The 113,224-nt window shown below is 71.3% G+C and carries 104 protein-coding genes, 5 tRNA genes and 1 riboswitch (2 of these 110 cut by a window edge); of the genes, 77 read left to right on the top strand and 32 right to left on the bottom strand.

Features of this window, described 5'->3' with window-relative positions:
* Window positions 1–446: the 5' portion of a flavin reductase family protein gene (locus ACIGA3_RS25505; protein ID WP_399719887.1), read on the bottom strand. It extends 178 nt beyond the left edge of the window; 446 of the gene's 624 nt are visible here — the first part of the coding sequence; it begins with the start codon at window positions 444–446; its stop codon lies off the left edge, out of view.
* A gap of 466 nt (window positions 447–912) precedes the next feature.
* Here ACIGA3_RS25505 and ACIGA3_RS25500 point away from each other — a divergent pair, with 466 nt between their 5' ends.
* Together ACIGA3_RS25500 and ACIGA3_RS25495 are read left to right on the top strand one after the other, a co-directional pair.
* Window positions 913–1,845: a Gfo/Idh/MocA family protein gene (locus ACIGA3_RS25500; protein WP_399719883.1), complete on the top strand. Its 933-nt coding sequence runs from the start codon at window positions 913–915 to the stop codon at window positions 1,843–1,845.
* A 145-nt stretch (window positions 1,846–1,990) separates the two neighbouring features.
* Window positions 1,991–2,509 (top strand): response regulator transcription factor, encoded by a 519-nt coding sequence (locus ACIGA3_RS25495; RefSeq protein ID WP_399719881.1) that lies wholly within the window; start codon window positions 1,991–1,993, stop codon window positions 2,507–2,509.
* Between the two features lie 39 nt (window positions 2,510–2,548).
* Here ACIGA3_RS25495 and metK read toward each other — a convergent pair whose 3' ends face one another.
* From metK to ACIGA3_RS25480, 3 genes are all read right to left on the bottom strand, one after another.
* A complete protein-coding gene (gene metK / locus ACIGA3_RS25490) occupies window positions 2,549–3,769 on the bottom strand; it encodes a methionine adenosyltransferase (RefSeq protein ID WP_399719879.1) in 1,221 nt (406 codons plus the stop codon).
* Between the two features lie 54 nt (window positions 3,770–3,823).
* Entirely contained in the window at window positions 3,824–4,219 is a 396-nt protein-coding gene (locus ACIGA3_RS25485; RefSeq protein ID WP_399719878.1) for a hypothetical protein, read from the bottom strand.
* An 82-nt stretch (window positions 4,220–4,301) separates the two neighbouring features.
* The gene (locus ACIGA3_RS25480; protein ID WP_399719876.1) at window positions 4,302–5,825 is read right to left on the bottom strand and encodes an amino acid adenylation domain-containing protein; all 1,524 of its coding nucleotides are present in this window, start codon (window positions 5,823–5,825) and stop codon (window positions 4,302–4,304) included.
* Window positions 5,826–6,043: 218 nt separating this feature from the next.
* Here ACIGA3_RS25480 and ACIGA3_RS25475 point away from each other — a divergent pair, with 218 nt between their 5' ends.
* From ACIGA3_RS25475 to ACIGA3_RS25425, 11 genes are all read left to right on the top strand, one after another.
* The gene (locus ACIGA3_RS25475) at window positions 6,044–6,793 is read left to right on the top strand and encodes an alpha/beta fold hydrolase (RefSeq protein WP_399719873.1); all 750 of its coding nucleotides are present in this window, start codon (window positions 6,044–6,046) and stop codon (window positions 6,791–6,793) included.
* Complete coding sequence (locus ACIGA3_RS25470) at window positions 6,790–8,028, top strand: MFS transporter (protein WP_399719870.1); 1,239 nt, start codon at window positions 6,790–6,792, stop codon at window positions 8,026–8,028. Before ACIGA3_RS25475 ends, ACIGA3_RS25470 begins: the two co-directional genes overlap by 4 nt.
* A gap of 65 nt (window positions 8,029–8,093) precedes the next feature.
* Entirely contained in the window at window positions 8,094–9,188 is a 1,095-nt protein-coding gene (locus ACIGA3_RS25465) for a thioesterase domain-containing protein (protein WP_399719868.1), read from the top strand.
* A 26-nt stretch (window positions 9,189–9,214) separates the two neighbouring features.
* Window positions 9,215–9,715, top strand: a complete 501-nt coding sequence (locus ACIGA3_RS25460; protein ID WP_399719865.1) for an SAM-dependent methyltransferase — start codon at window positions 9,215–9,217, stop codon at window positions 9,713–9,715.
* 58 nt (window positions 9,716–9,773) lie between these two features.
* Complete coding sequence (locus ACIGA3_RS25455) at window positions 9,774–11,246, top strand: radical SAM protein (protein ID WP_399719862.1); 1,473 nt, start codon at window positions 9,774–9,776, stop codon at window positions 11,244–11,246.
* Window positions 11,243–12,298, top strand: a complete 1,056-nt coding sequence (locus ACIGA3_RS25450) for a PLP-dependent transferase (RefSeq protein WP_399719859.1) — start codon at window positions 11,243–11,245, stop codon at window positions 12,296–12,298. Before ACIGA3_RS25455 ends, ACIGA3_RS25450 begins: the two co-directional genes overlap by 4 nt.
* Before the next feature lie 8 nt (window positions 12,299–12,306).
* The gene (locus tag ACIGA3_RS25445) at window positions 12,307–13,425 is read left to right on the top strand and encodes a hypothetical protein (protein ID WP_399719857.1); all 1,119 of its coding nucleotides are present in this window, start codon (window positions 12,307–12,309) and stop codon (window positions 13,423–13,425) included.
* Window positions 13,415–14,164 carry a class I SAM-dependent methyltransferase gene (locus ACIGA3_RS25440; RefSeq protein WP_399719854.1) on the top strand — a complete coding sequence of 250 codons (750 nt, stop codon included), beginning with the start codon at window positions 13,415–13,417 and terminating at the stop codon, window positions 14,162–14,164. The genes ACIGA3_RS25445 and ACIGA3_RS25440 overlap by 11 nt, the downstream gene beginning before the upstream one ends.
* Window positions 14,165–14,267: 103 nt before the next feature.
* On the top strand, window positions 14,268–15,578 hold the full coding sequence (locus ACIGA3_RS25435) for an acetyl-CoA carboxylase biotin carboxylase subunit family protein (RefSeq protein WP_399719851.1): 1,311 nt from the start codon (window positions 14,268–14,270) through the stop codon (window positions 15,576–15,578).
* Between the two features lie 74 nt (window positions 15,579–15,652).
* Complete coding sequence (locus tag ACIGA3_RS25430; protein WP_399719848.1) at window positions 15,653–16,135, top strand: SAM-dependent methyltransferase; 483 nt, start codon at window positions 15,653–15,655, stop codon at window positions 16,133–16,135.
* A gap of 178 nt (window positions 16,136–16,313) precedes the next feature.
* A complete protein-coding gene (locus tag ACIGA3_RS25425) occupies window positions 16,314–17,309 on the top strand; it encodes a helix-turn-helix domain-containing protein (protein WP_399719845.1) in 996 nt (331 codons plus the stop codon).
* Window positions 17,310–17,378: 69 nt separating this feature from the next.
* On the opposite strand, the gene ACIGA3_RS25420 is transcribed toward ACIGA3_RS25425, so the two are convergent.
* The 4 genes from ACIGA3_RS25420 to gcvT all read right to left on the bottom strand — a co-directional run bounded on the left by ACIGA3_RS25420 (window position 17,379) and on the right by gcvT (window position 21,772).
* Complete coding sequence (locus ACIGA3_RS25420; RefSeq protein ID WP_399719842.1) at window positions 17,379–18,746, bottom strand: L-serine ammonia-lyase; 1,368 nt, start codon at window positions 18,744–18,746, stop codon at window positions 17,379–17,381.
* Window positions 18,747–18,851: 105 nt separating this feature from the next.
* Entirely contained in the window at window positions 18,852–20,132 is a 1,281-nt protein-coding gene (glyA, locus tag ACIGA3_RS25415; protein ID WP_399719840.1) for a serine hydroxymethyltransferase, read from the bottom strand.
* A 15-nt stretch (window positions 20,133–20,147) separates the two neighbouring features.
* The gene (gene gcvH / locus ACIGA3_RS25410) at window positions 20,148–20,525 is read right to left on the bottom strand and encodes a glycine cleavage system protein GcvH (RefSeq protein WP_399719838.1); all 378 of its coding nucleotides are present in this window, start codon (window positions 20,523–20,525) and stop codon (window positions 20,148–20,150) included.
* A 119-nt stretch (window positions 20,526–20,644) separates the two neighbouring features.
* A complete protein-coding gene (gene gcvT, locus ACIGA3_RS25405) occupies window positions 20,645–21,772 on the bottom strand; it encodes a glycine cleavage system aminomethyltransferase GcvT (protein WP_399719836.1) in 1,128 nt (375 codons plus the stop codon).
* Between the two features lie 182 nt (window positions 21,773–21,954).
* Window positions 21,955–22,066, bottom strand: a riboswitch (glycine riboswitch).
* A 180-nt stretch (window positions 22,067–22,246) separates the two neighbouring features.
* Here gcvT and ACIGA3_RS25400 point away from each other — a divergent pair.
* From ACIGA3_RS25400 to ACIGA3_RS25355, 10 genes are all read left to right on the top strand, one after another.
* On the top strand, window positions 22,247–22,915 hold the full coding sequence (locus tag ACIGA3_RS25400) for an AAA family ATPase (protein ID WP_399719834.1): 669 nt from the start codon (window positions 22,247–22,249) through the stop codon (window positions 22,913–22,915).
* 64 nt (window positions 22,916–22,979) lie between these two features.
* Entirely contained in the window at window positions 22,980–23,771 is a 792-nt protein-coding gene (locus ACIGA3_RS25395; protein WP_399719832.1) for an enhanced serine sensitivity protein SseB, read from the top strand.
* A 192-nt stretch (window positions 23,772–23,963) separates the two neighbouring features.
* Complete coding sequence (locus tag ACIGA3_RS25390; RefSeq protein ID WP_399719922.1) at window positions 23,964–24,686, top strand: enhanced serine sensitivity protein SseB C-terminal domain-containing protein; 723 nt, start codon at window positions 23,964–23,966, stop codon at window positions 24,684–24,686.
* A gap of 394 nt (window positions 24,687–25,080) precedes the next feature.
* On the top strand, window positions 25,081–26,079 hold the full coding sequence (locus ACIGA3_RS25385) for an ABC transporter permease (RefSeq protein ID WP_399719829.1): 999 nt from the start codon (window positions 25,081–25,083) through the stop codon (window positions 26,077–26,079).
* A gap of 56 nt (window positions 26,080–26,135) precedes the next feature.
* Entirely contained in the window at window positions 26,136–27,881 is a 1,746-nt protein-coding gene (locus tag ACIGA3_RS25380) for an ABC transporter substrate-binding protein (protein ID WP_399719827.1), read from the top strand.
* Window positions 27,882–27,953: 72 nt separating this feature from the next.
* Window positions 27,954–28,961, top strand: a complete 1,008-nt coding sequence (locus ACIGA3_RS25375; protein ID WP_399719824.1) for an ABC transporter permease — start codon at window positions 27,954–27,956, stop codon at window positions 28,959–28,961.
* The gene (locus tag ACIGA3_RS25370; protein WP_399719822.1) at window positions 28,958–30,064 is read left to right on the top strand and encodes an ABC transporter ATP-binding protein; all 1,107 of its coding nucleotides are present in this window, start codon (window positions 28,958–28,960) and stop codon (window positions 30,062–30,064) included. Before ACIGA3_RS25375 ends, ACIGA3_RS25370 begins: the two co-directional genes overlap by 4 nt.
* The gene (locus ACIGA3_RS25365; protein WP_399719820.1) at window positions 30,061–31,395 is read left to right on the top strand and encodes an ABC transporter ATP-binding protein; all 1,335 of its coding nucleotides are present in this window, start codon (window positions 30,061–30,063) and stop codon (window positions 31,393–31,395) included. The genes ACIGA3_RS25370 and ACIGA3_RS25365 overlap by 4 nt, the downstream gene beginning before the upstream one ends.
* 84 nt (window positions 31,396–31,479) lie before the next feature.
* The gene (locus ACIGA3_RS25360; RefSeq protein ID WP_399719817.1) at window positions 31,480–32,139 is read left to right on the top strand and encodes a trimeric intracellular cation channel family protein; all 660 of its coding nucleotides are present in this window, start codon (window positions 31,480–31,482) and stop codon (window positions 32,137–32,139) included.
* Between the two features lie 76 nt (window positions 32,140–32,215).
* The gene (locus tag ACIGA3_RS25355) at window positions 32,216–33,076 is read left to right on the top strand and encodes a thioesterase family protein (protein ID WP_399719814.1); all 861 of its coding nucleotides are present in this window, start codon (window positions 32,216–32,218) and stop codon (window positions 33,074–33,076) included.
* Between the two features lie 10 nt (window positions 33,077–33,086).
* Here ACIGA3_RS25355 and ACIGA3_RS25350 read toward each other — a convergent pair whose 3' ends face one another.
* On the bottom strand, window positions 33,087–33,734 hold the full coding sequence (locus tag ACIGA3_RS25350) for a TetR family transcriptional regulator (RefSeq protein WP_399719811.1): 648 nt from the start codon (window positions 33,732–33,734) through the stop codon (window positions 33,087–33,089).
* A 121-nt stretch (window positions 33,735–33,855) separates the two neighbouring features.
* Between ACIGA3_RS25350 and ACIGA3_RS25345 the strand changes: the two genes are divergently transcribed.
* Genes ACIGA3_RS25345 through ACIGA3_RS25335 form a run of 3 tightly spaced genes read left to right on the top strand, consistent with a single transcriptional unit; the run spans window position 33,856 to window position 35,555 of the window.
* Window positions 33,856–34,020, top strand: a complete 165-nt coding sequence (locus ACIGA3_RS25345; RefSeq protein ID WP_399719809.1) for a hypothetical protein — start codon at window positions 33,856–33,858, stop codon at window positions 34,018–34,020.
* A gap of 37 nt (window positions 34,021–34,057) precedes the next feature.
* Window positions 34,058–34,330: a DUF4190 domain-containing protein gene (locus ACIGA3_RS25340; protein ID WP_399719806.1), complete on the top strand. Its 273-nt coding sequence runs from the start codon at window positions 34,058–34,060 to the stop codon at window positions 34,328–34,330.
* 55 nt (window positions 34,331–34,385) lie between these two features.
* Window positions 34,386–35,555, top strand: coding sequence for a cysteine desulfurase family protein (locus ACIGA3_RS25335; protein WP_399719803.1), 1,170 nt, complete (start codon window positions 34,386–34,388; stop codon window positions 35,553–35,555).
* Here the strand turns inward: ACIGA3_RS25335 and ACIGA3_RS25330 are convergent.
* On the bottom strand, window positions 35,552–36,220 hold the full coding sequence (locus tag ACIGA3_RS25330) for an N-acetylmuramoyl-L-alanine amidase (protein ID WP_399719800.1): 669 nt from the start codon (window positions 36,218–36,220) through the stop codon (window positions 35,552–35,554). The two genes, ACIGA3_RS25335 and ACIGA3_RS25330, sit on opposite strands and share 4 nt — an antisense overlap.
* 96 nt (window positions 36,221–36,316) lie before the next feature.
* Between ACIGA3_RS25330 and mnmA the strand changes: the two genes are divergently transcribed.
* Window positions 36,317–37,441, top strand: a complete 1,125-nt coding sequence (gene mnmA / locus ACIGA3_RS25325; protein ID WP_399719797.1) for a tRNA 2-thiouridine(34) synthase MnmA — start codon at window positions 36,317–36,319, stop codon at window positions 37,439–37,441.
* Window positions 37,442–37,475: 34 nt separating this feature from the next.
* Here mnmA and ACIGA3_RS25320 read toward each other — a convergent pair whose 3' ends face one another.
* Together ACIGA3_RS25320 and ACIGA3_RS25315 are read right to left on the bottom strand one after the other, a co-directional pair.
* A complete protein-coding gene (locus ACIGA3_RS25320; protein WP_399719795.1) occupies window positions 37,476–38,258 on the bottom strand; it encodes an alpha/beta fold hydrolase in 783 nt (260 codons plus the stop codon).
* 64 nt (window positions 38,259–38,322) lie between these two features.
* Window positions 38,323–38,646: a DUF427 domain-containing protein gene (locus ACIGA3_RS25315; protein WP_399719792.1), complete on the bottom strand. Its 324-nt coding sequence runs from the start codon at window positions 38,644–38,646 to the stop codon at window positions 38,323–38,325.
* Between the two features lie 51 nt (window positions 38,647–38,697).
* Between ACIGA3_RS25315 and ACIGA3_RS25310 the strand changes: the two genes are divergently transcribed.
* The 5 genes from ACIGA3_RS25310 to ACIGA3_RS25290 all read left to right on the top strand — a co-directional run bounded on the left by ACIGA3_RS25310 (window position 38,698) and on the right by ACIGA3_RS25290 (window position 45,677).
* Complete coding sequence (locus ACIGA3_RS25310) at window positions 38,698–39,237, top strand: TIGR00730 family Rossman fold protein (RefSeq protein WP_399719920.1); 540 nt, start codon at window positions 38,698–38,700, stop codon at window positions 39,235–39,237.
* A 7-nt stretch (window positions 39,238–39,244) separates the two neighbouring features.
* A complete protein-coding gene (locus ACIGA3_RS25305) occupies window positions 39,245–39,943 on the top strand; it encodes an SDR family oxidoreductase (protein WP_399719789.1) in 699 nt (232 codons plus the stop codon).
* A 34-nt stretch (window positions 39,944–39,977) separates the two neighbouring features.
* Window positions 39,978–40,985, top strand: coding sequence for a methionine synthase (locus ACIGA3_RS25300; RefSeq protein ID WP_399719787.1), 1,008 nt, complete (start codon window positions 39,978–39,980; stop codon window positions 40,983–40,985).
* Window positions 40,986–41,001: 16 nt separating this feature from the next.
* Window positions 41,002–43,197 (top strand): NAD-dependent DNA ligase LigA, encoded by a 2,196-nt coding sequence (gene ligA / locus ACIGA3_RS25295; protein WP_399719784.1) that lies wholly within the window; start codon window positions 41,002–41,004, stop codon window positions 43,195–43,197.
* A gap of 260 nt (window positions 43,198–43,457) precedes the next feature.
* A complete protein-coding gene (locus ACIGA3_RS25290; protein ID WP_399719781.1) occupies window positions 43,458–45,677 on the top strand; it encodes a putative bifunctional diguanylate cyclase/phosphodiesterase in 2,220 nt (739 codons plus the stop codon).
* A gap of 77 nt (window positions 45,678–45,754) precedes the next feature.
* On the opposite strand, the gene ACIGA3_RS25285 is transcribed toward ACIGA3_RS25290, so the two are convergent.
* On the bottom strand, window positions 45,755–46,693 hold the full coding sequence (locus ACIGA3_RS25285) for a GlxA family transcriptional regulator (protein ID WP_399719778.1): 939 nt from the start codon (window positions 46,691–46,693) through the stop codon (window positions 45,755–45,757).
* Window positions 46,694–46,889: 196 nt separating this feature from the next.
* Between ACIGA3_RS25285 and ACIGA3_RS25280 the strand changes: the two genes are divergently transcribed.
* The 9 genes from ACIGA3_RS25280 (at window position 46,890) to ACIGA3_RS25240 (ending at window position 53,414) form a co-directional block, all read left to right on the top strand.
* A complete protein-coding gene (locus tag ACIGA3_RS25280) occupies window positions 46,890–47,579 on the top strand; it encodes a DJ-1/PfpI family protein (protein WP_399719775.1) in 690 nt (229 codons plus the stop codon).
* Window position 47,580: 1 nt separating this feature from the next.
* Window positions 47,581–48,033, top strand: a complete 453-nt coding sequence (locus ACIGA3_RS25275) for a DUF2269 family protein (protein WP_399719773.1) — start codon at window positions 47,581–47,583, stop codon at window positions 48,031–48,033.
* A gap of 114 nt (window positions 48,034–48,147) precedes the next feature.
* A complete protein-coding gene (gatC, locus tag ACIGA3_RS25270; protein ID WP_018544665.1) occupies window positions 48,148–48,444 on the top strand; it encodes an Asp-tRNA(Asn)/Glu-tRNA(Gln) amidotransferase subunit GatC in 297 nt (98 codons plus the stop codon).
* Between the two features lie 6 nt (window positions 48,445–48,450).
* On the top strand, window positions 48,451–49,944 hold the full coding sequence (gatA, locus tag ACIGA3_RS25265; protein ID WP_399719769.1) for an Asp-tRNA(Asn)/Glu-tRNA(Gln) amidotransferase subunit GatA: 1,494 nt from the start codon (window positions 48,451–48,453) through the stop codon (window positions 49,942–49,944).
* Complete coding sequence (locus ACIGA3_RS25260; RefSeq protein WP_217461720.1) at window positions 49,941–50,180, top strand: hypothetical protein; 240 nt, start codon at window positions 49,941–49,943, stop codon at window positions 50,178–50,180. The genes gatA and ACIGA3_RS25260 overlap by 4 nt, the downstream gene beginning before the upstream one ends.
* Window positions 50,181–50,196: 16 nt before the next feature.
* Window positions 50,197–51,711 carry an Asp-tRNA(Asn)/Glu-tRNA(Gln) amidotransferase subunit GatB gene (gatB, locus tag ACIGA3_RS25255; RefSeq protein ID WP_399719766.1) on the top strand — a complete coding sequence of 505 codons (1,515 nt, stop codon included), beginning with the start codon at window positions 50,197–50,199 and terminating at the stop codon, window positions 51,709–51,711.
* A 114-nt stretch (window positions 51,712–51,825) separates the two neighbouring features.
* Window positions 51,826–52,188 (top strand): hypothetical protein, encoded by a 363-nt coding sequence (locus ACIGA3_RS25250; RefSeq protein WP_399719763.1) that lies wholly within the window; start codon window positions 51,826–51,828, stop codon window positions 52,186–52,188.
* A 57-nt stretch (window positions 52,189–52,245) separates the two neighbouring features.
* Entirely contained in the window at window positions 52,246–52,821 is a 576-nt protein-coding gene (locus ACIGA3_RS25245) for a GNAT family N-acetyltransferase (RefSeq protein ID WP_399719760.1), read from the top strand.
* Window positions 52,822–52,856: 35 nt separating this feature from the next.
* Complete coding sequence (locus ACIGA3_RS25240; protein ID WP_399719757.1) at window positions 52,857–53,414, top strand: hypothetical protein; 558 nt, start codon at window positions 52,857–52,859, stop codon at window positions 53,412–53,414.
* Between the two features lie 34 nt (window positions 53,415–53,448).
* Here the strand turns inward: ACIGA3_RS25240 and ACIGA3_RS25235 are convergent, their stop codons facing one another.
* Window positions 53,449–54,609: a PQQ-dependent sugar dehydrogenase gene (locus ACIGA3_RS25235; protein WP_399719755.1), complete on the bottom strand. Its 1,161-nt coding sequence runs from the start codon at window positions 54,607–54,609 to the stop codon at window positions 53,449–53,451.
* Between the two features lie 75 nt (window positions 54,610–54,684).
* Between ACIGA3_RS25235 and ACIGA3_RS25230 the strand changes: the two genes are divergently transcribed.
* The 6 genes from ACIGA3_RS25230 to serA all read left to right on the top strand — a co-directional run bounded on the left by ACIGA3_RS25230 (window position 54,685) and on the right by serA (window position 64,602).
* On the top strand, window positions 54,685–55,629 hold the full coding sequence (locus ACIGA3_RS25230; RefSeq protein ID WP_399719752.1) for a 2-hydroxyacid dehydrogenase: 945 nt from the start codon (window positions 54,685–54,687) through the stop codon (window positions 55,627–55,629).
* A gap of 373 nt (window positions 55,630–56,002) precedes the next feature.
* Window positions 56,003–59,041: a putative bifunctional diguanylate cyclase/phosphodiesterase gene (locus ACIGA3_RS25225; protein WP_399719917.1), complete on the top strand. Its 3,039-nt coding sequence runs from the start codon at window positions 56,003–56,005 to the stop codon at window positions 59,039–59,041.
* A 252-nt stretch (window positions 59,042–59,293) separates the two neighbouring features.
* The gene (locus ACIGA3_RS25220; RefSeq protein ID WP_399719749.1) at window positions 59,294–61,144 is read left to right on the top strand and encodes an acetolactate synthase large subunit; all 1,851 of its coding nucleotides are present in this window, start codon (window positions 59,294–59,296) and stop codon (window positions 61,142–61,144) included.
* 39 nt (window positions 61,145–61,183) lie between these two features.
* On the top strand, window positions 61,184–61,708 hold the full coding sequence (gene ilvN, locus ACIGA3_RS25215; protein ID WP_161189469.1) for an acetolactate synthase small subunit: 525 nt from the start codon (window positions 61,184–61,186) through the stop codon (window positions 61,706–61,708).
* A 110-nt stretch (window positions 61,709–61,818) separates the two neighbouring features.
* Window positions 61,819–62,817, top strand: a complete 999-nt coding sequence (gene ilvC, locus ACIGA3_RS25210; RefSeq protein ID WP_399719746.1) for a ketol-acid reductoisomerase — start codon at window positions 61,819–61,821, stop codon at window positions 62,815–62,817.
* Between the two features lie 183 nt (window positions 62,818–63,000).
* On the top strand, window positions 63,001–64,602 hold the full coding sequence (gene serA / locus ACIGA3_RS25205; protein ID WP_399719743.1) for a phosphoglycerate dehydrogenase: 1,602 nt from the start codon (window positions 63,001–63,003) through the stop codon (window positions 64,600–64,602).
* A gap of 71 nt (window positions 64,603–64,673) precedes the next feature.
* On the opposite strand, the gene ACIGA3_RS25200 is transcribed toward serA, so the two are convergent.
* Window positions 64,674–66,197: an MFS transporter gene (locus ACIGA3_RS25200; protein ID WP_399719740.1), complete on the bottom strand. Its 1,524-nt coding sequence runs from the start codon at window positions 66,195–66,197 to the stop codon at window positions 64,674–64,676.
* 96 nt (window positions 66,198–66,293) lie between these two features.
* Here ACIGA3_RS25200 and ACIGA3_RS25195 point away from each other — a divergent pair, with 96 nt between their 5' ends.
* Window positions 66,294–66,878 (top strand): TetR/AcrR family transcriptional regulator, encoded by a 585-nt coding sequence (locus tag ACIGA3_RS25195; RefSeq protein ID WP_399719738.1) that lies wholly within the window; start codon window positions 66,294–66,296, stop codon window positions 66,876–66,878.
* Window positions 66,879–66,882: 4 nt separating this feature from the next.
* Here the strand turns inward: ACIGA3_RS25195 and ACIGA3_RS25190 are convergent, their stop codons facing one another.
* Complete coding sequence (locus tag ACIGA3_RS25190; RefSeq protein WP_399719735.1) at window positions 66,883–68,076, bottom strand: PucR family transcriptional regulator; 1,194 nt, start codon at window positions 68,074–68,076, stop codon at window positions 66,883–66,885.
* Between the two features lie 166 nt (window positions 68,077–68,242).
* Here ACIGA3_RS25190 and ACIGA3_RS25185 point away from each other — a divergent pair, with 166 nt between their 5' ends.
* The 7 genes from ACIGA3_RS25185 to cimA all read left to right on the top strand — a co-directional run bounded on the left by ACIGA3_RS25185 (window position 68,243) and on the right by cimA (window position 76,464).
* On the top strand, window positions 68,243–69,169 hold the full coding sequence (locus ACIGA3_RS25185) for a proline dehydrogenase family protein (RefSeq protein WP_399719732.1): 927 nt from the start codon (window positions 68,243–68,245) through the stop codon (window positions 69,167–69,169).
* 38 nt (window positions 69,170–69,207) lie between these two features.
* Window positions 69,208–70,839 (top strand): L-glutamate gamma-semialdehyde dehydrogenase, encoded by a 1,632-nt coding sequence (gene pruA / locus ACIGA3_RS25180; RefSeq protein WP_399719729.1) that lies wholly within the window; start codon window positions 69,208–69,210, stop codon window positions 70,837–70,839.
* A gap of 111 nt (window positions 70,840–70,950) precedes the next feature.
* Window positions 70,951–71,607 (top strand): maleylpyruvate isomerase N-terminal domain-containing protein, encoded by a 657-nt coding sequence (locus tag ACIGA3_RS25175; protein ID WP_399719915.1) that lies wholly within the window; start codon window positions 70,951–70,953, stop codon window positions 71,605–71,607.
* Between the two features lie 262 nt (window positions 71,608–71,869).
* Complete coding sequence (locus ACIGA3_RS25170; RefSeq protein ID WP_279614272.1) at window positions 71,870–72,001, top strand: hypothetical protein; 132 nt, start codon at window positions 71,870–71,872, stop codon at window positions 71,999–72,001.
* Between the two features lie 85 nt (window positions 72,002–72,086).
* Window positions 72,087–73,130: a 3-isopropylmalate dehydrogenase gene (locus ACIGA3_RS25165; RefSeq protein ID WP_399719725.1), complete on the top strand. Its 1,044-nt coding sequence runs from the start codon at window positions 72,087–72,089 to the stop codon at window positions 73,128–73,130.
* A gap of 287 nt (window positions 73,131–73,417) precedes the next feature.
* Window positions 73,418–74,506, top strand: coding sequence for a branched-chain amino acid aminotransferase (locus tag ACIGA3_RS25160; RefSeq protein ID WP_399719722.1), 1,089 nt, complete (start codon window positions 73,418–73,420; stop codon window positions 74,504–74,506).
* 353 nt (window positions 74,507–74,859) lie between these two features.
* Window positions 74,860–76,464 carry a citramalate synthase gene (gene cimA / locus ACIGA3_RS25155; protein WP_399719719.1) on the top strand — a complete coding sequence of 535 codons (1,605 nt, stop codon included), beginning with the start codon at window positions 74,860–74,862 and terminating at the stop codon, window positions 76,462–76,464.
* A gap of 18 nt (window positions 76,465–76,482) precedes the next feature.
* Here the strand turns inward: cimA and ACIGA3_RS25150 are convergent, their stop codons facing one another.
* Together ACIGA3_RS25150 and ACIGA3_RS25145 are read right to left on the bottom strand one after the other, a co-directional pair.
* On the bottom strand, window positions 76,483–77,091 hold the full coding sequence (locus ACIGA3_RS25150; RefSeq protein ID WP_399719716.1) for a GPP34 family phosphoprotein: 609 nt from the start codon (window positions 77,089–77,091) through the stop codon (window positions 76,483–76,485).
* Window positions 77,092–77,161: 70 nt separating this feature from the next.
* Complete coding sequence (locus tag ACIGA3_RS25145) at window positions 77,162–79,030, bottom strand: ricin-type beta-trefoil lectin domain protein (RefSeq protein WP_399719714.1); 1,869 nt, start codon at window positions 79,028–79,030, stop codon at window positions 77,162–77,164.
* Window positions 79,031–79,293: 263 nt separating this feature from the next.
* Between ACIGA3_RS25145 and ACIGA3_RS25140 the strand changes: the two genes are divergently transcribed.
* Together ACIGA3_RS25140 and ACIGA3_RS25135 are read left to right on the top strand one after the other, a co-directional pair.
* Window positions 79,294–82,317 carry a glycoside hydrolase family 3 protein gene (locus ACIGA3_RS25140; RefSeq protein ID WP_399719711.1) on the top strand — a complete coding sequence of 1,008 codons (3,024 nt, stop codon included), beginning with the start codon at window positions 79,294–79,296 and terminating at the stop codon, window positions 82,315–82,317.
* 59 nt (window positions 82,318–82,376) lie between these two features.
* Window positions 82,377–83,753 carry a hypothetical protein gene (locus ACIGA3_RS25135; protein WP_399719708.1) on the top strand — a complete coding sequence of 459 codons (1,377 nt, stop codon included), beginning with the start codon at window positions 82,377–82,379 and terminating at the stop codon, window positions 83,751–83,753.
* 92 nt (window positions 83,754–83,845) lie between these two features.
* On the opposite strand, the gene ACIGA3_RS25130 is transcribed toward ACIGA3_RS25135, so the two are convergent.
* Complete coding sequence (locus ACIGA3_RS25130; protein ID WP_399719705.1) at window positions 83,846–84,445, bottom strand: YceI family protein; 600 nt, start codon at window positions 84,443–84,445, stop codon at window positions 83,846–83,848.
* A 238-nt stretch (window positions 84,446–84,683) separates the two neighbouring features.
* Here ACIGA3_RS25130 and ACIGA3_RS25125 point away from each other — a divergent pair, with 238 nt between their 5' ends.
* The 3 genes from ACIGA3_RS25125 (at window position 84,684) to ACIGA3_RS25115 (ending at window position 87,255) form a co-directional block, all read left to right on the top strand.
* Complete coding sequence (locus ACIGA3_RS25125; RefSeq protein WP_399719703.1) at window positions 84,684–85,181, top strand: hypothetical protein; 498 nt, start codon at window positions 84,684–84,686, stop codon at window positions 85,179–85,181.
* A 278-nt stretch (window positions 85,182–85,459) separates the two neighbouring features.
* Window positions 85,460–87,043 (top strand): acyl-CoA carboxylase subunit beta, encoded by a 1,584-nt coding sequence (locus ACIGA3_RS25120; RefSeq protein ID WP_399719700.1) that lies wholly within the window; start codon window positions 85,460–85,462, stop codon window positions 87,041–87,043.
* A 23-nt stretch (window positions 87,044–87,066) separates the two neighbouring features.
* A complete protein-coding gene (locus ACIGA3_RS25115; protein WP_399719914.1) occupies window positions 87,067–87,255 on the top strand; it encodes an acyl-CoA carboxylase subunit epsilon in 189 nt (62 codons plus the stop codon).
* A gap of 132 nt (window positions 87,256–87,387) precedes the next feature.
* On the opposite strand, the gene ACIGA3_RS25110 is transcribed toward ACIGA3_RS25115, so the two are convergent.
* The 8 genes from ACIGA3_RS25110 to ACIGA3_RS25075 form a co-directional block, all read right to left on the bottom strand.
* Window positions 87,388–87,969 (bottom strand): ATP/GTP-binding protein, encoded by a 582-nt coding sequence (locus tag ACIGA3_RS25110; RefSeq protein WP_388994994.1) that lies wholly within the window; start codon window positions 87,967–87,969, stop codon window positions 87,388–87,390.
* Window positions 87,950–88,519: a DUF742 domain-containing protein gene (locus tag ACIGA3_RS25105; RefSeq protein WP_399719697.1), complete on the bottom strand. Its 570-nt coding sequence runs from the start codon at window positions 88,517–88,519 to the stop codon at window positions 87,950–87,952. Before ACIGA3_RS25105 ends, ACIGA3_RS25110 begins: the two co-directional genes overlap by 20 nt.
* Before the next feature lie 94 nt (window positions 88,520–88,613).
* Window positions 88,614–89,027: a roadblock/LC7 domain-containing protein gene (locus ACIGA3_RS25100; RefSeq protein ID WP_005479603.1), complete on the bottom strand. Its 414-nt coding sequence runs from the start codon at window positions 89,025–89,027 to the stop codon at window positions 88,614–88,616.
* A gap of 10 nt (window positions 89,028–89,037) precedes the next feature.
* Window positions 89,038–92,466, bottom strand: coding sequence for a nitrate- and nitrite sensing domain-containing protein (locus ACIGA3_RS25095; protein WP_399719695.1), 3,429 nt, complete (start codon window positions 92,464–92,466; stop codon window positions 89,038–89,040).
* A gap of 377 nt (window positions 92,467–92,843) precedes the next feature.
* Entirely contained in the window at window positions 92,844–93,419 is a 576-nt protein-coding gene (locus ACIGA3_RS25090) for an ATP/GTP-binding protein (RefSeq protein WP_030808427.1), read from the bottom strand.
* Window positions 93,400–93,798, bottom strand: a complete 399-nt coding sequence (locus ACIGA3_RS25085) for a DUF742 domain-containing protein (RefSeq protein WP_030808431.1) — start codon at window positions 93,796–93,798, stop codon at window positions 93,400–93,402. Before ACIGA3_RS25085 ends, ACIGA3_RS25090 begins: the two co-directional genes overlap by 20 nt.
* Window positions 93,799–93,910: 112 nt before the next feature.
* The gene (locus tag ACIGA3_RS25080) at window positions 93,911–94,324 is read right to left on the bottom strand and encodes a roadblock/LC7 domain-containing protein (protein ID WP_020128762.1); all 414 of its coding nucleotides are present in this window, start codon (window positions 94,322–94,324) and stop codon (window positions 93,911–93,913) included.
* 9 nt (window positions 94,325–94,333) lie between these two features.
* Window positions 94,334–98,137, bottom strand: a complete 3,804-nt coding sequence (locus ACIGA3_RS25075) for a nitrate- and nitrite sensing domain-containing protein (protein ID WP_399719691.1) — start codon at window positions 98,135–98,137, stop codon at window positions 94,334–94,336.
* Window positions 98,138–98,720: 583 nt separating this feature from the next.
* Between ACIGA3_RS25075 and ACIGA3_RS25070 the strand changes: the two genes are divergently transcribed.
* The 9 genes from ACIGA3_RS25070 to ACIGA3_RS25030 all read left to right on the top strand — a co-directional run bounded on the left by ACIGA3_RS25070 (window position 98,721) and on the right by ACIGA3_RS25030 (window position 102,969).
* Complete coding sequence (locus ACIGA3_RS25070) at window positions 98,721–98,915, top strand: hypothetical protein (RefSeq protein WP_399719688.1); 195 nt, start codon at window positions 98,721–98,723, stop codon at window positions 98,913–98,915.
* A gap of 402 nt (window positions 98,916–99,317) precedes the next feature.
* On the top strand, window positions 99,318–100,103 hold the full coding sequence (locus ACIGA3_RS25065; RefSeq protein WP_399719685.1) for a fumarylacetoacetate hydrolase family protein: 786 nt from the start codon (window positions 99,318–99,320) through the stop codon (window positions 100,101–100,103).
* Window positions 100,087–101,571 carry a glutamate--tRNA ligase gene (gene gltX / locus ACIGA3_RS25060; protein WP_399719683.1) on the top strand — a complete coding sequence of 495 codons (1,485 nt, stop codon included), beginning with the start codon at window positions 100,087–100,089 and terminating at the stop codon, window positions 101,569–101,571. Before ACIGA3_RS25065 ends, gltX begins: the two co-directional genes overlap by 17 nt.
* A 99-nt stretch (window positions 101,572–101,670) precedes the next feature.
* Window positions 101,671–102,399: an HAD family hydrolase gene (locus ACIGA3_RS25055; protein WP_399719681.1), complete on the top strand. Its 729-nt coding sequence runs from the start codon at window positions 101,671–101,673 to the stop codon at window positions 102,397–102,399.
* Between the two features lie 91 nt (window positions 102,400–102,490).
* A tRNA-Gln gene (locus tag ACIGA3_RS25050) sits at window positions 102,491–102,562 on the top strand.
* Window positions 102,563–102,601: 39 nt separating this feature from the next.
* Window positions 102,602–102,674: transfer RNA gene (locus tag ACIGA3_RS25045), tRNA-Glu, on the top strand.
* A 28-nt stretch (window positions 102,675–102,702) separates the two neighbouring features.
* Window positions 102,703–102,775: transfer RNA gene (locus ACIGA3_RS25040), tRNA-Glu, on the top strand.
* 21 nt (window positions 102,776–102,796) lie between these two features.
* A tRNA-Gln gene (locus ACIGA3_RS25035) sits at window positions 102,797–102,868 on the top strand.
* Window positions 102,869–102,896: 28 nt separating this feature from the next.
* Window positions 102,897–102,969, top strand: a tRNA-Glu gene (locus ACIGA3_RS25030).
* Between the two features lie 195 nt (window positions 102,970–103,164).
* Here ACIGA3_RS25030 and ndgR read toward each other — a convergent pair.
* Window positions 103,165–103,881 (bottom strand): IclR family transcriptional regulator NdgR, encoded by a 717-nt coding sequence (ndgR, locus tag ACIGA3_RS25025; protein WP_135784271.1) that lies wholly within the window; start codon window positions 103,879–103,881, stop codon window positions 103,165–103,167.
* Between the two features lie 196 nt (window positions 103,882–104,077).
* Here ndgR and leuC point away from each other — a divergent pair, with 196 nt between their 5' ends.
* The 4 genes from leuC to ACIGA3_RS25005 all read left to right on the top strand — a co-directional run bounded on the left by leuC (window position 104,078) and on the right by ACIGA3_RS25005 (window position 107,371).
* Complete coding sequence (leuC, locus tag ACIGA3_RS25020; RefSeq protein ID WP_399719678.1) at window positions 104,078–105,505, top strand: 3-isopropylmalate dehydratase large subunit; 1,428 nt, start codon at window positions 104,078–104,080, stop codon at window positions 105,503–105,505.
* Between the two features lie 2 nt (window positions 105,506–105,507).
* Entirely contained in the window at window positions 105,508–106,101 is a 594-nt protein-coding gene (gene leuD, locus ACIGA3_RS25015) for a 3-isopropylmalate dehydratase small subunit (protein WP_399719676.1), read from the top strand.
* Window positions 106,102–106,367: 266 nt separating this feature from the next.
* Window positions 106,368–106,598: a hypothetical protein gene (locus ACIGA3_RS25010; RefSeq protein WP_399719673.1), complete on the top strand. Its 231-nt coding sequence runs from the start codon at window positions 106,368–106,370 to the stop codon at window positions 106,596–106,598.
* A gap of 137 nt (window positions 106,599–106,735) precedes the next feature.
* Window positions 106,736–107,371, top strand: a complete 636-nt coding sequence (locus ACIGA3_RS25005) for an HU family DNA-binding protein (RefSeq protein ID WP_399719671.1) — start codon at window positions 106,736–106,738, stop codon at window positions 107,369–107,371.
* A gap of 151 nt (window positions 107,372–107,522) precedes the next feature.
* Here ACIGA3_RS25005 and ACIGA3_RS25000 read toward each other — a convergent pair whose 3' ends face one another.
* Together ACIGA3_RS25000 and cofC are read right to left on the bottom strand one after the other, a co-directional pair.
* Entirely contained in the window at window positions 107,523–107,726 is a 204-nt protein-coding gene (locus ACIGA3_RS25000) for a hypothetical protein (RefSeq protein ID WP_388994957.1), read from the bottom strand.
* A gap of 9 nt (window positions 107,727–107,735) precedes the next feature.
* Window positions 107,736–108,386: a 2-phospho-L-lactate guanylyltransferase gene (gene cofC, locus ACIGA3_RS24995; RefSeq protein WP_399719667.1), complete on the bottom strand. Its 651-nt coding sequence runs from the start codon at window positions 108,384–108,386 to the stop codon at window positions 107,736–107,738.
* A gap of 222 nt (window positions 108,387–108,608) precedes the next feature.
* On the opposite strand from cofC, the gene ACIGA3_RS24990 reads away from it, so the two are divergent.
* From ACIGA3_RS24990 to ACIGA3_RS24980, 3 genes are read left to right on the top strand one after another with little or no spacing between them, the layout of a single operon-like run.
* A complete protein-coding gene (locus tag ACIGA3_RS24990) occupies window positions 108,609–109,442 on the top strand; it encodes a lysophospholipid acyltransferase family protein (protein ID WP_399719664.1) in 834 nt (277 codons plus the stop codon).
* On the top strand, window positions 109,439–110,449 hold the full coding sequence (locus tag ACIGA3_RS24985) for an NAD(P)H-dependent glycerol-3-phosphate dehydrogenase (protein WP_399719662.1): 1,011 nt from the start codon (window positions 109,439–109,441) through the stop codon (window positions 110,447–110,449). The genes ACIGA3_RS24990 and ACIGA3_RS24985 overlap by 4 nt, the downstream gene beginning before the upstream one ends.
* Window positions 110,450–110,508: 59 nt before the next feature.
* A complete protein-coding gene (locus ACIGA3_RS24980) occupies window positions 110,509–111,666 on the top strand; it encodes a D-alanine--D-alanine ligase family protein (protein WP_399719659.1) in 1,158 nt (385 codons plus the stop codon).
* Window positions 111,667–111,678: 12 nt separating this feature from the next.
* Here the strand turns inward: ACIGA3_RS24980 and ACIGA3_RS24975 are convergent, their stop codons facing one another.
* Window positions 111,679–112,197 carry a DUF3515 domain-containing protein gene (locus tag ACIGA3_RS24975; RefSeq protein WP_399719657.1) on the bottom strand — a complete coding sequence of 173 codons (519 nt, stop codon included), beginning with the start codon at window positions 112,195–112,197 and terminating at the stop codon, window positions 111,679–111,681.
* Window positions 112,198–112,217: 20 nt separating this feature from the next.
* Complete coding sequence (locus ACIGA3_RS24970) at window positions 112,218–112,451, bottom strand: Lrp/AsnC family transcriptional regulator (RefSeq protein ID WP_037625030.1); 234 nt, start codon at window positions 112,449–112,451, stop codon at window positions 112,218–112,220.
* 205 nt (window positions 112,452–112,656) lie between these two features.
* On the opposite strand from ACIGA3_RS24970, the gene ACIGA3_RS24965 reads away from it, so the two are divergent.
* A protein-coding gene (locus tag ACIGA3_RS24965; protein WP_399719654.1) for a thiamine-phosphate kinase crosses the window boundary here: on the top strand, window positions 112,657–113,224 show its 5' portion. Its footprint extends 395 nt past the window's final position; 568 of the gene's 963 nt are visible here — the first part of the coding sequence; its start codon is at window positions 112,657–112,659; its stop codon lies beyond the right edge, outside the window.

Here is a 113,224-nt window from a genome sequence, read left to right as displayed (position 1 = left end):
AACACCACCGTGGAGTCGCCCAGCGTCAGCAGGCTGTGCAGCTCGCACTCCAGCGCCGCCGGCGAGGCCGCGACCCGCGGCGGCCGCACCCGCAGCGAGGGCTCCCGCTCCAGCCCCACCGCGTCGAACTCGCTCACCTCGGACGGGAAGTCGGTGGCGGTGTCGTTGATCTCCCGGAACAGCGACTCCGGCGCGAGGTTGACCACGAACTCCCCGGTCTCCTCCACGTTCCGCAGCGAGTCCTTCCGCGTCACCGAGGTGAACTGCACGATCGGCGGCTCCACGCAGGAGACCGAGAAGAAGGAGTGCGGCGCGAGGTTCGGCCGGTCCGGGTGCTCCTTCGAGACCGTGGACACCCACGCGATCGGCCGCGGCACCACCACCGAGGTCAAGAGCCGGTAGAAGGCATGGCGGCCCATGGCCGAGGGATCGAAGTCGATGCGCATGATCCCCAGTATCCCCGCGCCCACGCCCGCGCCCGGGGGCGGCGTCGATGGCGGAGTCCCGGCCGCCGTACGTCGATGGGTGAGCAAAGATGCACGGAAGGTGAATTTTCCCGGCGGAACGCCTGGTAAATCTCAGCATGTGAGACGCTGGACGGGTCTGGCGGCGATCCGTCATGGCCACTGACTGCCATGCCGAGCCGTTGATCACGTCGTTTTCGGCCGCCACGATGGACCCGTGCCGCGCAGTACCACACGGCTCCACACTTACGGGGGAACACATGAGAGACACCCTGCGCCTATGCGCAGTCGTCGCTGCCGCCTGTCTCGTCCAAACCGCGGAGACCACCGTGACGGTGCACGCCGTCACCTCGTCGCCGCCGTGGACGGCTGCCGCGTCGGCCGGCCCGCACTCGGTGTCCGACGGGTCGCCCGCCATGGTCGTCCACTCGGCCGGGGATGACAACGGGTGGTGGTAGCCGCCCCGGACGTGAACGTCGGCCTCGTCGGATTCGGAGTGGCGGGGCGCCAGCACGCCGAGGCCCTGGCCGGCGCGACCGGGCTCCGGGTGGCCGCCGTGGTCGAGACGAACACGCGACTGACGACGGGGTCCCTGCCGCGCCTGCCGTCCTGGGAGGTGCTGCTCGCCGATCCGGACATCAACCTGGTGGGGCTGTGCCTGCCGCCCGGAGGCCGGGCGGCCCTCGCCCTGGAGGCACTGAAGGCGGGCAAGGCGGTGCTGCTGGAGGCGCCTCCCGCCCTCTGCGAGCGGGAGGTGGACCTGATGGTGGCCACGGCCGAACGCGTCGGCCGGCCCATCGGCGTCATGCTCCAGCAGCGCCACCGTCTGCCGGAAGCCGTCTGCTCGGCCGACTGGTCCGACCCCTCGGTGACGGCGACGCTCGAAGTGGCCAGGTTCCGGCCGCCGGCCCACTTCCGCCGGGCCCGATGGCGGTCGGACCCCGCGGCGGCCCTGGGCGGCACCGCCGCCCACCACGCGGTCCACTACTTGGATCTCGCCTGCCAACTCCTCGGCGATCCCGCAAGGATGTGGATCGCCCCCCTGCGGGAACTGTCCCGGGGGATCGACACCCGCGTCACCGGCGTCGTCGAGTTCCGCGGCGGAGCCACCCTCTCCTTCGCGACGACCTCCGAGGCCGCGGCCACCACCGAACGTCTCCACGTCCTCGGCCCCGACGGCAGCCTGTCCGTCGAGAACGGAACCGTCAGCGCGCGGATCGGTGACGCCGAGGACGTCTGGCCCACCCTGCGGGGCCCCTCGCTACGGCGTCTGGTCTACGAGGACATGGCCGAGGCCATGAGGTCGGGCCGCCGGACCCGGCACAGCGGTCTGGACGACGCGCGCGCCGTGACCCGCATCCTCGAGACGCTGCGCGCGTGAGCCCCCCTGCGACCGGCACCCGGCGCCGGGCTCCCGCCACTCCACACCTTCCACACTGGAGGTTCCGTTGTTCGAGATCGGTCTCATCCACGATCATCCGCTCATCGGGTGGGCCGTGTGCCAAGCCCTCATGGAAGCCCCGGACATGAGGGTCCACGTGGTGCACGCGGACGGTGCGGGACCGGCTGTCCCGGGCAGCATGCCGGACCGCCTGGACGTCCTCGTGATGGACCGGCCCCCCGAACGGTCACCGCTGACCGAAGCCGCGGCGACCCGGGCGTCCTGCGTCCTGCTCCTGTCGTCCACGGAACTCGAAAGCGCCTCCCCGGGAATCAGCGGCTGCCTGTCCGAGCGGTCCGACCCCGTGACCCTGGCCGTCGCGGTCCGCGCGGCGGCCCACCGGTCACGTGCGACGGCCGACCGGACGCACCGGACGGCCGAGACGCGGGCACCGGGCCCGGCGGATGCCAGGAAGCTGCTGTCCGCCCGCGAGCAGCAGGTGCTCCGCATGCTGGCCCAGGGCCTGACGCACGACCAGACCGCGCGCCGGCTCGGCATCAGTTGCCACACCGTGGACACGTACGTCAAACGGGTACGCGGCAAACTCGGCGTCGGCAACAAGGCCGAACTGGTGAGGGCGGCGATGGAGTACGGGCGCGACTGACGCCGCGCCACCCGGCCGCCGTGCCTGCCGGGCGGCGCCTCACCCGGTTCCCGCCGCCAGCCGCAGCTGCTCGGCGCGGTCGGTGCGCTCCCAGGTGAAGTCCGGCAGCTCGCGCCCGAAGTGGCCGTAGGCGGCGGTCTGGGCGTAGATCGGCCGCAGCAGGTCCAGGTCCCGGATGATGGCGGCGGGACGCAGGTCGAAGACGGCCGTCACCGCGTCCTGGATCCTCGCGACGGGTACGGCCTCGGTGCCGAAGGTCTCCACGAACAGACCGACCGGCTCCGCCTTGCCGATCGCATAGGCGACCTGCACCTCGGCCCGCCGCGCCAGGCCCGCGGCCACGATGTTCTTCGCGACCCAGCGCATGGCGTAGGCGGCGGAGCGGTCGACCTTCGAAGGGTCCTTGCCGGAGAAGGCGCCGCCGCCGTGGCGGGCCATGCCGCCGTACGTGTCGATGATGATCTTGCGGCCGGTGAGGCCGGCGTCGCCCATCGGGCCGCCGATCTCGAAGCGCCCGGTCGGGTTCACCAGCAGCCGGTAGTCCTTGGTCTCGAGGCCGAGCGACACCAGCTCGGGCTCCACCACGCACTCGTGGACGTCCGGTACCAGCACCGAGTCGATGTCGAGGTCAGGGGAGTGCTGCGCGGACACGACGACCGTGTCGAGCCGGACCGGACGGTCGCCGTCGTACTCGATGGTGACCTGCGTCTTGCCGTCCGGGCGCAGGTAGCTGAGCGTGCCGTCCTTGCGTACGGCGGCCAGGCGCCGGGCCAGCCGGTGGGCCAGCATGATCGGCAGCGGCATCAGCTCGGGGGTCTCGTCGCAGGCGTAGCCGAACATCAGGCCCTGGTCGCCGGCGCCCTGCCGGCCGAGCTCGTCCACGGCATCCGCCCCGGCCCCGCCCGGGCTGCCCGCGGTGCGCGACTCGTGGGCGTGGTCGACCCCTTGGGCGATGTCCGGCGACTGCGCCCCGATGGACACGGACACCCCGCACGAGGCCCCGTCGAAGCCCTGGAGAGAGCTGTCGTAGCCGATCTCCAGGATCCGGTCACGCACGAGGGACGCAATGGGCGCGAAGGCGGAGGTGGTCACCTCGCCCGCGACGTGCACCAGACCCGTGGTGACGAGGGTCTCCACGGCGACCCGCGACGTGGGGTCCTCCTTGAGCAGCGCGTCGAGAACGGTGTCGCTGATCTGGTCGGCGATCTTGTCGGGGTGACCCTCGGTGACGGATTCCGAGGTGAACAGGCGGCGGGACACGGAGCTCCTCCGGAAGGGGTGGGTGCAGTACGCGGGTGACCGGCCGGGCCGGGTTCAGGAGCCGGTCCGGCCGAGGGACGGCGGGTCCGCCTGCCACACGTCCCCGCGGACGAGCAGCTCGCCCGGGACGGCCCGCCGCACGACGAGGTACACCTCGTCGGCAGGCACGGCCAGCAGCGCGCTCAGCTCGTCCCGCAGCAGGCGCAACAGCCGCTCCACGCTCTCGCGCGGGTACGTCTCCTTGCAGGTGACGAAGCCGATGGGGGCGTGCGGACCGACGGAGCCGACCGGCCACTCCGGCCGGTGCGCGGAGTCGGCGTCGAGCCGCTGCCAGAGCACCCAGCAGTGCTCCGCCGGGATGCCGAGCAGGCCGGTGACGGCCTTGGCGATCCGGGCGAGCGCCGGGCGGCCGGGGCTGGGATCGGGCGACATGAGGGTGATGACGGGCATGGGCCGGAGCCTCTCGGGGGTGACGGGTGAGGTGGTGGTGGGCCGGCGGCCGGCGGTCTGCGCAGGGCCCGGGCGCGAGCCGTCAGCCGGAGAGGGCCGCCAGCAGGCGCGAGCGGTCGATCTTGCCGTTGGCGGTGACCGGCAGACGGTCCACCCGCTGGACGACGTCGGGCACCGCGTAGGGCGGCAGCCGGAGCCCGAGCGCACGGCGCACCAGCTCGGGCGGGCCGGCGTCCTCACCGTCGGCGGTGTAGAAGAGCGCGAGCCGGTCGTAGTTCCCCAGCTCACCGGGTACGGGCACGGCGGCACAGTCGGCGATGCCGGGCAGGTCGGCGGCGTGCGCCTCGATCCCCTCCGGTTCGATGCGGTGGCCGCGGATCTTGACCTGCCGGTCGGTGCGCCCGGTGAAGTGGAGGAGTCCGTCGGCGTCCCGGAACCCGCGGTCGCCGGTCCGGTAGTGGCGCAGTGGCGTCCCGCCGACGGGGCTCACCCGGAAACGGGCCGCCGTCAGCGCCGACTCCCCGAGGTAACCGCGGGCCAGACCGTCCCCGCTGATGCACAGTTCGCCGACGACGCCCGGGCCGCACGGGAGACCCTCGCCGTCCAATACGTGCACCTCGGTACCGGGGACCTCCCGGCCGATGGGCACACCGTACGGCCGGTCGCAGTCCTCGGGGCCGATCGGGTGGACGGTGGCGAAGACGCAGCTCTCGACCGGTCCGTAACCGTTGAACAGCCGTATCCCGGGGTGACGGGCGAGGAACCGGGAGACATGGGTGGTGGACAGCCTTTCACCGCCGATGTACAGCCGCCGCAGCCCCTCGAAGCAGTCCAGGTCGATCTCCGTGAACAGGTTGAACAGGGAGGCGGTCAGCCAGGCGGTGTCGACCCCGCAGGTGTCGACGAGCCGCCGCAGGGTGTCCGGGAGGAGGTAGTCCTCGGCCGCGGTGACGCAGGTCCCACCGGTGGTGAGCATGCCCCACAGTTCCATCGAGAACGCGTCCCAGGGAGCCGGAGCCGCCTGCATCATGGCGGTGCCCGGACCGAAGGCGAGCGGGCCGTCCGCCGCGAAGAGGCGCGTCGTGGCCGCATGCGGTGACACCACCCCCTTGGGCGCGCCGCTGGTCCCGGAGGTGTAGAAGACGGTGGCGGGCGTATCGGCCGGCCCGTCGTGGGCCACGAAGGTGGCCGCGGCGGCCGGCCGATCGGCCGCCGCCCCGCCCGCTGACGTGCCGAGGGCGGGCGGGCGCCACACCGGCCCCTCACCGGGCGGCTCCTGCGCGTCCGTCACGAGCACCGGCGCGGCCAGGTGCCGCAGCACCCCCTCGGTCCTCGCGCGGGGCCACCGCGGGTCCAGAGCCGCATACCCGGCGCCGCACTTGAGGACCGCGAGCAGCGCCACGTACAGGGCGGCCGAGCGCGGCAGCAGGACGGGGACCGACGTGCCCGGTCCCACCCCCCTGCGGGCCAGCTGCTCGGCCCAGCCGTCCGACAGGGCGTCGAGCGCCCCGTACGCCAGGCGTGTGTCACCGTCCACGACCGCGATCGCGTCGGGCGTGAGGTGTGCCTGGTGGGCGACGGCCTGATGAATGAGCGCAATTCCCACGGAACATCCCTCCAGAACCTGCGGATGATGAACCTAGACCGATGAGAGGCTCCTTTGCACCTGCCGCCGCGTCCCCGGTTCTGGGGACACCCGAGGGCATTGACGCGGCAGTCCCCGATCGGGAAATTAATGGATGTCCGGCGATGAACGCCCCTACAGGCATGACGGCCCGCCGGCCTTCCGTCACCGTATTCGGTATTTTCCGAAGGGTTTATTCGATGAGCGCTCCCGACCCGGAAGCGGGAATTCTTGCCGGTCCGGTCCTGGCGGAACACCCCAGCGGCATCGCGCTGCTGGACTACGACGCCGTACCCGGCCGGCCGGATGCGGGCGGAGCGCCGGGGAACATGCTCATGCTCCACGGATTCGGCGGCGACAAGGGGCAGTTGCGGCCCGTCGGGGACGCGCTGTGCGGGGCGGACTCGGTCGCCGTCTACCCGTCCCTGCGCGCCCACGGCGACAGTCACAAGCCCGCGTGGGGGTATTCGGTCCTGGACTTCTCGGCCGACCTGCACCGCTTGGCCGACGCCCTCCCGGACGAGTTGCACCTGGTCGGATACTCGTACGGGGGGTTGGTGGCAGCGGTCTCCGCGGTCACCTGGGGCGCTTCCCGGGTGCGCAGTCTGGTGGTCGTCGACCAGTCCTTCGACGCCCACCCCGACTGGCACGTCGCCGACGAGTGGGCCGAAGGGAGCCTGCTGCGCTGGCACTACGACTTCGGGCACCTTCTGGATCTGCTGGAACGCATGGGCGTACCCGTACTGGTGCTGGCCGCCGAGGGGAGCGCCAACATCGCGGCTGACGAGCGCGAGCGTCTGTCCCGTCGTGACAGTGCCCACTTTTCCCTGAAATTCATCGAGGGCACGCACGCCGACTGTCATCGCAACACGGACGAGATCACCTTCGCCATGCGCGATTTCTACCGGAATCATTTCGGCGGGACGAACGGAAGGGACAGCGTCGCATGAAGGCCGGATTCATGGAGCGGGGGCCCGGGCGCACCCTGCTGGCCGGAACACTCGCCAATTCCCTCGGAAACGGTGTTTTCCTGACGGTTTCGGCGCTTTATTTCACCCGTATCGTGGGTTTCTCGGCTTCTCAGCTGGGTCTGGGACTGAGCATCGCCGGCATCGCCGGCCTGTTCGCGGGGGTCCCCTTCGGCCACCTCGCGGACCGCAAGGGGGCCCGCGGCACCGCCGCGGCCCTGCTCGTGCTCGCCGGACTGACCACCGCCACGTACCTCACGACGGATTCGTTCCCACTGTTCGTCCTGATCGCCTTCCTGTACGCGATGTTCGAACGGGGCGCGCACGCCGCCCGGCAAGCGCTGATACCGGCGGTGCTGAGCGGCGAGAGCCTCGTACGCGTCCGCGCCAAGATCCGCGTGGTCACCAACGTGGGCGTCTCGGCGGGCGCGACGCTGGGCGGCCTGGCCCTCCTGTGGGACACCGGTACGGCGTACCGCCTCACCTTCGCGCTCAACGCGCTCAGCTTCGTGGTGTGCGGACTGGTCTTCCTGCGGCTGCCCGCCGTGACCCCGTCCCCGCTGCGTGCGCCCGGCGAGCCCCGCCTCGCGGTGCTCCACGATCGCCCGTACGCGCTGCTGGCCCTGATCAACATGGTGATGCTGCTGCACATCCCCATCCTGGAGGTGGTGCTTCCGCTCTGGATCGCCCTGCACACCGGCGCACCGCGCTCGCTGACCGCGGTCCTGCTGCTCCTCAACACCCTCGCCGTCGTCGTGCTCCAGGTCCGGGTCACGAAGAAGATCGACGCCCTGGAACCGGCCGTCCGCGCCTTCCGGGTGGCGGGCGTGGTACTCCTCGCCTCCTGCGCGGCCTTCGCCCTGTCGGCCGGCCGCGGCGCGGTGACGGCGACGGCGGTCCTGGTGGTGGCCACGGCCCTGCACGTGTACGGCGAGATGGTCCAGTCCGCCGGCTCCTGGCTGATCGGCTACGAACTCGCCCCCAAGGACCGGCAGGGCCAGTACCAGGGCCTGTTCAACACGGGGGTCGCGGCGGTCCAGATGTTCGGCCCGGTCTCGCTCACCCTGCTCCTGATCGACTGGGGCACCCCCGGCTGGCTGGTGCTCGGCCTGGTGTTCCTGGCCGGCGGACTGCTGATGGCCCCGGCCGTCCGGTGGGCGAGCAACCGCGGCGCCGGGGCCGGCGAAGCCGATCCGAACGCGCTCACCACCGTCTGAACGCCGACACCTACGAAGAGGCCCGCGCGGCCGTCCAGTCCGGCGCGGGGAACAGGGGAAAGACCATGCTCCACCAGGAAGCGACCACCGAGCCCGCACCCGCGGGCACCGGCCGGGACGGAGTCGAACTCCAGCTGTGCGACATCTGGCGCAAGCTGCTCGGCCGGACCGACGTCGGCATCCACGACGACTTCTTCGCGCTCGGCGGCCATTCGCTGCTCGCGATCCGGCTCACCGTCGAAGTGCGCCGGCTCTTCCAGGTCGACCTCACGGCCGCGGACCTGCTCGCCGCCGCCACCGTCGCGGAGCTCGCCGAGATCATCCGCCGGGGCTCGTCGGGCGCCAGCGGCCAGCTGGTACGCATCCAGGCCGGCTCCGGCGGCAGTCCCCTCTACGCCCTGCCGCCGGTCTCCGGAACGGTGCTGCTCTACCCGCCCGTCGCCCGCGCCATGGGGACCGACCAGCCCTTCTGGGCCGTGCAGTCGGTCGGCCTGCTGCCCGGAGAGACGCCCCTCGAGTCGATCGAGGAGATCTCCGAGACCTTCATCGAGCAGCTGCGGACCGTCCACCCCGAGGGCGCCGAGTGGAACCTCATCGGCTACTCCATGGGCGGCCTGCTGGCCTACGAGACCGCCCGCAGGCTGAAGGAGCGCGGTGAACGGGTCGGGCTCGTCGGACTGCTCGACACCCGGATCGTCGTGGAGGCGGGTGCCGACCCCGACTTCGCCCTGCGGGCTCTCCTCTGGCGCGGACTGAAGCTGGAGGTGGACATCGAATGGCTCCGTGGCCTCACCCCTGAGGAAAGGGCGGCGGAGCTGGTGGACCGGGCCGTCGCCGCCGGCACGATGCCGGCCGACTTCGACGCGGACCGGCTGCGCCGCATGATCGACATGTACCAGTTCAACCTGGACGCGCTGGCCGCGTACCGGATCAAGCCCTACGACGGCACGGTCACCGTCTTCCGGGTGACGGACCGCTCCCTGGAGGACGGCACGCTCCCCGAGGACCTGGGCTGGAGCGAGGTCGCCGCCCGCGCCGTGGTGTGTGACGTACCCGGCGACCACTTCACGATGGTCGAGCCCGGCCAGGTCGAAGTGCTGGGCAGGCGGATCAAGGAACAGCTCGCCCTCGGCAGCGCACCGGCCGTGCCGCTCGCCTGACGCCCCACAGGAGGGAAGAGCCCCACATGGAGCCCGACCAGAAGGCCGGCCCGGCGCACGACGCGTACCTCGTCCGCCCGATCGGCACCGTCCGTTCACCCCGCAGCGTTCCCCGCCACGACCACTGGGGCGACGTCAGCGCGGTCATCGAACTCGACCCCGCACAGCTCCAGCCCGACGCGGTGACCGGCCTGGAACAGTTCTCCCACCTCGAAGTGGTCTTCCACTTCCACCTGGTCCCCGAGTCCGCCACCGTCACGGGAGCGTGCCACCCGCGGGGCCGTACGGACCTCCCGCGCCTGGGAATCCTCGCCCAGCGGCTCAAGGAGCGCCCCAACCGGCTCGGCGTGTCCCGCTGCGAACTGGCAGGCGTCGACGGCCTCACCCTCCACGTACGCGGGCTCGACGCACTGGACGGCACCCCCGTCCTCGACGTGAAGCCCCACCAGCAGCTCTTCCAGCCGGCACCGGAAGCGGTGCGCGAGCCGGCCTGGCTGCGAGCGGCGATGTCCGCCTACTACTTCTGACCGCTCCGCCCCGCCCGGCCACGAGCCGGCCGCGAACGTCCACCACAGGGAGACCCCCTTGTCCAGCATCACCACCGGCTCCACCACCGGAGCCGTCGATCTCGAACTGAACCTCGGCCGCCTCCTCGACCGCAACCCGCAGCTCCAGATCCCCCGCGACGAGTACAACATCAACGTCACCTCGAACGAGGGCGACCGGCTCGACAGTGAGGAACTGGCCCGGGAGTACGGTGCCTTCCCCGGTGCGGGCCACCCCGCCCACCTGTACTTCCACCTGCCGCTGTGCAACTACATCTGTCACTTCTGCAACTACGTCAAGCGGTTGGTACCGCGTGGGAAGGAAGACCCGTCGCTGCGCCTGTGGTCGGACCTCCTCATCGAGGAGTCGCGCCGCTACCTGGACCGCTTCGACTGGATACCCCAGGCCCGCATCGAGTCCTTCTACATCGGCGGCGGCACCGCCGCACTGCTGCTCAACAGCCCCGAGTACATCGAGCCGCTGGTCCGTCACGCCCGCGAGAACTACGACCTGTCCGACAACGTCGAGTTCAACATCGAGGGCAACCCCGAGAACTTCCAGCGCCACCACCTGGAGACGGCGCAGGAGCTGGGCTTCAACCGGTTCAGCCTCGGCGTCCAGTCCCTCCAGGACGAGGTGAACGACTTCACCAAGCGACGCCATTCCGCGGCCCAGTCCATCGAGGCCATCGAGAACCTGCTGGCCACCGGAAGCCCCTTCAACGTCGACATGATGTTCGGTCTGCCCTACCAGACCCCGGAATCCGTGCGCCGTGACATGACGATCCTGACCGATCTCGGCGTTCCGACCATCACCATCTACCGGCTGCGCAACGCGGACCGCGAGGAGATGGGCATCGGCAACCGGGCGGTCTGGAACAACCCCGCGGTGCGCGAGCGGCTCATCAGCGAAGGCCGCTTCCCCGACCTCGACTCGACGTACGCGATGCGCCAGGAGGCCGTCGAGGTCCTGCTGGAGAAGGGTTACTACCCGAGCCCCTGCGGCTGGTGGAGCCGCCCCGGCACCTATGAGGACGGGAACATCCCACAGACGTCCAAGAACAAGTGGGAGCACTACAACACCATGATCGCGTACGGCCCCGGTGCCTACGGCTGGCTCACCGGCGACCAGGAGGAGTTCCTCCAGACGCACAACATCACCGACATCGGCAAGTACGTGTCGTTCATGCAGAAGAACGAGGGCCTGCCCCTGAACTTCGGCCGCCGGCTGTCCGGGCACAAGGCCATCGGCACCGCCCTGGGCTTCAACTTCAAGGCCAACCAGCCGATCGTCCTGGAGCGCTACCGCGCCCGCTTCGGCGCCGACCTGATGGAGACGGAGCCCTTCGCCTCCGCTTTCGCGGAACTGCTGGAGCGCGGCCTGGTCGAGATGGTCGGTGACGGCACCGCCCTGAAGCCGACCCTCGACGGCGAAGCACTGCACGAGGAGATCATCTTCCACTACTTCCACCAGCGCATCGGCCTGTCCGACGCCCCGGTGTGCCGGCGGTGAGCGTGCACCGCTCGACCGCGGCGGCGCCGCCCGCCCCCATCGCCACCGCGCCGGCGCGCAGCTCCGCGCAGCGCGTCGAGGACGCGTTCGCGGACCTGCACGGAGCGGATGCCGCGCTGCTGCTCCCGAGCGCGGTGACGGCCACCACGGCCGTGCTGCTCGCCCTCAGCAATCCGGGCGGCCACATCATCGCCTCCGACCAGACCTGCGACCCGCTGCGCGCGGCCCTCCTCACGGAAGTCACCGGGGCCAGACGCACGGTCACCTTCGTCGACTGCACCGATGTGGACGCGGTCGCCGCGGCTGTGCGGCCCGCCACCCAGGTGGTGTACGCCCCGTCCCTGAGCGACCCGCTGATGCGCCTGACCCCTCTGGGTGACCTCGCCACCTACGCCCAGATGAACGACCTGCTGCTGGTCGTGGACAACACGGCCCTGTCGCCCGTAGAGCTGCGGCCCCTGGAGACGGGCGCGGTGGTCGTCATCGAGGACTCCAAGGCATGCCTGGACGAGTGGGGTGACGTGAGCGCCGCCCTCGTCACCTGCGCCGGCCGATTCCTGGCGCCCATTCGCGGACAGGCCGCCCACTACGGCTGTCAGGTGGACCCCTGGGCGGCCCACCTGCTGGAGCGGTCCCTCTCCACCCTCGGCCTGAGAATCACGGCTCGGCGGCACAACGCGGAGCAGGTCGCCGACGCGCTGCGTGAGCACCGCGCCGTACGCACGGTGCACCGGCCGTCCTTCGACGACGCCCCCTGGGCGCTGGAGACCCACCAGGGCTTCGGCGGCCTGCTTGCCTTCGAGGTCGTCCCGGAGGTCCGTGACCTCGGGGGCGTGCTGGGTGCCGCCGCCGGCGCCGGCCCGGCGGCGGGCACCTCCCTGCGGCTCCCCGCGCTCACCACCCACGCCCACCTGAGCGAGCGGGTACGCCGGGAAGCCGGCGTCTCACGGCAGTTGGTGCGCGCCTCGGTGGGTACGCAGGACCCCGGTCCGCTGATCCGCGGACTGCGCCGGACCCTGGACGCGGCCCTCGTGCCCCGTCCCCGGACCTGAGGAGAGCGATGCTGAACGGCGTCGACCTGGCCGCCCGGCACGCGCTGGCCGAGCAGATCCGGGAGGATTCCTGGGAGGCCCAGCTGAGCATCGGGGTGCAGGCCCATCCCGAACCCGGCGAACGGTGCCGGGTGGACACCGAGCCCATGCGCCTCGGGTCCAGCCGCGTCGCGCGGCCCTTCAGCCTCCACCAGAGCCGCGCGGACCCTCACCGATCCGCCTCCGGACCCCCGCACTGCCTCGACCCGGTCGGGTCGCTCCTGGCCGGCCTCGGGGCCTCCGTCGCCGACAGCGTGGTGGCCTGGCTGACCGGCGAGGGCTGCCTCCTGACCTTCCTGGAGGTGCTGCCCGTGGTCGAGTTCGACGACACCGGGGGACGGGCCCTGCTGTCGTACGGGATCCACATCGAGGGCGAGGTCTCCGCGGAGCAGGCCCACGGCGCGGCCCGGGCGGCACGTGAGCGCAGCAGCGGCCACCGCACCCTGGAGGACCCGAACGAGATCCGTGTCGTGGTGCAGACCGAACAGGACGTGCACCTCACCGGCCGGCCGCTCGCGGCCGGTACGGACCCCTTCACCGCGACCCGGCGGCGCACCGCGCGGGTCGCCTGGGAGGTGGGCGCCCACGTGATCGCAGAGGTCGACGGGGTGCGGGCCGAGTCCGACCAGCCGAAGCAACTGTTCGGCGCGGACGTGGCGCCCAGCGCGCAGGAGTACGTCCTGTCCGCGCTGGCGGCGGAGGCCCTGCGGTTCGCCGCCCGCCCCGGCCCGCCGCCGTCCACCGGCACGGACGCCGACGGGCCCGCGGCCCAGGACGCCGTCCACGCCTCCGGCCGTATCGACCTGCGCGGACCGTACTCCGCCCAGGACGCCCCGGCCGGGCTGCGCAACCTCCTCGTCCAGCTGCTGCCGGCGGACCCGTCCGCCGGGAACGACGACGACGGCGGCGGACCGGCCGGGGCCATGCGCGCCTGGCTGGCCCAGGGGGAATCCCTGCGGCTGGTCAGGGACGCGCACCCGATCCGGGTCGAGGTGGTCCTCAACGGCACGCCGATCGCCGCCGGACCCGACCGGGTTCTCACCGGTACCGAGAAGAACGACACGAAGGAGCAGCACCGTGCCCCGTGAATGGGACGCCAAGACGTACGACTCGCTTCCCCTGCCGCACCAGGAGTGGGGCAAGCGGACCCTCGGCCGCCTGAACCTGCGGGGCACCGAGACCGTCCTGGACGCCGGGTGCGGGACGGGCCGTGACACGGCGGCACTGCTCGACCTCGTCCCCGGAGGCCGGGTGATCGGCGTCGACGGCTCCAGCCGGATGCTGGACCAGCTGCGGGCGAAGCTCTCCGACCGGCTCGACCGCCTCGACGTCGTCCACGCCGACCTCACCCGGCCGCTGGCCCTGGGGTCCCAGGTCGACGCGGTCTCCAGCGTGGCCACGTTCCACTGGATCACCGACCACGCGGCACTCTTCGCCAACCTGGCCCGGTCCCTGCGCACCGGCGGCCAGTTCGTGGCGGAGTGCGGCGGCGAGGGCAACGTCGCCCGGATCAACGCGGCCGTCGAGGAGGTGCTCGGAGCCTCCGGCGAGGGCGAGAAGGTCTGGTACTTCGCCGGTGTCGAGGACACCACCGCGCGGCTGGAGGCAGCCGGGTTCACGGACATCGAGGTCACCCTCCAGCCCGACCCCGCCCGTCTGGAGCCCGGCGAGCAGCTGTGGAGCTACCTCGCGACGGTGGTGCTCGGCTCCCACCTGGACCGGCTGCCCGAGTCCGACCACGAGGACTTCGTCCGCGCCGTCGCCGCCCGGCTCCCGGAGCCGGTCGTGGACTACGTCCGGCTGAACATCACCGCCCGCCGGGCCTGAGAGGCCGGGGCGGCCCGCACGCACGTGTCCGCGCCCGGGTGGACCGCCCCGCCCCGCTCCGTCTCCCGGCCCCTTCCCGTGACCTTCGACCGGAGGCCGTCCCATGGGCCCGACCCCGCCCCGCCCCGCGCGGTCCGACCTGCCCGTGCTGCTGCTCGTCCACGACCAGGGTTCCGCCGCGCCCATGCGCGTACTCGCGGCGGCCCGGGGCCTGTGCCGGGTCGTCCTGCTCTGCGAGCCGGGGGACCCGCGACTGGAGGCCGGACTGCGCAGCGTGGCGGGTCACGCCGAGATCGCGGACATGACCGGCCTCGACGACGAGGCGGTGTGCCGCCTCGCCGTCGGCCTCGGCCCGGCCGGCGTGATCACGTTCAGCGAACGGCGCCTGCGCCTGACGGCGCTGGTGGCCGCGGCGTGCCGGCTGCCCTTCCACTCTCCCGAGATCGTGGACGCCCTCACCGACAAGTTCCGGCAGCGGCGGGTCCTCGAGGACAGCGGGGTGCAGCACACCCGCAGCGCCCTGCTGCGCGACCCCGGAAGCGTGACCGGCGCGCTCGGTTTCGTCGGCCTTCCGGCCGTGCTCAAGCCGAGGTTCGGCGCGGGCAGCGTGGACACCTGCCTGGTCCGTTCGGAGCGGGAGTGCCGGTCCCGGCTGGCCGAGTTCACCGAGGGCCACGGCCCCGCCGCGCGACGGGACTTCGTACTGGAAGAGTATTTGCCCGGGGACCCCGGACAGGCCGGCCCGGGAGTCGGCGACTACGTCTCCGTGGAGTCCGTGGTGGTCGACGGCGAACCACGGACCGTCGCGGTGACGGGCAAACCCCCGCTCGTCCCGCCCTTCCGGGAGACCGGCCACATCCTGCCCGCTCCGGTGACCCCCGCTCTCGCAGCGGACATCGTGCGACTGGAGCGGCAGGCCGTCCGGGCCCTCGGCGTGCGGAGCGGAGTGACCCACACCGAGATCAAACTGACCCCCGACGGGCCGCGGATCATCGAGGTCAACGGCCGCCTGGGCGGCCACGTCGCCGAGATCGTGCAGCGCACCTACGGCTACGACCTCGTGGCGGCGGCCCTGCGGCTGGCACTCGGGCTCTCCGTGGCCGACCCCCGCCCCTCACTGGCGGCCGCGTCGCCGGGCCGGGTGGGGTTCCAGTACATGCTGGTCCCCCCGGAAGGCTCGCAACGGACGGGCCGCACAGTGCCCGTCGAGGATCTGGCCCGCGTCCCCGGGGTGGATCTGGTCGACGTACCCGAAGCGGCCGGCCGGCCGGCCCACTGGCGCGCGGGTACGGCCGGCGCCCTCGGTGTCGTGTACGGGTCCGCCCCGGACCACGCCGGGCTGAGGGCCGTCCTGGACGAACTCCGCGCCCTGCTCGATGCGTTCTGGAGCGAATCCTCCTCCACCGCCGTGTGACAACCCGACCGCACACGCCGCTCCCCGGCGTACGGTGGGCCATGATCGCCCCGTTCTCCTGAAAGGCGCAGCACATGTCAGACAGCAGCACCCTGGCCGAGGTGGTCTCCGATCCGGTCGGCCAGGTGGTCGGCGGGCGGGCCGAGGTCCGTGACGACGCATGGGGCGAGGTGTCCGCCGTGATCCGGCTGGACGGGACGCGGTTCGGGCCGGAGGCGCTCGCCGGCTTGGACTCCTTCTCCCACGTGGAGATCGTCTACCACTTCGACCGGGTCCCGGTGGAGAGGGTCGAGACCGGCGCCCGCCACCCGCGCGGCAACACCGACTGGCCGTTGGTCGGCATATTCGCCCAGCGCGGCAAGAACCGGCCCAACCGGATCGGGGTGTCCCGCTGCCGGCTGCTGCGCGTCGACGGGCTGGAGGTCCACGTGGGGGGACTGGACGCCGTCGACGGCACGCCCGTACTCGACATCAAGCCCTACATGGCCGAATTCGGGCCCCGCGGTGCCACGACCCAGCCCGGCTGGGCCACCGAGATCATGCGCCAGTACTACTGACCCGGCCCGGCCCGGACCAGCTGTACGGCCGGGACCTGCGTCGACGTCCGACGCAGGGTTCGGCCCTTTGATATTGATCACAGGTTTTCCCGCTCGCGTGGCCGAATGCAGGCTGCATAGGATCTCGGGCATCCCGCTGGAGGGCGACCCCCACAAGGCAGGGACGAGGGGGAACCACATGCGCGCGAACGTTGACCGGAGCCGGCTGGACCGCTCGGTGTACGGACTGATCTACCGGAACCCCGGATGGGGTCTCGACGAGGTCTCCGCCGGGGCGGACTGCTCGCCCGCCGAAGCGGAGGAGGCATGCGACCGCCTGCTCGCCACCGGGCTGTTGACCCCGGCGCCGACCACGCTGTGCGGCTTCGCGACGGTCGAACCGGAGGCCGCCCTCACCCGTCTGTTCGTATCCGAGCAACGGCAGGCCGCGGCGCACGCCGAACGGCTGACGCGGATCAGGACCGCCATCGCCTCGCTCACCGTGAACTTCTCGGACCTGCGCAACGAGCGGCGCGCCCCGGTCGAGGTGGAGACCCTGGCGACTCCGGCCCTGGTCAACTCCTTCCTGGAAGACGCCGGCAGCATGGTGCGCAGCCGTATGAGGTCCATGCACCCCGGCGGCCCCCCGCCCGAGGACGTCATCGACGAAATGCTGCTCCGGGACAAGGAGATGGAGGGCCGCAACATCGAGGTCGACGTCCTCTACCAGCGGCGCACGGCCGAAGTCCCCTACGTGGCCGCCTACCTGACGGACGCCGCCCGCCCGGGCCGGGAGGTCCGCACGGCGGAGTTCCTGCCCATCCGCATGATCCTCTTCGACGACGACCTCGCGGTCCTGCCCACCAACCCGGCCGACAGCAGCGAAGGAGCGCTTGCCGTCCACGGCCGCCAGGTCATGAACGCGCTGCACGCCTTCTACGACCACTGCTGGCACACTGCCACGCTTCCGCGCCAGTCGGAGGACGGCCAGGCATCCCGGCCGGTCTTCGACGAGCAGGAACTGGTGGTCGTCCGGCTGCTCGCCGACGGCGTCAAGGACGAGGCCATCGCCCGCCACCTGGGCGTCTCCTCCCGTACCCTCAGCCGCCTCCTCTCCGGCCTGCTGGACCGCCTGGGCGTCCAGACCCGCTTCCAGGCGGGCCTGCGCATCGCCGAGCTGCGCCTCCTCTCCTGAGCGCGCACTGAGCCGCAGGGGGACGAGGCCAGGCGGCAGAGGAACCGTTCGCTGGTCAGGGCCCAACCATCAGCACTCGATGATGTTCACCGCGAGCCCGCCCCGCGCCGTCTCCTTGTACTTGACGCTCATGTCCGCCCCCGTCTCCTTCATGGTCTTGATGACCTTGTCGAGGGAGACCTTGTGGGAGCCGTCGCCGCGCATGGCCATCTTGGCGGCGGTGACGGCCTTCACCGAGGCCATGCCGTTGCGCTCGATGCAGGGGATCTGGACGAGACCGCCGACGGGGTCGCAGGTGAGGCCCAGGTTGTGTTCCATGCCGATCTCGGCCGCGTTCTCGACCTGCTCGGGGGAGCCGCCGAGCACCTCGGCGAGCGCGCCCGCCGCCATGGAGCAGGCGGAGCCCACCTCGCCCTGGCAGCCGACCTCCGCGCCGGAGATGGAGGCGTTCTCCTTGAAGAGCATGCCGATCGCGCCCGCCGCCAGCAGGAAGCGGACCACGCCCTCCTCGTCCGCGCCCGGCACGAAGTTCATGTAGTAGTGCAGCACCGCCGGGATGATGCCGGCCGCGCCGTTGGTGGGCGCGGTGACCACGCGGCCGCCCGCCGCGTTCTCCTCGTTCACCGCCATCGCGTACAGGGTGATCCACTCCATGGAGTGCGCGAGCGCGTTGCCCTCGGCGCGCAGCTGGCGGGCGGAGACGGCCGCGCGGCGGCGCACCTTCAGGCCGCCCGGCAGGATGCCCTCGCGGGACATGCCCTGGCGCACGCACTCCCGCATCACACCCCAGATCTCCAGCAGCCCCTCGCGGATCTCCTCCTCGGTGCGCCAGGCCCGCTCGTTCTCCAGCATCAGCGCGGAGATCGACAGGCCGGTCTCCTTGGTGAGGCGCAGCAGCTCGTCACCCGTGCGGAAGGGGTACTTCAGCACCGTGTCGTCCAGCTTGATCCGGTCCGCGCCGACCGCCTCCTCGTCCACGACGAAGCCGCCGCCGACCGAGTAGTACGTCTTGGTCAGCAGCTCCGCGCCCGAGGCGTCGTACGCCCACAGGGTCATGCCGTTGGCGTGGTACGGCAGGGTCTCGCGGCGGTGCAGGACGAGGTCGTCGTCGTAGGAGAAGGCGATCTCGTGCTCGCCGAGCAGGCTGAGCCGGCCCGACTTCCTGATCGCCTCGACCCGGTCGTCCGCGCCCTCCACGTTTACCGTGCGCGGGGAGGCGCCCTCCAGGCCGAGCAGCACCGCCTTCGGGGTGCCATGGCCGTGGCCGGTGGCGCCGAGCGAGCCGTACAGCTCGCAGCGGACGGCGGCGACGGGGTCCAGCACGCCCTCGTTGCGCAGCCGGCGGGCGAACATGCGCGCCGCCCGCATCGGGCCGACCGTGTGGGAGCTGGACGGGCCGATGCCGATCGAGAACAGGTCGAAGACCGAGACGGCCACGGGTGACTCCTCCATACGAACAGGTACAAAAAGGTGGTGCGGACACAGCACGGGTGCCCCGCCCACCGGCAGTGGGCGGGGCACCCGGACAACAACTACGGGGTACTACTCGCCCAGCGTCGGATACAGCGGGTGCTTGTCCGCCAGCGCCCGCACACGGGCCGCGAGCGCCTCCGCGTCGCCCTCCCCGAAGGGGGACGGCGCCGTCAGCGCCAGCGCGATCACGTCCGCGACCTCGGCGAAGTCCTCGGCGGTGAAGCCGCGGGTGGCGAGGGCGGGCGTGCCGATCCGGAGACCGGAGGTGACCATCGGCGGCCGCGGGTCGTTCGGGACCGCGTTGCGGTTGACCGTGATGCCGACCTCGTGGAGCCGGTCCTCGGCCTGCTGCCCGTCCAGCTCCGACTCACGCAGGTCCACCAGGATCAGGTGGACGTCCGTGCCGCCGGAGAGCACGTTCACCCCGGCCTCGCGGGCGTCCGGTGCGGTCAGCCGCTCGGCGAGGATACGGGCACCCTCCACCGTACGCCGCTGGCGCTCCTTGAAGTCCTCCGAGGCCGCGACCTTGAAGGAGACCGCCTTGGCGGCGATCACATGCTCCAGCGGGCCGCCCTGGAAGCCGGGGAAGACCGAGGAGTTCAGCTTCTTGGCGAAGTCCTTCTTGGCCAGGATGATGCCGCCGCGCGGCCCGCCGAGCGTCTTGTGCGTGGTGGAGGTCACCACGTCCGCGTGCTCGACCGGGTTCGGGTGCAGGCCCGCCGCGACCAGACCGGCGAAGTGCGCCATGTCCACCCACAGGTACGCCCCGGTCTCGTCCGCGATCCGCCGGAACTCCGCGAAGTCCAGCTGACGGGGGTACGCCGACCAGCCCGCGATGATCACCTTCGGGCGGTGCTCCTTGGCCAGCCGCTCGACCTCGGCCATGTCGACCAGGCCGGTCTCCTCGTCCACGTGGTACGCGACCACGTCGAACTGCTTGCCGGAGAAGTTCAGCCGCATCCCGTGGGTGAGGTGGCCGCCGTGCGCGAGGTCCAGGCCCAGGATGGTGTCACCGGGCTGGGCCAGCGCGAACAGCGCCGCCTGGTTCGCGGAGGCACCGGAGTGCGGCTGGACGTTGGCGTACTCGGCGCCGAACAGCTCCTTGAGCCGGTCGATGGCGATCTGCTCGGCCACGTCGACGTGCTCGCAGCCGCCGTAGTAGCGGCGGCCCGGGTAGCCCTCGGCGTACTTGTTGGTCAGGACCGAACCCTGCGCCTCCATCACCGCGAGCGGTGCGAAGTTCTCGGAGGCGATCATCTCCAGGGTCGACTGCTGGCGGCGCAGCTCGGCGTCGACCGCGGCGGCGATCTCCGGGTCCAGCTCGTGCAGGGGCGTGTTCAGGACAGTCATACGGCTACTGGCTCCTCAGCCTGCGGTGTAGGCGGTGTACTCGTCGGCGGAGAGCAGGTCGTCCGGCTGCGCGGCGACGCGCACCTTGAACAGCCAGCCGCCCTCGAAGGGCGCGGAGTTCACCAGCGACGGGTCGTCCACGACGTCCTGGTTGACCTCGGTGATCTCACCGGAGACGGGCGAATACAGCTCGGAGACCGACTTGGTGGACTCCAGCTCGCCGCAGGACTCGCCCGCGGTGACCTCGGCGCCGACCTCGGGAAGCTGCACGAAGACCACATCGCCGAGCGCGTTGGCCGCGTGCTCGGTGATGCCGACCGTCGACGCGCCGTTCTCGGCGGCCGACAGCCACTCGTGCTCCTTGCTGTAGCTCAGCTGCTGCGGGTTGCTCATGACCTGAATTCTCCTGTACGCGAGGACGTGCTCGTCGGGGGAAAAGGGCTCGAACCGCTGAAGAGCGGGTGAAATGTGCGCAGGGTCACGCCGGGGACGGCCGGACCCGGTGCCAGTGTCTACTTGGCGCGCTTGTAGAAGGGCAGCGCCACGACCTCGTACGGCTCGTGGCTGCCCCGGATGTCCACGCCCACACCCGTGGCTCCGGGCGCCGCGTGCGCGGCGTCGACGTAGGCGATGGCCAGCGGCTTGCCGAGGGTGGGGGAGGGGGCGCCGGAGGTGACCTCGCCGATCACCGTGCCGTCGGCGACGACGGTGTACCCGGCGCGCGGCACCCGGCGGCCCTCGGCGATCAGGCCGACCAGGACGCGCGGCGGCTCGGCCTCGGCGCGCTCGGCGGCCTTGGTGAGCGCCTCGCGGCCGACGAAGTCGCCCTCCTTGCCGAACTTCACCACGCGGCCGAGACCGGCGTCGAAGGGGGTCAGCTCCGTGGTCAGCTCGTGCCCGTACAGCGGCATGCCCGCCTCCAGACGCAGGGTGTCCCGGCAGGACAGACCGCACGGCACCAGACCGGCGGCGGCCCCGGCCTCCAGCAGCGCCTGCCACAGCTGCGCCGCGTGCTCCGGCTTCACGAACAGCTCGAAGCCGTCCTCGCCGGTGTAGCCGGTACGGGCGATCAGCGCGGGCACGCCCGCGACCGTGCCGGGCAGCCCGGCGTAGTACTTCAGGCCGTCGAGGTCGGCGTCGGTGACGGCCTTGAGGATGCCGGGGGACTCCGGGCCCTGGACGGCGAGCAGCGCGTAGGCGTCGCGGTCGTCGCGGACCTCGGCGTCGAAGCCGGCCGCGCGCTCGGTCAGCGCGTCCAGCACGACCTGGGCGTTGGAGGCGTTGGCCACCACCATGTACTCGGACTCGGCGAGCCGGTAGACGATCAGGTCGTCCAGGATGCCGCCGTCGGCCCGGCAGATCATGGTGTAGCGGGCGCGGCCGACGCCGACCGAGGCGAGGTCGCCGACGAGGGCGTAGTTGAGCAGGGCGGCCGCTTCGGGGCCGGTCACCGTGATCTCACCCATGTGCGAGAGGTCGAACAGCCCGGCCCGCGTGCGCACCGCCAGGTGCTCGTCGCGCTCGGAGCCGTAGCGCAGGGGCATGTCCCAGCCGGCGAAGTCGGTCATCGTCGCGCCGAGCGAGCGGTGCACGGCGTCGAGCGCGGTGCGGCGCGGAGCGGTGGAGTCGGTGCTGCTCATCGGTCGTCTCCCAGGGCGATGGGTCCCCCGCGCGGACGGAGCCGGACGCGGAGATGGCGAGGAACGTTCCTCCCCATCTGTCATCGGAACCTGAGAGGTTCGCCATGACCCTCACGGGGAGTCGTCACGACTTGCACCTTGGGTGGAGCCACTGCCGTCAGCGGCCCGCTTTTCAGATGTGCCTCGCCCGCGCGGTAACGGTGCCTGAGAGATTCAAGGGAGGGACTTGCTCCTTCGGCGCCCCAACGGGACGTACGGCAGGCGTACGTCTGGGGACTCTCCCGCGCGGATTCAAGCGGCCGGTATGCAGTTGGCGGCCACATCATCGCACGGCAGGGCCCGGCCCTGAAGGGCCCACCGGCTGTGACATGCCCGTAGCCGTTCGGGGACCCAACCGGCGACCGCGCGCATTACCTTCTCTTTACATTGGTTGGGCACCAGATGACCTGAGCCCACTGGGGGAGGACGATCACGGTGAACAGAACCACGGTGTACGCCACGACCACCGGCATCCCGGTGCCACAGCAGCCTTCGGCGCCCGCCCACGAGCGCCGGGCCGAGCGGTCCGCGCCGGTCGTCCGCGACCTGCGCGACCGCCCGGGCGGCGGCCCCCGCACCCTGCGCTTCGGGCCGCGTGACCTCGCCGTCGTCACCGGGCTGCCCGGCAGCGGCAAGTCCACCCTGATGCGCCGTACGGTCCCCGGCCACCGCGTCGACTCCCAGGACGCCCGCGACCGCTGGGCCGCCCGCCTCCCCGCCGCCCTGCCCTACGCGCTCTACCGCCCCCTGGTCCGCCTCGCCCACTACGCCGGGCTGCGCCGCGCGCTCGGCTCCGGCGAGGGCGTCGTCGTGCACGACTGCGGCACCCAGCCCTGGGTCCGCGCGTGGCTCGCCCGCGAGGCCCGCCGCCGGGGCGGCACCCTGCACCTGATCCTGCTCGACGTGCCCGCCGGCACCGCCCGGCACGGCCAGCGCGAGCGCGGCCGGGGCGTGTCCCGGTACGCCTTCCGCCGCCACCGCGGCGCCACCGCCCGCCTGCTGGGCGCCGTGGAGCGCGGCGAGAGTCCCGCCGGCTGCGGCTCGGTGGTCCTGCTGGACCGCGCCTCGGCGGACGGGCTGAAGCGGATCGAGTTCGCCGAGTGAACCCCCGCACCCGTACCGGATAGCCTTCTGCATCACAGCATGACTCCCAGCAGGCGGTAGGCACATGGACTTCCCGGCGGACCTTCCCGCGGACCTCCCGGCACAGGCACACCCCCACCCGCACGGCGGTTGGCCCGGCAACGAACTGGAGGAGGTCCTCTCCGCCTCCCTCGGCATACCCGCGGCCGGCGCCCGCGTCGTCGAGGTCCTGGCCCGCAGCTTCGTCTGGATACCGCTGCCCAACGGCGGCGGCCCGCACAGCGGCCCGCTAGACCTGCCCACCGTCGACATCGACGGCCAGGTGTACGTCCCGGTCTTCAGCTCCGAGGAGCAGTTCCGGCAGTCGGCCGGCGGGCACCTCCCGCACACCGTCGCGCCCGCCGTGGAGTTCGCGCGCGGTCTGCCGCCGCAGGCGGGCGTCGTCGTCAACCCCGGGGGTGTGGTCGGACTGCCGCTGCCCCCCGAGGTGGTGGCCGAGCTGTGCCGCGCCGGGCGCACCCCGCTGGACGGACCGGCCATGGGCGGCCGGGTCCGGCTCTTCGAGCCCGACTGGCAGGAGGACCCGGTGGACTTCCTCGCCGCCGCCTCCGCCGAATTCGCCGCGACCGGGGTCGTCGTCAGCGCCCGCCGCTGTCTCGCCGTCATCGAGACCGCCGAGCCGGTCCTCTTCGTCGGCGTCGAACTCTCCCACTGGGAGGGCGACTTCCAGGCCCTCCCGCTGGACGCCCTCGGCAAGGCCCTCGGCCGCGCCCCCGCCCCCTGGCCCGTCAACCTGGTCCTCCTGGACGCCGCCCAGGACCCGGTGGCCGACTGGCTCAGGGCCAACGTCCGCCCGTTCTACCAGTTCGGCAACTGAGCAGCGGAGGCCCGCGAGGCCGACCCGTGAGGGGCGCGGGGAACTGCGCGGCAAGCCACGACGGCCCCGTACCCGCGCACCGGCACAAGTCCCCACCCCGGTGGGCGCTTAAGCTGTCACCAAACGCGGGGAACACCCAACGAAGGGGCGGTAGGACAGGTGAGCGCGAGCCCAAGCGGCAGCGTCGAGCACATGCTGCGCCAGGTCACTCCCGGACGCTACGACGCCTACGAGGCACTGCTGCGCGCCCTCGCCACCCCCTCGTCCGGCCAGATCTGGATGCTCCTGTGGCACGGCCAGGCCGGCTCCCCGGACGCCCAGTACGGGAACATGGAGGTCGACGGCTTCGGCTACGCCCCCTGTGTGACCTCCGCGCAGGAACTCTCCGCCAGCGGCTGGAGCAGGTCCTACGAGGTGGTCGACGGCCTCGATGTCGCCCGCACCCTCTACCCGGACCACTACGGCCTCTGGCTCAACCCGCACGCCCACGGCGGCGGCGTCGGCATCCCCTGGCTGGACCTGCGCCGCATCGCCACCGGCCTGGACCGCCGGCCCGCCGGCCCCCTGCGGATGTCCGAACCCGCCATCGAGGTACCGCAGTTCTACGCCCTGCTCGCGCAGAACGCCCACCGCACCCCGGCCCTGCGCTCCCTGCGCCGCGTCTGGGTGCAGCCCGCCCTCGGCGCCCCCTACCTCGCCCTCGGCCTGGACGTGTACGACACCACCCCGGCCGCGGTCGACTCGGTCCGCGCGATGATGCAGCAGTCGGTGAGCGCGGTCCCCGAGGGCCTGCCGGTCTCCACGGTCGCCATGACCGACGACTACGACCCCGTCGTCATGTGGATGCGCGCCAACTCCCGCCCGTTCTACGACCGCGAGGCCCACGCCGCCGCCCCGGCGACGGGCGGCTACTGATTCCTGGCCCGGGCACCTCTGTTCGCGACGGTTACTGAGCAACGCGAACTGCGATCAAGGCTCTTGACGGCCCCTCGGGTGCACGTGAGGCCCTCGGGCGCTCCTCTGCGCGCGTAGACGAGCACCGCTACCGACCCATCCGCGCCGAATAGCCGTTGTGTCCCAACTGGCCACTATTCGATAATAGTTACCCGTGGATCGGATAACGGAATCCCCTGGAACGCATCACAGTTGCGCATACTTTCCCGGTCAGCTCTGGCGGGTGATCGTAGCCAGGTTGAAGACTCCCGAACAGAGCACGAAGTGAAGACTTCGTGATCGAGTGCAAGTCGACGAAGCCGCGATCCGCGGCAGGCACAGGCCGGTCACCACCGGCGAGAGGGGTCAGGTCACTGTGACCGCACCGATCGAGACCACCGGAGCCGAAGCCGAGGTACAGCCTGAGGCTGTGCTCGACGGCGCCGGTAAGGGGCAGATCGAGGGTCGTTCTCTCGGGCAGATCGCCTGGTCCCGTTTCAAGAAGGACAAGGCCGCCGTCGCCGGAGGCGTCATCGTCATCCTCCTGGTCGTGATGGCGGTGCTCGCCCGGCCGATCCAGGCCGCCTTCGGGCTGGACCCCAACGCCTTCCACCAGGACCTGATCGACCCCAACACCTCCCTTCCCAAGGGGGCTTGGGGCGGCATGAGCCTCGACCACCCGCTCGGTGTGGACCCGAAGTTCGGCCGTGACACCGCCACCCGCATCCTCGAGGGCTCCTGGGTTTCGCTGGTGGTCGCCTTCGGCGCCACCATCCTGTCCAACGTGATCGGCGCGATCCTCGGTGTGGTCGCCGGCTACTACGGCGGCCGGGTCGACTCGGTCATCAGCCGTCTGATGGACACCTTCCTCGCCTTCCCCCTGCTGCTCTTCGCCATCGCGATCTCGGCCACCCTCCAGGGCGGCGCGTTCGGCCTCACGGGCCTGCCGCTCCACCTGGGCGTGCTGATCTTCGTCATCGGCTTCTTCAACTGGCCCTACCTGGGCCGGATCGTGCGCGGCCAGACCCTCGCCCTGCGGGAGCGTGAGTTCGTGGACGCCTCGCGCGGCATGGGCGCCAAGGGCCCGTACATCCTCTTCCGCGAGCTGATGCCGAACCTGGTCGGCCCGATCATCGTCTACTCGACGCTGCTGATCCCGACCAACATCCTCTTCGAGGCGTCCTTGAGCTTCCTCGGCGTCGGCATCCAGCCCCCGCAGGCGTCCTGGGGCGGCATGCTCCGCGACGCGGTCAACTTCTACCAGGTCGATCCGCAGTACATGATCGTCCCCGGTCTCGCCATCTTCCTGACTGTCCTGGCGTTCAACCTGCTGGGTGACGGTCTCCGCGATGCTCTCGACCCGCGCAGCCGCTGACGTCTGCCGCGACGAGTCCACCAGAATTTCCGACAGTGAAGGGGAAAGCGCCCATCATGCGAAGGTCAGCGCTGGCCGCCATAGCGGCCATTGGCTCCGCGAGCCTGCTCGTTGCAGGTTGCAGCAAGGCCGATGACAACAAGAGCGACGCCAAGTCGGCCGGGGCCAACGCCGCGACCAAGGCCGTCGTCAATGCCTCGGACAAGAAGGGCGGGACGGTCACCTACGAACTGTCCGACGTCCCGGACTCGTTCGACCCGGGCAACACGTACTACGCGTACATGTACAACCTCAGCCGGCTGTGGGCCCGCCCGCTGATGACCTTCCAGCCGGCTCCCGGCGAGAAGGGCAACACCCTGGTCCCGGACCTCGCGGCCGGCAAGGGCGTCCCGAGCGACGGCGGCAAGACCTGGACGTACAAGCTGCGTCCGGGCCTGAAGTACCAGGACGGCACGCCGATCACCTCGAAGGACGTCAAGTACGCCGTCGAGCGGTCCAACTTCGCGCGTGACGTGCTCTCCCTCGGCCCGAACTACTTCCAGCAGTTGCTGGCCGGCGGCGACAAGTACAAGGGCCCCTACAAGGACAAGAACGCCAAGGGCCTGTCCTCCATCGCGACGCCGGACGACACCACGATCGTCTTCCACCTGAAGCAGGCGTTCCAGGAGTTCGACTACCTGGTCGCCGCGCCGCAGACCGCGCCGGTGCCGCAGGCCAAGGACAACGGCGTCGACTACGTCAAGAACATCGTTTCCTCGGGTTCCTACCAGTTCGAGAGCTACGACGACGGCAAGCAGGCCGTCCTCGTCCGCAACAAGAACTGGGACGCGAAGAACGACACCCTGCGCAAGCAGCTTCCGGACAAGATCGTCGTCAAGCTGAAGGTCAACGCGGACACGATCGACAAGGACGTCCTCGCGGGCAACGCGATCGACCTCGCCGGCACGGGTGTCCAGTCCTCGACCCAGGCCCAGGTCCTCGCCGACCAGAGCAAGAAGGCCGGCACGGACAACACCTTCGGTGGCCGTCTCGTCTACATGGCGATCAACACCAAGGTGAAGCCGTTCGACAAGGTCGAGTGCCGCAAGGCCGTGCAGTACGCGATCGACAAGGTCTCGGTGCAGACCGCCGAGGGCGGCCCGATCCGCGGCGACATCGCCTCCACCGTCCTGCCGCCCGACATCACGGGCTACGAGAAGGCCGACGCCTACGCCACCGCCGGCAGCAAGGGCGACGTGGCCAAGGCCAAGGCGCAGCTCAAGGCCTGCGGCAAGTCGAGCATCTCCACCAACATCTCGGCGCGTTCCGACCGTCAGCCGGAGATCGACGCCGCCACGGCGATCATCAACTCGCTGAAGAAGGTCGGCATCGACGCCACCCTCAAGCAGTACCCGTCGGGCAAGTACTTCACCGACTACGCCGGTGTGCCGAAGTTCACCGAGAAGCAGAACATCGGCCTGGAGATGATGCAGTGGGGTGCCGACTGGCCCTCCGGCTACGGCTTCCTGCAGCAGATCCTGAACGGCAAGGCGATCAGCCAGTCCGGCAACACCAACCTGTCGCAGTACGACAACAAGGACGTCAACACGCTGCTGGGCAAGTCCATCGCGACCCAGAGCGAGTCCGAGCGCAACACGTTGTACGCGCAGATCGACAAGAAGACCATGGATGACGCGGTCATCGTCCCGCTGACCTACTTCAAGGTGCTGCTGGCCCGCCCGGTCAACTACACCAACCTGGTCTCCACGGCTGCCTTCAGCGGTCAGTACGACTACCTCAACATCGGCACCACCCAGAAGTAGCAGCCCCGGAAGGCAGGTGAAGGCATTGGTGCCCGCGGGTCTTCTGACCCGCGGGCACCAGCGCCGGTCCCCGTGATCTCGTACATCCTCCGCCGGACGCTGGCGGCAGTGGTCCTGCTGCTCGTCGTCTCCGCGGTCACCTTCGCCATCTTCTTCCTGCTGCCACGGCTGGCCGGGCAGACAGCGGATCAACTGGCGCAGCAGTACATCGGTAAGAGCCCGTCGAAGGCGGACATCGCCGCGGTCAAGCACAACCTCGGCCTGGACCAGCCTATTTACGAGCAGTACTGGCATTTCATCAAGGGGATCGTGTCCGGCGCGACCTACGACCTCGGCCCCACCACGGTGCACTGTGACGCGCCGTGCTTCGGTTACTCCTTCAAGAACCACCAGGCGGTCTGGCCCGAGCTCACCTCCCGCCTTCCGATCACCCTCTCGCTGGCGCTGGGTGCCGCGGTGCTGTGGCTGATCTCGGGTGTGATCGCCGGTGTCATCTCGGCGCTGAAGCCGCGCTCGTTCCTCGACCGCACCTTCATGGGCGTGGCCCTCGCCGGCGTCTCGCTGCCGATGTTCTTCACGGGCAACCTCGCGATCCTGCTCTTCGTGTACCAGTGGCCGATCTTCGGCAGCACCTACGTTCCGTTCACCGAGAACCCCGGTCAGTGGGCCAATACCCTTTTCCCGGCCTGGTGTTCGCTGGCTCTGCTGTACTCGGCCATCTATGCGCGCCTGACGCGGTCGGGCATGCTGGAGACGATGAACGAGGACTTCATCCGCACGGCCCGCGCCAAGGGCCTGCGTGAGAAGCGGGTCGTGTTCCGGCACGGACTGCGCGCCGCCCTCACCCCGATCATCACGGTCTTCGGCATGGACATCGGTCTGCTGCTCGGTGGCGCGGTGATCACGGAGTCGGTGTTCTCGCTGCCCGGCATCGGCCAGTACGCGGTGCAGGGCATCACCGACAACGACCTGCCCAAGATCCTCGGCGTGACCATGCTCGCCGCCTTCTTCGTCGTGATCGCAAATCTTCTGGTGGACGTGGTGTACGCGGCCGCCGACCCGCGCGTGAGGCTCTCGTGACCGAACTTTCCAAGACCGGCGCCGCCGTGGGGGAGAAGGGTTCTCCCGGTTCCCCCGCCACGGCATCCGAGGCGTTTCTGGAGGTCCGTGACCTCAAGGTGCACTTCCCGACCGACGACGGCCTCGTCAAGTCCGTCGACGGGCTCAACTTCTCGCTGGAGAAGGGCAGGACGCTCGCCGTCGTCGGTGAGTCCGGCTCCGGCAAGTCCGTCACCTCGCTCGCCATCATGGGCCTGCACCGGCTCGGCGCCCGCGGCAAGAACGTGCAGATGTCCGGTGAGATCCGGCTCGGCGGCAAGGAACTGGTCTCCGCTTCCCCGGACGAGGTGCGCAAGCTCCGCGGCCGTGAGATGGCGATGATCTTCCAGGACCCGCTGTCGGCGATGCACCCGTACTACACGATCGGCAACCAGATCGTGGAGGCGTACCGGGTCCACCACAACGTCAGCAAGAAGGTGGCGCGCAAGCGCGCCATCGAGATGCTGGACCGGGTCGGCATTCCCGAGCCGGCCAAGCGCGTGGACAGCTACCCGCACGAGTTCTCCGGCGGTATGCGCCAGCGCGCCATGATCGCCATGGCCCTGGTCAACGACCCCGAACTGCTCATCGCGGACGAGCCGACCACCGCGCTCGACGTGACCGTGCAGGCGCAGATCCTGGACCTGATCCGGGACCTGCAGAAGGAGTTCGGCTCCGCGGTCATGATGATCACCCACGACCTCGGTGTGGTCGCCGAGATCGCCGACGACGTGCTGGTGATGTACGGCGGCCGGTGTGTGGAGCGCGGCCCGGTCGACGAGATCTTCGAGAAGCCGCAACACCCCTACACCTGGGGTCTGCTCGGCTCGATGCCCCGCATCGACCGGGTGACCGAGGAACGGCTGATCCCCGTCAAGGGCCAGCCGCCGAGCCTCATCAACGTCCCCTCGGGCTGTGCGTTCAATCCGCGCTGCCCCTACGCGGACGTCCCCAAGGGGAACGTCACCCGCACCGTGCGTCCCGAGCTGGAGCTGGTGGACGCCGGGCGGCACTGGACCGCCTGCCACCTCTCGGCCGAGGACCGCGAGCGGATCTGGACCGAAGAGATTGCGCCGAAGCTGTGACTGAGACCAAGAAAACCGGCGGGTCCGCGATCCCGCGGCAGGCGCCGGCCCCCGCGCCCGGCCAGGACGACCCTGACGTGCTGCTCCGCGTCGAGGGCCTGACCAAGCACTTCCCGATCAAGAAGGGCATCCTTCAGCGCCAGGTCGGTGCGGTGAAGGCCGTGGACGGCATCGACTTCGAGGTGCGCAAGGGCGAGACCCTGGGCGTGGTCGGCGAGTCGGGCTGCGGCAAGTCCACCATGGGCAGGGTCATCACCCGCCTCCAGGACCCGACCGGTGGCACGATCACCTTCGAAGGCCAGGACATCACGCGGCTGAGCAGCGGCCGGATGCGCCCGCTCCGGCGGGACATCCAGATGATCTTCCAGGACCCGTACGGCTCCCTGAACCCTCGTCACACCATCGGCTCGATCGTCTCGGCGCCCTTCCGGCTGCAGAACGTCGAGCCCGAGGGCGGGGTGAAGAAGGAGGTCCAGCGGCTGCTGGAACTGGTCGGCCTGAGCCCCGAGCACTACAACCGCTACCCCCACGAGTTCTCCGGCGGCCAGCGTCAGCGCATCGGTATCGCCCGCGCGCTCGCGCTGAAGCCGAAGCTGGTCGTCGCCGACGAGCCGGTCTCCGCGCTGGACGTGTCGATCCAGGCCCAGGTCGTCAACCTCATGGACGACCTCCAGGAGGAACTGGGCCTGACCTACGTGATCATCGCGCACGACCTCTCCGTCGTCCGGCACGTCTCGGACCGGATCGCGGTGATGTACCTCGGCAAGATGGTCGAGATCGCGGACCGCACCTCGCTGTACGAGGCGCCGATGCACCCGTACACCAAGGCGCTGATGTCGGCCGTGCCGGTGCCGGACCCCAAGCGCCGGGGCGCCAAGAGCGACCGCATCCTGCTCCGCGGCGACGTGCCCTCGCCGATCTCGCCGCCCTCCGGCTGCCGGTTCCACACCCGGTGCTGGAAGGCGACGGAGATCTGCAGGACCACCGAGCCCCAGCTGCTGGAGCTGCGGCCCGGCCAGCGGGTCGCCTGCCACCACCCGGAGAACTTCGCCGACCAGGCTCCGCAGGACACCGTCCTGCTGACGGCGGCGAAGGAAGCCTCCGAGCTGGTGCCGGACTCGGTGCTGGAGGAGTCGGCGGAGACCTCGGCAGCGGTCGCCGCGGAGGTCGCGGAGACCGTCGCCACCAAGGAACCCGAGGCGGAGAAGCCCGCGGTGACCGAGGTGGACAAGGCGGCCGAGCCGGACAAGGCGACCAAGGCCGAGCCGGACAAGGCGACCAAGGCCGACACGGAGAAGACGGCCACCGAGAAGGCAGCCGACGAGAAGTGAGCCGGCGGCCGCCGTTCACTCGGCGGCCGCCCCTCCCGCCTTGCTTCGCAAGGTACGCACCCCGCGACAGGTCAGAATGTGCGGGTGCAGCTCGATCAACTCTTCAGTCCCTCCGTCCAGCACACGCTCGATGTCATCGGCATCTTCGTGTTCGCCATCTCCGGCGCCCTGCTGGCCGTCCGGAAGAACTTCGACGTGTTCGGCATGGCCGTCCTCGCCGAGGTGACCGCGCTGGGCGGGGGGCTGATCCGCGACCTGATCATCGGGGCCGTGCCCCCGGCGGCCTTCACCGACCTCGGGTTCTTCGTCACCCCGCTGCTCGCCACGGTCGTGGTCTTCTTCCTCCACCCGCACGTGGAGCGCATCCAGTCGGCGGTGCTCGTCTTCGACGCGGCCGGACTCGGCCTCTTCTGCGTCACCGGCACCACCAAGGCGTACAGCCACGGACTCGGCCTGACCGCCTCCGCCACTCTGGGCCTGGCCACCGCTGTCGGCGGTGGTGTGCTGCGCGACGTGCTCGCCAACGAAGTGCCCTCGCTGCTGCGCTGGGACCGTGACCTGTACGCGGTGCCCGCGATCGTCGGCGCCACCATGGCGGTGCTGTGCATCCGCTTCGACGCGCTGACCTCCGTCACCAGCGGGACCGCCGCCGCCACCGCGTTCGTGCTGCGGCTGCTGGCCATGAAGTTCCACTGGCGGGCGCCGCGCGCCTGGAACCGCCGCTCCACCGTGACCGAGGAATGAGCTGTCCAACCGGCTGTTCACGCGGCCGCAACGCAGAAAGCTACCGCTTAGTAATTAGCTGTTGTACCGTTCACCCATGCCAGAAGCAGCCTCCGCCCCCGCCACTCGAGCCGTGATCGGCGACAGCGAGTTCGACCGTGACACCGAGGTCGTCCGGCGTGCGCCCGGTGTCTACGACATCGACCTCTCGGCCGGCTGGACCATCATCAACGCCGTCAACGGCGGCTATCTGCTGGCCGTGCTCGGCCGGGCCCTCGCGGACACGCTCCCGCATCCGGACCCGTTCACCGTCTCCGCGCACTATCTGACGGCCTCCCAGCCCGGCCCGGCGGTCATCCGCACCGAGACCGTGCGCACCGGCCGCACCCTCTCCACCGGTCAGGCGTCGCTCTTCCAGTACGACGCCGAGGGCAACGAGGTCGAGCGCATCCGCGTCCTCGCCTCCTACGGGGACCTGGCTGCCCTCCCCGACGACGTGCGGACGACGGCCGTCCCGCCCGCGATCCCGCCCCTGGAGCGCTGCCTCGGCACCGAGGACGGTCCGGCGCCGGTCGACGGCAGTTCGGCCATCACCGAGCGGCTGATGCTCAAGCTGGACCCGGCCACCGTCGGCTGGGCGGTCGGCGCGCCCTCCGGCAAGGGCGAGATGCGGGCCTGGTTCGGGCTGGCCGACGGCCGGGACGCGGACCCGTTCTCGCTGCTGCTCGCGGTGGACGCGCTGCCGCCGACCGCGTTCGAGATCGGGCTCACCGGCTGGGTGCCCACCGTCGAACTGACCGTGCATGTACGGCACCGGCCCGCACCGGGTCCGCTGCGGGTGTCCATCACCACCCGCAATCTGGCCGGCGGCTTCCTGGAGGAGGACGCCGAGGTCTGGGACAGCGAGGACCGCCTGGTCGCCCAGTCCCGCCAGCTCGCCCGCGTCCGCCTGGGCTGAGCCGCGTTCCTCAGGGTGCGAAGGGCGTGTCCTGGTCCATCCAGTGCCTGCTGCCGAGGGTGATCAGGCGCAGTTGCCGGATGGCCAGCCGGGTCACGCGCTCCCACTCGCCCCGGGGGGCCTCCAGCGCCTCCAGGAAGAGCTGGGCCGTGATCAGCATCTGGTCGACGTAGAGATGCGCGAGCATCGTCAGGTCGTCGTCCCCCCAGCCCTCCGACTCCCGGTCCTCGGCCAGTTCGGCCTTCACCTCCTCGGTGAACCGCGCGAGCTGGTCCCGGATGGCCTCGCGCACCGGCTGCACCCCGCCGTGCCGCTCACGGGCGATGAAGCGGACGTGCGCCGGGAAGGCCCGTACATGCTGGTCGATCAACTCGACCGCGCGGCCGATGCGTTCCTCCGGGTCGTTCACCGCCGACACCGTCGGCCCCACCATCGGGTGCAGGCTGCCCAGCGCCTCGTCGACCAGGGCCACCCCGAGATCCTCGGTGGAGCGGAAGTGCCGGTAGAAGGCGGTCGGCGCCACCCCCACGGCACGGGTCACCTCGCGCAGCCCCAGACTGCTCAGGCTCTGCTCCTCCAGCAGCACCAGCGCCGCGTCCAGGAACGCCTGACGGGTCTTCTGCTTCTGGGCCTGCCGGATGCCGAGGGTGTGACTCATGTCATCCAGTTAACAACTGTTCTCCGGAATTGGAAAGCCGCGCGGAGGGTTAGACTCAGGGTCAGTGAACAAGTGTTACTACAACTGTTCACCGAGACGTCCCTGAGGGGGGATCGAAACCATGCTGTTCCTCGTCGCCGCACTCATGCTGCTCGGTGTCGCGCTCGGCACCGTGGCCCACGTACCGCTGCCGGTCAGTCTCGCCGTCGCCGGCTTCATCGGTGTCTGGCTCGTCGTCTTCGCCGTCCGTGAGCGCCATGGCCGCCGTCGCACCACCACTCACTGACCCGCCCGCCCGCACCGACCATCAGGAGCTGAGCACCATGCATCTCACCGCACCTGCCACCGGTCACGTCGAGGCGAGGCCGCGCGACGCCGACGGCATGGCCGTCGCGTCCTTCATCCTCGGCCTGCTCGGGCTGCTCGTCCTCAACCTCTTCCTGGGCCCCGTCGCCATCGTCCTCGCGGCCGTCTCGCTGTGGCGCGGCACGCGCCGCCGGGGCCGCGCCTGTCTGGGCATGGCGCTCGGTGTGGCCGACATCGTGGTCCTGGTCCTCGCCATGCAGCTGACCGACACGGTGTCCTGGAGCCTGTGAGGCGCCGGAGCCGGGCCCGGAGCCTGCGCCGGTGGCCCGTAGAATCGGCGTCACCATGGCTTACCTCGACCACGCGGCCACGACCCCGATGCTCCCCGAGGCGGCGCAGGCGCTGACCGCGCAGCTGAGCGTCACCGGCAACGCGTCCTCCCTGCACGCCTCCGGCCGCCGGGCCCGCCGCACCGTCGAGGAGTCCCGCGAAACCCTCGCCGAGGCGCTCGGCGCCCGTCCCAGCGAGGTCGTGTTCACCTCCGGCGGCACCGAGGCCGACAACCTCGCCGTCAAGGGCCTGTACTGGTCCCGCCGCGCCGCCGACCCGAAGCGGGTCCGGGTGCTGGCCAGCCCGGTCGAGCACCACGCCGTCCTGGACGCCGTGCACTGGCTCGGCGAGCACGAGGGCGCCACCGTCGAGTACCTCCCCGTCGACGCGTATGGCCGGGTCCACCCCGAGGTGCTGCGCGAGGCCATCGCCCGCAACCCCGACGATGTCGCGCTGGCCACCGTGATGTGGGCCAACAACGAGATCGGCACCCTGATGCCGGTGCGTGAGCTCAGCCAGGTGGCGGCCGAGTCCGGGGTGCCGCTGCATGCCGACGCGGTGCAGGCGTTCGGTCAGGTGCCGGTCGACTTCGCCGCCTCCGGGCTCGCCGCGATGACCGTCTCCGGCCACAAGGTCGGCGGCCCCTACGGCATCGGCGCCCTGCTGCTCGGCCGCGAGCACAGCCCCGTGCCCGTGCTGCACGGCGGCGGCCAGGAGCGCCATGTCCGCTCCGGCACCCTGGACGTGCCCGCCATCGCCTCCTTCGCGGTCGCCGGACGCCTCGCCGCCGAACGGCAGGAGTGGTTCGCCCGCGAGATCGGCGCCCTGCGCGACCGGCTGGTGGACGCCGTACGCGCCGCCGTCCCGGACGCCCTGCTCGGCGGCGACCCGGCACCCGGCGGCCGGCTGCCCGCCAACGCCCACTTCACCTTCCCCGGCTGCGAGGGCGACTCCCTGCTCCTGCTGCTGGACGCCCAGGGCATCGAGTGCTCCACCGGCTCCGCCTGCACCGCGGGCGTCGCCCAGCCCAGCCACGTCCTGCTCGCCACCGGCACCGACCCCGACCTGGCCCGCGGCACCCTGCGCTTCTCGCTCGGCCACACCTCCACCCAGGACGACGTGGACGCCGTCGCCAAGTCCATCGGCCCCGCCGTGGAACGCGCCCGCGCGGCCGGACTGGTCTAGGCCGGCTTGGCCGGCGTCCTGCCGAGTGCCGTGCGTGCCTTCCGCGTCAGGCGTATGTAGCGGTCCCAGTCCCAGTGCGGGCCGGGGTCCGTGTGGTCCGTGCCCGGCACCTCGACGTGGCCGATGATGTGCTCCCGGTCCACCGGCATGCCGTACCGCGCGCATATGGCGGCCGTCAGCCGGGCCGAGGAGGCGTACATCGCGTCCGTGAAGGACTTCGGGTCGTCCACGAAGCCGACGTGCTCGATGCCGACACTGCGCTCGTTGAAGGACCGGTTGCCCGCGTGGAAGGCCACGTCCAGCTCCCGGATGAGCTGGGTCACACGGCCGTCCGCGCGCACGATGTAGTGCGCCGCCGCCTGGTGCGCCGGGTCCTGGAACACCTTCACCGCCGACGCGTAACCGCCCTGGGTGACATGGACGACCACCCGGTCCACCGGGTAGTCGTCCGGGCGGTCCGCGTGCCGGTAGTTGGCGGGGGAGGCCGCCACCCAGCGGGCGCCCGCGAAGTCCACCGCGCCCGGCACCCTCGCCCGCTCCACGCCCGGCAGCCGCCAGTACAGCCGGGCCAGCTCCTCATGGGCCAGCGCGGCCGCTCCCGCGGCGGCCACCGCGCCGCCCACGAGCAGCGCGCGCCGGCCCAGTTTGCGGTCCCCGTCGTCCATCTCCACCCCGTACGCCCCGTTTCCAGCGAACCCCTCGTGATCACCAACGCACACCCGGCGTCCCCGGTTCCCGTCGCCCCGTACCCTGGAAGGGCTATGACTGAGACCTCGCCGCGCCCCCTCCGCGTCCTCGCCGCCATGTCCGGTGGCGTGGACTCCGCCGTCGCCGCCGCGCGCGCCGCGGAAGCCGGTCACGACGTGACCGGCGTCCACCTCGCGCTCTCCGCGAACCCGCAATCCTTCCGGACCGGCGCGCGGGGCTGTTGCACCATCGAGGACTCCCGCGACGCCCGCCGCGCCGCCGACGTCATCGGCATCCCGTTCTACGTCTGGGACCTCGCCGACCGCTTCCGCGAGGACGTGGTCGAGGACTTCGTCGCCGAGTACGAGGCCGGCCGCACCCCCAACCCGTGCCTGCGCTGCAACGAGAAGATCAAGTTCGCCGCGCTGCTGGACAAGGCGCTCGCGCTGGGCTTCGACGCGGTCTGCACCGGCCACTACGCCAAGGTGCTCGTGGACGAGGACGGCAACCGCGAGCTGCACCGCGCCTCCGACATGGCCAAGGACCAGTCCTACGTCCTCGGCGTGCTGGACGACCGCCAGCTCGCGCACGCCCTGTTCCCCCTCGGGGACACGGTCACCACCAAGGACGAGATCCGCGCGGAGGCCGAGCGCAGGGGCCTGGCCGTGGCCAAGAAGCCCGACTCGCACGACATCTGCTTCATCGCCGACGGCGACACCCAGGGCTTCCTCGCCGACCGGCTCGGCAAGGCCGAGGGCGACATCGTCGACGAGGACGGCAACCGCCTCGGCACCCACGAGGGCGCCTACGGCTACACCATCGGCCAGCGCAAGGGCCTGCGCCTGGGCACCCCGGCCCCCGACGGCAAGCCGCGCTACGTCCTGGACATCTCCCCGGTCACCAACACCGTCACCGTCGGCCCGGCCGCCGCCCTGGACGTCACCGCGCTCACCGCGATCAAGCCCCGCTGGTGCGGCACCGCCCCCGAGGGCCCCGGCACCTACACCGCCCAGCTGCGCGCCCACGGCGGCGAGACCGAGGTCGACGCCGAGCTGGTGGACGGCGAACTGCGCGTCACCTTCACCGAGCCCGTCCGGGGCGTCGCCCCCGGCCAGGCGATCGTGCTGTACGACGGCACGCGCGTGGTCGGCTCGGCGACCATCGCCACCACCACCCGCGCCACGGCCGCCACGGTCTGAGCCGTGCGCCCGGCCGGGACCACCCCGGCCGGGCTCAGCCGGTGACGAAGTCGGCCAGCACCGGCGCGAGGACGGCCGGCTCCACCGCGTGCGTCTGCCCCTCCAGCACCGCGTACGCCCCGTCCGGCACCGCCTCCGCGACCGCCTGGGCGCCCGCGCGCAGCCACCGGGGGCTCATGCTGCCCGCGACCGACAGCACCGGCCCCGGCACCCGGGCCAGCGCGTCCGCCGGCAGCAGACCGTCACCCATCAGGGCCGCGTCGTGGGCGAGGCTCGGCGCGAGCAGCTCCAGGCCGGGCCACATGGGGGACTGGCGGGCCCGCCGGATCATCTCGTCAGCCAGCCCGGTCAGCCGCAGGAACAGCTCCGCCGCCTCGCCCAGGTCGCCCGCCGCCAGCGCCACGTCCAGGGCCGCCGCGTACGCCACCTGCCGCTCCGGGCCCTCCGGCAGGAAGTCGTTGAACGGCACCTCGTACACCGCCGTCCGACGCACCGGCAGCCCGCTCGCGGCCGCCAGGAGCGCCAGCGCGCCGCCCGACGACAGCCCGAACAGCGCCGCCTCGCCGCCCACGGCCGCCATCAGCGCGGCCAGGTCCTCCACCTCGCGCTCCACCGCGTACGGCACGCTGTCGCCGCTCGCGCCCCGGCCCCGGCGGTCGTAGACGACGGCCCGGCAGCGGTCCGCGAGCGCCGCCGCCAGCGGTGCGAGCGTGAGACCGGTGGACATCGCGCCGCTCACCAGGATCACCGTGGGCCCCTCACCGGTCACGCGGTACGCGAGAGAGGTGCCGTCGAGGGAAGTCGTCTTCTTGTCCATGCCCGTGGAGACTGCCGTACGGCTGCCGGAGTCACCGGTCACGACACGGCGGCGCGCCGCGAGGTCACGCCACTTCGGGCGCGTAGAAGCAGTAGTGGTCCTTGATCCGGGCCACCTCCGGTTTCGGGTCCGGGTACGCCCACACCAGATCGGGCGCGTCCGGCAGCGACCAATAGGACGCGGTGCCCTTGAAGGGGCAGTCGGTGTGGGTGTCCGACGGGGTCAGCAGATCGAGCCGGACGTCCTCGGCGGGGAGGTAGTACCGGGGCGGACAGCCCGTCTCGTGCAGGACCAAGGGGCGGTCGGTCTCCGCGAGCACCTGGCCGTCGTGTGCGACGCGCACATGCTGCTCGCCCTCTTCGATGGTGATCGTGTGTCCATGTGCCATACCGGAAAAGCACTGGGGAAGCCGCCGATGTTCCCGCGTACCGTGGGCGGCATGAACATCTGCGTCTTCCTCTCCGCCGCCGACCTCGACGAGCGCTACACGCGCCCCGCGCGGGAGTTCGGGAAACTGATCGGCAAGGGCGGACACACGCTCGTCTGGGGCGGCTCGGACTCCGGTCTGATGAAGGTCGTCGCCGACGGCGTGCAGGAGGCCGGAGGCAGGCTCGTGGGCGTCTCCGTGGAGTTCCTGTCGGCGGTCGCGCGGCCCGGCGCCGACGAGATGGTGGTCGCCGCCGACCTCGCCGAGCGCAAGCGGCTGCTGCTTCAGAAGGCCGACGCCGTGGTCATCATGGTCGGCGGCACCGGCACCCTGGACGAGGCCACCGAGATCCTGGAGCTGAAGAAGCACGGCCGCACCACCAAGCCCGTGGTGCTGCTCAACACCGCCGGCTTCTACGACGGCCTGGAGCAGCAGTTCCGCCGCATGGAGGCCGAGGGCTTCCTGCCGCGCCCGCTGTCGGAGCTGATGTTCTTCGCCGCCGAGCCGGCCGCCGCCCTGGCCCACCTGGAGGAGTCCCTCGGCGCGAGCTGATGCGACCATGGCGGGCATGGCTACTCATGTGATCACCGGCGCCGGTTCCGGCATCGGCGCCGCCGTCGCCCGCCGTCTGCACGCGCGCGGGGACGAACTCGTCCTCCACGCGCGCGACGCGGCCCGCGCCAAGGAACTGGCGGCCGAGTTCCCCGGCGCCCGCACCCTGGTGGGCGACCTCGCCGACCCCGACAAGCTGTCCTGGGCCTTCTCCCACCAGTCGCTGCCGGACCGCGTGGACTCGCTGCTGCACATCGCCGGGGTCGTCGACCTCGGCGACGTCGGTGACCTCACCCCCAAGTCCTGGCGCCACCAGCTCAACGTCAACCTGATCGCCCCCGCCGAGCTGACCCGGCACTTCCTGCCACAACTGCGCGCCGCCCGCGGCCAGGTCCTCTTCGTCAACTCCGGCGCCGGACTCAACGCCCACGCGGGCTGGTCCGCGTACGCCGCCTCCAAGCACGGGCTGAAGGCCCTCGCGGACTCGCTGCGCCACGAGGAGCACGCGGGCGGCGTCCGGGTCACCTCGGTCTACCCCGGCCGCACCGCCAGCCCCATGCAGGCCAAGGTGCACCAGCAGGAGGGCAAGGAGTACGAGCCCGCGCGGTTCATCGACCCCGAGTCGGTCGCCGACACCATCCTGCTCGCCCTGGACCTGCCCAGGGACGCCGAGATCAACGACCTGACCGTGCGCCCCGGCCGCTGACGCACCCGCGCCCGGCACGGCATACCCTGCCGGGGTGAGTGAGAACACCCAGGTCACCTTCCCCGCGGCCACCGGCGTCGGTTCGATGCCCGGCGAGGACGCGCTCGAGACCGCCAAGACCGTCACCGGCAGCCTGGAGGACTTCCCGTACCTCGCCGAGCTGCCCGCGCGCGGCCCCGGCGCCGACATGATCGGCCGCACCGCCGGGATGCTCGTCGAGCTGTACGCGCGCGTGGAGCCCAGCGGCTGGCGGCTGTCCGACCGGCCCGGCCGCGACACCCGGCGCGCGCACGCGTGGCTGCGCCAGGACCTCGACGCCCTGGAGGAGTTCACCCAGGGCTACGAGGGCGACCTCAAGGTGCAGGCGGTCGGCCCCTGGACGCTGGCCGCCGCGCTGGAACTCCGGGGCGGCGAGGCGGTGCTGTCCGACCCCGGCGCCTGCCGCGACCTCACCGCCTCGCTCGCCGAGGGCCTGCGCCTGCACCTCGCCGACGTCCGCCGCCGCATCCCCGGCGCCCGCGTGGTGCTCCAGCTCGACGAGCCCTCCCTCACCGCCGTACTGCGCGGGCAGATCCGTACCGCCAGCGGCTATCGCACCCACCGCGCCGTGGACCGGCAGGTCGTGGAGTCCGGCCTGCGCGAGGTGCTCGGCGCGAACGACCGCGGTCCCACCGTCGTCCACTCCTGCGCCCCCGACGTGCCGTTCGCGCTACTGCGCCGCGCGGGCACCGACGCCGTCTCCTTCGACTTCGCCCTTCTCACCGAGCGTGACGACGACACGATCGGCGAGGCCGTCGAGGGCGGCACCCGGCTGTTCGCCGGTGTCGTGCCCGGCACGGATGCCCCGTTGTCAGACCCTGCCGGTAGCGTCATGGGTGTCAGGACGCTGTGGCGCAGGCTGGGGCTGCGACCGGGGCTGCTCGCGGAGGCGGTCACACTCACGCCCACGTGCGGTCTCGCGGGTGCTTCCCCCGCCTATGCCCGCCAGGCACTCGCCCACTGCGTCCGGGCGGCGAGATCCCTCGCGGACAACCCTGAGTGACTGGGAGGACCACACGGTGGCCGGCGACAAGCAAGCGGCGACGACGGCGGTGCCCGCCGAGGCGCGCGAGAGGCACGGGCGGCTCGCGGAGCAGGTCGAGGAGCACCGCTTCCGGTACTACGTGAAGGACGCTCCCGTCGTCAGCGACGCGGAGTTCGACAACCTCCTGAAGACCCTGGAGGCCCTGGAGGAGGAGTTCCCGGAGCTGCGCACCCCGGACTCACCCACCCAGAAGGTCGCCGGGTCCTACGAGACCGAGTTCACCGCGGTCGCGCACCGCGAGCGGATGCTGTCCCTGGACAACACCTTCAACGACGAGGAACTCGCCGCCTGGGCCGACCGCATCGCCCGCGAACTCGGCGAGCAGACCTACCACTTCCTGTGCGAGCTGAAGGTCGACGGCCTCGCCGTCAACCTCACCTACGAACACGGCCGCCTCACCCGCGCCGCCACCCGGGGCGACGGCCGCACCGGTGAGGACATCACCCCCAACGTCCGCACCATCACCGACATCCCCGACCGCCTGAACGGCGACAAGGTGCCCGACCTCGTGGAGATCCGCGGCGAGGTCTACTTCCCGATGGACAGGTTCCTGGAGCTGAACGAGCGTCTGGTGGCCGCCGGGGAGAAGCCCTTCGCCAACCCCCGCAACGCGGCGGCCGGTTCGCTGCGCCAGAAGGACCCGCGCGTCACCGCCGGCCGCCCGCTGCACATGGTCGTCCACGGCATCGGCGCCCTGGAGGGCTTCAGCGGCCTGACCCGCCTGTCCGAGGCGTACGGCCTGCTGGGCACCTGGGGCCTGCCGACCTCCCCGTACAACCGCGTGGTCGACGACCTCGACGGCGTACGGGAGTTCATCGCGTACTACGGCGAGCACCGGCACTCCGTGGACCACGAGATCGACGGCGTCGTCGTGAAGCTCGACGAGATCCGCCTCCAGGGCCGTCTCGGCTCCACCGCGCGTGCCCCGCGCTGGGCCATCGCGTACAAGTACGCGCCGGAGGAGGTCAACACCAAGCTCATCGACATCAAGGTGGGCGTCGGCCGCACCGGCCGCGTCACCCCGTACGCCCAGGTCGAGCCGGTCACGGTCGCGGGCAGCGAGGTCGAGTTCGCCACCCTGCACAACCAGGAGGTCGTCAAGGCCAAGGGCGTGCTCATCGGTGACACCGTGGTGCTGCGCAAGGCCGGTGACGTCATCCCGGAGATCCTCGGCCCCGTCGCCGACCTCAGGGACGGCAGCGAGCGGGAGTTCGTGATGCCCGCCGAGTGCCCCGAGTGCGGCACCCCGCTCAGGGCCATGAAGGAGGGCGACATCGACCTCCGCTGCCCCAACGCCCGCACCTGCCCGGCCCAGTTGCGTGAGCGCGTCGCCTATCTCGCGGGCCGCGAGTGCCTGGACATCGAGCACTTCGGCGGGGTCGCCGCCGCCGCGCTCACCCGGCCGCTGGAGCCCGCCGACCCGCCCCTGGTCGACGAGGGCGACCTGTTCGACCTCACGGTGGAGAAGCTGCTGCCCATCAAGGCGCATGTGCTGGACCCCGACAGCGGACTGCCCAAGCGCGACCCGAAGACCGGCGAGGAGAAGGTCGTCACCGTCTTCGCCAACCAGAAGGGCGAGCCGAAGAAGAACACCCTCTCCCTGCTGGAGCACATCGAGGCGGCCAAGCGGCGCCCGCTCGCCCGGTTCCTCAACGGCCTGTCGATCCGTCATGTCGGCCCCGTCGCCGCACAGGCGCTCGCCCGCGAGTTCCGGTCCGTCGACCGCATCGAACAGGCCACGGAGGAAGAGCTGGCCGCCACCGACGGCGTGGGCCCCATCATCGCCGCCGCGCTCAAGGAGTGGTTCGCCGAGGACTGGCACCGCGAGATCGTGCGCAAGTGGAAGGCGGCCGGAGTCCCGCTGGAGGAGGAGGCCACCGGCGAGGACGAGGGCCCCCGCCCGCTGGAGGGGATGACCGTCGTCGTCACCGGCACGCTGGAGAACTTCACCCGCGACGGCGCCAAGGACGCGCTCCAGAGCCGGGGCGCGAAGGTGACCGGGTCCGTCTCCAAGAAGACCTCCTTCGTGGTCGTCGGCGACAACCCCGGCTCCAAGTACGACAAGGCGATGCAGCTCAAGGTGCCGGTGCTGGACGAGGACGGATTCGCCGTCCTGCTGGAGCGCGGACCCGAGGCGGCGGCCGAAGTCGCGCTTCCGACCGGGGAGTAGCGGTTGAAGGCCACCCGTTCGGCGCATATCAGATGCATACGGGTGGCCCGTACGCATTCGGGCGACCGTCCACGACCGCTGCCCGAGGAAGCCCTCCGCGGCCTACTGTTGAGGGGTGCGCCCGCCGTGCCCAGCCGCGGCCGGTGCATCCCCGTGCCGGGCAGCCGGCACGGGGAAGGGCTTTCCACCGCCGAGCCGCTGACGGTCCTCGGGGCTAGGGCCGCGTGGCGTGGGCACCGCCGGCTGTGAGAGGGACGGGTATGGAACCGACCGAGAACGCCGCCCCCGGCTCACGGCAGCGCCTGCGCCGCCGCGCGGGCGCGTGGCGGGGGAACCGGTGGACCGGACGCGGCAAGGACCGAGCGGGGCCGAACTCCGGTACCTGCGGGGTCGATCCGCACGCGACGGTGGTCCTCGCCGCCGACCTCGCCCCACCGCAGGACCCTCAACAGCGCGCGCAGACACCCACGTTGCCCACCGCCCTCGCCGCCGCGGCCGCGCTGGCCCTCGGCGCCGGGCTCTACGGCGCCTTCAGCGGCGGCCACGCGCTCTTCCCCGCCGGAACGGCCGGGTGGGCGCTGGCGCTGCTCACCGGACTCGTCGTCGGCCATCTCGTCATGCTGGGCCGCGCCCGCTGGGGCGGCGGCACCGCCTCCGGCGCCGCGCTCACCCTCGCCACGCTGCTGCTGTACGGCTGGGTCCCGGCCGGACTGGTCAGCCTCACCGTCGTCGTCCTGGTCGGTGCGGCCCGGCGCAACTGCTGGCGGCAGGGCCTGCTGCACGGCGCGGTGGACATCCTCGGCATCAGCGCCGGAGCCCTGGTGCTCGGCGCCTTCGGCCGGGTGGGCAGCGTGGAGGAACCCTGGCGGCCCGGCGGCTGGGACCTGGGCACCGTCCCCGAGGTGGTGCTCGCGGCGGGGGCGTACCTCGTCGTCAGCCAGGGGCTGCTGTGGTACCTGCACGCCCCGCGCGGGGGCGGGGTGCCCACCATCGCCCGTACCGCGCTGGTCCGGCAGGGACTCGTCGCCGTCGCGCTGCTCGGCATCGCGCCGCTGGTGTGCGTGGTCGCCGACGCCCGGCCGGTGCTGCTGCCGCTGTTCGCCATCCCGCTGATCGCGCTGGACTCCACCCTGTGGATGGCGCGGGCCCGCGCGGAGGAGCAGTTGCGCGACCCGCTGACCGGACTGCCCAACCGGCAGTGGCTGCTGGAGCGGATCTGGACCGCGCTCGACGACGCCGAACGCATCGGCGCGCGCTCCGCCCTGATGCTGATCGACCTCGACCGCTTCCGGTCGGTCAACGACACCCTCGGCCATCTCGCCGGGGACCGGCTGCTGTTGCAGATCGCCGACCGGCTGCAGAACGCCCTGCCGCGCGGGGCGGAGGCCGCGCGGCTGGGCGGGGACGAGTTCGCCGTCTTACTGCCGGTGGCCGACTCCACGACGTCGGCCACCCGCGTCGCCCGCGGGCTGGTCACCGCGCTCAGCTCGCCGCTCGACCTGGACGGACTCACGCTCGTGCTGGAGGCCAGCGCGGGCGTCGCCGTCTTCCCCGACCACGCGCTGGACGCCGAGGGCATGCTGCGGCGCGCGGACGTGGCGATGTACCAGGCCAAGCGGGACCGCACCGGCGTGGAGGCGTACGAGTCCAAGCGGGACTCCAACACCCCGGACCGCCTCGCCCTGTTGGGCGATCTGCGCCGGGCGCTGGACGCGCGCGAGGTCCAGCTGCACTACCAGCCCAAGGTCCGCTTCGACGGCCAGGTGGCCGGGCTGGAGGCGCTGGTGCGGTGGGTGCACCCGGAGCGGGGCAAGGTGCCGCCGGACGAGTTCATAGCGATAGCCGAGTCCTCCGGGCTGATGCCGCACCTCACCGAGTACGTCCTGGAGACCGCGCTCGCGCAGGTCGCCCGCTGGCGCGAACAGGGGCTGCGGGTACCGGTCGCGGTGAACGTCTCCCCGCGCGATGTGCACACCCCCGGCTTCGCCGGTTCCGTCGCCGCCCGGCTGGCCCGGCACGGGGTCCCGGCGGGGGCGCTCCAGCTGGAGATCACCGAGCACGTGCTGCTGGAGGACCCGCAGCGGGCCGCCGACACCCTGGCCGCGCTCGCCGGGCACGGCGTGAAGATGTCCCTGGACGACTTCGGCACCGGCTACTCCTCGCTGGTCCACCTGAGGCGGCTGCCGGTCAGCGAACTGAAGATCGACCGCTCCTTCGTGGCCCGGCTCGCGGTGGACGCCGAGGACGCGGCGATCGTCCGCTGCACGGTGGACCTCGCGCACTCCCTGGGCCTCGTGGTCGTCGCCGAGGGCGTCGAGGACGACGAGACCTGGGAACACCTCCGCGACCTGCGCTGCGACGCCGTACAGGGCTGGCTGGTGGCCGCCGCGATGCCCCCCGAGGAGACGACGGCCTGGCTGAAGGCCCGAGGCGCCCGAGGCTGGCAGCGCCCGCGCGCGGCACTCCCCGCGGCGGAGTGAGCCCCCGGCCCAGGCAGCGGTAACGTTTCGCCCTCGAGCACCCGGACCCGGGACCCGGACCGAGCCCCGTCCGCCGGTCAGCTGAAGGAGCGGCGGTAGGCGTGGGGGCTCACCCCGGTGGTGCGCTTGAAGCGGTCGCGGAAGGCCGTGGGGGAGCCGAATCCGACCTGGGCGCCGATGCGTTCCACGGACTGCTCGGTGGTCTCCAGCAGATGCTGGGCCTGGCGGACGCGGGCACGGTGCAGCCACTGCAACGGCGTGGTGCCGGTCTGTTCGCGGAAGCGGCGTATCAGGGTGCGCTTGCTGGTTCCGGCGTGGGCGGCGATGCCGTCGAGGGTGAGGTCGGCGCCCAGGTTGTCCCGCAGCCAGTCGAGCAGGGGCTCGAACGCGGAGCCGTGGGGCGTGGGCGCGTGATCGTGGACGATGAACTGCGCCTGTCCGCCCTCGCGTTCCAGGGGCATGACGGAGAGCCGGGCGGCGTCGGCGGCGACCGCCGAGCCGTAGTCGCGGCGGATCATGTGCAGGCACAGGTCCAGGCCCGCGGCGGCTCCGGCCGAGGTCAGGATCTGGCCGTTGTCGACGTACAGGACGTCCGGGTCGACCTCGATCTCCGGGTGGGCGCCGGCCAGGAGGCCGGCCGCGGCCCAGTGGGTGGTGGCCCGTAGCCCGTCGAGCAGCCCGGTGGCGGCCAGGACGAAGGTGCCCGAACAGATGGAGGCGATACGCGTGCCCTCCCCGGCGGCCGCCCGCAGGGCGTCACGGACGGCGGGAGCGAGCGGCGCGGCGGGGTCGGCGGTACCGGGCACGATCACCGTGTCGGCGCCCTTGAGCCCCTCCAGCCCCCAGGGTGCACGCAGGGCGAAGGCGCCCGCGTCGGTCTCCGGGTGCTCGGCGCACACGCGGATGCGGTAGCCGGGGCGGCCGTCCGGGAGGCGGGTGCGGGTGAAGACCTCGATCGGGGTGGACAGGTCGAACGGGATCACCTGGTCCAGCGCGAGGACGGCGACGGTGTGCATGGCACGAACATACTCACCCGCGCAGGATCCGACCGCTTCGAAATCCCGGCTCGGACCAGCTCAGAGGCATCGCGCGAGGCTTGGCGATATCCCGTTGGAGTGTGTCATCAATGCCACTGGGCGAGGGGCGGGCACCCGAATAGCGTCGGAGCGAACCCGGCGCGGACCGGACCTCACCCACCCGAAGGACCCCTCCATGCACGCCCAGATCGTCCTGTTCGACGGCTTCGATCCACTCGACGTCATCGCCCCCTACGAGGTGCTGTACGCCGGCGGCCTCGCCTGCGACGGCGGGGTGAGCGTGGAACTGGTCTCCGCCGAAGGGCCGCGCGAGGTGGTCAGCGGCACCGGGGGCCTGACGCTGCGGGCCACCGCCGCGCTCGATCCCGCGCGGGCGGGGCTGATTCTGGTGCCGGGCGCCTCGGGCCGGGTCGGCGAGCCCGGCGAGGTGCCCGCCGAGGAGGTGGGCGGCGGGGAGCGGCGGCAGGACGAGCTCATCCCCGTACTGCTGGGCCGCACGCTGACCACCGGGCTGCCCGCACTGCTGGCGGCAGCGATGGAGAACCCGCGGGTGACGGTCGGCGCGGTGTGCGGCGGCACCCTCGTCCTGGCCATGGCCGGGCTGCTGAAGGGCCGCCACGCCACCACCAACCACCTGGGCCTGGACCTGCTCGACGCCACCGGCGTCCACGCGGTGCGCGCCCGAGTCGTCGACGACGGCGACCTCGTCACCGGCGCGGGCGTCACCTCCGGACTCGACCTCGGCCTCTACCTGCTGGAGCGCGAGGTGGGCCCCCGGATCGCACACGCCGTCGAAGACCTGTTCGCCCATGAACGCCGCGGCACCGTCTGGCGCCACCAGGGCCAGACTCCCGTCGGCGTCTGACATGACGAAGCTGCTTCTCTCCATCCACGTCCTGGCCGCCCTACTGGCGATCGGTCCGGTCGCCGTCGCCGCGAGCATGTTCCCTAGGGCGCTGCGCGGCGCCCACCGCGATCCGGGTGACCAGGAGGCTCTCGCGGGCCTCCGGACGCTGCACCGCATCTGCCGGGTCTACGCGGCCGTCGGCGTCGCGGTCCCCGTCTTCGGGTTCGCCACGGCGCGGAATCTCGGTGTGCTCGGCAGCGGCTGGCTGATCACCTCGATCGTCCTGACCGCCGTGGCCGCCGCCGTCCTGGGCCTGCTGATCCTGCCCGCCCAGGAAGCCGCGCTCGAGGCCGCCCCCGAGGCACCGAACCCCGCCGCCCGCCTCGCCATGCTCACCGGCGTCTTCAACCTGCTGTGGGCCACGGTCACCGTCCTGATGATCGTCCGTCCGGGCTCCACCACAGGAGCCTGAGCCGTCTCCGGCGCGGGTACGGACGGCCCCGCCGGGAAACCGTTTAACGGCCGACGGTCCGTGCCCCATAGGATTGGGCCCAAAGCACACACACTCACCCCAGAGGATCGCTGCATGCCTGGCATCACGCGCGAGGAGGTCGCCCACCTCGCCCGGCTGGCGCGTCTGGAGCTGAAGCCCGAAGAGCTCGACCACTTCGCGGGCCAGCTCGACGACATCATCGGCGCGGTCGCCCGCGTCAGCGAGGTCGCCGACCAAGACGTACCGCCGACCTCCCACCCGCTCCCGCTGACGAACGTCATGCGGGCGGACGAGGTCCGTCCCTCGCTCACCCCCGCGCAGGCGCTCTCCGGCGCCCCCGCCCAGGAGCAGCAGCGTTTCAAGGTGCCGCAGATCCTGGGGGAGGACTAAGAAGTCATGACCGACATCATCAAGCTCACGGCCGCCGAGATCGCCGGGAAGATCGCCTCCGGCGAGCTGACGGCCGTCGAGGTCACCGAGGCCCACCTCGCGCGCATCGACGCGGTCGACGAGAAGGTGCACGCCTTCCTGCACGTCGACCGCGAGGGCGCCCTCGCCCAGGCCCGCGCGGTGGACGCCAAGCGCGCCCGCGGCGAGAAGCTCGGCCCGCTGGCCGGCGTCCCGCTCGCGCTCAAGGACATCTTCACCACCGAGGGCATCCCGACCACCGTCGGCTCCAAGATCCTCGAGGGCTGGATTCCGCCGTACGACGCGACGCTCACCAAGCGTCTGAAGGACGCCGACGTCGTCATCCTCGGCAAGACCAACATGGACGAGTTCGCCATGGGGTCCTCCACCGAGAACAGCGCCTACGGCCCGACCGGCAACCCCTGGGACCTCACCAAGATCCCCGGCGGCTCCGGCGGCGGCTCCTCCGCCGCGCTCGCCTCCTACGAGGCTCCGCTCGCCATCGGCACCGACACCGGCGGCTCCATCCGCCAGCCGGCCGCCGTCACCGGCACGGTCGGCGTCAAGCCGACCTACGGCTCGGTCTCCCGCTACGGCATGGTCGCCTTCTCCTCCTCCCTGGACCAGGGCGGCCCCTGCGCCCGCACGGTCCTGGACGCGGCGCTGCTGCACGAGGTCATCGCGGGCCACGACCCGCTGGACTCCACCTCCATCGACGCACCCGTACCGCCGGTCGTCGAGGCCGCGCGCAACGGCTCGGTCGCGGGCATGCGGATCGGCGTCGTCAAGCAGTTCCGCGGCGAGGGCTACCAGGCCGGTGTCATCCAGCGCTTCGACGAGTCCGTCGAGCTGCTGAAGGAGCTGGGCGCCGAGATCGTCGAGCTGGACTGCCCGTCCTTCGACCTCGCCCTGTCGGCGTACTACCTGATCGCGCCGTCCGAGTGCTCGTCCAACCTCGCCCGCTTCGACGGCCTGCGCTACGGCCGCCGCACCGGCGACGACGGCACCCACTCGGCCGAGGAGGTCACCTCCCTCACCCGTGAGGCCGGCTTCGGCGACGAGGTCAAGCGCCGCATCATGCTCGGCACGTACGCCCTCTCCAGCGGCTACTACGACGCCTACTACGGCTCCGCGCAGAAGGTCCGCACCCTCATCACGCGGGACTTCGAGAAGGCGTTCGAGCAGGTCGACGTGATCGTCTCCCCGACGACCCCGACGACCGCCTTCGCGATCGGTGAGCGCGCCGACGACCCGATGGCGATGTACCTCGCGGACCTGTGCACCATCCCGACGAACCTCGCGGGCAACGCCGCCATGTCGCTGCCGTGCGGTCTCGCCCCGGAGGACAACCTCCCCGTCGGCCTCCAGATCATCGCCCCGGCGCTGAAGGACGACAGGCTGTACAAGGTCGGCGCCGCCGTCGAGGCCGCCTTCGTGGAAAAGTGGGGTCACCCGCTGATCGAGGAGGCACCGTCGCTGTGAGCGCACTGAACAAGGCCAAGGGCTTCAAGCAGTCGAGGTCCGGCACGTACCTGTCCATGGCCGGAACCGCGTTCAGCGCGGTCGGCGTGGCCAAGCAGATCAAGAAGGCCCGGTCGGAGCGCGACACCCTGCGCCTGATCGACGCCGCCGCGTCCGCCGTCGCCATCGTCACCGGCCTCGCCATCCTCTACCGCGAGCTGAAGCGGCTGGGCGACGACGACGTCCTGCTGGGCTGAGAGGGAAGTTTTCACCGTGACCACCACGACCGACCTGGTGTCGTACGAGGACGCGCTGTCCTCGTACGACCCCGTCATGGGCCTTGAGGTCCATGTCGAACTCGGCACCAACACCAAGATGTTCTGCGGCTGTTCGACCGAGCTGGGCGCCGAGCCCAACTCGCAGACCTGCCCGGTGTGCCTCGGCATGCCCGGCGCGCTCCCGGTCGTCAACGCGACCGGCGTCGAGTCCGCGATCAAGATCGGCCTCGCGCTGAACTGCTCGATCGCCGAGTGGTGCCGCTTCGCCCGGAAGAACTACTTCTATCCGGACATGCCGAAGAACTTCCAGACCTCCCAGTACGACGAGCCGATCGCCTTCGACGGCTACCTCGACGTACAGCTGGAGGACGGCGAGACCTTCCGCGTGGAGATCGAGCGCGCCCACATGGAGGAGGACACCGGCAAGTCGACGCACGTCGGCGGCGCCACCGGCCGTATCCACGGCGCGTCCCACTCCCTGCTGGACTACAACCGCGCCGGCATCCCGCTCATCGAGATCGTCACCAAGCCCATCGAGGGCGCGGGCGAGCGGGCCCCCGAGGTCGCGCGCGCCTACGTCCGCGAGCTGCGCGAGGTCATCCGGGCCCTCGGTGTCTCCGACGCGCGGATGGAGATGGGCCAGATGCGCTGCGACGTGAACCTGTCGCTGCGTCCGCACGGCCGGGCCAAGTTCGGTACGCGCTCCGAGACGAAGAACGTCAACTCGCTGCGCTCGGTCGAGCGCGCCGCCCGCTTCGAGATCATGCGCCACGCGGCCGTGCTCGACGGCGGCGGCACGATCATCCAGGAGACCCGCCACTTCCACGAGGACACGGGGTCCACGACCTCGGGCCGCGTGAAGGAGGAGGCCGAGGACTACCGGTACTTCCCGGAGCCCGACCTCGTCCCGGTGGCGCCCTCGCGCGAGTGGGTCGAGGAGATCCGCGCCGCGCTGCCCGAGCTGCCGCTGGCCCGCCGTACCCGCCTGCTGGCGGAGTGGGGCATCTCGGCCACCGACATGCAGTCGATCACCAACGCGGGCGCGCTGGACCTGATCGTCGCCACCATCGACGCCGGTGCCGACGCGGCCTCCGCCCGCAAGTGGTGGATGGGCGAGCTGGCGCGCAGCGCCAACGAGTCGGGCACGGCGCTGGACGAGCTGGCCATCACTCCGGCCCAGGTCGCCCGCGTCACCGAGCTGGTCGTGAAGGGTGACCTGAACGACAAGCTGGCCCGGCAGGTCATCGAGGGCGTCCTCGCCGGTGAGGGCACTCCGGACGAGGTCGTGGAGAAGCGCGGCCTGAAGGTCGTCTCCGACGAGGGTGCGCTGACCACCGCCGTCGACGAGGCCATCGCCGGCAACCCGGCCATCGCGGACAAGATCCGTGGCGGCAAGGTGGCGGCGGCCGGCGCGCTGGTCGGCGCGGTCATGAAGGCCACCCGTGGCCAGGCCGACGCCGCCCGCGTCAAGGAGCTGATCCTCGACCGGCTGGGCGTGAGCGAGGGCTGAGTCCCGCGCTGACCCGCACCGAACGTGGCCCCGGAGGTTCGTCCTCCGGGGCCACGTCCCGTTTCCCGGGGGCGCGGCGAGACCCCGGAGGCGGAGGCGCTACGCTCGCCCGCCATGAGTGGACGTACCGATTCCGTCGCCGGACCCGCCGAGGCCGAGGAGGCGGAACGGACGGAACCCACCGAGGGCGCGCAGGCCGTCGCAGAGCACGACGAAGCGGCCGAGTTCTACGACGAGGCCCGCCGCGCCCGCTGGCTCGCCACCGGCACCGGCGCCCTGCTCACCCTCGCCGGTGTGGCCGCCGCCCTGCTCCGGCTGTCCGGCCCCGCCCCGGCCCTGGTGCCCGCCGCGTACGCCACGGGCGCCGCCGTGTGCGCGGCCGCCGCCGTCCTCGGCGCGCGGGGCCGCACCCGCCGCGCCCTGTGGCTGCTGATAGCCGGGACGATGATCATGGCCCTCGGTGATCAGTTCGACTGAGCCCGTGAAAGGCTCGGACCGGCCACGGCCGGGAACTGCGGAAGGAACCACAGCACGATGTACGCGACATCACTGGGCGAGGACGGCGCCGAACTGCGCCCTCTGGAGGTCTGGCACGCGGCGGAACTCTTCGCCAACATCGACGGTGAGCGCGAGTTCATCGGGCGCCATGTCGGCCTGCCGGACGTGGTGCCCGACCTGGACGGCGCCCGCGCCTTCCTGAAGGGGTACGCCGACAAGCGCGGCACCGACACCGGCAGCCTGCACGGCATCTGGCTGGACGGCAGGCTCGTAGGCGGCCTGATGTTCCGGCTGTGGGACACCGGGACCGGCGTCGCCGAAGCGGGCTGCTGGCTCATACCCGAGGCGGGCGGGCGCGGGCTCGTCACGCGGGGCATGGAGATCCTGCTGGACTGGGCCTTCGGTGAGCGCGGCATGCACCGCGTGGAGTGGCACGCATCCTCGGCCAACCAGCCCAGCATCAACGTGGCCCGGCGCCTGGGCATGAGCCGCGAGGGCGTGCTCCGCGAGAACTACCCGCACCGCGGCGTGCGCACCGACACCGAGATCTGGGCCGTTCTGGCACCCGAGTGGCGCGCGGCCCGTGAAGGCGCCGCGCACAGCGGGCGTTAAGACGCCTCTCAGACTCCCTCCGTACGGTGCCGGGCATGGCTACGAAGACAGCGGAAGGCGCCGGGTCCGAGACCGGCGCGCAGCACGACGAGACGGCGGCCGAGACCGCCGTGACCGAGGAAGCCGTGACCGAGGAAGCCCAGGCACCCGAGCAGCACGAGACCGGTGAGGAGGCGGCCGGCACCGAGCCGCGCCGCCCGTCCGGGGTCGGCCAGGGCGCCGGAGCCGTGGTGTCCGCCGCGCTCGGCCTGGTCTCGCTCAACGGCGGCTGGATCGGCACCGTCGCCTCGGCCCGCGCCCAGCTCATGGGCCAGCTCAAGACCTCGTCCCAGGCGAACGTCGCCCAGCAGATCAAGGCGGTCTACGGCGACGCCTGGCACGCCACCGCCCTGTGGGCCGGCCTCTTCGCGGTGGCCGCGCTGGTCGTGGGCGTGGCCGTGCTCGCCCGGCCCGCGTTCGGCGCGCCGGGACGGCCGCAGGCCCCCTGGATCAAGTCGGTCGCCTGGGGCGGTGTCGCGCTCGGCGTCGTCGGCCTGCTGCTGGCCGCGCTGAAGTACTCCGACGCGCTGCTCGGCCTGCCCTCGGCGGGCTGACCGCACGAACGGGGGCGGTGCCGCACCGCCCCCGTCAGCGGACCCGTACCTCCAGCAGACGGTCGTCGCCCTTCTTGGGGTTGCCGCGGCCGTCGGTGTTGCTCGTCAGCACCCACAGCCGGTCCTTCCCGGCCGGGGCCACCGTGCGCAGCCGGCCGTACTCGCCGTCCCAGAACGCCTGCGGCGGGGCCGCCGCCGAGGTCGAGCGCAGCGGGATGCGCCACAGCCGCTCGCCCCGGAGCCCGGCCATCCAGATCACACCGTCCACATAGGCGATACCGCTCGGGGACGCCTCGTCGGTGTGCCACTGGGCCAGGGGGTTCTGGAAGCGCCCGTCGGTGCCCCGGCCCTCGGTGCCGGGCCAGCCGTAGTCGCCGCCGGGCTTGATCGCGTTCAGCTCGTCCCAGGTGTCCTGCCCGAACTCCGAGGCGAACAGCCGCTGCTGGGCGTCCCAGGCCAGACCCTGCACATTGCGGTGGCCGTAGGAGTACACGGGGGAGCGGCCGAAGGGGTTGCCCGGCGCCGGTTCGCCCTCCGGGGTGATCCGGAGGATCTTGCCGCCCAGGGACTTCTTGTCGGGGGCGAGCCCGCTGCTGCCGCTCTCGCCGGTGCCCACGTACAGCATGCCGTCCGGGCCGAAGGCGATCCGGCCGCCGTTGTGGATGTGGCCCTTGGGGATGCCCTTGAACACCGTGTCCGGGGCGCCCAGTTGATCACCGGCCGCCCGCTTCTCGTCGTACCGCACCCGGACGACGCGGTTGTCGGAGGCGGAGGTGAAGTAGGCGTAGACCATGTGGTCAGAGGCGAAGCCGGGGGAGAGGGCGATGCCCAGCAGGCCGCCCTCACCGGCCGGTTCGACCCCGGAGATCCGGCCCGCCACCGTCTTCTCGCCCGTCTTGGCGTCGATCCGGGTGAGGGTGGCGTCGTCGCGGGAGGAGACCAGAGCGTTCCCGTCCGGCAGCGGGGCCAGCCCCCAGGGCGTCTTCAGGCCCTCGGCGACCGTACGCAGCACCGTCACCGAGCCCTTGGCGGGCGGGCCGGTCTCGGAGCGGGACGGGGCCACACCCGTCACCGTGCCCTCGGAGGGGGAACCCCGGCCGTCGCCGGGCTGGTCCCGGCCGGAGGAGCAGCCGGCCGCCAGCAGCAGCGCGGTCGCGGTGAGTACGGCGGGCACGGTTCGGCATCGCACGGTCAAGGTCCCTTCGGAGGGGTCGCACCGACACTGCTACCCCACCAGAGGCGCGCAGTCCCGTGAACTAGCCTCCTCGCCATGACCCAAGACGTCTGGCTGCCCCTCCCGCCCGAGGAGATCCGGGGCCTCCCCGAGGGCCCGAACTACCTGTTCTGGGACGGCGAGCAGCGGGAGTTCCCCGGCGATCCGGCGGACTGCGCGGTGTACGTGGTGCCGTACATGCGGCGCGAGCCCGTGAAGGTGCGCCCGCTGGAAGCCATGACCGGCCTGCGCGTGATCCAGACGCTCACCGCGGGCGTGGACGACATCACCGCCAACCTCTCCCTGGTCGCCCCCGGTGTGCGGCTCTGCAACGCGCGCGGGGTGCACGAGACCAGCACCGCCGAGCTGGCCCTCACCCTCACCCTGGCCTCGCTGCGCGGCGTTCCGGGGTTCGTCCGGGCCCAGGACGACGAGCGCTGGCAAGGCGACTTCCGGCCCGCTCTCGCCGACCGGACCGTCCTCATCGTCGGCTACGGCGCCATCGGCTCGGCCATCGAGGACCGGCTCGCGCCCTTCGAAGTGGAGCGCGTGACCCGGGTGGCGCGCTCCGGGCGCACCACCGCGCGCGGGGGCGTGCATCCGTTCACCGAACTGCCCGCCCTGCTCCCGGAAGCCGACGTGGTGATCCTCTCCACGCCCCTCACCGACGAGACGCGGGGCCTGGTCGACGCCGGCTTCCTCGCCCGCATGAAGGACGGCGCCCTCCTCGTCAACGTCGCACGCGGGCCCGTGGTCGACACCGAAGCCCTGCTCGGCGAGCTGGCGAGCGGACGGCTCACCGCCGCCCTCGACGTCACCGACCCCGAGCCTTTGCCGCCGGGCCATCCGCTGTGGCGGGCGCCTGGCGTACTGATCACCCCGCATGTGGGCGGCCCCAGTTCGGCGTTCCGGCCGCGCGCGGAGCGACTCCTGGTGGACCAGTTGACCCGGTTCGTGAACCATGAGCCACTGCGGAACGTGGTCCTGACCACCGGGGCGTGAGCCGCTTTTCGGTACCCTCCGCGACTCCACGGGCGCGGGGTGTGCCCGCATAGTCGCTGGTCGTCACGGAGAGTAGAGAAGCTATGTCCCTGAGTGACGATCCTGGTGTATCGTCCCGACAGGGGTGCGCCGCCGACCGGTCGGCGCCGGGGATGGACATGTCAGCTCTGTGAGGGGGGCGACGGGCGATGCACGGCCTATGGACGAACGATCCGACGCGGCGGAGCCGCCGACGGCGACCCTGGCGCACGACCGCGCGCAGGCGCGAGCGGCACATGAGCCGGCACAGTCCGCACCCCCGGCCGGGCGCCCGGCGGAGGCATCCGCACCGGCCCTCGAGGGTCCCCGGCGCGGCCCGCACCGGGAGGGCGCGGTGAACGCGCCGCCGGCGACCACGACCGCGCCCGACGGGGCGCCCCGCGCGCCACAGCAGCCCGTCCGCACGCCCCCGACCCGGCCGCCGGCACCCGGCGACGGATCACGCCTGACCCAGCAGCTCGCCCTCGCCGTGATCTGCGCGGCCTACGGCATCGGCTCGGCCTTCGACTGGGGCAATCAGCAACTCGCGCTGTTCATGGGCGACTTCGGGCTCAGCGCGGCGGCCGGCACCGCCGCCGTCTCCTGCTTCCTCTACGCCCGCAGCCGCCGCGTCCGCTTCCGGCCCGCCTGGCTGCTCTTCGCCCTCTCCTCCGCGATGGCCGCCCTCGGCAACGCGGTCTGGGGGTGGTACGAGGTCGTCCTCGGCCGTACCGTGCCCAGCCCGAGCTATGCCGACCTGTTCTTCCTCTGCTTCGCGCCGCCCGCCATCGTGGGCCTGCTGGTCCTCGCCAAACGCCCCGTGAGCCGGGCCGGCTGGATCTGTCTCACGCTGGACGCCTGGCTCATCGGCGGCTCGCTGCTCACCCTCTCCTGGAGCCTCGCGCTCGCCCAGACCGCCCGGATCGACGGGCCGAGCGTCGAGCACACCGCCCTCTCGCTGGCCTACCCGCTGCTCGACATCGTGCTGGTCAGCATGGTGCTCGCGCTGCACTTCAGGCGCAGTCCGGGCAACCGCACCGCCGTCAACACCGCGATCGGCGCCCTCGCGCTCACCGTGATGTGCGACGCGCTGTTCACCTCCCCGCTGCTGCACAGCAGTTACCGCTCCGGGCAGCTGCTGGACGCGGGCTGGTTCGCGGGCTCCCTGCTGCTCGCCTACGCCCCCTGGGCCGCCCCCAGGGGGCGCGAGAGCGACCGGGGCGCGTCCGACGGGCACACCCGCGTCGTGCACGAGCATGTGCCGGGCCAGCGCGGCCCGGTCACCGCCCAGCAGCATCCGCCGGGCACGGAGAGCCACCGGTACCCGGCCGGGCGGCCGCTCACCGGCTCCCTCGCCGCCCTCACCCCGTACCTCGCCGCCGCCGTCTGCACCCTGGGCATCCTGTACAACGTGCTCAACGGGCGCCGGCCCGACCACGTGGTGCTGATCACCGCGGGCGCCGTGGTGCTGGCCCTCGTCATCCGCCAGGGCATCATGCTGCTGGACAACATCACCCTCACCCAGGAACTGGCGCAGAAGGAGAACCACTTCCGCTCCCTGGTGCAGGGCTCCAGCGACGTCATCATGATCGCCGCGCCCAACGGTGTGCTGCGCTACGTCTCCCCGGCCGCCGCCGGGGTCTACGGCAGCAGCGCCGAGGCCCTGATCGGCACCGAACTGGCCGCCCTGATCCACCCCGAGGACCTGGGCTGCGTGGTGCACGAGGTGCGCCGCTTCCTGGCCGCCGACCCGCTGGACGAACCCACCACCCGTATCGAGTGCCGCTTCCGCTCCGGCGGTGGGGGCACCTCCCGCCCGAGCGAAGCCGGGAGCGGGGACGGCTGGCTCAACGTGGAGTCCACCGTCAACCGCCACCACGGCGGCCTGATCTTCAACAGCCGCGACGTGACCGAGCGGGTACGGCTCCAGGCCCAGCTCCAGCACAACGCCGAGCACGACCCGCTCACCGACCTGCCCAACCGCGCGCTGTTCACCCGGCGCGTCCAGCAGGCCCTGTCCGGGCGCCGGGCCACCGACCGGGGCGCCGCCCTGCGCGGCACCGCCGTGCTCTTCATCGACCTCGACGGCTTCAAGGCCGTCAACGACACCATCGGCCACCAGGCCGGGGACGAGCTGCTGATCCAGGCCGCCCGCAGACTCCAGGACTCCGTCCGCCAGGGGGACACCGCATCCCGGCTCGGCGGCGACGAGTTCGCGGCCCTGATCACCGGCGACGGCACCCGCGACCGCGCCGCCCGCGAGCGGCACATCCTGGAGCTGGCCGACCGGCTCAGAATGACCCTCTCCCAGCCCTACGCCATCGACGGCAACGATGTCCGGGTCAACGCCTCCATCGGCGTCTCCTTCGCCGAACCCGGTCTCGGCGCGGGCGAGCTGCTGCGCAACGCCGACCTCGCGATGTACCGCGCCAAGGCCGGCGGCAAGGGCCGCGTGGAGCTGTACAAACCGCAGATGCAGCAGGACGTCGTCCGCAAGGCCGAGCTGGCCGGGCGGCTGCGCGCCGCGCTGCACGAGGGCGAGTTCGCGCTGCTGCACCAGCCGGTGGTCTGCCTCGCCGGCGGCCGGATCGCCTCGGTCGCCACCCACGCGCGCTGGCGCTCGGCCCAGGGCGTGCTGTTCACCCCGGCCGAGTTCCTGCGCGTGGCCGAGGACGGCGACCGCACGGCGGAGCTGGAGCGCTGGATACTCCAGGAAGCGGTCGAGCAGGCCGCCGAGCGGGCCGCGGGCGGCCTCGTCGTCCCGGTGGCCGTCCGGATGAGCGCCCGGCGGCTGCTGGACCGCTCGCTGCCGCTGGGCTCCATCGAGGCGCTGCTGACCCGGCACGGGCTGCCCCCCGGCGCGCTGATCATCGAAGTGTCCGGCACCGACCCGCGGATCTCCCTGGACGAGCTGGAGCGGCGCCTGACCGCGCTCAGCCGCCTCGGGGTACGGATCGCGCTCGACGGCTTCGGCAGCGGCTACGCGGCCATCACGGCACTGCGCAGACTCCCCGTGGACATCCTCAAGCTCGACCGCGGGCTGATCGAGGGCGTCGTGGAGTCCGCCCGGCTGCACAAGATCACCAGTGGGCTGCTGCGCATCGCGGGCGACCTCGGCCTCCAGTCCGTCGCCGAGGGCGTCGACCTGCCGGAACAGGTCGTCGCGCTGCGCGCCATGGGCTGCACCCACGGCCAGGGCATGGCGTTCGCCGGGCCGGTGGACGAGTACCGGCTGCGCCGGGCGCTCGCTTCCGGCCGCTTCCCGGTGCCGCACGCCCCCGCCGAGCCGGTCTTCGCCGGGAAGGGCGCCGGGCTGTACTCCGGGAGCATGTCCACCGTCTTCGGCGCCACTGCGCTCCGCTCACATGATGAGACGGCTGTCCCACCCACTTGACACATGATGCGCGCCGGGGGGAGGGTCAGAGCCATGCGCACCCGAATTCTCGTACTTGGAAAGCGCGTCGGCTGAACTGGGCCCTGACCGGACATCGTCCGCAATACCCAGCGACCTCCCCGGCGCGCTCCCCTCGCTTGCCTTGCGGCACGAGGGGTTTTTTGTTGCACGAGTGACCCCTCGTGCGCCCCCCGTTCCGCTTCCATACCGCTCAAACTTCGCAAAGACCCTCAAGCTCGAGAAGAGAAGCCGATGACCGAGCAGGCCACCGGGGCCCACCATCCGCAGCCGCGGCCCCGATCCGGAGGACAGCACTCCGCCCCCGTCGAGCACGTCTCGGGCGCGCAGTCCCTCATCCGCTCGCTCGAGGAGGTCGGGGTCGACACGGTATTCGGCATTCCCGGGGGGACGATCCTTCCCGCGTACGACCCGCTGATGGACTCCCAGCGGGTGCGCCATGTGCTCGTCCGTCATGAACAGGGCGCGGGCCACGCGGCCACCGGGTACGCACAGGCGACCGGCAAGGTCGGCGTCTGCATGGCGACTTCGGGCCCCGGCGCCACCAACCTGGTCACCCCGATCGCCGACGCGAACATGGACTCGGTGCCGCTGGTCGCGATCACCGGCCAGGTCGTCTCCAAGGCGATCGGTACGGACGCCTTCCAGGAGGCGGACATCGTCGGCATCTCCATGCCGATCACCAAGCACAGCTTCCTGGTCACCAAGGCCGAGGACATCCCGAAGACGATCGCGGAGGCGTTCCACATCGCCTCGACCGGCCGCCCCGGCCCGGTCCTCGTCGACATTCCGAAGGACGTGCTCCAGACGCGGACGACCTTCTCCTGGCCGCCCGCCATGGACCTGCCCGGCTACCGCCCGGTGACCAAGCCGCACGCCAAGCAGATCCGCGAGGCCGCCAAGCTGATCACCGCGGCCAAGCGCCCCGTCCTCTATGTCGGCGGCGGCGTGCTCAAGGCCGGCGCCACCGCCGAGCTGAAGGTCCTCGCCGAGCTGACCGGCGCCCCGGTCACCACCACCCTGATGGCACTCGGCGCCTTCCCCGACAGCCACCCGCAGCACGTGGGCATGCCCGGCATGCACGGCTCGGTCACCGCCGTCACCGCCCTGCAGAAGGCCGACCTGATCGTCGCCCTGGGGGCCCGCTTCGACGACCGTGTCACCGGCAGGCTGGACAGCTTCGCGCCGTACGCCAAGATCGTGCACGCCGACATCGACCCGGCCGAGATCGGCAAGAACCGCGAGGCCGACGTGCCGATCGTCGGGGACGCCCGTGAGGTGCTCGCCGACCTGATCCAGGCCGTGCAGAAGGAGCACAGCGAGGGCCACCGCGGCGACCACACCGCCTGGTGGAGCGACCTGAACCGCTGGCGGGAGACCTACCCGCTCGGCTACGAGACGCCCGAGGACGGTTCGCTCTCCCCGCAGGCGGTCATCGAGCGCATCGGCCAGCTCGCCCCCGAGGACACGATCTTCGCGGCGGGCGTCGGCCAGCACCAGATGTGGGCCGCCCACTTCATCCAGTACGAGCAGCCCGCGACCTGGCTCAACTCCGGCGGCGCCGGAACCATGGGGTACGCGGTCCCGGCCGCGATGGGCGCCAAGGCCGGCCGGCCCGGCCGCACGGTCTGGGCGATCGACGGCGACGGCTGCTTCCAGATGACCAATCAGGAACTGACCACCTGCGCCCTGAACAACATCCCGATCAAGGTCGCCATCATCAACAACGGCGCCCTCGGCATGGTCCGCCAGTGGCAGACCCTGTTCTACAACCAGCGCTACTCCAACACCGTCCTGCACTCCGGCCCCGACGGAGCCACGGGCCCCAGCGCCGGCACCCGCGTCCCCGACTTCGTCAAGCTGTCCGAGGCGATGGGCTGCCACGCCATCCGCTGCGAGCGCCCCGAGGACCTGGACAAGGTCATCGAGGAGGCCAACGCGATCAACGACCGCCCGGTCGTCGTCGACTTCATCGTCCACGAGGACGCGATGGTGTGGCCGATGGTCGCCGCCGGGACCTCCAACGACGAGGTCATGGCCGCGCGGGGCGTGCGCCCCGACTTCGGCGACAGCGACCAGGACTGACCGAGGATTCGAGCGAGAGAGACCGAGAGAGACCACGACATGTCCAAGCACACGCTCTCCGTCCTGGTGGAGAACACACCGGGCATCCTCGCCCGGATCGCCGCCCTCTTCTCCCGGCGCGGCTTCAACATCGACTCGCTCGCGGTGGGCGTCACCGAGCACGCCGACATCTCCCGCATCACCATCGTGGTGAACGTCGAGGACCTGCCGCTGGAGCAGGTGACCAAGCAGCTCAACAAGCTCGTCAACGTGCTGAAGATCGTCGAGCTGGAGCCCGGTCAGGCCGTCCAGCGTGAACTCGTTCTGGTGAAGGTCCGCGCGGACAACGAGACCCGGTCCCAGATCGTGGAGATCGTCCAGCTGTTCCGCGCCAAGACCGTCGACGTCTCCCCGGAGGCCGTCACCATCGAGGCCACCGGCTCCGGCGACAAGCTGTCCGCGATGCTGAAGATGCTGGAACCCTTCGGCATCAAGGAGCTGGTGCAGTCCGGCACCATCGCCATCGGACGCGGCTCCCGCTCCATCACCGACCGCTCGCTGCGCGCCCTCGACCGCACGGCGTGAGCCCCGGCCCGGCCGCCCCGCCCGGCGACCGGATACCGAGACCCCGAAACCTTCCGTCCCCCCACCGCAATACGGTGGGACGCAGCACCCGCACCTCAAGGAGAGAACCAGTGGCCGAGCTGTTCTACGACGCCGACGCCGACCTGTCCATCATCCAGGGCCGCAAGGTCGCGGTCATCGGCTACGGCAGCCAGGGCCACGCCCACGCCCTGTCGCTGCGGGACTCGGGCGTCGACGTCCGAGTCGGTCTGCCCGAGACCTCCAAGTCCCGTGCCAAGGCCGAGGAGCAGGGCCTGCGCGTGGTCACCGCGGCCGAGGCCGCCGCCGAGGCCGACGTCATCATGATCCTGGTCCCGGACCCGCTCCAGGCCCAGGTCTACGAGGAGTCCATCGCCCCGAACCTGAAGGACGGCGACGCGCTGTTCTTCGGCCACGGCTTCAACATCCGCTTCGGCTTCATCAAGCCCCCGGCCGAGGTCGACGTCTGCATGGTCGCCCCCAAGGGTCCCGGCCACCTGGTCCGCCGCCAGTACGAGGAGGGGCGCGGCGTGCCCTGCATCGTCGCGGTCGAGCAGGACGCCTCCGGCAACGCCTTCCCGCTGGCCCTGTCGTACGCCAAGGCCATCGGCGGCACCCGTGCCGGTGTCATCAAGACCACCTTCACCGAGGAGACCGAGACCGACCTGTTCGGTGAGCAGGCCGTGCTCTGCGGCGGCACCGCCGCCCTGGTCAAGGCGGGCTTCGAGACCCTGACCGAGGCCGGGTACCAGCCCGAGATCGCCTACTTCGAGTGCCTGCACGAGCTGAAGCTGATCGTGGACCTCATGTACGAGGGCGGCCTGGAGAAGATGCGCTGGTCCATCTCCGAGACCGCCGAGTGGGGCGACTACGTCACCGGCCCGCGCATCATCACCGACGCCACCAAGGCCGAGATGAAGAAGGTCCTCGCCGAGATCCAGGACGGCACCTTCGCCAAGAACTGGATGGACGAGTACCACGGCGGTCTGAAGAAGTACAACGAGTACAAGGACCAGGACTCCGAGCACCTGCTGGAGACCACCGGCAAGCAGCTGCGCAAGCTGATGTCCTGGGTCGACGAAGAGGCGTGAGCCCGAAGGCGGCCGGCGGCGGCACCCCTTGGCGGGGTGCCGCCCGGCCGGCCGCCGGGCCACTACACTGCTGCACAACAAACGCGTCAGGCCCACAGTGTCGTGCGTCTTCCACGCGGCTAGCACCCTCCACCGCCAGCGGCCGTCGGGACGGCCGTCCGCATTGGACTTGTGAGGACTCACGTGAGCTCGTACCCCAGCCGAAAAGCCACGGTACTCATCGCAGAAGAGCTGTCGCCCGCGACCGTGGACGCACTCGGCCCGGATTTCGAGATCCGGCACTGCAACGGAGCCGACCGCGCCGAACTGCTCCCCGCCATCGCCGACGTGGACGCGATTCTCGTCCGCTCGGCGACCAAGGTCGACGCCGAGGCGATCGCCGCGGCCAGGAATCTGAAGGTCGTCGCACGAGCCGGCGTCGGCCTGGACAACGTCGACGTCTCCGCCGCCACCAAGGCCGGCGTGATGGTCGTCAACGCCCCCACCTCCAACATCGTCACCGCCGCCGAACTGGCCTGCGGTCTGCTCGTGGCCAGCGCGCGCAACATCCCGCAGGCCAACACCGCCCTGAAGAACGGCGAGTGGAAGCGCAGCAAGTACACCGGCGTCGAGCTGGCCGAGAAGACCCTCGGCGTGGTCGGCCTCGGCCGCATCGGCGCCCTGGTCGCCCAGCGCATGTCCGCCTTCGGCATGAAGGTCGTCGCCTACGACCCCTACGTACAGCCCGCCCGGGCCGCGCAGATGGGCGTCAAGGTGCTGTCGCTGGACGAGCTGCTGGAGGTCTCCGACTTCATCACCGTCCACCTGCCCAAGACCCCCGAGACCCTCGGCCTGATCGGTGACGAGGCGCTGCGCAAGGTCAAGCCGACCGTGCGCATCGTCAACGCCGCGCGCGGCGGCATCGTCGACGAGGCGGCGCTGTACGCGGCGCTGAAGGAGGGCCGGGTCGCCGGCGCCGGGCTCGACGTGTACGCGAAGGAGCCGTGCACCGACTCCCCGCTGTTCGAGCTGGACCAGGTGGTCTGCACCCCGCACCTGGGCGCCTCCACCGACGAGGCCCAGGAGAAGGCGGGCATCGCGGTGGCCCGCTCGGTGCGCCTCGCCCTCGCCGGTGAGCTGGTGCCGGACGCGGTCAACGTCCAGGGCGGTGTCATCGCCGAGGACGTGAAGCCCGGTCTGCCGCTCGCCGAGCGTCTCGGCCGTATCTTCACCGCGCTGGCGGGCGAGGTCGCGGTCCGCCTCGACGTCGAGGTGTACGGCGAGATCACCCAGCACGATGTGAAGGTGCTCGAACTCTCCGCGCTCAAGGGCGTGTTCGAGGACGTGGTGGACGAGACCGTCTCCTACGTCAACGCCCCGCTGTTCGCGCAGGAGCGCGGTGTCGAGGTCCGGCTGACCACCAGCTCGGAGTCGGCCGACCACCGCAACGTGGTCACCGTGCGCGGCACCCTCGCGGGCGGCGAGGAGGTGTCGGTCTCCGGCACGCTCGCCGGTCCCAAGCACGTCCAGAAGATCGTCGCGGTCGGTGACTACGACGTGGACCTGGCGCTCGCCGAGCACATGGTCGTCCTGCGCTACGAGGACCGTCCCGGTGTCGTCGGCACCGTCGGCCGGGTCCTCGGCGAGGCGGGCGTCAACATCGCCGGTATGCAGGTGGCCCGTTCCACCGCCGGTGGGGAGGCGCTGGCCGTGCTCACCGTGGACGACACGGTGTCGCCCGCCACGCTGACCGAGCTGGCCGAGGAGATCGGGGCGACCTCCGCCCGTTCGGTCAACCTGGTCTGAGCCGTATCTGAAACACAGCGGGCGCCGGGCGGACCCACTCGCGGTCCGCCCGGCGCTCCGTCGTTCTCCGGCTACTTCACGTCCCGCCCGCGCAGGGTCAGCGCGGCGCCGACGGCGGCGAGGACCAGCACGAGCGCTCCGGCGACGGCCGCCGCGTGCATCCCGGCGGTGAACGCCTCCCGCGCCGAGGCGAGCAGCGCCTCGCCGGACCGGCCGGGCAGCCGGGCCGCGGTGACCAGCGCCCCGCCCAGGGTCTCGCGGGCCTCCGCCGGGGCGCCGGACGGCATCCGGTGGCCGTAGACGGCCGCGCCGACCGAGCCGAGCACCGCCATGCCCAGCGCGCCGCCGAACTCCGTGGCCGTCTCCAGCAGCGACGAGGCGGTGCCCGCACGCTCCACCGGGGCGCTGCCCATGGCCAGGTCGGTGAGCTGGGACAGCACCATCACCGCGCCGCAGGCCAGCACCCCGGCCGCGGCCAGCAGCAGCCACAGCGAGCCGGTGCCGGTGAGCGCGAGCAGCCCGTACCCGGCCGCGGAGACCGCGAACCCGGCGGCTACCACCCGGCCCCGGTCCACGCCCCGTGCGACCAGCGCGGCGGTGACCGGTCCGGCGACCCCGATCAGCACCGAGGGAAGCAGGCTCCACAGCGCGGCCGACAGCGGGCTCTTGCCCAGCACGGACTGGAGGTACTGCGTGGTGAAGATCGCCGAGCCCATCATGCCGAAGGCGGACACCAGCGTCAGCACCACGGCCGGGGTGAAGCCCCGGTTGCGCAGCAGCGCGGGCGGGACCAGCGGGGAGGCGGCGGTGCGCTGGCGGTGGACGAAGAGCGCCGCGAAGAGCAGACCGACCGTCACCGACATCACGTACCGCACGTGCCAGCCCTCGGACGGGATCTCCTTCAGGCCGTAGATCACCGGCAGCACGGCGGCCAGCGACAGCGGGACGCTCACCCAGTCGAAGCGGCCGGGGGAGGGGGTGCGGGACTCGGGGAGCAGGAACGGGCCGAGGAGAAGCAGCAGAAGCATCGCGGGCAGGTTGACCAGGAAGACCGAGCCCCACCAGAAGTGCTCCACCAGCACCCCGCTCATCACCGAGCCCAGCGCGATACCGCCGGTCATCACCCCGGACCACAGCCCGATCGCCTTCGCCCGCTCGGCGGGGTCGGTGAACATCGTGCGCAGCAGCGCCATGGTGGACGGCATCAGGGTGGCCCCGCCGACACCGAGGATCGCGCGGGCCGCGATCAGGGTCGGGGCGCTGTCGGCGTAGGCGGCGAGGACCGAGGCGGCGCCGAAGGCGGCGGCCCCCGCCAGCAGGAGCCGGCGGCTGCCGAAGCGGTCGCCGAGGGAGCCCATCGTCATCAGCAGCCCGGCGAGGACGAAGCCGTAGATGTCGAAGATCCAGAGCTGCTGGGTGCCGGTCGGGCGGAGGTCGGCGCTGATCGCGGGGGTGGCGAAGTACAGCACGGACACATCCATCGAGACCAGCAGCAGGGGCAGCATCAGCACGCCCAGCGCGGTCCACTCGCGCCGTCCGGCACGAACGGGCTTGTCCTGCACGGGGGTCGGGGTGGTGCTCGTCGGGTTCACCATGCCGAGGAATGTACGCACGTCTTAAACGCTTGTCTAGAACGACTGTATAAGTCATGTGTCTAGGACGCTTGTATGGACAGCGGTACGCTGACCGGCATGGGACACCGTGAGGATCTGCTCGAAGGCGCCAAGCGCTGCCTGCTGGCGAAGGGGTTCGCCCGGACCACGGCGCGCGACATCGTGAAGGAGTCGGGCACCAACCTCGCCTCCATCGGCTACCACTACGGCTCCAAGGACGCCCTGCTCGCGCAGGCGTACGTGGCGCTGGTGGAGGGGATGGGGGACGCGTTCGAGGGGGACACGGCCGGCGACAGCGCGACCCCGCCCGGCTCCCTCGAGCGGTTCGAGGAGGTCTGGTCGAACATCGTCGACACCATGCGTGAGCCGGGTTCGATCTGGCGGCTCAGCATGGAGGTCGTGACCATGGGCGACCAGATGCCCGAGGTCCGCGACCATCTGGCCGCGGCCCAGCGCGAGGCGGGGCGCGGCCTCATCCCCCTGCTCATGGGCGGCCGCGAAGAAGACGTCACGGACGAGACGGCGGACACCCTCGGCGTGTTCTACGTGACCCTCATGACCGGTCTCATCGCCCAGTGGTCCTTCGATCCGAAGTCCGCGCCCACCGCCGACCGCCTGACCGAGGGTCTGCGTCAGATCATCGCGGCGGCCCGGAGAAGCTGACCGCTCAGCCCAGCCGCGCCCGCTTCAGCGCCATGTGCAGCAGCAGCCGGTCCTCGCCGTCGTCCAGGTCCAGGCCGGTCAGCCGCTCCACCCGGCCCAGCCGGTAGTACAGCGTCTGCCGGTGGATGCCCAGCTCGGCCGCCGCCCGGCCGGCCTGGCCCGCGCAGTCGAGGTAGACCTCGGCGGTGCGGGCCAGCTCGTGGTGGGCGGGGGAGAGCAGCGGCACCGCAACCGGGTCCAGGGCCGACCTCGGCGGCAGCGCGGACAGCAGCCGGTACGGTCCGATGCCCCGCCACTCGGCCACCGGCGCGAACCTCGGCTCGGCGAGCGCGGCCCGTGCCGCCGCCGACGCCTCCTGCCACACCGTGCCCAACTCGGCGAGCCCCACGCGGGGTTCACCGACCCCCACCCCGACGACCGCGCCCTCCGCCTCCTTCACCAGCCGCGCGGCCGTCACCAGCGCCGGGGCCGTCACCTCCGTGACGCGCAGCCGCACCAGCACCGCGAGGCTCTGCGCCGTCGCGCCCCACGGCACCGTGCACAGCGCGGTGGCGTGCGGGACGGTGCGTACCGAGGGGGCGTCGTCGGGGTCGGCGGAGAACCAGGGGGCGACGCAGACCACGGTGTGCGGGCCGTCCGCGCGCGGGCCCAGCGCGGTGCGCAGGTCGGTGACGGCCATGTCCCGCTGCCAGCCGTCCTCCGCCGTGAGCACCGCCCGCAGCTCCCGGCCGAGCCCCGCCCCGGCCCGCGCCTCGTCGGCGAGCAGCGCGCCGATCCGCCCGGTCACCGGCATGGCGGCGGCCAGCTGGGCGTCGCTCGGACCGGGATCGTCGTCCAGCAGCCACACATAGCCGAGCACGACACCCCGATGGCGTACCGGCAGACAGATCCGGCCCCGGTAGACGCCCGCCTCCGGCGTGGGCGGGATGCGGACCGGCGCCGTCGCGCGGGTGATGCCGAAGCCCTCGAACCACGCCCGCACCGCCGAGGTCGAGCGCCGGGTCAGGATCGAGCGGGCCCGCACCGGGTCCAGCGCGGTGGGATCGAGCTCGCCCTCGCTGTCGTACGCGCCGAACGCGATCAGCTCGAAGTCCCGGTTCTCCAGGGTCGCCGGGGCGCCCAGCAGCTCCGAGATCTCGTCCACCAGCTCCTGGTAGTCATCTCTGTAATCGGCCGCCACCCGGGCATTCTGCCGCATTTCCGAGGCGGCTTCATACATCTGTCTGAGAACCGGTGATCGGATGCGTGACGTCTGTCGATGGCCGACCATCGAAGAGATCCCTAGGTTTCACGGTGGTTCTCCGTGCCGTCCCCGAATCGTCGGGTCCCGGCCGTCTTCGGTGCTTTTGTTGTGGAGGTGCCCCGTGCTGGGTCCCGTGATTCTCGCCGCCTCGCGCAGCGACCGGATGCGTCGTCTGATCTCGGCCGCCCCGGTGACCAAGCAGGTCGTCGACCGGTTCATCCCCGGCGAGACCGTGGACGACGTCGTCCCGATCATCGCGGAGCTGACCGCCAAGGGCCTCCAGCTGACGATGGACGTCGTCGGCGAGGACATCACCACCCCCGAGCAGGCCGCCGCCGCCCGCGACGCCTACCTCGCGCTGGTCGACCACCTGGGTGAGCTCGCACTGGGCGAGCGGGTCGAGATGTCGGTCAAGCTCTCCATGTTCGGCCAGGCGCTGCCCGGCGGCCACGAGCTGGCCCTCGCCAACGTCCGCCCGGTCGTCGAGGCCGCCGCCGCCATCGGCACCACGGTCACGCTGGACGCCGAGGACCACACCACCCTCGACTCGATGTTCGCCATCCACGAGGAGCTGCGGAAGGACTTCCCGCAGACCGGCTGCGTCATCCAGGCGTACCTGTTCCGCACCGAGGCCGACGCCCGCCGCCTGGCCGAGGCCGGCAGCCGGGTCCGCCTGGTCAAGGGCGCCTACAAGGAGCCCGCCGAGGTCGCGTACCAGCAGAAGCACGAGATCGACAAGGCGTACGTCCGCGTCCTGAAGACGCTGATGGAGGGCGACGGGTACCCGATGATCGGGTCCCACGACCCCCGCCTCATCTCCATCGCCCAGGAACTCGCGCACCGCGCGGGCCGTAAGCTCGACGAGTACGAGTTCCAGATGCTCTACGGCATCCGGGGCGAGGAGCACCTGCGGCTGGCCGCCGAGGGGCACCGCATGCGTGTCTACACCGCCTACGGCACCGACTGGTACGGCTACTTCATGCGCCGTCTCGCCGAGAAGCCGGCGAACCTCCAGTTCTTCGTACGCAGCATGATCACCAAGGGCTGAGCCCGACACCCGCTCAAGATAAAGGAGTTACGGATCTCATGGACGCTGTGACCCAGGTCCCCACCCCCGTCAACGAGCCGGTGCACGGCTACGCCCCCGGCTCGCCCGAGCGCGCCCGGCTGGAGGCCAAGCTCAAGGAGCTGGCCGAGAACCCGGTCGACCTGCCGATGACCATCGGCGGCGAGAAGCGGATGGGCGGCGGCGAGACCTTCCAGGTGGTCCAGCCGCACAACCACAAGGCCGTGCTCGGCACCCTGCGCAACGCCACCCGCGAGGACGCCCAGGACGCGATCGACGCCGCCCTGGCCGCCGCCCCGGCCTGGCGCGCGATGTCCTTCGACGACCGTGCCGCGATCATCCTGCGCGCCGCCGAGCTGCTGTCCGGCCCCTGGCGCGAGACCATCGCCGCCTCCACCATGCTCGGCCAGTCCAAGACGGCCCAGCAGGCCGAGATCGACAGCCCCTGCGAGCTGGTCGACTTCTGGCGCTTCAACGTGCACTACGCCCGCCAGATCCTGGCCGAGCAGCCCCCGGCCAACTCGCCGGGCGTGTGGAACCGCATGGACCACCGCCCGCTGGAGGGCTTCGTCTACGCGATCACGCCGTTCAACTTCTCGGCCATCGCCGCCAACCTGCCCACCGCGCCCGCCCTCATGGGCAACGTGGTGGTCTGGAAGCCGTCCCCGACGCAGACCCACGCCGCCGTGCTGCTGATGAAGCTGCTGGAGGAGGCCGGGCTGCCCAAGGGCGTCATCAACCTGGTCACCGGCGACGGCATCGCCGTCTCCGAGGTCGCCCTGGAGCACCGCGACCTCGCGGGCATCCACTTCACCGGCTCGACCAAGACCTTCCAGTACCTGTGGAAGACGGTCGGCAACAACATCGAGAAGTACCGCGCCTACCCGCGTCTGGTCGGCGAGACCGGCGGCAAGGACTTCGTCGTCGCGCACCCGAGCGCCGACCGCGCCGTGCTGAAGACCGCGCTGACCCGCGGCTCCTTCGAGTACCAGGGCCAGAAGTGCTCGGCCAGCTCCCGCGCCTACGTCCCGGCCTCCATCTGGAACTCCGGTTTCAAGGAGGAGTTCGCGGCCGAGATCGACGGCCTGACCGTGGGTGACGTCACCGACCTGTCGAACTTCATGGGCGCGGTCATCGACGAGCGCTCCTTCGCCAAGAACAAGGCCGCCATCGACCGCGCCGCCGAGGACCCCGCCTGCCGAATCGTCGCGGGCGGCTCCTACGACGACGCGGTGGGCTACTTCGTCCGCCCGACCGTCATCGAGTGCACCGACCCGGAGAACGAGGTCTTCCGCACCGAGTACTTCGGCCCGATCCTCGCCGTGCACGTCTACGAGGACGACAAGTACGACGAGATGCTGACCCAGATGGAGTCGGTGTCGGACTACGCCCTCACCGGCGCGGTCATCTCCAACGACCGCGCGGCGGCGGCGTACACGATGGAGAAGCTCCGCTACGCGGCGGGCAACTTCTACATCAACGACAAGTCCACCGGCGCCGTCGTCGGCCAGCAGCCCTTCGGCGGCGGCCGCGCCTCCGGCACCGACGACAAGGCCGGCGCCCCGCAGAACCTGATGCGCTGGACCCTGACCCGCGCCATCAAGGAGACCCTGGTCCCGCCGACCGAGTACGGCTACCCGCACATGGGCTGACCCCCACGGGCCGTTCGGCCCCCACGATCCGGCCCGGCGAGCCTGCCCTGAACAGGCTCGCCGGGCCGTCGTGCGTCGTCCGGTTGTTGCTAGCGTGCGCCCATGGACGGCATGGACGGATTCTCCCTCTCCTGGTCGGCCCTGCGGGCGGCGGTGGCGGGCCTCGCCGACGAGGACTTCGGCCGGCCCTCCGGCTGCGCCGGCTGGCTGGTCCGGGACCTGGTGTGCCATCTCGTCATCGATGCCCAGGACGTCCTGATCACCCTCGTCACACCCGCCGGCACCGGACCGACCCGTGACGCGGCGACGTACTGGACCGTCACCCACACCGCGCCGACCGGCGAGGACCCGCTGGACGCCCTGACCGTCCGGCTGGCGGCGGCCTACGAGGACCCGGCCCTGCTGAAGTTCCACCTGGACGACGTGGGCTCCGCCGCCGGCCGCGCGGCCCTGCTCGCCGACCCCGCCGCCCGGGTCGCCACCCAGGACCAGGTCCTCACCGCGTCCGACTACCTCTCGGCGTACGTCCTGGAGTGGACCCTCCATCACCTGGACCTGATCGCCCACGTACCGGACGCCCCGGCCCCGCCGCCCGAGACCCTGGCCGCGGCCCGCGCCCTGCTGGAGCGGATCGCCGGGACGCCGTTCCCCGCCGCGCTGTCCGACACGGACGCCCTCCTCCTCGGCACCGGCCGCCGCAGCCCGACCCCCGGGGAGCGGACTCAGCTCGGCCCGCTGGCCGACCGGGTGCCCTTCGTCATCGGCTGAGGGCACCCGGACAAAAGCGCAGGTCAGGCGGGTCGGGATCGGCTCGCCGTCTCAGATAGTAGGAAGTCCGAGTAATCATGCAGACAGGCGCGGTCCGGTCCCTTAGCTTGGGATGAGCCGAACGAATCGCTCCATCCAGCGAATGGCGGTCGTGAGCCGCGCCCCGCGCAGGCAACCCCTGCGGCGTGCGCTCTCCGCCCCTTCCGGCGTCTCACAGCTCATCGCTGCCGTGCAACCACTCTGTCGAAGGAGTCGATTTCCCATGGCCGAGACGACCGTCCGCCGCCGCGTGCGCCACACCTCCCGCTCCGACGAGACCGACCGCGCCAAGGCCGCGGCCGCCCTCCAGCGCGCCCTCGACCGCCGGGACAACGGCGGCGAGACCGGACACTGAGCCGAGCCGCGCGGGACGGACCGTCCGCTGTCCGCATCGCGGACGGTCCGTGTCATCCCGTGGGACGCGGAGTAGGGTGCCGACCATGTCTCGCAGCATCAATCTCGCAGTGATCCCCGGGGACGGCATCGGCCAGGAGGTCGTGGCCGAGGGTCTCAAGGTCCTCTCCGCCGTCCTGCCCCAGGACGTGAAGCTGGAGACCAAGGAGTACGACTTCGGCGCCCGGCGCTACCGGGCCACCGGTGAGACCCTCACCGACGCCGACCTCGACGCCCTGAAGGCCCACGACGCCATCCTGCTCGGCGCCATCGGCGACCCGTCGGTGCCGTCCGGCGTCCTGGAGCGCGGCTTCCTGCTCAAGCTCCGCTTCGCCTTCGACCACCATGTGAACCTGCGCCCCTCCAAGCTGCTCCCCGGCGTCGCCACCCCGCTCGCCGGCCAGCCGGAGATCGACTTCATCGTGGTCCGCGAGGGCACCGAGGGCCCCTACACGGGCAACGGCGGCACCATCCGCACCGGCACCGAGCACGAGGTCGCCACCGAGGTCTCGGTGAACACCGCCTACGGTGTCGAGCGCGTCGTCCGCGACGCCTTCGCCCGCGCCCAGGCCCGCCCGCGCAAGAAGCTCACCCTGGTCCACAAGAACAACGTGCTCACCTTCGCCGGGCACCTGTGGACCAACATCTTCAACAAGGTGGCCGAGGAATACCCCGAGGTCACCACCGAGTACATCCACGTGGACGCGGCCACCATCTACCTGGTCACCCAGCCCGAGCGCTTCGACGTGATCGTCACCGACAACCTCTTCGGCGACATCATCACCGACCTCGCGGCGGCCGTCTCCGGCGGCATCGGCGTGGCCGCGTCGGGCAACATCAACCCGACCCGCGCGTACCCGTCCATGTTCGAGCCGGTGCACGGCTCCGCCCCGGACATCGCCGGACAGGGCAAGGCCGACCCCACCGCCACGGTCCTCTCCGTCGCCCTGCTGCTGCGCCACCTCGGCTACGACGCCGAGGCCGACCGTGTGGAGGCGGCCGTGGCCGCCGACCTCACCGGGCGCGCCGGGCTACCGCCGCGCACCACCGCCGAGATCGGCGACGCGCTCGTAGGGCGAGTAACCGGCTGACCCGTAAGGCCCCCGAAAGGGCCGCCGGGTCGCTTCAGGCGCCCGGCGGCCCTTTGCCGTGCCCGTGCCGGGTGCCACCATCGAGCCCTGGGTCGCATTCACCCCGATTCCTTCCGGCGCCCCCGCCGCGCGATAATCGAACGCGGAGCCGCGATATGAGGGAATGCCTGGACGGCGTGAGCGCGGCCCGCCACCACCGGTGCCGCGTTCTGCCGGGGGTGACCTGAGGCACCGGCCGCAGCGCCGGCGCCGCCCGTCCCACGCCAGGAAGAGAAGGACTGCCGCCCATGACGACGCCCACGATCGAGCTCAAGCCCTCCGCCCACCCGCTCGCCGCCGCGGAGCGCGAGGCGATCCTGACCAGCCCCGGCTTCGGCCGCCGCTTCACCGACCACATGGTGACGATCAAGTGGACCGAGGGCCGCGGCTGGCACGACGGCCAGCTCGTCCCGTACGCGCCGATCCCGCTCGACCCGGCCACCAACGTCCTGCACTACGCCCAGGAGATCTTCGAGGGCCTGAAGGCGTACCGGCAGCCCGACGGCACGGTCGCCACCTTCCGGCCCGAGCAGAACGCCCTGCGCTTCCAGCGCTCCGCGCACCGCCTGGGCATGCCCGAGCTGCCCGTCGAGACGTTCATCGAGGCGTGCGACGCACTGATCGCCCAGGACATCGACTGGGTGCCCGCGCACGGCGGCGAGGAGTCCCTCTACCTGCGCCCCTTCATGATCGGCACCGAGGTCGGCCTGGGCGTCAAGCCGTCCAACGAGTACCTCTTCATCGTCATCGCCTCCCCGGCCGGCGCCTACTTCCAGGGCGGCGTGAAGCCGGTGTCGATCTGGGTCTCCGAGGACCGCGTCCGCGCCGTCCCCGGCGGCATGGGCGACGCCAAGACCGGCGGCAACTACGCGGCCTCCCTGCTCGCCCAGGCCGAGGCCGCCGCCAAGGGCTGCGACCAGGTCTGCTACCTCGACGCCGTCGAGCACCGGTGGGTCGAGGAACTGGGCGGCATGAACCTGTTCTTCGCCTACGGAAACAAGATCGTCACCCCCACCCTGACCGGCTCCATCCTGGAGGGCGTCACCCGTGACTCCCTGCTGGCCGTCGCCCGCGACCTCGGCTACGAGGCCGAGGAGGGCCGCGTCTCGGTCGACCAGTGGCAGCGCGACACGGAGAACGGCACCCTCACCGAGGTCTTCGCCTGTGGCACCGCCGCCGTGATCACCCCGGTCGGCACCGTCAAGCGGGCCGGCGCCGAGTGGAAGCAGAGCGGTGGCGGGCCCGGCGAGGTCACCCTCCGCCTCCGCGAGGCCCTGCTCGACATCCAGCGCGGCAAGACCGAGGACAAGCACGGCTGGATGCACCGGATCGGCTAGTCACCCACCCACGGGACCGCCCCCGGACTCCGAGGCGGTCCCGTGTGGACAGTGCGGCCCGCATGCTGAGACACCCCGTGGGACGGTGGGCGTTCTGTGCCAGACTGCCCGCGTGCTCTCGCTCACCATGATTATGGGCAGCAGGCGCGCCGGTCCGCAGTGACCACCTCGCACGACCAGATGCGGGTGGCACCGTCGTCCTCGACCCGCGCGCAGACCTCTCGCACCCGCGAGGGGTTTTTTCGTTTTCCGGCCCAACCGCAGCCGGAGGCGGAGCGCGAGGGACCATGGGGGGAACGGTGGAGCCGGTCATTTCCGGTAAGACCGACATTCACAACAGGAGCCTTCAGACCATGACCGCAACCAGCGAGCTCGACGATTCGTTCCACGTCTTCGACACGACGCTGCGCGACGGCGCGCAGCGCGAGGGCATCAACCTCACCGTCGCGGACAAGCTGGCCATCGCACGGCACCTGGACGACTTCGGCGTGGGCTTCATCGAGGGCGGCTGGCCCGGCGCCAACCCGCGCGACACCGAGTTCTTCGCCCGCGCCCGCGAGGAGCTGCGCCTGAAGCACGCGGTGCTCGTCGCCTTCGGCGCCACCCGTCGCCCCGGCGCCAAAGCCGCCGACGACCCGCAGGTCAGAGCGCTGCTGGAGTCCGGCGCCCCCGTCATCACCCTGGTCGCCAAGGCCCACGACCGGCATGTGGAGCTGGCGCTGCGCACCACGCTCGACGAGAACCTGGAGATGATCCGGGACACCGTCGCCCATCTGCGCGCCGAGGGCCGCCGGGTCTTCGTCGACTGCGAGCACTTCTTCGACGGCTACCGCGCGAACCCCGAGTACGCCAAGGCGGTCGTGCGCACCGCCTCCGACGCCGGCGCCGACGTGGTCGTCCTCTGCGACACCAACGGCGGCATGCTCCCGGCGCAGATCACGGCCGTCGTCGGCACCGTCCTCGCCGACACCGGCGCCCGGCTCGGCATCCACACCCAGGACGACACCGGCTGCGCCGTCGCCAACACCCTCGCCGCCGTCGACGCGGGCGCCACCCACGTCCAGTGCACGGCCAACGGCTACGGCGAGCGCGTCGGCAACGCCAACCTCTTCCCGGTGGTCGCCGCGCTGGAGCTGAAGTACGGCAAGAAGGTCCTCCCCGACGGCCACCTGCGCGAGACCACCCGGATCTCGCACGCCATCGCCGAGGTCGTCAACCTCACCCCCTCCACCCACCAGCCCTACGTCGGCGTCTCCGCCTTCGCCCACAAGGCCGGCCTGCACGCCTCCGCGATCAAGGTCGATCCGGACCTGTACCAGCACATCGACCCCGAGCGGGTCGGCAACACCATGCGGATGCTCGTCTCCGACATGGCCGGACGCGCCTCGATCGAGCTGAAGGGCCGGGAACTCGGCGTCGACCTCGGCGACGACCGCGCCCTGATCGGCCGCGTCGTCGAGCGCGTCAAGGAACGCGAGCTGAAGGGCTACACGTACGAAGCCGCCGACGCCTCCTTCGAGCTGCTGCTGCGCGCCGAGGCGCAGGGTGCGCCGGTCAAGTACTTCGAGGTCGAGTCCTGGCGGGCCATCGTGGAGGACCGCCCCGACGGTACCCACGCCAACGAGGCCACCGTGAAGCTGTGGGCAAAGGGTGAGCGGATCGTCGCCACCGCCGAGGGCAACGGCCCGGTCAATGCCCTCGACCAGGCGCTGCGGGTGGCCCTGGAGAAGATCTACCCGCAGCTCGCCAAGCTGGAGCTGGTGGACTACAAGGTCCGCATCCTGGAGGGCAAGCACGGCACCCGCTCCATCACCCGCGTGCTGATCTCCACCAGCGACGGGGCGGGGGAGTGGTCCACGGTCGGCGTCGCGGAGAACGTCATCGCCGCCTCCTGGCAGGCCCTGGAGGACGCCTGCACCTACGGGCTGCTCCGCGCGGGCGTCGAACCGGCCGAGTAGCGGACACGGCGGGGCGGGTCAGGGGGCGCGCCAGACGTTGTCGAAGGCGTCCTCCTCGATCCGCCGCCGCTGCCGTACCGCCTCCAGCTCGGTCAGCGCCTGGCCCAGAGCGGCGAGGACGACCGCCACCCGGTCGTCCTTGACGCTCTCGGCCGCGCCCTCGTGCTCCGGGTCCTCGATGCCGAGGGCGGCGGCGAGGCCCGCGAGGACCGGCTCGTGCCTGGCCCACTGCCCGGCCGCGTGCCGCCGGGCGTCGGAGTCGATCCGGTCCACCGACCGGTCGGCGCGCCGGAACAGCTGCCGCAGGCCGGAACCCGACGGCTCCGCGTGCTCCAGCGCGTCCCGGTAGGCGGCGGAGAGCCCGTCCCCCCGCCGCCACAGCCAGTCCTCGGCGCTCTCGTACGGCTCGGCGCGGATCAGCGCCGCGCCCGCCTCGTCCAGCAGCCGGTCACCGGTGAGGTGCTCCGAGAGGGGCACGATCCGGTCGTCCCGCAGGGTGACCACCTGGGCGGTGAGCAGATCGAGCAGCTCCGCCGCCGCCAGGGCCAGCGACAGATCCCCCTGTTCCACGGGCCGGTCGGCGGGCACGTCCAGCGCGACGAACAGCAGATCCTGCGGTGTGGTCATCTCGGGCTCCCCGGTCACAGTCGGTACGGCGCGGGTACCACCATCGCCCGCGCCGGAAACCCGCCCCGCGCTACCTCAGCGTCCACTTCTGGTTGGCCGCCCCCGTGCACGACCAGATCTGGGCCCGTGCCCCGTTGGCCGAGGAGTTGTCCGTGACGTCCAGGCACTTGTCCGCCGCGGTGTTCACCACGTCCCCGGTGGAGGCGTTGTACGACCACCGCTGGGCGCCGGTGCCGTTGCAGTCGTAGAGCTGGACCTTGGCGCCGTTGGCGGTCGACGCCGAGACCACGTCGAGGCACTTGCCGAGCGCCCTGACCGAGCCGTCCGCCGCGACCGTCCACTGCTGGGCGGTGCTGCCGTTGCAGTCGTAGAGCTGCACCGCGCTCCCGTTGGCGCTCGAACCGCCCGCCACGTCCAGGCACTTGCCCGCGAGGCCCGCGAAGGCGCCGGTGCGGGAGCTGTCGCCCAACTGGCCGCCGGCCCAGGTGAAGGTGGCCGAGGTGCGGGCGGGCAGCGAGTAAGTGGCGTGCTGTGAGCCCCAGTTGATCGTCAGCTGCTTGGCCGAGGAGGCGCCGTTGTACGCGATCAGCGCCTTGCTGCCGTCGGGGTTGCGCCAGGCCACGTTGGGCACCGCGCTCGATGCCGTGGAGGCGACGCGCTGGGCGCCGGGGCGGACGAACTTGGTGAGGTGGCCCATGTCGTAGTACTCGACCGTGTAGTCCACGCTCCCGCTGCGGCCGTCGCCGTTGTGCACGGTGACCAGCCCGGTGCAGGTGCCGCAGCCGCCGTTGTGCGGGCCCATGTTCTGGTCCACGGCGAGGGACCACTTGGTCACCGACTTCGCCCAGTTACGGGTGTAGTTGATGATGTCGGACAGGTCCTCGCGCTGCTGGTCCGCGATCCAGGTGCCCCCGGAGTGCTCGGTGGCGAAGGCGTCCAGCGCGGGGTACTGGTTGTGCACGGCCGTCTGCTTGTTCACGTCGCCGCCGTAGCCGTGCCAGGCGATGCCGCCGAAGTTGGGGTGGCTGCGCACGGCCGCGTCGTCCACGGTCTGGGCGGCGTAGGAGTCGTAGGTGTCCCAGTTCCAGTCGTGCGCCAGGACCTTGGTCGACAGGCCCGCCTGCTGGAGCTTGGGCAGCAGCTCGCTCTTGGTGAAGTAGGCGAGACCGCCGGCGTTCCAGCTCATCGACGGGTAGCCCGAGCAGCAGGTCGGCTCGTTCTGCGCGGTGACGTACGAGACGGGCACGCCCTGATCGCGCCACCCCTGGAGGTACTTGACGAAGTACGACGCGTAGGCGCCGTAGTCCTCCGCCTTCAGCCAGCCGCCGTTGAGGGAGCCGCTGTCCTTCATCCACGCCGGGGCCGTCCACGGGGACGCCATCACCGTCAGGTCGGGGTTCAGCTGGCGGGCCTGCTTGGTGAGCGGGAGGACGTCGGCGAGGTCACGGGCGAGGGAGAACTTCGCCAGGGAGGGGTCGGTCTGCCCGGCCGGCACGTCGTCGTAGGTGTAGCCGGAGCGGGCCAGGTCGGAGGCGCCCATCGGGTTGCGCAGGAACGACAGCCCGATGCCGTCCGTGGGCGAGAACAGCTTGCGCATGGTGGCGTCCCGCGTCGACTGGGACAGGGCGCCACTGCTGTTCATCAGCCAGGCGGCGGTGTCGGTGAAGGAGGCTCCGCCGCCGGTGAAGGTCTGGTAGCGGGTGTTCTCGTCCACCGTGATGTTCTCGCCGCCGCCACCGGTGCCGGCCGAGAAGGCGAACGGCGTCTGCGGCTCCAGGCCGCGTACGACATGCCGTCCCGCGGAGTCGTCGGTGGTGGTCAGCCAGGCCGTGACCGGCTCGCCCGCCGCGTGCGCGGACGGGGTGGCGAGCGTGGTGATCCCGGCCGTCGTCAGCAGCGCGGCCAGCAGCAGCCGGGCCGGACGCAGGGGTCGTCTCATGGGGCGCCGCCCTTCAAGAGGTGGGGGGATGAGGGAACAGCGGCGTGCGAGGCGTGAGTAAATGACGGCTCCGGCACCGCGTCAAGGGGTCGCGCATTCAGAAGGCGAACGCGCAACCACGAGAGCCTCAAGTCGAGTTGACGGAGCGTCATGTCACGTGCGAAGGGTTGACGGGCTCCAGGGGACCCCAGTTCACTCAAGCCGTGAGCTAAGTCATGAGTGAACGCTATGTCCTGAGTGAACCCAGAGCCGAGGGAAGGTCCATGCGCAGAACCGCCCTGCTCGTCTCCACCGCTCTGCTGACCGCACTGCTCCCGCTGGCCGGAGGCATCGCCACCGCCTCCGGCGCCGACGGCACCGACCCGGCCCCCGTGCCGGTCGACCGCTTCGAGGGCGAAGTGCCCTTCGCCGCCCAGCCCGCCGAGGGCATCTTCACCTGGGGCGGCGACAGCGACGACCCGCCCGCCCTGGAGCTGACCGCCCGCGCCGACGCCCCCGAGGGCGCCAAGGTGCTCACCGGAAGCTACGACATCAGCGGCTACGGGGGCTTCACCCACGACTACGCCGCCACCGCCCCCGCCCACGACTGGTCCGCCCACCGGGGGGTGCGCCTGTGGTGGGAGGGACAGAGCAGCGGGAAGAAGATCACCTTCGAGATCAAGGACGGCGGTGCGCACGGCGAGGCGTCCGAGCTGTGGACGACCTCCTTCACCGACGACTTCACCGGCTGGAAGCGGATCGAGCTGCCGTTCTCCGCGTTCACCTATCGCACGGACTACCAGCCGGTCGGCGGCATCGACCACGTTCTCGGCCTCACCCAGATGTGGGGTTACGCCGTCACCCTGCCGACCGGCGTCAAGGGCCGCTTCGCCATGGACGGCGTCGAGCTGTACGGCGCCGCCGACCCGGCGCTGCGCGCCTCCGTCACCACCGACACGGCCGTCCGCCCGGTGAAGGAGGGCGGCACGGCGAGCGTCCGCGTCACCCTCGCCACCACCGACGCGCAGCCCGTCACCTCCCCGGTGACCGTCGCCTACGCCACCGGCGAGGGCACCGCCCGCCCCGGCGAGGACTACACGCCCGCCTCCGGCACCCTCACCTTCCCGGCCGGCACCCCCTCCGGGACCTCTCAGGCCGTGAAGGTGACCACCCTGAAGGACCGCACCGCCGAGGCCGCCGAGACCGTCCCGCTGGGGCTCACCGTCACCGGCGCCAAGGCCCCCGCGGAGAACCCGCAGGTCGTCATCGACGCCCACGGACTGCCGTACCTGGACACCAAGTTGCCGGTGCGCAAGCGCGTCGCCGACCTGCTCGGGCGGATGTCGCTCGCGGAGAAGGCCGGGCAGATGACCCAGGCCGAGCGCGGCGCCGTCTCCGCCCCGAACGACATCGCCGCCTACGACCTGGGCTCCCTGCTCTCCGGCGGCGGCTCCACGCCCACCCCGAACACCCCGGCCGCGTGGGCGAAGATGATCGACGGCTTCCAGCTCCGCGCCCAGGCCACCCGCTTCCAGATCCCGCTGATCTACGGCGTCGACGCGGTCCACGGCCACAACAACCTCACCGGCGCCACCGTCCTGCCGCACAACATCGGCATCGGCGCCACCCGCGACCCCCAACTCGCCCAGCGCGCCGGGGTGGTGACCGCCTCCGAGGTCCGTGCCACCGGCATCCCCTGGGACTTCGCGCCCTGTCTCTGTGTCAGCCGTGACGAACGCTGGGGCCGCTCGTACGAGTCCTTCGGTGAGGACCCGGCGCTGGTCGAGTCCATGGAGACCGTGATCCAGGGCCTCCAGGGCAGCGCCGACGGCAGCGACCTCGCCCGCGCCGACAAGGTGCTGGCCACCGCCAAGCACTTCGTCGCCGACGGCGGCACCGCCTACGGCTCCTCCACCACCGGCACCTACACCGTCGACCAGGGCGTCTCCACGCTCACCCGGCAGCAACTGGAGGCCGTGCACCTCGCGCCGTACCAGGACGCAGTGAAGCGTGGCGTCGGCACCGTGATGCCCTCGTACTCCTCGCTCGACGTGGCCGGCGACGGACGCGGCCCGGTCAAGATGCACGCCCGCGCCGATCTGATCAACGGCGCGCTCAAGGGCCGCATGGGCTTCGACGGCTTCGTCATCAGCGACTGGAACGCCATCGACCAGCTCCCCGGCGACTACGCGACCCAGGTCCGCACCTCGGTCAACGCGGGCGTCGACATGATGATGGTCCCCTACACCTACAAGGAGTTCAGCGCGGCCCTCACCGCCGAGGTGAAGGCCGGCCGGATCAGCGAGCGGCGGATCGACGACGCGGTCTCCCGCATCCTCACCCAGAAGTTCCGCCTCGGCCTCTTCGAGCGCCCCTACGCCGACACCTCCGGCGCCGCCGCCATCGGCTCCCCGGCCCACCGGGCCATCGCCCGCGAGGCCGTCGCCAAGTCCCAGGTGCTGCTGAAGAACGACGGTGACCTGCTGCCGCTGCGCAAGAGCCAGAAGGTGTACGTCGCCGGGTCCAACGCCGACGACATCGGCAACCAGTCCGGCGGCTGGACCATCACCTGGCAGGGCTCCTCCGGGAACATCACCAAGGGCACCACGATCCTTGCCGGCATCCGCGAGGCGGGCGGAAAGGTCACGTACTCCAAGGACGCCTCCGCGCCGACCGCCGGGCACGACGTGGGCGTGGTCGTCGTGGGGGAGACCCCCTACGCCGAGGGCGTCGGCGATGTGGGCAACGGCCACGAGCTGACCCTGTCCGCCGCCGACCGGGCCGCCGTCGACAAGGTGTGCGGCGCCATGAAGTGCGTGGTGCTGACCGTCTCCGGCCGACCGCTGCTGCTCGGCGACCGGCTCGGGAAGATCGACGCGGCCGTCGCCTCCTGGCTGCCCGGCACCGAGGGCGGCGGCGTCGCCGACGTGCTCTACGGCAAGCGGCCCTTCACCGGCCAGCTCCCCGTCACCTGGCCGCGCAGCGAGGCCCAGCTGCCGATCAACGTGGGCGACAGCGCGTACGACCCGCAGTACCCCTACGGGTGGGGTCTGACCACACGAGTCACGGCGAAGAGCAGTGCGCTGAGCACCCTCGGCAAGGCGGCCGCGACCGCCGAGCGCCGCCACGACGACCAGCGGGGACGCGAAGTGGTCACCCAGGCCAGGCTGATCGTCCAGCACAAGGTGGGCCAGCGGATCACGGCGGCCGTGGCGAAGCCCTTCGCCGAGGCCGACCACGCACTGCTCACCGGCCGGTACGGCCAGGCACTGCTGAAGCTGCTCCAGGCGTACCGCGCGGCCCGCTGACCAGCAGATCAGATCCGCACATCTGACCGAATGGGGGAGGCTTCAGGTAGCGTCGAAGCATGAAGGCCGTGCTCTCGACCCGCGCCCGAAGCCTCCCCGCACTCATACTCGCGGCGCTGGCGATGGTCCTGGTGCCCCTGTTCGCGTTCGCACCCGGCGCCAGTGCCGTCACCAGCGCCTCCACCATCGGCCAGGCCCTGCGCAAGAGCCCGGTCTACGTCGACCCGGCCGCCTCCGGGCAGCTCTCCCGCGCCGACACCGACGCGCTCGCCAAGAAGATCAAGGACGCCGGCAAACCGGTGTTCGTGGTGGTCCTGCCCGACGGGTATCCGACCAAGACGGTCCTGCGGGATGTCCGGTCGGCCACCGGCATCACCGGTCTGTACGGCGTCCGCGTCGGCGACCGCTTCGCCGCAGGCTCCGACCCCTCGGTCATCTCCGCCACCGCCCGCGCGAACCTGGTGGCAAGCGTCCGCGGTGAGGGCGCCAAGGCCCAGCTCACCGACTTCACCGACCGCGCGCTCGACACCGTACGCGGCCACGCCCCCTCCTCCTGGGGCTCCTCCGACAACGGCGGCGGGGTCTCCACCACGGCGCTGATCGTCGCCGGGGCGGTCGTGGTGGCGGGCGGCGCCGGTGTCTACACCCTCAGCCGCCGCAACCGGCGCCGCCGCGAGGACGAGCAGCAGGCCGCCCTGGAGCGGCTGCGGGTCGTCGTGGACGAGGACATCACCGCCTTCGGCGAGGAACTCGACCGGCTCGACTTCAATCCGGGCGAGCCCGGCGCCGACGACGCCATGCGCACCGACTACGAGAACGCCCTGAACGCCTACGACGACGCCAAGCGCCGTATGGGCGAGGCCCGCAAGCCGGAGGACGTGCGCGGGGTCACCGAGGCGCTGGAGAACGGCCGGTTCTCCCTCGCCGTGCTCGGCGCCCGCCGCGAGAAGCGGCCCCTGCCCGAGCGGCGTCCGCCCTGCTTCTTCGACCCCCGGCACGGTCCCTCCGTCACCGACGCCACCTGGACCCCGTCCGGCGGCAGCACCCGCGAGGTGCCGGTGTGCGCGGCCGACGCCACCCGGCTGGCCGACGGCCGCGAACCGGCCACCCGCGAGGTGGAGACCGAGTACGGCCGCCGCCCCTACTGGGACGCGGGTCCGGCCTACGGCCCCTGGGCGGGCGGCTACTTCGGCGGCGGCCTGCTGCCCGGCCTGCTCGTCGGCACCATGCTCGGCGGCATGATGGCCACCCCGTCCTACGCGGCCGACTTCGGCGGTGGCTACGGCGACTTCGGCGACCAGGGCGGTTTCCAGGGCGGCGACATGTCCGGCACCGACTTCGACCCCAGCGGCTTCAGCGACGGCTTCGGCGGCGGGGACTTCGGCGGTGGCGGCGACTTCGGAGGCGGCGGGGACTTCGGCGGCGGCGGCTTCTGACGCCCCGCCCCGGCCCCGTACACGCGTGAGCGCCCCGTCCCTCGAAGGGGGAGCGGGGCGCTCACGCGTGGTGCGGCCGGACCGCCGTGGGTTCACGCGTTCTTGATGGCCGACACGTCGAAGCTGAGCTTGATCTTGTCGGAGATCAGCACGCCGCCCGTCTCCAGGGCCGCGTTCCAGGTCAGGCCCCACTCGGAGCGCAGCAGCTCCGCCTTGCCCTCGAAGCCGACGCGCTCGTTGCCGAACGGGTCGGTGGCGGCGCCGTTGAACTCCAGGTCGATGGTGATCGGCCGGGTCACGCCGAGGATGGAGAGGTCACCGGTGATCCGGTAGTCGTCGCCGCCGAGGGACTCCGCCTTGGTGGAGCGGAAGGTCATCGTCGGGAACTCGTCCGTCTTGAAGAAGTCGGCGGACTTCAGGTGGGTGTCCCGGTCGGCGTTGCCGGTGTCGATGCTGTCCATCACCACGTCGAGCGTCGCGGTGGACTTGGCCGGGTCGTCACCGTCCAGGTGCAGGGAGCCGGTGAACTCCGTGAAGCTGCCCTTGACGTTGGTGACCATGGCGTGCCGCGCGGTGAAGCCGATCGAGGTGTGCGCGGGGTCGATGGTGTAGTCGCCGGTCGGCGCGGCGAGGCCGGTGCCCGCGTCGGCGGTGGGTGCGGGGGTGCTGTCCTTGCGGCCGAAGATGCCCATGGTGTGCTCCTTGAGAGGGTTCCGGGAGAGTCTGTTTAACGTTCAACGAACTCGACGGTTACGACCGTAGACCCATTCGGTTCGATTTTCAACATCATTCGGTGCGTGTTTCCATCCTGACCCAGAGTTACCGCGTACGCCCTCTGGCGGACGCGCGTAGAACTCGGGCACCATCTGTCTGCACCACCTGCACAGCCGCCCCACAGCAAGCACGGCCAACCGCAGGAAGGGTCACTTCATGAAGGTCCGCTCCGTCCTGACCGCGCTCGCCCTCGTCGTCGCCCCTGGCGTCGCCGTGGTCGGCACCGCCTCCGACGCCTTCGCCGTCACCAAGATCAGCCACGCCACCGCCACCCAGATGTTCCGCGACGTCGGCATCACCTGGTCGTCCTCCGGCGGCTGCTCCAACCGCCAGAACTCCACCTGTACGTCGTTCGACCAGCTCAACCTGCCGACCGCTCAGGGTGCCCAGACCCTGAAGCGGGCCACCGGCTGCGCGCTCAACATCACCGGCGGCACCGAGGTCGGCCACGCCTCCGGCACCTACTCGCACTACAACGGCTACAAGCTCGACTACGGCAAGAACACCTGCGTGACCTCGTACATCAAGAACACCTTCACCTACATCGGGCTGCGCGGGGACGGCGCGCCGCAGTACCAGTCCGGGTCGGGCAACATCTACGCCGACGAGGGCAACCACTGGGACGTCCTGTACTACAACTGCGGCGGCTGCTGAGCCGAACCGCGCCGGACGGCGGAAGGTAGGGTTGCCGCGGTGGCCCCTTCCGCCGTCCGGGTGTCCCCGTGTCACTCCGGGGATGGCATGTCCCACCCAGGAATCCGAGGGCCCGCGACACCCCCCGCTTTGTGGCAGCCCTACAAAGACGGCGCCCTCTGAGCAGTCGGAACGCCTGCATCGCGCCCCGGTTCTGTTCGGTCGTACCAGGAAAACGCTCCGGAGACTGTACGGAGTCGACGGCCCGGTTTCCTTCCGGTCCTTCGTATGGTCACTACATGACCGTTTTGGAAGAGACGACGGGTGAGCCGGCGGACGCGCGCGGGCGGGTCGCCGAGCTGCACGTGATCCGTGCGCAGGCCCTGGCGGGCCCCAGCGAGAAGGCGACCGAGGCACAGCACGCCAAGGGCAAGCTGACCGCCCGGGAGCGCATCGAGCTGCTCCTCGACCCGGACTCCTTCCAGGAGGTCGAGCAGCTGCGCCGGCACCGCGCGACCGGCTTCGGCCTGGAGGCCAAGAAGCCGTACACCGACGGTGTCATCACCGGCTGGGGCACGGTGGAGGGCCGCACGGTCTTCGTCTACGCCCACGACTTCCGCATCTTCGGCGGCGCGCTGGGCGAGGCCCACGCCACCAAGATCCACAAGATCATGGACATGGCCATCGCGGCCGGTGCCCCGCTGGTCTCGCTGAACGACGGCGCCGGCGCCCGTATCCAGGAGGGCGTCTCCGCGCTCGCCGGCTACGGCGGCATCTTCCAGCGCAACACCAGGGCGTCCGGCGTGATCCCGCAGATCTCCGTGATGCTCGGCCCGTGCGCGGGCGGCGCGGCCTACAGCCCCGCCCTCACCGACTTCGTCTTCATGGTCCGCGAGACCTCGCAGATGTTCATCACCGGCCCGGACGTCGTCAAGGCGGTCACCGGCGAGGAGATCACCCAGAACGGCCTGGGCGGCGCGGACGTGCACGCCGAGACCTCCGGCGTCAGCCACTTCGCGTACGACGACGAGGAGACCTGCATCGCGGAGGTGCGCTACCTCCTCTCGATGCTCCCGCAGAACAACCGCGAGAACCCCCCGCGCGTGGAGTCCTCCGACCCCGCCGACCGCCGCGGCGACATCCTGCTCGACCTGGTCCCGGCCGACGGCAACCGGCCCTACGACATGACCAAGGTCATCGAGGAGCTCGTCGACGACGGCGACTACCTCGAGGTCCACGAGCGCTGGGCCCGCAACATCATCTGCGCCCTGGGCCGCCTCGACGGCCAGGTGGTCGGCATCATCGCCAACCAGCCCCAGGTGCTGGCCGGCGTGCTGGACATCGAGGCCAGCGAAAAAGCTGCGCGCTTCGTGCAGATGTGTGACGCTTTCAATATCCCGATCATCACGCTCCTGGACGTGCCGGGCTTCCTGCCCGGCGTCGACCAGGAGCACGGCGGAATCATCCGCCACGGCGCGAAGCTGCTGTACGCCTACTGCAACGCGACCGTGCCGAGGATTTCGCTCATCCTGCGCAAGGCGTACGGCGGTGCGTACATCGTGATGGACAGCCAGTCCATCGGCGCCGACCTCACCTACGCCTGGCCCACCAACGAGATCGCCGTGATGGGTGCCGAGGGCGCGGCCAACGTCATCTTCCGCCGCCAGATCGCCGACGCCGAGGACCCCGAGGCGATGCGGCAGAAGATGGTCAAGGAGTACAAGGCCGAGCTGATGCACCCGTACTACGCGGCGGAGCGCGGCCTGGTCGACGACGTGATCGACCCCGCGCAGACCCGCGAGGTGCTGATCAGGTCCCTGTCGATGCTGCAGTCCAAGCACGCCGACCTGCCCTCCCGCAAGCACGGCAACCCCCCGCAGTGACCGAGACCTCGGAGACCATCGCCATGACCACTCCTGACATCCGCGTCGAGAAGGGCCACGCCGACCCCGAAGAGGTCGCCGCCATCACCGCGGTCCTCCTCGCCCGCGCCGCCGCCCGCCCCGCCGCTCCGACCCACCGCCCCCGCCCCCGAGCGGGCTGGCGCCGCCTGGAACGCGAGGGCGGCTTCCGAGCCCCGCACAGCTGGCACTGAGCCCCACAGCACCCCACAGGGCCCCGTCTCTCCTCCCGGAGCGGCGGGGCCCTGTCGCTGTCGGGTACCTGGTATGCCGAAGGCCCCCGGACCGCTTGCGCGGCGGGGGCCTTCGGCAATGGGCGGAAGCGGTTACCGCAGCCGGGCCATCAGGGCGTGCTCGACCAGGGTGATCAGCGCGCTCTTGGCGTCCGCGCGGTGGCGGGCGTCCGTGGTGATGATGGGGGCGTCCGGGCCGATCTGGAGGGCCTCGCGGACCTCGTCGGGGTTGTACGGCTGGTTGCCGTCGAAGCCGTTGAGGGCGATGACGAACGGCAGGCCCGAGTTCTCGAAGTAGTCGACCGCGGGGAAGCAGTCGGCCAGACGCCGGGTGTCGACCAGCACCACCGCGCCGATGGCGCCGCGGACGAGGTCGTCCCACATGAACCAGAAGCGGTCCTGTCCGGGCGTACCGAAGAGGTACAGGATCAGGTCCTGGTCCAGGGTGATACGGCCGAAGTCCATGGCCACCGTGGTGGTGGTCTTGTCCCCGGTGTGGGTGAGGTCGTCGATGCCCGCGGAGGCGGACGTCATGACGGCCTCGGTGCGCAGCGGGTTGATCTCCGAGACGGCGCCCACGAACGTGGTCTTGCCCACGCCGAAGCCGCCGGCCACCACGATCTTCGCGGAGGTGGTGGAGCGGGAAGGCCCTCCGCTAGAGCTTGCGAAGTCCACTGAGCACCCTTTCGAGCAATGTCACGGCTGGCTGGCCTCCGGCGTTCTCGTCGCCGCCGGGCTGATGGATGGCGACCAGGCCCGCCTCCGCCAAGTCGGCGACGAGAATCCTGGCCACGCCGAGGGGGATCGTCAGAAGGGCCGAGATCTCGGCCACCGACTTGATCTCCCGGCACAGGTTGCAGATCCGCTGATGCTCGGGCAACTGGCCCTGCATCTGGTGCGGAGCTGCGGTGGTGTGCACCAGCGCCTCGATGGCGAGCTGGTAGCGCGGGCGCGTCCGGCCGCCGGTCATGGCATACGGACGCACCAAGGGGTTGGACGCGGCGGGGGCCGCTGAGGGCTCGGAGCGGCGCGGGGGCTGCACCGGCTGGATGCGCGGGCCCGACGGCTGGTCGTACCCGCCAGGGCCGGGGCCCTGTGGCGCGTACGGCTGCCGGTGGTCGGGGGTGGAGGGAACGCCGTACCGGTTCGCCGAACCGCCGTCCTGTCCCTGTGCGGGACCGTACGACCAGTTACCCGTAGACGAACCGCCTGGGGGTGTTGCCACTTTCTCCTCCTCCGACTGTGCCGGGCATCCATCGCTGTGGAGCCGCGTCCCAAGACCTTACGGCCCCGGGACGCGAACGCGCACCGTCCGCTTGTTAGTTGAGAAGGCTGCCCTGGAGCTCCGCACGAAGGTCCGGAGTGAGGACCGTGCCCGCGCGGTCCACCAGAAGGGCCATCTCGTACCCGATGAGGCCGATGTCCGCCTCCGGGTGGGCCAGAACCGCCAGCGAAGAACCGTCGGATACGGACATGATGAAGAGGAATCCCCGCTCCATCTCCACAACCGTCTGGTTCACGCTGCCCCCCTCGAAGATGCGGGAGGCGCCTGCCGTCAGGGACGTCAGACCGGATGCGACGGCCGCGAGCTGGTCGGCGCGGTCGCGGGGGAAGCCTTCGGACATCGCCAGAAGGAGTCCGTCGGCGGAGACCACCACGGTGTGGGACACACCCGGAGTGTTGTCCACGAAGTTGGTGATCAACCAGTTAAGGTTCTGTGCCGCCTGGCTCATCGGGCTCACACTAACGCTCCTGGTCGTAGGTGCTGTCAGGACCACCGTGCTGATTGGTGGTGGCCTGGCCGTTCGTTTCACTGCCTGCGCTGCGTCCGCGCTGGACGCCTCGACGCAGATTGCTCAGCCTGCCCCGGACATCCTCCGGGGCGCGGGAGACCTGTGGGCCCCCCTGAGGGGTGCTCTCGGCGGTGCCCTCGACCAGGTTGGCCTTGGGTACCCGCCGCGGCAGGCCGGAGGAAGTGACCCCGCCCGCCTTGGGTTTGCGGAGCGCCGACGCCTGCTGCCAGCGCTCGTCGTTGGCCGAACGCCAGTCGTCGGGGCCGTTGCCGTTGCCGCCGCCCGCCGCCGGGGCCGAAGCCTCCTGGCGGCCGTGCGGAGCGCCGTTCGCGCCACCGGAGCCGTTCAGCCCGCCCGAACCGTTCAGTCCGTGAGAACCGTTCAGTCCGCCCGGACCACTCAGTCCGCCCGAACCATTCAGTCCGTTCGAAGCGAGACCGCTCGAACCCAGTCCGCTCGGACCGTTCACGTTCAGTCCGGTGGAACCGCCCATCGGGGCCGAACCGTTCGAACCGCCCCGGCGGGGCAGGCCCGAGTGGGTCGTTCCGCCCGCGGCGGGACCGGCCGGGGCCGGCCGCTCGAAGCCGCCGTGGCCGCCGGGGCCGCGCTCACCGGGCTCGGCGGGCTGCGCCGGCTCCGGGTCCGCGGCGTACTGGGCCGGGTAGCCGTTCTGGTAACCGTTCTGCTGGGGCCAGTCGTCCTGGAAGGACTGCCCCTCGTACGAGCCGCCGAAGGCGTCGGCCGCGGGAGTGTTCTGGCCCTGCTCGGGGTAACCGGACTGCGGGTAGCCGCCGTTCGGGGCGAAACCGTCGTTCTGCGGCAGAGCGGCGTCCTGCGCGAAGTACTGCTCGTCGTACGCCGGCTGCTGCTGCTCCTGGTACGCCTGCTGCTCCTGGAACGCACCGGCCGGCTGCTGCTGCTCGGGGAAGGCCGCGCCGTCGCCGGCGTAGCCGCCGGCCGGGTCGAACCCGTCCTGGTAGCCGGGCTGTCCGCCCTCGGCCTCACCGTGCGTCTGGGCCTCCAGGGCCGCACGGCGCTCGTCGCGCACCAGGGAGCGGCCCACGGGGTCCAGACCACTGATGTCGTCGGGGACCTCGGTGTAGCGGCTGTCGTCGAAGCCCAGCTCCGCCGCCGTACGCATCGGCTGTGCCTGCGGCTGTGCCTGTGCCTGCGGCTGGGGGCTGAAGCTCTCACCGCCGAACTGCTGCTCCGGGATGATCTGCGAGACCGTGAACTCCTCGCGGTCCAGCTGGGTCTCGCCGCCACCACCGTGGGTGATCGCGTCGGGCAGCATGACCAGGGAGGTCGTACCGGCCTGCTCGCCCGAGGGACGCAGCTGGACGCGGATGCCGTGCCGGTCGGACAGCCGGCCGACCACGAACAGACCCATGCGCTGGGAGATCGCGGCGTCCACGGTCGGCGGGTTGGCCAGCTTGTGGTTGATGTCCGCGAAGTCCTCGGCGGTGAGGCCGATGCCCTTGTCGTGGATCTCGATCATGACGCGGCCGTCGGGAAGACGGGTCGCGGTGACGCGGACCTTGGTCTGCGGGGAGGAGAACGTGGTGGCGTTCTCCAGCAGCTCGGCGAGCAGGTGCACGAGGTCGGTGACCGCGCGGCCGTGGATCTCGGCCTCCGGGACGCCGGACAGCTCGACGCGCTCGTACTGCTCCACCTCGGAGGAGGCGGCGCGCAGGACGTCGACCAGCGGGACCGGCTGGTCCCAGCGGCGGCCGGGCTCCTCGCCGGCGAGGACCAGGAGGTTCTCACCGTTGCGGCGCATACGGGTCGCGAGGTGGTCCAGCTTGAAGAGGTTCTCCAGCTGGTCCGGGTCGGCCTCGTTGTTCTCCAGGTCGGTGATCAGGGTCAGCTGGCCCTCGATCAGCGACTGGTTGCGGCGCGACAGGTTGGTGAAGATCGCGTTGATGTTGCCCCGCAGCAGCGCCTGCTCGGAGGCGAGCCGCACCGCCTCGCGGTGGACCTGGTCGAAGGCGCGGGCGACCTCGCCGATCTCGTCCTTGGTGTGGATCGGGATCGGGGCCACTCGGGTGTCGACCCGGCCGGGGTCGGTACGGGAGAGCTGGTCGACCAGCATCGGCAGCCGCTGCTCGGCGATGCTGAAGGCGGCGTTGCGCAGCTGGCGCATCGCGCGGCTCATCTGGCGGGCGACCGTACCGGCCAGGATGAAGGCCAGCAGCAGGACCAGGACGACGGCCACACCGGTGATGATCGCGGAGGTCTTGGCGTCGTCGGCGATGCCGGACGCCTCGCTCACCGCCTTGTCGGCCATGTCCGACTCGATGGAGCCGTACGCCTTGAACTTCAGGGTGTTGACCGCCCACCAGTTGGCGGGGGTGATGCCCTGTACGGCGAGCTGCTGACGCTCCAGCGGGTCGGTGGAGTTCAGCTGGGCCAGCGCCACGACCATCTTCTGCGGGTCGGACGGCGGCGCCTTGTAGGACGGGTCCTTCGACTTGGCCTCGGCGACCAGCGCGGCACCCTGGTTCTGGATGTCCCGCTTCTCCTGCTCCAGCCGGTCCGCGTCGGCCTGGGTGCCACCGCCGAGGTACTCCTCGACGGCGATGCCCTCCAGGTAGGCGTAGGAGGAGAGGGCCACGCGCTGGCTCGCCAGGTTCGGCGCGTCCGGGCCGGGCTTGATCAGCATGTGCATACCGATCGAGCGCTCCAGCGACAGCGCGGCCTTGGTCAGCGAGATGGCGTAGACGGTACGTCCGTAGGACGTGATGTTTCCGGTGCCCAGGCCCAGCTCGTTGGCGAACTCCATGAGCGGGTGGGCGACCTTGATGTAGCCCTCCTCGGTCTGCACGCCGGTGAACTTCGGGCCGTAGGCGCCCGCGCGCAGCGTCTGGAGGAAGGGCTCGGTCTCGCGGAACAGCTTGAGCCTGCGCTCCAGGCCGGGCTTGGCCGGCATGTTCTGCGCGGCCTGGCTGAAGGCGGCGGCGGCCTGGTCGGTGTTCTTGCGGGCCGCGTCGACCGTGGCCTTGTCCTGGGCCGTGGCCGCCCTGCCCTTGAGCAGGGGGGCGGCGCTGAGGTCACGCTCGTTGTAGAGCGCGTCGGCGTAGGACAGGGACGTCTGTACCAGGATCGCGGTGTTCTCCGCGTCCTCGGCGTCCTGCCAGGTGTCGATCGAGTTCTTCACCTGGAAGCCGCCCATGACGAGGGCGACCAGCACAGGTATGAGCAGGATCGCGTTCAGCCTGGTCGGCACACGCCAGTTGCGCGGGGAGAAGCGGCCCCCGCTGGACGCGGGAGCGGCCTCCGGCTCCGGTCCGGCCACCGCTGGGGTGGGCGCCGCAGCGCGCGGCGGCGGGGTGAAGTTGCCCCGTGCCGACGGCTCGGGACCGTTCTTGCTTCGCCTCACTCGACCAACAACCTCTCGGCGGGTCGGCACCTGTCGTGCCGCAGTCTCTCAGAGCCCGGTTCCTCTTCGACCACTCAGTACGTCTTTGACCCCTGGGCAGTTCAGGCATTCCAGCACGTCGAGCTGGGCAGTAACAAACGGGGGCGGTGCCGTTGTAAGCCGTAGATAAAACGGGTCATTACCGAGCGAGCCCCGCAAAAGGCAAGTGCCTTGTGAGCGCAGCGGTACCGGCCGACCGCGTCGCGTGGCGAAGCGCGGGATTTCCTCTGCCGAACTGTTATGAACACCGGAGCCGACCGTGTCAAAGGCCACAGCCGGCTCCAGGTGCGCTACGGCAACTGCCTTACGGCAGATCCGACTTGAGTGCCACTCGACCCCTACCGCAGGCGGGCCATCAGGGCGTGCTCGACCAGGGTGATCAGCGCGCTCTTGGCGTCCGAGCGGTGCCGGGCGTCGGTCGTGATGATCGGAGCGTCGGGACCGATCTGGAGGGCCTCGCGGACCTCGTCGGGGTTGTAGGGCTGCTGGCCGTCGAAGCCGTTGAGGGCGACGACGAACGGCAGACCGGAGTTCTCGAAGTAGTCCACGGCCGGGAAGCAGTCCGCGAGCCGGCGCGTGTCCACGAGCACCACCGCGCCGATGGCGCCGCGGACGAGGTCGTCCCACATGAACCAGAAGCGGTCCTGTCCGGGTGTACCGAAGAGGTACAGGATCAGGTCCTGGTCCAGGGTGATGCGGCCGAAGTCCATGGCCACCGTGGTGGTGGTCTTGTCCCCGGTGTGGGTGAGGTCGTCGATGCCCGCGGAGGCGGACGTCATGACGGCCTCGGTGCGCAGCGGGTTGATCTCCGAGACGGCGCCCACGAACGTGGTCTTGCCCACGCCGAAGCCGCCGGCCACCACGATCTTGGCGGAGGTCGTGGCCCGCCCCGAGTCAGAGCTTGCGAAGTCCACTGAGCACCCTTTCGAGCAGCGTCACATCGGGAGCGCCGCCGTTGTTCTCGTCGCCGCCCGGCTGGTGAACGGCGACCATGCCGGCCTCGGCGAGGTCGGCCACCAGAATGCGGGCCACGCCCAGGGGCATGGCCAGGAGCGCGGAAACCTCCGCGACCGACTTGACCTCCCGGCAGAGGTGGCAGATGCGCTGGTGCTCCGGGAGCATTCCCATCAGCGCTGCCGGGTCGGCCGTGGTGCTGATCAGCGCCTCGATGGCGAGCTGGTAGCGCGGCCGGGTCCGGCCACCGGTCATCGCGTACGGACGTACCAGTGGCTGGTCGCCCTCATCGCCGTACGGTTCCGCGTACGGATCATGAGAGGCGTTGGGCGGGGTCATGAATCCTCCGGGCGGGACAGCAAGTTGGTCAGTCGTGCCGTCTGACAGGGGCCGGTGGGGGGATTGTGGCGGCCGGACGGTTGTTTCGTGTGGTGGGTGGTGCCGGGGTGGGTCAGTGGAGCAGACTGCCTTGTAGTTCGGCGCGCAGGTCCGGGGTGAGTACCGCACCCGCGCGGTCGACGAGGAGGGTCATCTCGTAGCCGACCAGGCCGATGTCGCACTCGGGGTGGGCGAGTACCGCGAGGGACGACCCGTCCGAGACGGACATGAGGAACAGGAAGCCGCGTTCCATCTCGACGACGGTCTGCGCCACGCTGCCACCCTCGAAGATCCGGGATGCCCCGGCCGTGAGAGAGGTCAGCCCGGACGCGACCGCCGCCAGCTGGTCCGCGCGGTCCCTGGGGAACCCTTCGGACATCGCCAGCAGAAGGCCGTCGGCGGAGACCACCACCGTGTGCGACACCCCTGGGGTGTTGTCCACGAAGTTGGTGATCAACCAGTTCAGGTTCTGTGCCGCCTGGCTCATCGGACTCAACTAACGCTCCTGCTGGTGAGTGGGGCTCGGGAAGCTGCCGGTCTGGCCGCCCCCGGCCTGACGGCCCTGAGCGATACCCCGACGAAGATTGGTCAGCCGGCCGCGTACGTCGTCAGGCGCACGGGAGACCTGCGGACCGCTGTGGTGCTGTTGCTGCTGTGCCGTGCCCGGGACGAGGTTCGCCTTGGGCACACGGCGCGGCAGACCGGAGGTGGTGACACCGCCCGCCGCGGGCTGTCGTACGCGCTCCGCCTGCCGGACGAGTTCGTCGTTCGGGGAGGTGCGCCACGAGCCGGTGGTGGACTGCGACTGCTGCGGGGCGGGCGTGGGGGCCTGCGCCTGCGGCTGCTGAGGGGCGGCCGGAGCGGACTCCGACTGCTGCTGTTGCTGTTCCTGCTGGAACCAGTTGGTCTCCAGCGTGTCGTACAGCGGGGTACGGCCGTCACCGGCGTTGCCGGCCGGGGCCGGGGGCAGCGCCCAGTTGTCGGCCTGCGCCTGACGCGCCGGTCGCTGCGGGGCGGCGGGCCGCTGCTGCTCGAACTGGCCGGTGTGGGCCGGGTTCTGAGCGGGCTGGTTCTGGTTCTGGGCGGCCTGGTTGCCGTTCTGATGCAGCGCCGGGCGGGCGGGCAGCGCGTGCTGGCCGGTGTTGCCGCCCTGGTACGCGTCGTAACCCTGCTGGACCGGGAACTGGCCGGTGTTCTGCGGCGCCTGCTGAGCCTGCTGGCCCTGCGGTCCGCCGAACAGGTCGGGACGGCTGTACTCGTCGCCGCCCTGCTGCCGGCCGTAGCCGCCTCCCTGCTGGGCACCGGGCTGCTGGTACTGGCCCATGCCCTGCGGGTCGTTGGTGCCCGGACGCTGGAACTGGCCCGTGTGCTGGGCCCCGTTCGCGCCGGGGCGGGCGAACTGCCCGGTGTGCTGCTGCTGGTCGCCCGCGCCGTACAGGTCCTGACGGGGGAAGCCGCCGGTGGCGGACGGGTCGTGCGCGTCGATGCGGGGCATCTCCGCGGTGCCGCCCATGCCCTGACGGTCGTCGACGCGCGGCATGCGCGAGGTCTGCGACGGGTCCTGCTCGTCGTGGCCGCGCGGCACGTCCAGCGAGGCACGCGACTGCGGGTTCCCGCCCGGGAGTTCGGCACGCGGGCCGCCACGCGGCGGCAGCTGCGGCTGGCGCCCCTGCTCGGCACCGGCACCGCCGCGCTGCGGTTGCTGCTGCGCGGGGCCGCGGCCGCCGAAGGCGTCCTGCTGAGGGCCACCGGCGCCACCGGGGCCGGCGGTGTGCATGCCCTGCGGGGCACCCTGGCCGGCGCCCGCGGGGGCGGGGCGGTTCTGCTGGAAGGCACCGGGACCCTGCGGACCGCGGGCGCCGCCGGGGCCACCGGGGCCGCCGGGACGGCCGCCGTTCTGGCCGGCGCCGGGAAGCGCGGCACGCGGACCCTGGCCGGAGCCGACCTGGCCGCGCTGGCCGGGGCCGCCCGTCAGGCGTCCGCCACCGGCCGGGGCGCCGCCGAGGGCACCGCCGGCGCCGCCGCCGCCGTTGTTGTTGCGGCGGGCCGCCGCGGCACCGGCCGCGGCCTGCGCGGCGGCGGGACCGCCACCGGAGCCGGGACCGCCGGCCTTGCCCGGAACGGGCTTCTTGCCGCCCTGGGCGACATCGACGGGCAGCATGACCAGCGCGGTCGTACCACCGGAGTCGGACGGGCGGAGCTGGATGCGGATGCCGTGACGCTGCGACAGACGGCCGACCACGAACAGACCCATGCGGCGCGAGACCGACACGTCCACGGTGGGCGGCGCGGCGAGGCGCTCGTTGATCGCGGCCAGGTCCTCGGGGGAGAGGCCGATACCGGTGTCGTGGATCTCGATCAGCACCCGCCCGTCGGGCAGCGCGTGACCGGTGACCTTGACCTTGGTCTGCGGGGAGGAGAACGAGGTCGCGTTCTCCAGCAGCTCGGCGAGCAGGTGCACGAGGTCGTTGACGACGCGGCCGGCGACCTCGGTGCTGGGCACCGACGCCAGCTCGATGCGCTCGTACTGCTCCACCTCGGAGGCGGCGGCGCGGAGCACGTCGACCAGCGGGACCGGACGGGTCCAGCGTCGGCCGGGCTCCTCACCGGCGAGGACGAGGAGGTTCTCGCCGTTACGGCGCATGCGGGTGGCGAGGTGGTCGAGCTTGAACAGCGAGGACAGCTGGTCCGGGTCGGCCTCGCGGGACTCCAGCTCGGAGATGAGCGAGAGCTGACGCTGGATCAGGCCCTGGGAGCGGCGCGAGAGGTTGGTGAACATCGCGTTGACGTTGCCTCGCAGCAGCGCCTGCTCGGCGGCCAGACGGACCGCCTCGTGGTGCACCTCGTCGAAGGCCGCGGCCACCTGGCCGATCTCGTCCCGCGAGTGCACACCGACCGACTCCACGGACGTGTCCACGTCCTGCGGGTCGGACTCGGAGAGCTGCTTGACCAGCTCGGGCAGACGGTCCTGGGCGACCTTGGTGGCGGTGTCCTGGAGGCGGCGCAGCGAGCGGATCATGGACCGGGCCACGACGAACGCGCCGACCAGCGAGACGCCGAGCACGAGCAGGATCAGCACACCCGAGATGATCGCCTCCTGCTCGGAGGTCGCCTTCAGCTCGCGGGCCTTCTGCTCCATGCTGTCGAGCAGCTCGTGCTCGATCTTCTTCATCTGCTGGATCTTGGTGGAGCTGTCGTCCACCCAGTCCAGGTACGAGCGCGCCGGCTGTCCCGCCAGGCCGTCGCGGGACTCGAAGACCCGCTTGGCGTAGAGGTCGGCCGCCTGGATCGTCGGGTTGTTCTCGTCGATGGGCTTGAGGATCTCCTCGGCGCCCTGGCTCGCGTAGACCTTGCGGAAGATGTTGAGCTCGGAGCCCTCGCTGTCGTACGCGGCCTCGCCGTAGAGGCGGTCGTTGGTCGACAGATCGCCCTTGGTGGCGTTGCTCGCGGGCAGGGCGGCCGCGATGACGGCTCGCTGCACCGACGCGTACTCCTTGGCCGTGGAGAACGCGGCCAGGGCGCGGGTGCGCTGGATCATCTCGGGGTTGCTGGACGCCTCGGCCATGTCCTGGGAGAGGTCGATCAGCTGGGTGATCAGCCGGTGGTACGCCTCGACGGTCTGGGTCGAGTTGCCCTCGGAGGTGTACGCGTCCCGGCGGATCTTGCCGAGTGCGTCCAGCTGGGAGACCAGGCCGACCAGGGTGTCACGGACGCCCTGGAGGTTGCCGTTCTTGCTCGCCGCGTCGATGTCCTCGGCGGAGTCCTCGAAGGTCTTCTTCGCGTTGTCCGTCTTGTCGCGGAAGCCCTTGACCGTGTAGTCGGACGACTTGAGACCGTGCGCCAGGGGACCGGCGGACTGGTCGCGCTCCTCCTGGAGGGCGGCGGCCAGCTCGGTCGCGCGCTGGGTCATCTCGGTCAGCAGCTTCATGTTGTCGAGCTGCTTGATGTCGTCCATCGAGTCGCCGATGCGCAGACCACCGAGCGTGGTGGCCGCGACCACCGGCAGCGCCAGCAGCGACACCAGGCGCGTGGAGATGCGCCAGTTGCGCAGCGCCATCCGGGAGCCGGTGCTGGGCGTGCTCCTGGCGGACTTCGCGGTGGGCGTCGCGGTCAAGGAACCGGACGCGCCCGCCTGGGCGGACGCACCGGGGTGTCCCGCGCGCTCGCCGCTGTCGCCGGACGGTGCCTTGCCGGCGCTCTGGGCGTGCTGGTGCGAGGAGCTGCCGGCCATGGGGGCAGTCCCGCCGTGCGGCTTCGGCTCGGCCGAAGCGCTGCCATCCCTCTTGAAACGTCCCTGCACTAGCGTCGCAACCTCTGGACCAGGCGCCCCTCCGGATGAACGGCGGGACACGGTGTCGGCGTCATGAAGGGCGCCCTGAATACGCCCCCCGTGTGGTCTTGAGTGACCGGCGCTGGATTCCCCCTGTCTCACCGCCACTCGGCGCGGCGTCGCGCCCCCTGCGCCGGCTCGATCCTGCGGCGGTCCGTGGCATTCCAGCACAGTGCCGGATCTCCAACAAGGGACGCACCCCGAGCTGTGACCTACGTGACGGGGTGTGATCCGGAGATCACGACGGGTGGAGGTGGATCACCCGTATAGGCGGGCAATTCCGGCGAGTCGATCGCCTGTGCGGGCTACCCGGGCGGTGTCCCAGTCGCCATGATCAGGAGCGGAATGATGGGTTCAGGTGGCCAATGTCCGTTTCGTTGCGAGGAATCGGGGGTCCGGATTGGCCGTTTTGTGTGGCAGGTAGTGAGCAAACTCACACAGTGATCATGAGTGGTTCACGTCCGTGACGGGGATTCGCATGTTTAGCCTGACGCTTTACAGGATGAGCGGCTCTGCCCATTCCCACCCGACACGAGGCCACAGGACGACAACGGTGAAGACGACGATGATGTTCCAGACGACGGCGAACCCGCGGCGCACGACGCTGGCACACCTCACGGACGTCGGCGAACTGCAGATCGCCGAGCTGCCCGAGCACCCCGCCGACCTCCCCGACCGGACCGCCAACCCCCGGCGCACCATCCTGATGGAGCTCCCGGCCTCCGTCGTGGTCGAGGCCGGCGTCTGACCGCACCAGGCCCGCACGAGCGCGGCCCGGCGGACCGTCCACCCGTGACGGCCCACCGGGCCGCGCTCGCTTTTTTCCCGCCCCTCACCGGATTTACGGGAGCGCGATATCCCGCTGTCCGCAAATCCCTCCCGGTGCTCACCGCGACGCCGAGCCGATTTACCCGGACCGGCCGGCGGCAATACGCGTGAATACGCGGCCCCGCCCGCCGCCCCGCCGCGCGGGCACCCGGCCACCGCCCCCGTGGCGCCCGCCCGAGGGCCCCGGATATCCGGAATTAATCCCGCCCTCTATCCCGCGCCGGATAACCGCCGCCCGCCCCACCGGCCGAACGCCGGACGCGTGGACCGGTTAACCTGGGACGTCAGTACGCCGGTTCTCAGTGAGAGGCGCCAGAATCCCGTGCGCATCGCCAGGTTCTCCATCGACGGGAACGTAGCCTTCGGCGCGGTCGAGGGCGACAAGCAGGACGAGCTCGTCCTCGACATCATCAAGGGCATCCCCTTCGCCGACCACGAGCTGTCCGGCACCAAGGTGCCCCTCAGCAAGGTCAGGCTGCTCCCGCCGGTGCTCCCCAACAAGGTCGTGGCCTTCGGCCGCAACTACGCCGAGCACGCCAGGGAACTGGGCAGCGAGGTGCCCGACGTCCCGTTCGCCTTCTTCAAGCCCTCCACCTCGGTGATCGGCCCCGGCGACGAGATCCAGTACCCGCCGTTCACCAAGGAACTGCACTACGAGGCCGAGCTGGCCGTCGTCATCGGCCGCATGTGCCGCGAGGTCCCGCGCGAGCGCGTCAAGGACGTCATCCTCGGCTACACCTGCGCCAACGACGTCACCGCCCGCGATGTGCAGCGCACCGAGAAGCAGTGGGCACGCGCCAAGGGCTTCGACACGTCCTGCCCGCTCGGCCCCTGGGTGGAGACGGACATCGACCTCGCCCGCGCGAACGACCTCACCGTCCAGCTCACCCTCAACGGCGAACAGCGCCAGCTCGGGCGCACCAGCGAGATGGTCCGCCCCATCGAGGACCTGATCGTCAACATCTCCGAGGCCATGACGTTGCTCCCCGGCGACGTCATCCTCACCGGCACCCCCGCGGGTGTCGGCTCCATGAGCGTCGGCGACGAGGTCGCCGTCACCATCGAAGGCATCGGCACTCTCACCAACAAGGTTGTCAAGCGTGGCTAGCGCACCCGTACGCGTCCGTTTCTGCCCCTCGCCCACCGGTAACCCCCACGTGGGCCTGGTGCGCACCGCCCTGTTCAACTGGGCGTTCGCCCGCCACAACGAGGGCACCCTGGTCTTCCGGATCGAGGACACCGACGCGGCCCGCGACTCCGAGGAGTCGTACGACCAGCTGCTGGAAGCGATGCGCTGGCTCGGCTTCGACTGGGACGAGGGCCCGGAGGTCGGCGGCCCGCACGCGCCGTACCGCCAGTCGCAGCGGATGGACATCTACAAGGACGTCGCGCAGAAGCTCCTGGACGGCGGCTACGCCTACCGCTGCTACTGCTCCCAGGACGAGCTGGACACCCGCCGCGAGGCCGCCCGCGCCGCCGGCAAGCCCTCCGGCTACGACGGCCACTGCCGCGAGCTCAGCGCCGAGCAGGTCGAGGAGTACAAGGCGCAGGGCCGCGAGCCGATCGTCCGCTTCCGGATGCCGGACGAGGCGATCACCTTCGACGACCTGGTGCGCGGCGAGATCACGTACCTCCCGGAGAACGTCCCGGACTACGGCATCGTGCGCGCCAACGGCGCCCCGCTGTACACCCTGGTCAACCCGGTCGACGACGCGCTGATGGACATCACCCACGTCCTGCGTGGCGAGGACCTGCTCTCCTCCACCCCGCGCCAGATCGCCCTGTACAAGGCGCTGATGGAGCTGGGCATCGCCCAGCGGATTCCGGCCTTCGGCCACCTGCCGTACGTGATGGGCGAGGGCAACAAGAAGCTCTCCAAGCGCGACCCGCAGGCATCGCTCAACCTCTACCGCGAGCGCGGCTTCCTGCCCGAGGGTCTGCTCAACTACCTCTCCCTGCTGGGCTGGTCGCTCTCGGCGGACCAGGACATCTTCTCCATCGGGGAGATGGTCGCCGCCTTCGAGATCTCGGACGTGAACCCCAACCCGGCGCGCTTCGACCTGAAGAAGTGCGAGGCGATCAACGCCGACCACATCCGCATGCTCGACGTGAAGGACTTCACCGAGCGCTGCGACCCGTGGCTGAAGGCCCCGTTCGCCCCCTGGGCGCCGGAGGACTTCGACGAGGCCAAGTGGCAGGCGATCGCCCCGCACGCCCAGACCCGCCTGAAGGTGCTCTCCGAGATCACCGACAACGTCGACTTCCTGTTCCTGCCCGAGCCGGTCCTCGACGAGGCCGCCTGGACCAAGGCCATGAAGGAAGGCTCGGACGCGCTGCTGCGCACCGCCCGGGAGAAGCTTCAGTCCGCCGACTGGACCTCGGCCGAATCCCTCAAGGAGGCCGTCCTGGCCGCCGGCGAGGCCCACGGCCTCAAGCTCGGCAAGGCCCAGGCCCCGGTCCGGGTGGCCGTGACCGGCCGCACGGTCGGCCTTCCCCTGTTCGAGTCCCTGGAGGTACTCGGCAAGGAGAAGACCCTGACCCGCATCGACGCGGCGCTGGCGAAGCTCGCGGCGTAACGAACGCCACACCGCCAGGGGCGGCATCCGGCCACCGGATGCCGCCCCTCGGCGTTGCGGGCCGCTGCCGCCGGGCCGCCCGCCCGTTACCGTCGGCCCATGAGCATCCGAGCCGTGGTCTGGGACGTGGACGACACCCTTTTCGACTACACCACCGCCGACCGTGAGGGCATACGGGCGCACCTCCTGGCGGAGGGGCTGCTTGCCCGGTTCTCCACGCCGGAGCAGGCGCTCGCGCTGTGGCGGGCGGCCACCGAGACGCACTGGGCGCGGCACGCGGCCGGGGAGGCCACGTTCGAGGGGCAGCGGCTGGACCGGGTACGGGCTTTCCTGGAAGCGGAACTGACCGACGCCGAGGCCGAAGAATGGTTTCTGCGCTACGTCGGTCACTACCAGGCCGCCTGGCGCGTCTTCCCGGACGTGCTGCCCGCCCTGGACGCCCTCCCCGAGCACCGGCACGCGGTGCTGTCCAACTCCAGCCTGACCGTGCAGGAGCACAAGCTGCGCGCCCTGGGCCTGCGCGACCGGTTCGAGAGCGTGCTGTGCGCCGTCGAGCTGGGTGTCTCCAAGCCGGCCGCCGGTGCCTTCCTGGCCGCCTGCGAGGGGCTGGGGCTGCCCCCGCACGAGGTGGCCTACGTCGGCGATCACCCGGAGATCGACGGGCGGGGCGCGGCGGAGGCCGGGATGATGTCCGTGTGGATCGACCGGGGCGGCCCGCACCCGAAGGCGGCCGGTGCGGCCCTGGCGCACCGGATCACCACCCTCGCCGAACTCCCGGCGCTGGTCCGCTCGGATACCCGTTTTGGAGCCCCGTCCACCTTCGGGTAATGTTCTTCCTGCGCCGAGGGAAACGGGACGAAAGCCCGGGCCCCAGGCGCATCTGCTAGAACAAGATCCCTTCGCTGGGCTTGCGTTCCAGTGGCCTATGGTGTAATTGGCAGCACGACTGATTCTGGTTCAGTTAGTCTTGGTTCGAGTCCAGGTAGGCCAGCTCGCAGAGCTCATCTGCACCCGCGGATCATATCCGCGAGCCCCCGTTGTGTAGCGGCCTAGCACGCCGCCCTCTCAAGGCGGTAGCGCCGGTTCGAATCCGGTCGGGGGTACTGGTTCCGATCACTCGGAATCGCTAGGGCCCCCGTTGTGTAGCGGCCTAGCACGCCGCCCTCTCAAGGCGGTAGCGCCGGTTCGAATCCGGTCGGGGGTACTGACTGGTCTAAACCATCATTGGTCTATGGTGTAATTGGCAGCACGGCTGATTCTGGTTCAGTTAGTCTTGGTTCGAGTCCAGGTAGACCAGCTCGGACCTGCGGAAACGCAGTGTCCAGGCCCCCGTTGTGTAGCGGCCTAGCACGCCGCCCTCTCAAGGCGGTAGCGCCGGTTCGAATCCGGTCGGGGGTACAGAAGAAGGCTCCTCGCGCAAGCGAGGGGCCTTCTGTGTTTTCCGGGTGTTCCGGCCCGCACAGTGCCAACAGCCGTCCGGTGGGGCGCCGTTGAGACACGTACCCCAGCAGTCGGGCGGGAGCGGGCCGCGGCGTTGGGGCCCGCTCCCGCCCGGTGGAAGCGTGGAGCGACGAGAACGGTCGGGGAAGCGGCTCAGCCGGAGCGGCGCAGCGCCTCGGACAGCCGGCCCGCCGCGTCGATCACTGCCTGGGCGTGCATCCGGCCCGGATGCCGGGTCAGCCGCTCGATCGGTCCGGAGACCGAGACGGCGGCCACCACGCGGTTGGACGGCCCGCGCACCGGCGCCGAGACCGAGGCCACGCCCGGCTCCCGCTCGCCGATGGACTGCGCCCAGCCCCGGCGGCGCACCCCCGACAGCGCCGTCGCCGTGAAGCGCGCACCCTGCAGACCCCGGTGCAGCCGCTCCGGCTCCTCCCAGGCCATCAGGATCTGCGCCGAGGAGCCCGCCTTCATCGTGAGCGTCGAGCCCACCGGCACCGTGTCCCGCAGTCCGGACAGCCGCTCGGCGGCCGCCACACAGATCCGCATGTCGCCCTGGCGCCGGTAGAGCTGCGCGCTCTCGCCCGTCACGTCCCGCAGATGCGTGAGCACCGGGCCGGCCGTCGCCAGCAGACGGTCCTCGCCGGCCGCCGCGGCCAGCTCCGACAGGCGCGGGCCCAGGATGAACCGGCCCTGCATGTCGCGCGCCACCAGCCGGTGGTGTTCCAGAGCCACGGCCAGCCGATGGGCCGTGGGTCGTGCCAGTCCGGTGGCCCCGACCAGACCCGCGAGGGTGGCCGGACCGGACTCCAGAGCGCTCAGGACAAGGGCCGCCTTGTCCAGAACGCCGACGCCGCTACTGTTGTCCATGCAACGATACTCCCGTCTCACTCTGTGAAACGCAAGTTCAATTTTCTCCGGAACGCGCCACCCTTGAAGCACACGGCGGCCCGCGTACGGCGGGCCCGGTGCCGGACGCCCGTATGCCCTTGAAGTCACGGCGCGGGCGTCGCTTCCTCAGGATCTAGATGTGTCGGCGAGAGCGTGGCCGGCCGGAGGGAAAGCGATGGGTAGGACACTCGCGGAGAAGGTCTGGGACGACCATGTCGTCCGGCGCGCCGAGGGCGAGCCCGACCTCCTCTACATCGATCTGCACCTGCTGCACGAGGTGACCAGCCCGCAGGCGTTCGACGGCCTCCGCAAGGGCAACCGCGCGGTGCGCCGCCTCGACCTCACCATCGCCACCGAGGACCACAACACCCCGACGCTGGACATCGACAAGCCCATCGCCGACCCCGTCTCCCGCGCCCAGCTGGAGACCCTGCGCAAGAACTGCGCCGAGTTCGGCGTCCGGCTGCACCCGCTCGGCGACGTCGAGCAGGGCGTCGTCCATGTGGTCGGCCCGCAGCTGGGCCTCACCCAGCCCGGCACCACCGTGGTCTGCGGCGACTCCCACACCTCCACGCACGGCGCGTTCGGCGCGCTCGCCTTCGGCATCGGTACCTCCCAGGTCGAGCACGTGCTGGCCACCCAGACGCTGCCGATGACCCGCCCGAAGACCATGGCCATCACCGTCGAGGGCGAACTGCCCGAGGGCGTCTCCGCCAAGGACCTGATCCTGACGATCATCGCCCGCATCGGTACCGGCGGCGGCCAGGGCTACGTCCTGGAGTACCGCGGCTCCGCCATCGAGAAGCTGTCGATGGAGGCGCGGATGACCATCTGCAACATGTCCATCGAGGCCGGCGCCCGCGCGGGCATGATCGCCCCCGACGAGACCACCTTCGCCTATCTCCAGGGCCGCTCGCACGCCCCCGAGGGCGCCGACTGGGACGCGGCGGTGGAGTACTGGAAGACGCTGCGCACCGATGACGACGCCGTCTTCGACGCCGAGGTCGTCATCGACGCCGCCGGACTCTCCCCGTTCGTCACCTGGGGCACCAACCCCGGCCAGGGAGCGCCCCTTTCGGCAACCGTCCCCGACCCGGCTTCGTACGAAGACGCATCGGAGCGGTACGCCGCCGAAAAGGCCCTGGAATACATGGGGTTGACCGCCGGGCAGCCGCTGCGCGACATCCGGGTCGACACCGTCTTCGTAGGCTCCTGCACCAACGGCCGCATCGAGGACCTGCGCTCCGTCGCCGAGATCCTCCGGAGCCGCAAAGTCGCCGACGGCGTACGGATGCTGGTCGTCCCCGGCTCCGCGCGGGTCGGTCTCCAGGCCGTCTCCGAGGGGCTGGACGTGGTCTTCAAGGAGGCCGGCGCCGAATGGCGGTACGCGGGCTGCTCGATGTGCCTGGGCATGAACCCCGACCAGCTCGCGCCGGGGGAGCGCTCCGCCTCCACCTCCAACCGCAACTTCGAGGGCAGGCAGGGCAAGGGCGGCCGTACGCACCTGGTGTCGCCGCAGGTCGCCGCCGCCACCGCCGTCCTCGGTCATCTCGGCTCGCCCGCCGACCTGTCCGACACCCATGTGCCCGCTGGAGTGCGATAACGATGGAAGCCTTCACCACCCACACCGGCCGGGCCGTGCCGCTGCGCCGCGGCAACGTCGACACCGACCAGATCATCCCCGCCCACTGGCTCAAGAAGGTCACCCGCGACGGCTTCGAGGACGGGCTCTTCGAGGCGTGGCGCAAGGACGAGACCTTCGTGCTCAACCGGCCCGAGCGGCAGGGCGCCACGGTCCTGGTCGCCGGTCCCGACTTCGGCACCGGCTCCTCCCGCGAGCACGCGGTCTGGGCCCTGCAGAACTACGGCTTCAAGGCCGTGATCTCCGCCCGCTTCGCGGATATCTTCCGGGGCAACTCGCTGAAGAACGGCCTGCTCACGGTGGTACTGGAGCAGAAGATCGTGGACGCGCTGTGGGAGCTGACCGAGCAGGACCCCACCGCCGCCGTCACCGTCGACCTGGAGCACCGCGAGGTGCGCGCCGAGGGCGTCACCGCCCCCTTCGAGCTGGACGAGAACTCCCGCTGGCGGCTGCTGAACGGCCTGGACGACATCTCCCTCACCCTCCGCGACGAGGACGACATCGCCGCCTACGAGAGCGGACGCCCCGCACACAAGCCCCGGACGCTGCGAAGCTGATCCGAGTCCGCTTGGACGGATAAGGTTTCGGCCACCTCGACGGCCGCCGCGTACCCCCGATCGCCACGATTGGGGGTACGTCCATGTCCGGGCTCGGACGCCTCCCGGCGCACTGCGATCGAGGCCCAACTCCCCTTCAGCTGGCAGAAGTTGCAGGTCCGGGCGCCCTGTGCCGGCGCCCCCGCCGAGGGCCCCGAAACGGCGCGCGGAGGCGGCAGTTGCCCCCTGCGCAGGCGACAACTCGCCCCAGATGGCACAATCTGTGCATGGAACACGACGGCCAACTCCAGCTCTATGCGGCCGTCGCGGACCAACTCAAACAAGCGCACGCAATCGTGCGCGCACTGCAAGTCCCGGAGGGCGTACGGATGGCGCTGACCCGGAAGCTGCTGGTCATTACGGCCGTGGCCAAACACGATCTCGCCGGTGCGGCTAGGCGTCTCGAACGTTTCATGGCGGACCTCGAAGCGGGCCGGATGCCCGAAGAGGACCACTGAAACAGTCCGAGACCGCCGAATCCGATGCGGCACAAGGGTGAGAAGCCCGTTTCGTGTTTGATTTGCGGTATATATCTGCCTAACGTGCGAAAAAGCTTGAACACTTTCGTTCTGGCGAGGTCTCCGAAGGGGAAGACGTGAACAAGGCGCAGCTCGTAGAAGCGATTGCCGACAAGATGGGCGGCCGCCAGCAGGCCGCCGATGCTGTCGACGCGGTCCTGGACGCCATCGTCCGCTCCGTTGTCGCGGGCGACCGGGTCTCGGTCACCGGCTTCGGGTCCTTCGAGAAGGTGGACCGCCCCGCCCGCTACGCCCGTAACCCCCAGACGGGCGAGCGGGTTCGGGTCAAGAAGACCTCGGTCCCGCGCTTCCGTGCCGGCCAGGGTTTCAAGGACCTGGTGAGCGGTTCGAAGAAGCTTCCCCGTGGTGGCGAGGTCTCCGTGAAGAAGGCGCCCAAGGGCAGCCTGACCGGCGGCGCTTCCGCGACCGTGAAGAAGGCCGCGGCCAAGAAGGCCACCAAGGCCGCCGCGAAGAAGACCACCGCCAAGAAGGCGGCGCCGGCGAAGAAGACCACGGCCGCCGCCGCCAAGAAGGCCACGGCGAAGAAGGCCCCCGCCAAGAAGGCCACCGGCACCACCGCGGCCGCGAAGAAGACCACCGCCAAGAAGGCGACGGCCAAGAAGGCCCCCGCGAAGAAGGTCACCGCCAAGAAGGCGCCCGCCAAGAAGTCGACGGCACGCAAGACCACCGCCAAGAAGACCACCGCCCGCTAGAGGCACGGCCTTCGACGGCCCCCGGTCCCCAAGGGCACACACGCGCCGGGCCGGACTCCTCCGAGGAGTCCGGCCCGCGGTGCGTTCAAAAAGCCGCTCAGCGCCTGTTCAGTGCCCGTTCAGCGCCTGTTCAGTGCCTTTTCGCGCCCGTTCAGAAGGTCTGGAGGGTCACCAGCGTGATCCGCAGCCCCTCGCCCCGGCCGTCGGTCTCGATCCGGACCCGCTGACCGGGCCGCAGCAACCGCAGCCCGCCCGCGTCGAACGCGGCCGCGTCGAAGGGCACCGGGGTGCCGTCGTCGAGCAGCACCTGCCCGCTGCGGCTCTCGGGGTCGTACGTGTAAGCGGTGGCCTGCATGTCCGCAGCCTACTGCCCGGACAAGGGCACCGGAGTGGTCCACCGGGCGCTCGCCGCCGCCGTGTACGGGCCCACGCCCAGCGTCAGCGCGGCCCGCAGGTCGTCGCCCGTGTCCACGTCCTGCCGTACCGATTCCACGCTTCCCGGCGCCAGTTCCGCGGCGCCCGAGGCGCGGTGCCGGGCCCGTGAGGCGCCGCCGAAGGCAGGGTCCAGTTCCCGGCCGGGAGCGGCCGCGAGGAATGTCGTGCCCAATGCCGCCGCGTCCGCGAGGAATGCGCGCGGGAATTCGGCGGCCGCCATGAGCACCCGCGCCAGTTCCGCCGGGCGCAGCGCGGGCAGATCGGCGTTGAGCGCGGCGACGGCCGCCTCCGGCCGGACCGCGCGCACCGCCGAGGCCCCGTGCGCCAGCGCGGCGTTCAGCCCGCCGCCCGGCTCGTCCGGCACGATCCGCGCGCCCAGCGCGGCCAGCGCCCGCCCGGCCACCGGGTCGTCCGTGACGACCGCCACATCCGCGACCTCGGGGCACTCCAGCGCGGCGGCCACCGTGTCCTGCGCGAACGCCAGCACCAGCCCCGGCCGCGCCCCTTCCGCGACGGCGCCCGCGAGCCTGCTTTTCGCCCGTGCCAAGGGCTTCAGGGGGATGACCAAGCTCCACTGCACCGGCGTACCGTCCCTCTCTGCTCGCGCTCATTGTCACCCGCTCCCACCAGGCTTCCCGAGCCGCCCCGGGGTGTGGGGGAATGCTGTGAAGGCCCGTCCGGGGGCGGTCGCCGCTGACATGCGGGCGTACGGTGTTCTCGACAGACCGGCGGCCCGGAGTCACACTTGTGCGGCCCCCGGCCGAGGTGACGGCCCTCAGAGGCCATGGAGGAAGGTGTCCGCGTGTCCCGCCGCAGAATCGGCTTCTGGTACCGCTTGGCCGCGGTGATCTGCAAACCGCCGCTGGCGGTTCTGATCAAGCGGGACTGGCGAGGAATGGAGCACATTCCGGCCGACGGCGGATTTATCACCGCGGTGAACCACAATTCCCACGTGGACCCCTTCGCGTACGCGCACTATCAGTACAACACCGGACGCGTTCCGCGATTCCTGGCGAAGAGCGGCCTTTTCAAGAAGGGATTCGTCGGCGCCGCGATGCGCGGTACCGGACAGATCCCCGTCTACCGCGAGAGCACCGACGCGCTCAGCGCTTTCCGTGCCGCGATCGAGGCGGTGGAGCGCGGCGAGTGCGTCGCCTTCTACCCCGAGGGCACCCTGACCCGCGACCCCGACGGCTGGCCCATGACCGCCAAGACCGGTGCCGCCCGCGTGGCCCTGGAGACCAGGTGCCCGGTCGTCCCGGTCGCCCAGTGGGGCTGCAACGAACTCCTGCCGCCCTACGCGAAGAAGCCCCACCTCTTCCCGCGCAAGACCCACCACGTCCTCGCCGGCCCGCCGGTGGACCTCTCCCGGTTCTACGGCAAGGAGATGACCGCCGAAGTCCTCAGGGAGGCCAGCGCGGTCATCATGGCGTCCGTCACCCGCCAGCTGGAGGAGATCCGCGGCGAGAAGGCGCCCGCCGTGCCCTACGACCCGCGCCGTGAGCGGATCGAGCAGCGCCGCCGTACCCGCGCCCAGTCCGGCAAGGGCCAGGACACCGTGCCCGCGCCCGCCGCCGAGGCCACGCCCGCCGCCGAGGCCACGTCCACCGCCACCGAAGGGGGAAGCGGCAAGTGAGCACGCCTGTCCGGGTCGCCGTCATGGGCACCGGCTCCTGGGGCACCGCGTTCGCCGTGGTCCTCGCCGACGCGGGCTGCGAGGTCACCCTGTGGGCCCGTCGCGCCGAAGTGGCCGAAGCGGTCAACTCCACGCGGACCAACCCCGGCTACCTGCCCGGCGTCGAACTCCCCGCGGGTGTGCGCGCCACCTCCGACGCCGCCGAGGCCCTGCGGGACGCCGACTTCCTCGTCCTGGCGATCCCCTCCCAGACGCTGCGCGCCAACCTCGCCGACTGGGCCCCGCTGCTCGCCCCGCACACCGTGCTCGTCTCCCTGATGAAGGGCGTCGAACTCGGCTCCGCCATGCGGATGAGCGAGGTCATCGAGGACGTCGCCAAGGTCGGCCCCGACCGCATCGCCGTGGTCACCGGGCCCAACCTGGCCCGGGAGATCGCCGCCCGGATGCCCGCCGCCGCCGTGGTCGCCTGCACCGACGAGGCGGTCGCCCGGCGGCTCCAGGCGGCCTGCCACACCCCGTACTTCCGGCCGTACACCAACACCGACGTGATCGGCTGCGAACTGGGCGGCGCGGTCAAGAACGTCATCGGGCTCGCCGTCGGCATCGCGGACGGCATGGGCCTCGGCGACAACGCCAAGGGTTCGCTCATCACGCGCGGCCTCGCCGAGACCACCCGGCTCGGCATGGCCCTGGGCGCCGACCCGCTGACCTTCTCCGGCCTCGCCGGACTCGGGGACCTGGTGGCGACCTGCTCCTCGCCGCTGTCCCGCAACCACACCTTCGGCACCAACCTCGGCAAGGGCATGACGCTCCAGGAGACCATCGCGGTCACCGAGCAGACCGCCGAGGGCGTCAAGTCCAGCGAGTCCGTGCTGGATCTGGCCCGCAGGCACGGCGTCGACATGCCGATCACCGAGACGGTCGTCGGCATCGTCCACGACGCCAAGCCGCCCGTGGTCGCCCTCAAGGAGCTGATGTCGCGCAGCGCGAAGCCCGAGCGACGCTGAGCGAAGGCGCCGGGTCGACGCTGTCCGGGGGCCCTACCAACGGGTACTCTCAACGCGATATGAGCACCGAGAACCTCCCCCAGAGCCCTGAAGCTCAGCCCCGCAAGCCGCGTGTGGCCGTCGTGTTCGGCGGCCGCTCCTCCGAACACGGGATCTCCACGGTCACCGCGGGTGCCGTCCTGGGCGCCATCGACCGGACCAAGTACGACGTCCTGCCGATCGGCATCACCCGTGACGGCCGCTGGGTGCTGACGGCCGACGAGCCGGAGCGGATGGCCATCACCGACCGCCGCACCCCGGAGGTCCTCGACGTGGCGGAGTCCACCGAGGGCGGAGTGGTGCTCCCGGTCGACCCGGCCAACCGCGAGGTCGTCTACAGCGAGCCCGGCGCGGTGCCCAAGGCGCTCGGTGAGGTCGACGTCGTCTTCCCGGTGCTGCACGGCCCCTTCGGCGAGGACGGCACCCTCCAGGGTCTGCTGGAACTGTCCGGTGTGCCCTACGTCGGCTCGGGCGTGCTCGCCTCGGCCGTCGGCCAGGACAAGGACTACATGAAGCGGGTGTTCACCTCCTTCGGGCTCAAGGTCGGCCCGTACGTGGTGATCCGGCCCCGCGAGTGGCAGCGGGACGAGTCCGCCGCCCGCAAGCGGATCGTGGACTTCGCCGGTGAGCACGGCTGGCCGCTGTTCGTGAAGCCCGCCCGCGCCGGCTCCTCCATCGGCATCACCAAGGTCGACGGCCTGGCCGGGCTTGACGAGGCGATCGCCGAGGCCCAGCGCCACGACCCGAAGATCATCGTGGAGGCCGCGCTGTCCGGCCGCGAGATCGAGTGCGGTGTCCTGGAGTTCGAGGACGGCCCGCGAGCCTCCGTACCGGCCGAGATCCCGCCGCCCAGCGCGCACGCGTACTACGACTTCGACGCCAAGTACATCGACTCCACGCCCGGTGTCGTCCCGGCCCCGCTCACCGACGAGCAGACCGCCGAGATCCAGCGGCTCGCGGTCGAGGCGTTCGAGGCGGCGTCCTGCGAGGGTCTGGTCCGCGCGGACTTCTTCCTCACCGACGACGGCGAGTTCGTCATCAACGAGATCAACACGCTGCCCGGCTTCACCCCCATCTCGATGTACCCCAAGATGTGGGAGGCGTCCGGCATCGGCTACGCGGAGCTGGTGGACCGCCTGGTCCAGGCGGCCCTGCGCCGCCCGACCGGACTTCGCTGAGCCCTCAAGTCATCACCGCATGGAGGCGATCCCCTCGGGGATCGCCTTCTTCACGGCCGGGGCCAGGTCGACCAGCACCGCCGTCGAGTCGTCCGGGCCGGACGACTCCTCGGGCAGCGTCACCTCCACGTAGGCGCGGCGGCTCGCGGTGGTGAAGCGCCAGGAGCCGTCGTCCCGCTTCTCCATCAGCCAGTCCACGCCGTCGACCCCGCCGGCGATCGCGTCGGGGTCGTGGCCCTGGGCGACCTTGGGGTCGACCATCTTCGGCGGCCGGACCACCCCGCAGCGCAGTATGATCGCCGGGCCCGACCAGCCCGCCGTGTAGGCGGAAGCGGGCCGGGGGTCGTCGCGGTGCCGGCCGTCCACCTTCTCGGGCAGCGCCTCGTCCAGACGCCGGCACAGGGGGGCGGTCCGCGCGTCGGGGCGGGGAGCCGCGACCGTGGTGCCGTCGTCCGCCGTGGAACAGCCCGCGACCGCGATCAGCAGCGCGGGCGCGAGCAGGCCGAGGGGCCGGTGACGGAAGAAGTTCACCGGCCAAGGGTAGACGGGGGCTACAGATGCACGACCGGGCAGGTCAGGGTGCGTGTGATGCCGTCCACTTGCTGGACCTTGGCAACCACCATGCGACCCAGTTCGTCGACGGTGTCGGCCTGGGCGCGCACGATGACGTCATAGGGTCCCGTCACGTCCTCGGCCTGGATCACACCAGGGATCTTGCCGATCGTCTCGGCGACGGTCGACGCCTTGCCGACCTCGGTCTGGATCAGGATGTACGCCTGTACCACGGAACCTCCAGGGCGGCCACGAGGATCATGTGGGGAAGAGGAACGCCACGGTATCGCGTCGCCGCTCTCCTGGGGGAGACCCTGGGGAACGGCGCACGCGCGCCGGGGTGCGGGCACGACGGAAGTTGACGGTCACCTCGACCGTATCGGGGACACTGATGACGCGCGACCGGGCACGGGACAGGCACAGAAGGGGCTTGAGGCCATGAAGGGCACAGTGGGTGAGCTTGGTGAGTTCGGGCTCATCCGGGAGCTGACCTCCCGTCTCACCACCACCCCGGCGGTCCGGGTCGGCCCCGGTGACGACGCCGCCGTGGTCGCCGCCCCGGACCGCCGGGTGGTGGCGAGCACCGACATCCTGCTGGAGGGCCGGCACTTCCGCCGCGACTGGTCCACGGCGTACGACGTGGGCCGCAAGGCCGCCGCCCAGAACCTGGCGGACATCGCCGCGATGGGCGCCGTGCCCACCGCGCTGCTGCTCGGCCTGGTCGTCCCGGCCGAACTCCCGGTGACCTGGCCGACCGAGCTGATGGACGGCCTGCGCGACGAATGCCAGGTCGCGGGCGCCTCCGTGGTCGGCGGGGACGTCGTGCGCGGCGACACGATCATGGTGTCGATCACCGCGCTCGGCGACCTGCGCAACCAGGAGCCGGTGACCCGCGCGGGCGCGCAGCCCGGCGATCTGGTGGCCGTCACGGGCTGGCTGGGCTGGTCCGCCGCCGGGTACGCGGTGCTGTCGCGGGGCTTCCGCTCGCCGCGCGCCTTCGTGGAGG

It is taken from the genome of Streptomyces sp. NPDC085596 (assembly GCF_044541565.1).
Classification (GTDB): domain Bacteria; phylum Actinomycetota; class Actinomycetes; order Streptomycetales; family Streptomycetaceae; genus Streptomyces.
Note: the sequence above shows the minus strand (reverse complement) of the source record. Positions and strands in the feature narration are given on the sequence as shown.

Excerpts from the sequence above, each read along its gene's own strand:
- leuD (WP_399719676.1), top strand. The coding sequence starts at position 105,508 with ATGGAAGCCTTCACCACCCACACCGGCCGGGCCGTGCCGCTGCGCCGC.
- pruA (WP_399719729.1), top strand. The coding sequence starts at position 69,208 with ATGGACGCTGTGACCCAGGTCCCCACCCCCGTCAACGAGCCGGTGCAC.
- ACIGA3_RS25380 (WP_399719827.1), top strand. The coding sequence starts at position 26,136 with ATGCGAAGGTCAGCGCTGGCCGCCATAGCGGCCATTGGCTCCGCGAGC.
- ACIGA3_RS25430 (WP_399719848.1), top strand. The coding sequence starts at position 15,653 with ATGTCAGACAGCAGCACCCTGGCCGAGGTGGTCTCCGATCCGGTCGGC.
- gatA (WP_399719769.1), top strand. The coding sequence starts at position 48,451 with ATGACCGACATCATCAAGCTCACGGCCGCCGAGATCGCCGGGAAGATC.
- ACIGA3_RS25160 (WP_399719722.1), top strand. The coding sequence starts at position 73,418 with ATGACGACGCCCACGATCGAGCTCAAGCCCTCCGCCCACCCGCTCGCC.
- ACIGA3_RS25100 (WP_005479603.1), bottom strand. The coding sequence starts at position 89,027 with ATGAGCCAGGCGGCACAGAACCTTAACTGGTTGATCACCAACTTCGTG.
- ACIGA3_RS25190 (WP_399719735.1), bottom strand. The coding sequence starts at position 68,076 with ATGCGGCAGAATGCCCGGGTGGCGGCCGATTACAGAGATGACTACCAG.
- ACIGA3_RS25395 (WP_399719832.1), top strand. The coding sequence starts at position 22,980 with ATGGACTTCCCGGCGGACCTTCCCGCGGACCTCCCGGCACAGGCACAC.
- ACIGA3_RS25475 (WP_399719873.1), top strand. The coding sequence starts at position 6,044 with ATGAGCGCTCCCGACCCGGAAGCGGGAATTCTTGCCGGTCCGGTCCTG.
- ACIGA3_RS25000 (WP_388994957.1), bottom strand. The coding sequence starts at position 107,726 with ATGCAGGCCACCGCTTACACGTACGACCCCGAGAGCCGCAGCGGGCAG.
- ACIGA3_RS25055 (WP_399719681.1), top strand. The coding sequence starts at position 101,671 with ATGAGCATCCGAGCCGTGGTCTGGGACGTGGACGACACCCTTTTCGAC.
- ACIGA3_RS25345 (WP_399719809.1), top strand. The coding sequence starts at position 33,856 with ATGCTGTTCCTCGTCGCCGCACTCATGCTGCTCGGTGTCGCGCTCGGC.
- cimA (WP_399719719.1), top strand. The coding sequence starts at position 74,860 with ATGACCGCAACCAGCGAGCTCGACGATTCGTTCCACGTCTTCGACACG.
- ACIGA3_RS25115 (WP_399719914.1), top strand. The coding sequence starts at position 87,067 with ATGACCACTCCTGACATCCGCGTCGAGAAGGGCCACGCCGACCCCGAA.
- ACIGA3_RS25135 (WP_399719708.1), top strand. The coding sequence starts at position 82,377 with ATGAAGGCCGTGCTCTCGACCCGCGCCCGAAGCCTCCCCGCACTCATA.
- ACIGA3_RS25465 (WP_399719868.1), top strand. The coding sequence starts at position 8,094 with ATGCTCCACCAGGAAGCGACCACCGAGCCCGCACCCGCGGGCACCGGC.
- ACIGA3_RS25230 (WP_399719752.1), top strand. The coding sequence starts at position 54,685 with ATGACCCAAGACGTCTGGCTGCCCCTCCCGCCCGAGGAGATCCGGGGC.
- leuC (WP_399719678.1), top strand. The coding sequence starts at position 104,078 with ATGGGTAGGACACTCGCGGAGAAGGTCTGGGACGACCATGTCGTCCGG.
- ACIGA3_RS25130 (WP_399719705.1), bottom strand. The coding sequence starts at position 84,445 with ATGGGCATCTTCGGCCGCAAGGACAGCACCCCCGCACCCACCGCCGAC.
- ACIGA3_RS25320 (WP_399719795.1), bottom strand. The coding sequence starts at position 38,258 with ATGGACAAGAAGACGACTTCCCTCGACGGCACCTCTCTCGCGTACCGC.
- ACIGA3_RS25310 (WP_399719920.1), top strand. The coding sequence starts at position 38,698 with ATGAACATCTGCGTCTTCCTCTCCGCCGCCGACCTCGACGAGCGCTAC.
- ACIGA3_RS25390 (WP_399719922.1), top strand. The coding sequence starts at position 23,964 with ATGCTGCGCCAGGTCACTCCCGGACGCTACGACGCCTACGAGGCACTG.
- ACIGA3_RS25435 (WP_399719851.1), top strand. The coding sequence starts at position 14,268 with ATGGGCCCGACCCCGCCCCGCCCCGCGCGGTCCGACCTGCCCGTGCTG.
- ACIGA3_RS25165 (WP_399719725.1), top strand. The coding sequence starts at position 72,087 with ATGTCTCGCAGCATCAATCTCGCAGTGATCCCCGGGGACGGCATCGGC.
- gatC (WP_018544665.1), top strand. The coding sequence starts at position 48,148 with ATGCCTGGCATCACGCGCGAGGAGGTCGCCCACCTCGCCCGGCTGGCG.
- ACIGA3_RS25425 (WP_399719845.1), top strand. The coding sequence starts at position 16,314 with ATGCGCGCGAACGTTGACCGGAGCCGGCTGGACCGCTCGGTGTACGGA.
- ACIGA3_RS25145 (WP_399719714.1), bottom strand. The coding sequence starts at position 79,030 with ATGAGACGACCCCTGCGTCCGGCCCGGCTGCTGCTGGCCGCGCTGCTG.
- ACIGA3_RS25290 (WP_399719781.1), top strand. The coding sequence starts at position 43,458 with ATGGAACCGACCGAGAACGCCGCCCCCGGCTCACGGCAGCGCCTGCGC.
- ilvN (WP_161189469.1), top strand. The coding sequence starts at position 61,184 with ATGTCCAAGCACACGCTCTCCGTCCTGGTGGAGAACACACCGGGCATC.
- gcvT (WP_399719836.1), bottom strand. The coding sequence starts at position 21,772 with ATGAGCAGCACCGACTCCACCGCTCCGCGCCGCACCGCGCTCGACGCC.
- ACIGA3_RS25200 (WP_399719740.1), bottom strand. The coding sequence starts at position 66,197 with ATGGTGAACCCGACGAGCACCACCCCGACCCCCGTGCAGGACAAGCCC.
- ACIGA3_RS25250 (WP_399719763.1), top strand. The coding sequence starts at position 51,826 with ATGAGTGGACGTACCGATTCCGTCGCCGGACCCGCCGAGGCCGAGGAG.
- gcvH (WP_399719838.1), bottom strand. The coding sequence starts at position 20,525 with ATGAGCAACCCGCAGCAGCTGAGCTACAGCAAGGAGCACGAGTGGCTG.
- ACIGA3_RS25495 (WP_399719881.1), top strand. The coding sequence starts at position 1,991 with ATGAGGGTCCACGTGGTGCACGCGGACGGTGCGGGACCGGCTGTCCCG.
- ACIGA3_RS25220 (WP_399719749.1), top strand. The coding sequence starts at position 59,294 with ATGACCGAGCAGGCCACCGGGGCCCACCATCCGCAGCCGCGGCCCCGA.
- ACIGA3_RS25240 (WP_399719757.1), top strand. The coding sequence starts at position 52,857 with ATGGCTACGAAGACAGCGGAAGGCGCCGGGTCCGAGACCGGCGCGCAG.
- ACIGA3_RS25280 (WP_399719775.1), top strand. The coding sequence starts at position 46,890 with ATGCACGCCCAGATCGTCCTGTTCGACGGCTTCGATCCACTCGACGTC.
- ACIGA3_RS25285 (WP_399719778.1), bottom strand. The coding sequence starts at position 46,693 with ATGCACACCGTCGCCGTCCTCGCGCTGGACCAGGTGATCCCGTTCGAC.
- ACIGA3_RS25140 (WP_399719711.1), top strand. The coding sequence starts at position 79,294 with ATGCGCAGAACCGCCCTGCTCGTCTCCACCGCTCTGCTGACCGCACTG.
- ACIGA3_RS25470 (WP_399719870.1), top strand. The coding sequence starts at position 6,790 with ATGAAGGCCGGATTCATGGAGCGGGGGCCCGGGCGCACCCTGCTGGCC.
- ACIGA3_RS25355 (WP_399719814.1), top strand. The coding sequence starts at position 32,216 with ATGCCAGAAGCAGCCTCCGCCCCCGCCACTCGAGCCGTGATCGGCGAC.
- ACIGA3_RS25305 (WP_399719789.1), top strand. The coding sequence starts at position 39,245 with ATGGCGGGCATGGCTACTCATGTGATCACCGGCGCCGGTTCCGGCATC.
- ACIGA3_RS25315 (WP_399719792.1), bottom strand. The coding sequence starts at position 38,646 with ATGGCACATGGACACACGATCACCATCGAAGAGGGCGAGCAGCATGTG.
- ACIGA3_RS25170 (WP_279614272.1), top strand. The coding sequence starts at position 71,870 with ATGGCCGAGACGACCGTCCGCCGCCGCGTGCGCCACACCTCCCGCTCC.
- ACIGA3_RS25125 (WP_399719703.1), top strand. The coding sequence starts at position 84,684 with ATGAAGGTCCGCTCCGTCCTGACCGCGCTCGCCCTCGTCGTCGCCCCT.
- ACIGA3_RS25010 (WP_399719673.1), top strand. The coding sequence starts at position 106,368 with ATGGAACACGACGGCCAACTCCAGCTCTATGCGGCCGTCGCGGACCAA.
- ACIGA3_RS25175 (WP_399719915.1), top strand. The coding sequence starts at position 70,951 with ATGGACGGATTCTCCCTCTCCTGGTCGGCCCTGCGGGCGGCGGTGGCG.
- ACIGA3_RS25350 (WP_399719811.1), bottom strand. The coding sequence starts at position 33,734 with ATGAGTCACACCCTCGGCATCCGGCAGGCCCAGAAGCAGAAGACCCGT.
- ACIGA3_RS25460 (WP_399719865.1), top strand. The coding sequence starts at position 9,215 with ATGGAGCCCGACCAGAAGGCCGGCCCGGCGCACGACGCGTACCTCGTC.
- mnmA (WP_399719797.1), top strand. The coding sequence starts at position 36,317 with ATGACTGAGACCTCGCCGCGCCCCCTCCGCGTCCTCGCCGCCATGTCC.
- ACIGA3_RS24980 (WP_399719659.1), top strand. The coding sequence starts at position 110,509 with ATGAGCACCGAGAACCTCCCCCAGAGCCCTGAAGCTCAGCCCCGCAAG.
- ACIGA3_RS25080 (WP_020128762.1), bottom strand. The coding sequence starts at position 94,324 with ATGAGCCAGGCGGCACAGAACCTGAACTGGTTGATCACCAACTTCGTG.
- ACIGA3_RS25120 (WP_399719700.1), top strand. The coding sequence starts at position 85,460 with ATGACCGTTTTGGAAGAGACGACGGGTGAGCCGGCGGACGCGCGCGGG.
- ACIGA3_RS25195 (WP_399719738.1), top strand. The coding sequence starts at position 66,294 with ATGGGACACCGTGAGGATCTGCTCGAAGGCGCCAAGCGCTGCCTGCTG.
- glyA (WP_399719840.1), bottom strand. The coding sequence starts at position 20,132 with ATGACTGTCCTGAACACGCCCCTGCACGAGCTGGACCCGGAGATCGCC.
- ACIGA3_RS25085 (WP_030808431.1), bottom strand. The coding sequence starts at position 93,798 with ATGACCCCGCCCAACGCCTCTCATGATCCGTACGCGGAACCGTACGGC.
- ACIGA3_RS25340 (WP_399719806.1), top strand. The coding sequence starts at position 34,058 with ATGCATCTCACCGCACCTGCCACCGGTCACGTCGAGGCGAGGCCGCGC.
- ndgR (WP_135784271.1), bottom strand. The coding sequence starts at position 103,881 with ATGGACAACAGTAGCGGCGTCGGCGTTCTGGACAAGGCGGCCCTTGTC.
- ACIGA3_RS25275 (WP_399719773.1), top strand. The coding sequence starts at position 47,581 with ATGACGAAGCTGCTTCTCTCCATCCACGTCCTGGCCGCCCTACTGGCG.
- ACIGA3_RS25485 (WP_399719878.1), bottom strand. The coding sequence starts at position 4,219 with ATGCCCGTCATCACCCTCATGTCGCCCGATCCCAGCCCCGGCCGCCCG.
- ACIGA3_RS25445 (WP_399719857.1), top strand. The coding sequence starts at position 12,307 with ATGCTGAACGGCGTCGACCTGGCCGCCCGGCACGCGCTGGCCGAGCAG.
- ACIGA3_RS25150 (WP_399719716.1), bottom strand. The coding sequence starts at position 77,091 with ATGACCACACCGCAGGATCTGCTGTTCGTCGCGCTGGACGTGCCCGCC.
- ACIGA3_RS25335 (WP_399719803.1), top strand. The coding sequence starts at position 34,386 with ATGGCTTACCTCGACCACGCGGCCACGACCCCGATGCTCCCCGAGGCG.
- ACIGA3_RS25330 (WP_399719800.1), bottom strand. The coding sequence starts at position 36,220 with ATGGACGACGGGGACCGCAAACTGGGCCGGCGCGCGCTGCTCGTGGGC.
- ACIGA3_RS25245 (WP_399719760.1), top strand. The coding sequence starts at position 52,246 with ATGTACGCGACATCACTGGGCGAGGACGGCGCCGAACTGCGCCCTCTG.